General features: G+C 63.8%; 108 protein-coding genes and 4 pseudogenes (2 of these 112 only partly in view). 51 read left to right on the top strand and 61 right to left on the bottom strand.

The annotated features are described in order from the left end of the window. Positions 1-331 carry the start of a PAS domain-containing hybrid sensor histidine kinase/response regulator gene (locus B2U07_RS07185; RefSeq protein ID WP_296276540.1) on the bottom strand. The gene continues 3158 nt to the left of window position 1, outside the view, so 331 of the gene's 3489 nt are visible here — the first part of the coding sequence; the start codon lies at positions 329-331; its stop codon lies beyond the left edge, outside the window. 202 nt (positions 332-533) lie between these two features. Between B2U07_RS07185 and B2U07_RS07180 the strand changes: the two genes are divergently transcribed. Next, positions 534-1103, top strand: coding sequence for a GNAT family N-acetyltransferase (locus tag B2U07_RS07180; RefSeq protein ID WP_197856253.1), 570 nt, complete (start codon positions 534-536; stop codon positions 1101-1103). A 5-nt stretch (positions 1104-1108) separates the two neighbouring features. Further along, positions 1109-1936 (top strand): AraC family transcriptional regulator, encoded by an 828-nt coding sequence (locus B2U07_RS07175; protein ID WP_296276537.1) that lies wholly within the window; start codon positions 1109-1111, stop codon positions 1934-1936. Between the two features lie 75 nt (positions 1937-2011). Here the strand turns inward: B2U07_RS07175 and B2U07_RS07170 are convergent, their stop codons facing one another. After that, the gene (locus tag B2U07_RS07170; protein WP_296276535.1) at positions 2012-3349 is read right to left on the bottom strand and encodes an imelysin family protein; all 1338 of its coding nucleotides are present in this window, start codon (positions 3347-3349) and stop codon (positions 2012-2014) included. Positions 3350-3539: 190 nt separating this feature from the next. Here B2U07_RS07170 and B2U07_RS07165 point away from each other — a divergent pair, with 190 nt between their 5' ends. Together B2U07_RS07165 and B2U07_RS07160 are read left to right on the top strand one after the other, a co-directional pair. Further along, positions 3540-4112 carry a LemA family protein gene (locus B2U07_RS07165; protein ID WP_296276534.1) on the top strand — a complete coding sequence of 191 codons (573 nt, stop codon included), beginning with the start codon at positions 3540-3542 and terminating at the stop codon, positions 4110-4112. 10 nt (positions 4113-4122) lie between these two features. Next, entirely contained in the window at positions 4123-5028 is a 906-nt protein-coding gene (locus B2U07_RS07160; RefSeq protein ID WP_296276532.1) for a GIDE domain-containing protein, read from the top strand. Positions 5029-5342: 314 nt separating this feature from the next. Here B2U07_RS07160 and B2U07_RS07155 read toward each other — a convergent pair whose 3' ends face one another. The 9 genes from B2U07_RS07155 to B2U07_RS07115 form a co-directional block, all read right to left on the bottom strand. Beyond that, positions 5343-7406, bottom strand: a complete 2064-nt coding sequence (locus B2U07_RS07155) for a putative bifunctional diguanylate cyclase/phosphodiesterase (RefSeq protein WP_197856248.1) — start codon at positions 7404-7406, stop codon at positions 5343-5345. Between the two features lie 417 nt (positions 7407-7823). Continuing rightward, on the bottom strand, positions 7824-8405 hold the full coding sequence (locus B2U07_RS07150; protein WP_003462535.1) for a superoxide dismutase: 582 nt from the start codon (positions 8403-8405) through the stop codon (positions 7824-7826). A 256-nt stretch (positions 8406-8661) separates the two neighbouring features. Beyond that, complete coding sequence (locus tag B2U07_RS07145; RefSeq protein WP_296276530.1) at positions 8662-9993, bottom strand: DUF58 domain-containing protein; 1332 nt, start codon at positions 9991-9993, stop codon at positions 8662-8664. After that, a complete protein-coding gene (locus B2U07_RS07140) occupies positions 9990-10997 on the bottom strand; it encodes an AAA family ATPase (RefSeq protein WP_419096329.1) in 1008 nt (335 codons plus the stop codon). The genes B2U07_RS07145 and B2U07_RS07140 overlap by 4 nt, the downstream gene beginning before the upstream one ends. A gap of 23 nt (positions 10998-11020) precedes the next feature. Further along, complete coding sequence (locus tag B2U07_RS07135; RefSeq protein WP_296276526.1) at positions 11021-12211, bottom strand: DUF4350 domain-containing protein; 1191 nt, start codon at positions 12209-12211, stop codon at positions 11021-11023. Next, positions 12208-13794: a DUF4129 domain-containing protein gene (locus B2U07_RS07130; protein WP_275545886.1), complete on the bottom strand. Its 1587-nt coding sequence runs from the start codon at positions 13792-13794 to the stop codon at positions 12208-12210. The genes B2U07_RS07135 and B2U07_RS07130 overlap by 4 nt, the downstream gene beginning before the upstream one ends. Next, complete coding sequence (locus B2U07_RS07125; RefSeq protein WP_275545885.1) at positions 13781-14761, bottom strand: stage II sporulation protein M; 981 nt, start codon at positions 14759-14761, stop codon at positions 13781-13783. Before B2U07_RS07125 ends, B2U07_RS07130 begins: the two co-directional genes overlap by 14 nt. Further along, positions 14758-15483, bottom strand: coding sequence for an RDD family protein (locus B2U07_RS07120; RefSeq protein ID WP_275545884.1), 726 nt, complete (start codon positions 15481-15483; stop codon positions 14758-14760). Before B2U07_RS07120 ends, B2U07_RS07125 begins: the two co-directional genes overlap by 4 nt. Before the next feature lie 89 nt (positions 15484-15572). Next, positions 15573-16331 (bottom strand): hypothetical protein, encoded by a 759-nt coding sequence (locus tag B2U07_RS07115; protein WP_275545883.1) that lies wholly within the window; start codon positions 16329-16331, stop codon positions 15573-15575. 181 nt (positions 16332-16512) lie between these two features. Here B2U07_RS07115 and sbcB point away from each other — a divergent pair, with 181 nt between their 5' ends. Continuing rightward, positions 16513-17958, top strand: coding sequence for an exodeoxyribonuclease I (gene sbcB, locus B2U07_RS07110; RefSeq protein ID WP_275545882.1), 1446 nt, complete (start codon positions 16513-16515; stop codon positions 17956-17958). A 255-nt stretch (positions 17959-18213) separates the two neighbouring features. Here the strand turns inward: sbcB and mvaT are convergent, their stop codons facing one another. Next, positions 18214-18588 carry a histone-like nucleoid-structuring protein MvaT gene (gene mvaT, locus B2U07_RS07105; RefSeq protein ID WP_275545881.1) on the bottom strand — a complete coding sequence of 125 codons (375 nt, stop codon included), beginning with the start codon at positions 18586-18588 and terminating at the stop codon, positions 18214-18216. 295 nt (positions 18589-18883) lie between these two features. On the opposite strand from mvaT, the gene purU reads away from it, so the two are divergent. The 4 genes from purU (at position 18884) to B2U07_RS07085 (ending at position 22088) form a co-directional block, all read left to right on the top strand. After that, entirely contained in the window at positions 18884-19735 is an 852-nt protein-coding gene (gene purU / locus B2U07_RS07100; RefSeq protein ID WP_275545880.1) for a formyltetrahydrofolate deformylase, read from the top strand. A gap of 45 nt (positions 19736-19780) precedes the next feature. Next, positions 19781-20206, top strand: coding sequence for a CBS domain-containing protein (locus B2U07_RS07095; RefSeq protein ID WP_275545879.1), 426 nt, complete (start codon positions 19781-19783; stop codon positions 20204-20206). Positions 20207-20217: 11 nt separating this feature from the next. Continuing rightward, positions 20218-20394 (top strand): hypothetical protein, encoded by a 177-nt coding sequence (locus B2U07_RS07090; protein WP_197856236.1) that lies wholly within the window; start codon positions 20218-20220, stop codon positions 20392-20394. Between the two features lie 209 nt (positions 20395-20603). Then, the gene (locus tag B2U07_RS07085; RefSeq protein WP_296276519.1) at positions 20604-22088 is read left to right on the top strand and encodes a helicase HerA-like domain-containing protein; all 1485 of its coding nucleotides are present in this window, start codon (positions 20604-20606) and stop codon (positions 22086-22088) included. 89 nt (positions 22089-22177) lie between these two features. Here the strand turns inward: B2U07_RS07085 and B2U07_RS07080 are convergent, their stop codons facing one another. Further along, the gene (locus B2U07_RS07080; RefSeq protein ID WP_197856234.1) at positions 22178-22399 is read right to left on the bottom strand and encodes a hypothetical protein; all 222 of its coding nucleotides are present in this window, start codon (positions 22397-22399) and stop codon (positions 22178-22180) included. Positions 22400-22644: 245 nt separating this feature from the next. Further along, entirely contained in the window at positions 22645-23520 is an 876-nt protein-coding gene (locus B2U07_RS07075) for an aldose 1-epimerase (RefSeq protein WP_275545877.1), read from the bottom strand. A gap of 100 nt (positions 23521-23620) precedes the next feature. On the opposite strand from B2U07_RS07075, the gene B2U07_RS07070 reads away from it, so the two are divergent. Continuing rightward, complete coding sequence (locus tag B2U07_RS07070) at positions 23621-24376, top strand: FadR/GntR family transcriptional regulator (RefSeq protein WP_197856232.1); 756 nt, start codon at positions 23621-23623, stop codon at positions 24374-24376. Between the two features lie 117 nt (positions 24377-24493). Here B2U07_RS07070 and B2U07_RS07065 read toward each other — a convergent pair whose 3' ends face one another. From B2U07_RS07065 to B2U07_RS07040, 6 genes are all read right to left on the bottom strand, one after another. Then, positions 24494-25399 (bottom strand): EamA family transporter, encoded by a 906-nt coding sequence (locus B2U07_RS07065; protein WP_275545876.1) that lies wholly within the window; start codon positions 25397-25399, stop codon positions 24494-24496. 119 nt (positions 25400-25518) lie between these two features. Beyond that, complete coding sequence (locus B2U07_RS07060; RefSeq protein WP_197856230.1) at positions 25519-26799, bottom strand: TRAP transporter large permease; 1281 nt, start codon at positions 26797-26799, stop codon at positions 25519-25521. Beyond that, a complete protein-coding gene (locus B2U07_RS07055) occupies positions 26799-27326 on the bottom strand; it encodes a TRAP transporter small permease (protein WP_197856229.1) in 528 nt (175 codons plus the stop codon). The genes B2U07_RS07060 and B2U07_RS07055 overlap by 1 nt, the downstream gene beginning before the upstream one ends. A 60-nt stretch (positions 27327-27386) precedes the next feature. Continuing rightward, entirely contained in the window at positions 27387-28361 is a 975-nt protein-coding gene (locus tag B2U07_RS07050; RefSeq protein WP_197856228.1) for a TRAP transporter substrate-binding protein, read from the bottom strand. 76 nt (positions 28362-28437) lie between these two features. Continuing rightward, the gene (locus B2U07_RS07045; protein WP_275545875.1) at positions 28438-29313 is read right to left on the bottom strand and encodes an SMP-30/gluconolactonase/LRE family protein; all 876 of its coding nucleotides are present in this window, start codon (positions 29311-29313) and stop codon (positions 28438-28440) included. A gap of 53 nt (positions 29314-29366) precedes the next feature. After that, positions 29367-30194, bottom strand: a complete 828-nt coding sequence (locus B2U07_RS07040; protein WP_275545874.1) for an NAD-dependent epimerase/dehydratase family protein — start codon at positions 30192-30194, stop codon at positions 29367-29369. Between the two features lie 375 nt (positions 30195-30569). On the opposite strand from B2U07_RS07040, the gene B2U07_RS07035 reads away from it, so the two are divergent. Continuing rightward, positions 30570-31595 carry a LacI family DNA-binding transcriptional regulator gene (locus B2U07_RS07035; RefSeq protein ID WP_275545873.1) on the top strand — a complete coding sequence of 342 codons (1026 nt, stop codon included), beginning with the start codon at positions 30570-30572 and terminating at the stop codon, positions 31593-31595. Positions 31596-31633: 38 nt separating this feature from the next. Here the strand turns inward: B2U07_RS07035 and B2U07_RS07030 are convergent, their stop codons facing one another. The 6 genes from B2U07_RS07030 to B2U07_RS07005 all read right to left on the bottom strand — a co-directional run bounded on the left by B2U07_RS07030 (position 31634) and on the right by B2U07_RS07005 (position 37945). Further along, positions 31634-32737 (bottom strand): DUF1513 domain-containing protein, encoded by a 1104-nt coding sequence (locus tag B2U07_RS07030; RefSeq protein WP_197856224.1) that lies wholly within the window; start codon positions 32735-32737, stop codon positions 31634-31636. A 3-nt stretch (positions 32738-32740) separates the two neighbouring features. Further along, complete coding sequence (locus tag B2U07_RS07025) at positions 32741-33805, bottom strand: imelysin family protein (protein ID WP_197856223.1); 1065 nt, start codon at positions 33803-33805, stop codon at positions 32741-32743. Positions 33806-33815: 10 nt separating this feature from the next. Continuing rightward, positions 33816-35228: a di-heme oxidoredictase family protein gene (locus tag B2U07_RS07020; RefSeq protein ID WP_197856222.1), complete on the bottom strand. Its 1413-nt coding sequence runs from the start codon at positions 35226-35228 to the stop codon at positions 33816-33818. 68 nt (positions 35229-35296) lie between these two features. After that, the gene (locus B2U07_RS07015; protein ID WP_197856221.1) at positions 35297-35773 is read right to left on the bottom strand and encodes a hypothetical protein; all 477 of its coding nucleotides are present in this window, start codon (positions 35771-35773) and stop codon (positions 35297-35299) included. A 73-nt stretch (positions 35774-35846) separates the two neighbouring features. Beyond that, on the bottom strand, positions 35847-37226 hold the full coding sequence (locus B2U07_RS07010) for an ATP-binding protein (protein WP_275545872.1): 1380 nt from the start codon (positions 37224-37226) through the stop codon (positions 35847-35849). Continuing rightward, the gene (locus tag B2U07_RS07005) at positions 37223-37945 is read right to left on the bottom strand and encodes a response regulator (RefSeq protein ID WP_197856219.1); all 723 of its coding nucleotides are present in this window, start codon (positions 37943-37945) and stop codon (positions 37223-37225) included. The genes B2U07_RS07010 and B2U07_RS07005 overlap by 4 nt, the downstream gene beginning before the upstream one ends. 177 nt (positions 37946-38122) lie before the next feature. On the opposite strand from B2U07_RS07005, the gene B2U07_RS07000 reads away from it, so the two are divergent. Genes B2U07_RS07000 through B2U07_RS06980 form a run of 5 tightly spaced genes read left to right on the top strand, consistent with a single transcriptional unit; the run spans position 38123 to position 44118 of the window. Then, positions 38123-40468, top strand: coding sequence for a TonB-dependent receptor (locus B2U07_RS07000; protein ID WP_197856218.1), 2346 nt, complete (start codon positions 38123-38125; stop codon positions 40466-40468). Next, a complete protein-coding gene (locus B2U07_RS06995) occupies positions 40468-41148 on the top strand; it encodes a Fe2+-dependent dioxygenase (protein WP_275545871.1) in 681 nt (226 codons plus the stop codon). The genes B2U07_RS07000 and B2U07_RS06995 overlap by 1 nt, the downstream gene beginning before the upstream one ends. A 20-nt stretch (positions 41149-41168) precedes the next feature. Further along, positions 41169-42272, top strand: a complete 1104-nt coding sequence (locus B2U07_RS06990) for an ABC transporter substrate-binding protein (RefSeq protein WP_197856216.1) — start codon at positions 41169-41171, stop codon at positions 42270-42272. After that, a complete protein-coding gene (locus B2U07_RS06985; protein ID WP_197856215.1) occupies positions 42269-43342 on the top strand; it encodes a FecCD family ABC transporter permease in 1074 nt (357 codons plus the stop codon). Before B2U07_RS06990 ends, B2U07_RS06985 begins: the two co-directional genes overlap by 4 nt. After that, entirely contained in the window at positions 43339-44118 is a 780-nt protein-coding gene (locus tag B2U07_RS06980; RefSeq protein WP_275545870.1) for an ABC transporter ATP-binding protein, read from the top strand. Before B2U07_RS06985 ends, B2U07_RS06980 begins: the two co-directional genes overlap by 4 nt. Before the next feature lie 112 nt (positions 44119-44230). Here B2U07_RS06980 and ycaC read toward each other — a convergent pair whose 3' ends face one another. Together ycaC and B2U07_RS06970 are read right to left on the bottom strand one after the other, a co-directional pair. After that, on the bottom strand, positions 44231-44860 hold the full coding sequence (gene ycaC, locus B2U07_RS06975; protein WP_183892921.1) for an isochorismate family cysteine hydrolase YcaC: 630 nt from the start codon (positions 44858-44860) through the stop codon (positions 44231-44233). 216 nt (positions 44861-45076) lie between these two features. Further along, positions 45077-46060 carry a GlxA family transcriptional regulator gene (locus tag B2U07_RS06970; RefSeq protein WP_296276512.1) on the bottom strand — a complete coding sequence of 328 codons (984 nt, stop codon included), beginning with the start codon at positions 46058-46060 and terminating at the stop codon, positions 45077-45079. A 107-nt stretch (positions 46061-46167) separates the two neighbouring features. On the opposite strand from B2U07_RS06970, the gene B2U07_RS06965 reads away from it, so the two are divergent. Next, positions 46168-46710 (top strand): thioesterase family protein, encoded by a 543-nt coding sequence (locus tag B2U07_RS06965; RefSeq protein WP_275545868.1) that lies wholly within the window; start codon positions 46168-46170, stop codon positions 46708-46710. A gap of 102 nt (positions 46711-46812) precedes the next feature. Here B2U07_RS06965 and B2U07_RS06960 read toward each other — a convergent pair whose 3' ends face one another. Beyond that, complete coding sequence (locus tag B2U07_RS06960) at positions 46813-47256, bottom strand: GNAT family N-acetyltransferase (protein ID WP_197856211.1); 444 nt, start codon at positions 47254-47256, stop codon at positions 46813-46815. Between the two features lie 288 nt (positions 47257-47544). Here B2U07_RS06960 and B2U07_RS06955 point away from each other — a divergent pair, with 288 nt between their 5' ends. The 3 genes from B2U07_RS06955 (at position 47545) to B2U07_RS06945 (ending at position 51404) form a co-directional block, all read left to right on the top strand. Next, positions 47545-48063 (top strand): RNA polymerase sigma factor, encoded by a 519-nt coding sequence (locus B2U07_RS06955; RefSeq protein ID WP_197856210.1) that lies wholly within the window; start codon positions 47545-47547, stop codon positions 48061-48063. Further along, positions 48060-48899, top strand: coding sequence for a FecR family protein (locus B2U07_RS06950; RefSeq protein WP_197856209.1), 840 nt, complete (start codon positions 48060-48062; stop codon positions 48897-48899). Before B2U07_RS06955 ends, B2U07_RS06950 begins: the two co-directional genes overlap by 4 nt. A gap of 81 nt (positions 48900-48980) precedes the next feature. Beyond that, positions 48981-51404, top strand: a complete 2424-nt coding sequence (locus B2U07_RS06945; protein WP_197856208.1) for a TonB-dependent receptor — start codon at positions 48981-48983, stop codon at positions 51402-51404. Positions 51405-51489: 85 nt separating this feature from the next. Here B2U07_RS06945 and B2U07_RS23080 read toward each other — a convergent pair whose 3' ends face one another. Together B2U07_RS23080 and B2U07_RS23075 are read right to left on the bottom strand one after the other, a co-directional pair. Beyond that, a complete protein-coding gene (locus tag B2U07_RS23080) occupies positions 51490-52356 on the bottom strand; it encodes a methyl-accepting chemotaxis protein (RefSeq protein ID WP_419096328.1) in 867 nt (288 codons plus the stop codon). After that, a pseudogene (locus B2U07_RS23075) lies at positions 52348-53331 on the bottom strand (nitrate- and nitrite sensing domain-containing protein); the annotation flags it as partial. The gene B2U07_RS23080 and the pseudogene B2U07_RS23075, both read right to left, overlap by 9 nt. A 603-nt stretch (positions 53332-53934) precedes the next feature. On the opposite strand from B2U07_RS23075, the pseudogene B2U07_RS23070 reads away from it, so the two are divergent. Further along, positions 53935-55020: pseudogene (locus B2U07_RS23070) on the top strand (cache domain-containing protein); the annotation flags it as partial. 348 nt (positions 55021-55368) lie between these two features. After that, positions 55369-55875, top strand: a pseudogene (locus B2U07_RS23065) (methyl-accepting chemotaxis protein); the annotation flags it as partial. A 393-nt stretch (positions 55876-56268) separates the two neighbouring features. On the opposite strand, the gene B2U07_RS06930 reads toward B2U07_RS23065, so the two are convergent. Beyond that, positions 56269-57924: a methyl-accepting chemotaxis protein gene (locus B2U07_RS06930; RefSeq protein WP_296276503.1), complete on the bottom strand. Its 1656-nt coding sequence runs from the start codon at positions 57922-57924 to the stop codon at positions 56269-56271. A 507-nt stretch (positions 57925-58431) separates the two neighbouring features. On the opposite strand from B2U07_RS06930, the gene B2U07_RS06925 reads away from it, so the two are divergent. Continuing rightward, on the top strand, positions 58432-59142 hold the full coding sequence (locus B2U07_RS06925; RefSeq protein WP_296276500.1) for an AzlC family ABC transporter permease: 711 nt from the start codon (positions 58432-58434) through the stop codon (positions 59140-59142). After that, complete coding sequence (locus tag B2U07_RS06920; protein WP_013716688.1) at positions 59142-59471, top strand: AzlD domain-containing protein; 330 nt, start codon at positions 59142-59144, stop codon at positions 59469-59471. The genes B2U07_RS06925 and B2U07_RS06920 overlap by 1 nt, the downstream gene beginning before the upstream one ends. 9 nt (positions 59472-59480) lie before the next feature. On the opposite strand, the gene B2U07_RS06915 is transcribed toward B2U07_RS06920, so the two are convergent. The 7 genes from B2U07_RS06915 to B2U07_RS06885 form a co-directional block, all read right to left on the bottom strand. Further along, positions 59481-60068 carry a putative glycolipid-binding domain-containing protein gene (locus tag B2U07_RS06915; protein ID WP_296276498.1) on the bottom strand — a complete coding sequence of 196 codons (588 nt, stop codon included), beginning with the start codon at positions 60066-60068 and terminating at the stop codon, positions 59481-59483. Between the two features lie 160 nt (positions 60069-60228). Continuing rightward, positions 60229-60570 (bottom strand): HopJ type III effector protein, encoded by a 342-nt coding sequence (locus B2U07_RS06910; RefSeq protein ID WP_296276496.1) that lies wholly within the window; start codon positions 60568-60570, stop codon positions 60229-60231. Beyond that, positions 60567-60860, bottom strand: coding sequence for a DUF1244 domain-containing protein (locus B2U07_RS06905; RefSeq protein ID WP_296269745.1), 294 nt, complete (start codon positions 60858-60860; stop codon positions 60567-60569). Before B2U07_RS06905 ends, B2U07_RS06910 begins: the two co-directional genes overlap by 4 nt. 75 nt (positions 60861-60935) lie before the next feature. Next, positions 60936-61307: a dihydroneopterin triphosphate 2'-epimerase gene (gene folX, locus B2U07_RS06900; protein WP_024309111.1), complete on the bottom strand. Its 372-nt coding sequence runs from the start codon at positions 61305-61307 to the stop codon at positions 60936-60938. Next, positions 61307-61867, bottom strand: a complete 561-nt coding sequence (gene folE, locus B2U07_RS06895) for a GTP cyclohydrolase I FolE (protein ID WP_197856200.1) — start codon at positions 61865-61867, stop codon at positions 61307-61309. Before folE ends, folX begins: the two co-directional genes overlap by 1 nt. Positions 61868-61889: 22 nt before the next feature. Continuing rightward, a complete protein-coding gene (gene folM / locus B2U07_RS06890) occupies positions 61890-62600 on the bottom strand; it encodes a dihydromonapterin reductase (RefSeq protein ID WP_296276494.1) in 711 nt (236 codons plus the stop codon). 312 nt (positions 62601-62912) lie between these two features. Then, positions 62913-63479, bottom strand: coding sequence for an antibiotic biosynthesis monooxygenase (locus tag B2U07_RS06885; RefSeq protein ID WP_296276493.1), 567 nt, complete (start codon positions 63477-63479; stop codon positions 62913-62915). A 407-nt stretch (positions 63480-63886) separates the two neighbouring features. On the opposite strand from B2U07_RS06885, the gene B2U07_RS06880 reads away from it, so the two are divergent. Then, positions 63887-64840 (top strand): MerR family transcriptional regulator, encoded by a 954-nt coding sequence (locus tag B2U07_RS06880; RefSeq protein WP_296276491.1) that lies wholly within the window; start codon positions 63887-63889, stop codon positions 64838-64840. A gap of 22 nt (positions 64841-64862) precedes the next feature. Here B2U07_RS06880 and B2U07_RS06875 read toward each other — a convergent pair whose 3' ends face one another. Both B2U07_RS06875 and B2U07_RS06870 read right to left on the bottom strand, forming a co-directional pair. After that, positions 64863-65471 (bottom strand): PilZ domain-containing protein, encoded by a 609-nt coding sequence (locus tag B2U07_RS06875; RefSeq protein WP_296276489.1) that lies wholly within the window; start codon positions 65469-65471, stop codon positions 64863-64865. A 66-nt stretch (positions 65472-65537) separates the two neighbouring features. After that, entirely contained in the window at positions 65538-65984 is a 447-nt protein-coding gene (locus tag B2U07_RS06870) for a PAS domain-containing protein (RefSeq protein WP_296276487.1), read from the bottom strand. Between the two features lie 102 nt (positions 65985-66086). On the opposite strand from B2U07_RS06870, the gene B2U07_RS06865 reads away from it, so the two are divergent. From B2U07_RS06865 to B2U07_RS06830, 8 genes are all read left to right on the top strand, one after another. Beyond that, on the top strand, positions 66087-66536 hold the full coding sequence (locus B2U07_RS06865) for a flavodoxin (protein ID WP_296276484.1): 450 nt from the start codon (positions 66087-66089) through the stop codon (positions 66534-66536). A gap of 205 nt (positions 66537-66741) precedes the next feature. Further along, the gene (locus tag B2U07_RS06860; RefSeq protein WP_296276482.1) at positions 66742-67518 is read left to right on the top strand and encodes a class II aldolase/adducin family protein; all 777 of its coding nucleotides are present in this window, start codon (positions 66742-66744) and stop codon (positions 67516-67518) included. After that, positions 67515-68408 carry an alpha/beta fold hydrolase gene (locus B2U07_RS06855; protein WP_197856192.1) on the top strand — a complete coding sequence of 298 codons (894 nt, stop codon included), beginning with the start codon at positions 67515-67517 and terminating at the stop codon, positions 68406-68408. The genes B2U07_RS06860 and B2U07_RS06855 overlap by 4 nt, the downstream gene beginning before the upstream one ends. Further along, positions 68401-68931 (top strand): DUF1569 domain-containing protein, encoded by a 531-nt coding sequence (locus B2U07_RS06850; protein WP_296276479.1) that lies wholly within the window; start codon positions 68401-68403, stop codon positions 68929-68931. Before B2U07_RS06855 ends, B2U07_RS06850 begins: the two co-directional genes overlap by 8 nt. A 96-nt stretch (positions 68932-69027) precedes the next feature. Further along, positions 69028-69357, top strand: coding sequence for a hypothetical protein (locus B2U07_RS06845; protein WP_296276477.1), 330 nt, complete (start codon positions 69028-69030; stop codon positions 69355-69357). A gap of 111 nt (positions 69358-69468) precedes the next feature. Continuing rightward, positions 69469-70380 carry an SDR family oxidoreductase gene (locus B2U07_RS06840; RefSeq protein WP_296276475.1) on the top strand — a complete coding sequence of 304 codons (912 nt, stop codon included), beginning with the start codon at positions 69469-69471 and terminating at the stop codon, positions 70378-70380. A gap of 279 nt (positions 70381-70659) precedes the next feature. Further along, positions 70660-71244, top strand: a complete 585-nt coding sequence (locus tag B2U07_RS06835; RefSeq protein WP_296276750.1) for a DJ-1/PfpI family protein — start codon at positions 70660-70662, stop codon at positions 71242-71244. A gap of 250 nt (positions 71245-71494) precedes the next feature. Further along, positions 71495-71797, top strand: a complete 303-nt coding sequence (locus B2U07_RS06830; RefSeq protein ID WP_296276473.1) for a ribbon-helix-helix domain-containing protein — start codon at positions 71495-71497, stop codon at positions 71795-71797. 231 nt (positions 71798-72028) lie between these two features. On the opposite strand, the gene B2U07_RS06825 is transcribed toward B2U07_RS06830, so the two are convergent. Beyond that, positions 72029-72427 carry a nuclear transport factor 2 family protein gene (locus tag B2U07_RS06825; protein ID WP_197856188.1) on the bottom strand — a complete coding sequence of 133 codons (399 nt, stop codon included), beginning with the start codon at positions 72425-72427 and terminating at the stop codon, positions 72029-72031. A 112-nt stretch (positions 72428-72539) separates the two neighbouring features. On the opposite strand from B2U07_RS06825, the gene B2U07_RS06820 reads away from it, so the two are divergent. From B2U07_RS06820 to zapE, 3 genes are read left to right on the top strand one after another with little or no spacing between them, the layout of a single operon-like run. Beyond that, the gene (locus tag B2U07_RS06820; protein ID WP_296276471.1) at positions 72540-73130 is read left to right on the top strand and encodes a GNAT family N-acetyltransferase; all 591 of its coding nucleotides are present in this window, start codon (positions 72540-72542) and stop codon (positions 73128-73130) included. Then, positions 73127-74011: a carbon-nitrogen hydrolase family protein gene (locus tag B2U07_RS06815; RefSeq protein WP_296276470.1), complete on the top strand. Its 885-nt coding sequence runs from the start codon at positions 73127-73129 to the stop codon at positions 74009-74011. The genes B2U07_RS06820 and B2U07_RS06815 overlap by 4 nt, the downstream gene beginning before the upstream one ends. Further along, entirely contained in the window at positions 74008-75141 is a 1134-nt protein-coding gene (gene zapE / locus B2U07_RS06810; protein ID WP_296276468.1) for a cell division protein ZapE, read from the top strand. Before B2U07_RS06815 ends, zapE begins: the two co-directional genes overlap by 4 nt. On the opposite strand, the gene B2U07_RS06805 is transcribed toward zapE, so the two are convergent. Beyond that, complete coding sequence (locus tag B2U07_RS06805; protein WP_296276466.1) at positions 75138-75812, bottom strand: DUF1028 domain-containing protein; 675 nt, start codon at positions 75810-75812, stop codon at positions 75138-75140. The genes zapE and B2U07_RS06805 overlap by 4 nt on opposite strands. Before the next feature lie 142 nt (positions 75813-75954). Between B2U07_RS06805 and dsdA the strand changes: the two genes are divergently transcribed. Further along, the gene (gene dsdA / locus B2U07_RS06800) at positions 75955-77304 is read left to right on the top strand and encodes a D-serine ammonia-lyase (RefSeq protein ID WP_296276463.1); all 1350 of its coding nucleotides are present in this window, start codon (positions 75955-75957) and stop codon (positions 77302-77304) included. A 67-nt stretch (positions 77305-77371) separates the two neighbouring features. Here dsdA and B2U07_RS06795 read toward each other — a convergent pair whose 3' ends face one another. Beyond that, complete coding sequence (locus B2U07_RS06795; protein WP_197856182.1) at positions 77372-78895, bottom strand: fumarate hydratase; 1524 nt, start codon at positions 78893-78895, stop codon at positions 77372-77374. 290 nt (positions 78896-79185) lie between these two features. On the opposite strand from B2U07_RS06795, the gene B2U07_RS06790 reads away from it, so the two are divergent. From B2U07_RS06790 to B2U07_RS06780, 3 genes are read left to right on the top strand one after another with little or no spacing between them, the layout of a single operon-like run. After that, positions 79186-80313, top strand: a complete 1128-nt coding sequence (locus B2U07_RS06790; protein WP_296276461.1) for a GGDEF domain-containing protein — start codon at positions 79186-79188, stop codon at positions 80311-80313. Next, positions 80306-81244, top strand: a complete 939-nt coding sequence (locus tag B2U07_RS06785; protein WP_296276459.1) for an iron-sulfur-binding ferredoxin reductase — start codon at positions 80306-80308, stop codon at positions 81242-81244. The genes B2U07_RS06790 and B2U07_RS06785 overlap by 8 nt, the downstream gene beginning before the upstream one ends. A gap of 56 nt (positions 81245-81300) precedes the next feature. After that, positions 81301-82074, top strand: a complete 774-nt coding sequence (locus tag B2U07_RS06780) for an enoyl-CoA hydratase (RefSeq protein WP_275545844.1) — start codon at positions 81301-81303, stop codon at positions 82072-82074. A 62-nt stretch (positions 82075-82136) separates the two neighbouring features. Here B2U07_RS06780 and pyk read toward each other — a convergent pair whose 3' ends face one another. Together pyk and B2U07_RS06770 are read right to left on the bottom strand one after the other, a co-directional pair. Then, a complete protein-coding gene (pyk, locus tag B2U07_RS06775; protein WP_275545843.1) occupies positions 82137-83588 on the bottom strand; it encodes a pyruvate kinase in 1452 nt (483 codons plus the stop codon). A gap of 71 nt (positions 83589-83659) precedes the next feature. Then, positions 83660-83887, bottom strand: a complete 228-nt coding sequence (locus B2U07_RS06770; RefSeq protein ID WP_275545842.1) for a universal stress protein — start codon at positions 83885-83887, stop codon at positions 83660-83662. A gap of 233 nt (positions 83888-84120) precedes the next feature. Here B2U07_RS06770 and B2U07_RS06765 point away from each other — a divergent pair, with 233 nt between their 5' ends. The 3 genes from B2U07_RS06765 to B2U07_RS06755 all read left to right on the top strand — a co-directional run bounded on the left by B2U07_RS06765 (position 84121) and on the right by B2U07_RS06755 (position 85408). Next, a complete protein-coding gene (locus B2U07_RS06765; RefSeq protein WP_197856177.1) occupies positions 84121-84495 on the top strand; it encodes a tetratricopeptide repeat protein in 375 nt (124 codons plus the stop codon). Positions 84496-84569: 74 nt separating this feature from the next. Beyond that, a complete protein-coding gene (locus tag B2U07_RS06760) occupies positions 84570-84992 on the top strand; it encodes a DUF4124 domain-containing protein (protein ID WP_275545841.1) in 423 nt (140 codons plus the stop codon). Between the two features lie 59 nt (positions 84993-85051). Then, positions 85052-85408 (top strand): PilZ domain-containing protein, encoded by a 357-nt coding sequence (locus B2U07_RS06755; RefSeq protein WP_197856175.1) that lies wholly within the window; start codon positions 85052-85054, stop codon positions 85406-85408. An 8-nt stretch (positions 85409-85416) separates the two neighbouring features. Here B2U07_RS06755 and B2U07_RS06750 read toward each other — a convergent pair whose 3' ends face one another. From B2U07_RS06750 to B2U07_RS06720, 7 genes and pseudogenes are all read right to left on the bottom strand, one after another. After that, complete coding sequence (locus B2U07_RS06750; RefSeq protein ID WP_275545840.1) at positions 85417-86310, bottom strand: amino acid ABC transporter substrate-binding protein; 894 nt, start codon at positions 86308-86310, stop codon at positions 85417-85419. A gap of 11 nt (positions 86311-86321) precedes the next feature. Next, positions 86322-87650: a putrescine-ornithine antiporter gene (potE, locus tag B2U07_RS06745; RefSeq protein ID WP_275545839.1), complete on the bottom strand. Its 1329-nt coding sequence runs from the start codon at positions 87648-87650 to the stop codon at positions 86322-86324. Positions 87651-87700: 50 nt separating this feature from the next. Then, the gene (locus tag B2U07_RS06740) at positions 87701-88069 is read right to left on the bottom strand and encodes a DUF5064 family protein (RefSeq protein ID WP_197856172.1); all 369 of its coding nucleotides are present in this window, start codon (positions 88067-88069) and stop codon (positions 87701-87703) included. Positions 88070-88133: 64 nt separating this feature from the next. Further along, positions 88134-89093, bottom strand: a complete 960-nt coding sequence (locus tag B2U07_RS06735; protein WP_275545838.1) for an HlyD family secretion protein — start codon at positions 89091-89093, stop codon at positions 88134-88136. A 2-nt stretch (positions 89094-89095) separates the two neighbouring features. Next, positions 89096-89446, bottom strand: a complete 351-nt coding sequence (locus B2U07_RS06730; protein ID WP_275545837.1) for a DUF3302 domain-containing protein — start codon at positions 89444-89446, stop codon at positions 89096-89098. A gap of 77 nt (positions 89447-89523) precedes the next feature. Further along, positions 89524-90177 (bottom strand): annotated as a pseudogene (locus tag B2U07_RS06725) (DUF3313 domain-containing protein). Positions 90178-90353: 176 nt separating this feature from the next. Beyond that, positions 90354-91157, bottom strand: a complete 804-nt coding sequence (locus B2U07_RS06720) for a SirB1 family protein (RefSeq protein WP_275545836.1) — start codon at positions 91155-91157, stop codon at positions 90354-90356. Positions 91158-91257: 100 nt separating this feature from the next. Between B2U07_RS06720 and B2U07_RS06715 the strand changes: the two genes are divergently transcribed. Next, positions 91258-92280, top strand: a complete 1023-nt coding sequence (locus B2U07_RS06715) for a Glu/Leu/Phe/Val dehydrogenase dimerization domain-containing protein (RefSeq protein WP_275545835.1) — start codon at positions 91258-91260, stop codon at positions 92278-92280. 25 nt (positions 92281-92305) lie between these two features. Here B2U07_RS06715 and B2U07_RS06710 read toward each other — a convergent pair whose 3' ends face one another. Beyond that, positions 92306-92710: a DUF488 domain-containing protein gene (locus tag B2U07_RS06710; protein WP_275545834.1), complete on the bottom strand. Its 405-nt coding sequence runs from the start codon at positions 92708-92710 to the stop codon at positions 92306-92308. 82 nt (positions 92711-92792) lie between these two features. On the opposite strand from B2U07_RS06710, the gene B2U07_RS06705 reads away from it, so the two are divergent. Then, the gene (locus tag B2U07_RS06705) at positions 92793-93035 is read left to right on the top strand and encodes a hypothetical protein (RefSeq protein ID WP_275545833.1); all 243 of its coding nucleotides are present in this window, start codon (positions 92793-92795) and stop codon (positions 93033-93035) included. Between the two features lie 37 nt (positions 93036-93072). Here B2U07_RS06705 and B2U07_RS06700 read toward each other — a convergent pair whose 3' ends face one another. After that, positions 93073-93336: a YebG family protein gene (locus B2U07_RS06700; RefSeq protein WP_090434336.1), complete on the bottom strand. Its 264-nt coding sequence runs from the start codon at positions 93334-93336 to the stop codon at positions 93073-93075. A gap of 262 nt (positions 93337-93598) precedes the next feature. Here B2U07_RS06700 and B2U07_RS06695 point away from each other — a divergent pair, with 262 nt between their 5' ends. Beyond that, positions 93599-94093 carry a phosphate-starvation-inducible protein PsiE gene (locus B2U07_RS06695; RefSeq protein ID WP_275545832.1) on the top strand — a complete coding sequence of 165 codons (495 nt, stop codon included), beginning with the start codon at positions 93599-93601 and terminating at the stop codon, positions 94091-94093. Positions 94094-94108: 15 nt separating this feature from the next. Here the strand turns inward: B2U07_RS06695 and B2U07_RS06690 are convergent, their stop codons facing one another. Then, positions 94109-96739 carry a DEAD/DEAH box helicase gene (locus tag B2U07_RS06690; protein WP_275545831.1) on the bottom strand — a complete coding sequence of 877 codons (2631 nt, stop codon included), beginning with the start codon at positions 96737-96739 and terminating at the stop codon, positions 94109-94111. Positions 96740-96894: 155 nt separating this feature from the next. After that, complete coding sequence (locus B2U07_RS06685) at positions 96895-97767, bottom strand: helix-turn-helix domain-containing protein (protein WP_275545830.1); 873 nt, start codon at positions 97765-97767, stop codon at positions 96895-96897. Between the two features lie 217 nt (positions 97768-97984). Between B2U07_RS06685 and bglX the strand changes: the two genes are divergently transcribed. From bglX to B2U07_RS06665, 4 genes are all read left to right on the top strand, one after another. Continuing rightward, a complete protein-coding gene (gene bglX / locus B2U07_RS06680) occupies positions 97985-100279 on the top strand; it encodes a beta-glucosidase BglX (RefSeq protein WP_275545829.1) in 2295 nt (764 codons plus the stop codon). A gap of 261 nt (positions 100280-100540) precedes the next feature. Next, positions 100541-102076: a glucan biosynthesis protein G gene (locus B2U07_RS06675; protein ID WP_197856161.1), complete on the top strand. Its 1536-nt coding sequence runs from the start codon at positions 100541-100543 to the stop codon at positions 102074-102076. After that, the gene (gene mdoH, locus B2U07_RS06670; RefSeq protein WP_275545828.1) at positions 102069-104609 is read left to right on the top strand and encodes a glucans biosynthesis glucosyltransferase MdoH; all 2541 of its coding nucleotides are present in this window, start codon (positions 102069-102071) and stop codon (positions 104607-104609) included. The genes B2U07_RS06675 and mdoH overlap by 8 nt, the downstream gene beginning before the upstream one ends. A 191-nt stretch (positions 104610-104800) precedes the next feature. Then, positions 104801-105331, top strand: a complete 531-nt coding sequence (locus B2U07_RS06665; RefSeq protein WP_275545827.1) for a cytochrome b — start codon at positions 104801-104803, stop codon at positions 105329-105331. Positions 105332-105751: 420 nt separating this feature from the next. Here the strand turns inward: B2U07_RS06665 and B2U07_RS06660 are convergent, their stop codons facing one another. The 4 genes from B2U07_RS06660 to B2U07_RS06645 all read right to left on the bottom strand — a co-directional run bounded on the left by B2U07_RS06660 (position 105752) and on the right by B2U07_RS06645 (position 111000). Further along, positions 105752-106939 carry an MFS transporter gene (locus B2U07_RS06660; RefSeq protein ID WP_275545826.1) on the bottom strand — a complete coding sequence of 396 codons (1188 nt, stop codon included), beginning with the start codon at positions 106937-106939 and terminating at the stop codon, positions 105752-105754. Between the two features lie 8 nt (positions 106940-106947). After that, positions 106948-108063 carry an alkene reductase gene (locus tag B2U07_RS06655; RefSeq protein ID WP_275545825.1) on the bottom strand — a complete coding sequence of 372 codons (1116 nt, stop codon included), beginning with the start codon at positions 108061-108063 and terminating at the stop codon, positions 106948-106950. A gap of 106 nt (positions 108064-108169) precedes the next feature. After that, entirely contained in the window at positions 108170-109066 is an 897-nt protein-coding gene (locus tag B2U07_RS06650; RefSeq protein WP_275545824.1) for a LysR family transcriptional regulator, read from the bottom strand. A 20-nt stretch (positions 109067-109086) separates the two neighbouring features. Beyond that, the gene (locus B2U07_RS06645) at positions 109087-111000 is read right to left on the bottom strand and encodes a DEAD/DEAH box helicase (RefSeq protein WP_275545823.1); all 1914 of its coding nucleotides are present in this window, start codon (positions 110998-111000) and stop codon (positions 109087-109089) included. 148 nt (positions 111001-111148) lie between these two features. On the opposite strand from B2U07_RS06645, the gene B2U07_RS06640 reads away from it, so the two are divergent. After that, positions 111149-111694, top strand: the 5' portion of a protein-coding gene (locus B2U07_RS06640) for a DMT family transporter (RefSeq protein WP_275545822.1). The gene runs 348 nt beyond the window's last position; only the first 546 of its 894 coding nucleotides appear in the window; the start codon lies at positions 111149-111151; its stop codon lies off the right edge, out of view.

Raw genomic sequence — 111694 nt, 5'->3', positions numbered from 1 at the left:
CGTAGCGCGCGGCGATGAAGTCGGCGATCGAGGTGATGTTCTCCTGTTTGCTGATCATCACCATCTTCTGCAGCACCCAGGGCATGGTCAGCAGCAGGATGATCGGGCCGAGGTAGATCGGCAGGAACGACCACAGTTGTTCGGCAGCCTGGCCGACGGCGCCGAAGAAGGTCCAGCTGGTGCAATACACCGCCAGCGACAGCGAATACACCCACGCGCGGACTTTCGGCGGCATGGGCGCACTGCGGCGGTCACCATAGAAGGCGATGGCGAAAAGGATGGCCATGTAGATCAGGGCGACCGCGGCGATCAACCCGGGGGACAGCGACATGCAAACTCCGAAACACGCAGTGGAACGAAACAGGACGAAACGATGTTGATCAGTGTTGCACAAAGCCGGAGGCTGTCGGCTGCGACCAAGGTCGCAGCCAGGCACCTGTGCTTTGCGACGGGACTCGATTGTGCAGCAGCGCAGGGGCTGATAGCTTGGTTGGTTTGCGATTCTGCCCAAGGACGGACCCGAGGATGCCCCTATGTTCAAGCCGCAGCTGGTGACGTTGCAACGTGGCGCTTTGCGCCTGGAACCGCTCTCCGATGCGGACATCCCCGCCCTGGTAGCACTGGCTGAGGCCAATCGCGAAGAGCTGCTGTACATGAGCGGTACCCAGCGCCTGGACTGGTACCGCAGCGCCCTGGCCGATCTGCGCGAGCAGCGCGCTCTACCTTTCGTTATTCGCCTGGGTGACGAGCTGGTGGGCACCACACGCTTCGCCGATTTCATGAACAGCCTGCCGGCGTGCGAAATCGGCTGGACCTGGCTCGATCGCAATCAGCATGGCAGCGGCCTGAACACCACCATCAAGTACCTGATGCTCAGGCATGCCTTCGACAATTGGGGCATGGTCCGCGTACAACTGAAAACCGCCGCCAGCAACCAGCGTTCGCAACGCGCCATCGAGAAACTGGGCGCCGTCCGTGAAGGTCTGCTGCGCAACCATCGTCGGCTGGCCGATGGCCGTCTCGACGATACCGTGCTGTACAGCATCACCGATCAGGAATGGCCGGCGCTGCGAGAGGCGATGGAGGCGGGCTTCGGCGCCTGAGCTGCATGCAAATTCGCGAGCAGACCCGCTTCTGGCAAGCTCCCGCATTGAGCGGAGTCGAGCTGTTGCAGGCGCGCTACCTGGAACAACGCTTCGCGCCTCATGTGCATGAGGGCTTCGTTTTCACCGTGATCGAGCACGGTGCCCAGCGCTTTCATCACCGTGGCAGCGACCACCTGGCACCGCAGGGCAGCATGGTGCTGATCAACCCGGACGAAGTGCACACCGGCTCCAAGGCGCATGACGACGGCTGGCGCTATCGCGGCTTCTATCCGGGTAATGATCAGGTGCTGGGTGCGCTGCAGGAGCTGGGGCTGGCCAAGGCGGGCATGCCGTCGTTTTCCTTCAGCGTGCTGCATGATCCGCAGTTGCACAGTGCCTTCCTGCAACTGCATCGCCTGCTCGAGGACGGCGCCGAAGCACTGCAGCAGCAACTGGCCTGGCGTGAGGCGATTCTGCTGCTGTTCCAGCGTCATGCACGGCTGGCCGAACCGCCTGCGCCTGGGCGTGAACCCTGGGCTGTGGCCTGCGCCAAGCAGATGCTCGCCGACCGCCTGATCGAGCCACCTTCCCTGGAAGAGCTGGCGGCTGCGGTCAATCTCTCACCCTTTCATTTCGCCCGGGTGTTTCGCCGTGCGACCGGGCTGCCGCCGCATGCCTGGCTCAAGCAACGTCGTCTGGAACAGGCGCGTGCGTTGCTCAGGACCGGCTGTACGGCGGTCTCCGTGGCCATGCAGCTGGGCTTTGCCGACCAGAGCCACCTGTCGCGACAGTTCAAGCAGGCCTACGGCGTCAGCCCTGGCGAGTATCGCAGCGCGGTGGCCCGGAGCTGACAGCAGGCCAATACCAGGCATAAAAAAACCGGCGCTCCTTATCGGGGGCGCCGGCTTCTTCAGCCCGCTGTTCGATCAGAATTCGTGATCGGCGGTGTCCGGGTTCAGGTCACTGATACCCAGCTTGCCCGCTGCCTGCTCGATGGCGCCGGTCTGCTTGACCAGGGCGGCGATGGCGTCACGCACCAGTTGCTGGCCTTCGGCGTTGTCGGCGGCGATCAGCTGGTCGAAGTGCACGTTGTCCTTCTCGGCGCTGTCGACCAGGGCCTGCAGCTTGGCTTCGGTTTCCTGCAGGTCGGCCTTGAGCGTGGCATCGGCCTGGGCGTCGGCCTTGGCGACCAGCTCGGACAGGCTCGGACCGGTCAGGGTGGTGCCGTCGGCTTTCTTGTATTCGCCCAGGTAAACGTTGCGAATGCCTTTGCCGTTGTAGAAGTGCGAGTTGTGGGTGTTGTCGCTGAAGCAATCGTGCTCGTCTTCGGTGGAGTTGGCCTCCAGCGCCACTTTCATGCGCTCGCCAGCCAGTTCGCCGAGCGACAGGCTGCCCATGCCGAACAGCATCTTGCGCAGGCCGTTCTCGCCCGAATCGGCGACCAGTTCGCTGCGGTAGTTGCCTTCCACGCCGTCCTTCCACTGTTCGACCATTTCCTCCAGATCGCTGACCAGCAGATCGGTGGCGGCTTTCAGGTAGGTGCGGCGACGCTCGTTGTGGCCACCGGTGGCGCCTTCGCCGACCAGGTAGTCGGTGTAGGGGCGCTCGCCAGCACCCGGCTCGGTACCGTTCAGGTCCTGGCCCCAGAGCAGAAACTCGATGGCATGGTAGCCGGTGGCGACGTTGGCTTCGGAGCCGCCCAGCTCGTTCAGGCTGGCCAGCAGTTCGCCGTTGATCTCGCTGACGTCGATCTTGTCTTCGCCGACCTGGATCTCGGTGTTGGCGATGATGTTGGCCTGCGCGCCCGGGTTGCCCAGCGCATGCTGGTAATCTTCGGCGACGTAGTCGATCAGGCCTTCGTCCAGCGGCCAGGCATTGAGCTGGCCTTCCCACTCGTCGACCACCGGGTTGCCGAAACGGAACACTTCGGTCTGCATGTACGGCACGCGCGCAGCCAGCCAGGCTTCGCGGGCGGCTTTCAGGGTCGCCTCGCTGGGGTCGGCGAGCAGCGCATCGACTGCAGCCTGCAGGTCTTTGCCAGTGCTGGCGGCGTCGCTGAACACGGCCAGGGCCAGATCGGCGTAGTGATTGACCACGGCCTTCGCCGCTGCTTCGTCGACCTTCGCGGCAGTGGCCGGAGCCGCGCTCTCGGTGGCGGCGGCAGGCGCTGCAGCCTGGGTGGCGGGAGCTTTGTCTTCGCCGCAGCCAGCGAGGGAAATGGCGATGGCCAGCAGGCTGGCCGAAGCCAGGGGCATACGAATCATGGCGGGGTCCTTTGCATGTACGAATGTGGACGGTACGCAGGCGTACCTGAAAAAGCCGCGACATAATGCAAATGTTTCGCATTATGTGTAAAGGCCATTATTTGCCCTTGTGCGGGATATCGCTGCCACATGTCGTTCCTGTCGCTAGAATGCCGGCACCTGATTCGCAGTTCTGCATGGAGAAAACTGCATGAGCCTGACCGCCGTGATCGTTATCGTCGTCCTCGTCCTGCTCGGCGCCTACGCGGTGTCCCTGTATAACGGCCTGGTGCGCCTCAAGCATGGGGTGAGCAAGGCCTGGTCGAACATCGACGTGCTGCTCAAGCAGCGCCACGACGAACTGCCCAAGCTGGTGGAGACCTGCAAGCAGTACATGCAGTACGAAGGCTCGACCCTGGAGCGCGTGATCGCCGCGCGTAGCGCTGTGGCCAGCGCTCGCGAGCAGCAGGACGTCGGCGCCCTGGGCAAGGCCGAGAGTGGCCTGCGTGCCGGCCTCGGCCAGTTGTTCGCCCTGGCCGAGAACTACCCGGAGCTCAAGGCCAACGACAGTTTCCAGCATCTGCAGCAGCGCATCAGCGGCCTGGAGAACGGCATCGCCGACCGCCGCGAGCTGTACAACGAGGCGGTTAATCTCAACAACGTGCGCATCGAGCAGTTCCCCGATGTGATCGTCGCGCGCATGTTCAACTTCCAGGCTGCCGACTTGCTGGTGTTCAGCGAGGCGGAGAAGGCAGACGTAGATCTGAAATCGTTATTCAACTGAGCGCCTGCCGATGTTGCAAGCCGACCCTCTTGGCTTCTTCACGACACTGGCCTTTACCCTTGGCGCCTGCCTCGGCGGCGCCTGGTGGTTCTTGCGGCGTTGGTCTCAGGCGCGTCATCTGCTCGATACGCCCACCTCGAAGATCCGCTCGGCGGCGCAGGGTTATGTCGAACTCTATGGTGTGCTCGAAGCGCTGCCGGACATGCCGGTTCGCGGGCCGCTGACCGGCAAACCGTGCCTGTGGTGGCGCTTTCGTATCGAGGAATATCGCTCCAGCGGCAAGAAGCGTAGCTGGCGGGTAATCGAGAGTGGCGCCAGCGATGCCTGGCTGCGCCTGGTCGATGGTACCGGCGAATGCCTGATCGACCCGCGCGGTGCCGAGATCAGAGCAGCGGTGCGCGAGGTGTGGGAGGGCAATCTGCGCCACCCGCTGGGCCCGGCCAAGACCGGGCTGTTCGGCTTTCTTACCAGTGGCCAGCGTTATCGCTACAGCGAGGAGCGCTTTCACGTTGGCCAGCCGCTGTATGCCATCGGAGATTTTCGCACCCTCGGCGCTGCGCAGCAGGGATTCGACAGGCATGCCGCTCAGGGTGAAGTGATCCGCGAATGGAAGGGCGACTACGCAGGCCTGCTGCGGCGCTTCGACAGCGACGGCAACGGTGAGCTCGATGAGCAGGAATGGAATCGCGTACGCCTGGCTGCGCAGCTGGAGGCCGAGGATCGCCACCGGCAGAAAGCCTCCGAGCCGGCGCGGCACCAGATGGCCAAGCCCGGTGAACGTCAGCCGTTCATCCTCTCCAACAGCGGGGAGGACGAACTGGCGCGCAATTTCTATTGGCAGGCTGCCGGTGGTGCCGTGTTGTGCCTGGCAGGTGCCTTGGCCACGGCCTGGTTATTGGGTGTGCAGCACTTCTAGAAAGACGCAACCTGAGCGCTCAATGCTCGTCCATCGTCTTCCGTTTAGTGGTGAGGGGGTCGGGGAAAGGTAGAACACGCACCGACGTTTATTGGAACGCTGCGGGCAGATTGGTGTTCGTGGGAGCGGACTTGTCCGCGAGTTTGACGGGCTCTGTAGAAAGGCTTCGCGGACAAGTCCGCTCCCACGGTCGGGCAGGCGCTGTCGCCGGAAATACCGCGAAGCCTTCCCAGCCCCTTGAACGAACAAGCCCGCCGATATGGCGTAATTCCGTTCACACAAGAAGCGCTCGAAGGCGATCAGAGCAGTACGCCTCAGAGCGTGGCCGGGTTGGCGGCCGAGCTCAGGCGTCTGGCCTGCTTGAGGAACAGCGTCAGCTCGCGCGCCGGTAGCGGCTTGCTGTACAGGTAGCCCTGACCCTCGTGGCAGCCCTGGGCGATGATGTAGGCCTCCTGTTCGGCGGTTTCCACGCCCTCGGCGATGACCTGCATGCCCAGGCTCTTGCCCAACTGGATGATGGCGCGAACGATGGTTGCGTCGTCCTCGTCTTCGAGCAAGTCCTGCACGAAGCTCTTGTCGATCTTGATCTTGTCCAGCGGCAAACTCTTCAGGTAGCTCAGCGAGGAATAGCCGGTACCGAAGTCGTCGATGGCGATCAGTGCACCGGAGCGACGCAGGCTGAGCAGGTGCTGGGCCGCGGTGCTGATGTCTTCCATCAGGCCGGTCTCGGTGACTTCCAGCTCGAGGCTCCTGGGCGGCAGGCGGTAGACCTGCATCAGGTTGTTGACCACGCGCGGCAGCTCGGCATGGTGCAGCTGCACGGTGGACAGGTTGATGGCCATGCGCAGGTCGCTGAAGCCCTGGTCGTGCCATTCGCGCAGCTGGCGGCAGGTCTGATCGAGAATCCACTCGCCGATGGGGATGATGGTGCCGTTCTGCTCGGCCAGCGGAATGAACAGGTCCGGCGCGACGAAGCCATGTTGCGGATGCTGCCAGCGCAGCAGCGCTTCGACGCCGACCACGCGGTGGTCGCGATAATCCACCTGCGGCTGGTAGACCAGGTGCAGCTGGTTCTGCGCCAGGGCATCACGCAGGTCCTTCTCCAGCTCACGGCGGCGGCGCATCTCGCTGTCGACGCTGGCGATGTAGAACTGGTAGCGGTTGCGCGAGCGACTCTTGGCCAGGGTCATGGTCTGTTCGGCTTTCTGCAGCAGCTTCTCGGTGCTGTCGCCGTCTTCCGGGAACAGGGTGATACCGATGGTGGCGCGCAGGCGCACTTCGTGCTGATCGAGCAAAAAGGGCAGTTCCAGATCGTCGAGCACGCTCTGCGCCAGCTCGGCGGCTTCGTAAGGCTGCTCGATGTCGGCTTGAACCAGGGCGAACTGGTCACCGCCCAGGCGGGCCAGTGCGCCGAGACGCCCGCTGTGGCTGCGCAGGCGATCGGAGAGGGCGAGCAGCAACTGATCGCCGCTCTGGTAGCTGAACTGTTCGTTGATGCCCTTGAAGTCGTCGAGGCCGACGCACAATACGGCGACGCGGCGCTGCAGGCGGCCGGCGTCTTCGAGAATCTGGTCGAGCTGCTGCTGCAATTGCTGGCGGTTGGGCAGGCCGGTGAGGAAATCGTACTGGGCCATGCGCAGCAGGCTGTTCTCGGCTTCACGACGCAGGTGGGTGTTGCGTTCGATCGAGGCCAATAACTGGTTGGCGGTGTTGATCCACAGGCCCAGCTCGTTCTTCTCGTTGCCCTTGAGCATCGGCAGCTTGTGTTCGCTGGGTCGGTCGGGATTGATGCTGGTGAGGTGTTCGATGATCTTCGACAGTGGCTTGGTCAGCAGCCAGTGGTAGACCAGATAGAGCACCAGGCCCATGGCCATGGCGCGCAGCACGCCGGAGATGAAGATGATCACCGAGTTGGTGACGAAACTCTCGCCGTAGGGCGCCGTGTCGAGGGTGATGTTGAGGTCGCCGTAGTATTCGCTGTAAGGACCGCGGCCGACCAGTTTGGTAGCGAACTGCTGTTCCTGACCGAGGATCGGGTCGGTCAGCCAGCGCGTGGGCATTTGTGCCAGCTCGCGCGAGCGTTCGGCGAGCATCGGCTCGTTGGGGTGACCAATGGAGGCGTAGCGCACCGACTCGTGCTGGAACAGGCCCTCGATTACCTGCATGCCCATTTCACGGTCCAGGCTGTACACGGCCTGGGTCGATGGATCGCGAAACATGCCGAGAATGCGGTGAGCATCGTTCGCGACCGCCTGGCGTGTCTTGTAGGCATCGAAGACGATTTGCGCGCAGCTCAATACCACTCCGACCACCAGTGCGGAAAGCAGCACCACGCGGAGCAACTTGAGTGACAAGCTGTTCTTTAATTCCAGCTTCAAAGGCAATTCCTTATGTCGATGCGTGCAGCGTCATTCAGACGAGAGTATTGGCAATCTAGCCCTAGCCGTCAAAGGGCCATCATGTCTGGTGGCACTTTTTATCCTATAAGGAATGTTCATGATGAGAATCGGCGCTTCCAGGTCGATGCGTTGCCCTATGTCGGTGCGATTGCGTGAGACTTGAGCACCCTTTGTCGGATTGATGGAAGGCGGTGTCTGTTGCCTGGCGAGGCTGCTTTGCGCCTGCTGCGGCCTGGCATGGACCGGCACTGGTTCATGGCTGAATCTACATCACTGGTGTGTCGAGCGCACAGATCTGGCGGAGCCCGGCGAAGGCTTGCCCGAGACGCCGACCCAGGTGCCAGACACGAAAAACCCGGCCACATGGGCCGGGTTTTTGCGTTACGGGGCTTGGACTCAGGCCGCGTAGTTCTGGGCGACGAAGTCCCAGTTGACCAGGTTCCAGAACGCCTCGACGTACTTCGGACGCAGGTTGCGGTAGTCGATGTAGTAGGCGTGTTCCCAGACGTCGCAAGTCAGCAGCGGGGTGTCGCCGCTGGTCAGCGGGCAGCCGGCGCCGATGGTGCTGGCCAGGGCCAGGGAACCGTCAGCTTTCTTCACCAGCCAGCCCCAGCCGGAACCGAAGGTGCCGATGGAGACCTTGCTGAACTCTTCCTTGAACTTGTCGAAGGAACCGAAGGCAGCGTTGATGGCGTCAGCCAGGGCGCCAGTGGGCTGGCCACCGCCGTTTGGCGACAGGCAGTTCCAGTAGAAGGTGTGGTTCCACACCTGAGCGGCGTTGTTGAAGATGCCGCCCGAGGAAGTCTTGACGATCTCTTCCAGGCTCTTGCCTTCGAACTCGGTGCCCGGCACCAGGTTGTTCAGGTTCACGACGTAGGTGTTGTGGTGCTTGTCGTGGTGGAATTCGAGGGTCTCGGCGGAAATGTGCGGCTCGAGAGCATTCTTTTCGTAAGGCAGCGGCGGCAATTCAAAAGCCATGGTCTATCTCCTACTCAGGTCGTGTGCGGTATGCGCCAGGCCGATCACGGGCGGCCCGTGGAGGGCGTTCACAACTGCTGCGCTAGCGGCTTTGCAAACACCACTCGAAGCGGCGTCGAGTTTGTACTCTTTGCGCCGCAGACTCGGGATCATAGCACCCGGCCACGGCCATAACCACGCAACATCTGTGTGGGAAAGCCGGTGCCAGGGCCTCTGCGACAGTGGCTTCGACCATCGTGCGCGCCAGCAGTTGCCTTTACAGGGCTCCGGCTTTTTTCCAGGCCAGATAACTGCTGACCAGCTCCGGGCCCAGTTCGCCCGGGCGGGCGTCGAGCACCGGCACCTCATGGGCAGCCAGGCGTTCGTGCAATTCGGCGCGGGCGTTGAGGTAGTCGAGCGTGCCGCAGTAGGCGAGGGCCTGGTCGAATTGCTCCACGGGCGTATGGCGCAGGCGGTCCAGCGCTTCCTCGCGCAGGCTGGCGATCAGCACGCGGTGTTGGCGCGACAGGCGGCGTACGGCGGCGAGCAGATCCTGGTCATCCTCGTCGCGCAGGTTGGTCACCAATACCACCAGCGAGCGGCGGCGCTGACGCGCCAGCAGCAAGTCGGCAGCAGCGCTGAAGTCGGCCGGTTGCTGGCTGGTGTCGAGGTCATAGACGGCATTGAGCAGCACGTTCAGTTGCGCGGGGCCCTTGACCGGTGCCAGGTAGCGTGACTGGTTGCCGGCGAAGGTCGCCAGGCCCACCGCATCGCCCTGGCGCAGCGCCACGTAGCTGAGTAGCAGGCAGGCATTGAGGGCGTGGTCGAAGTGCGACAGCTCGTCGTCCTGGCTGCGCATGCGCCGGCCGCAGTCGAGTAGGAAGACGATCTGCTGATCGCGCTCGTCCTGATACTCGCGGGCGATGGGCATGCGCTTGCGGGCGGTGGCCTTCCAATCGATCTGGCGTAGCGTGTCGCCGTCACGAAACTCACGTAGCTGGTGAAACTCCAGGCCCAGGCCGCGGCGTGGGCGCTGGCGCACGCCCAGTTGGCTCAGCCAGTCGTCCACGGCTTTGAGCTGCGCGCCGTAGAGACGCGCGAAATCCGGGTAGACGCGGCTTTCGTCGGCGAGCGGCAGCAGGCGTTTGGCCTGCCACAGGCGCAGTGGACTTGGCAGCTTCAGCTCGCACCGGGCGAAATGGAAGTGCCCGCGGATCAGCGGCTTGAGGCGATAGCTGACGCGCGTCTGCTGGCCGGGGTGCAGGGTGATGCGTTGTGGCAGGAACTCGAAGGCCATGCCTTCGGGCACATGATCGAAGACTTCGATTTCCTGTGTTTGGGTGAAATCGTGATGGGCGATCAGTTGCACCTCGCTCCAGCGTCCCAGCGGCAGGTTGCCGGGTAGCACGCGCTCCAGGCGCGGCGAGCCCTGGCGGCGCAGCCACAGCCCATCGACGGCAACGATCAGCAGCAAGGCCAGCAACAGCCCCCAGGCCAGCGGCATCAGACTTTCTGCCAGGCGAATGCCGAGCAGTGGCAGGGCGCCGAGCAGCACGGCAGCGGCGAACAGGCCGCCGAGCAGCCCGAGGAGCAGGCGCGAAGGTTTCATAGGCGCGGTGCCGGTACCTGATCGAGCAGCTGCTGCAGAACCTGATCCACCGACAGGCCTTCGATATCCAGCTCAGGCGCCAAACGCACGCGATGGCGCAGCACGGCCAGTGCGCAGCTCTTGATGTCATCCGGCAGAACGAAGTCGCCGCCACGCAGCAGCGCGCGAGCACGGGCGCCGCGCACCAGGGCGATGGAGGCGCGCGGCCCGGCGCCCATGGCCAGGCCCGGCCAGCTGCGAGTAGCACGGGCCAGGCGTACGGCGTAATCGAGCACCTGGTCATCCAGGCGCAGGTCGCTGGCAATCTTCTGCAGTGCCAGCACGTCCTTGGCCTGCAACAGGGTGCGCAGCGGGCTGACTTCGAGCATGTCGGCCTTGGCCGAGCGGGTCACCTGGCGCACCATGTTCAGCTCTTCGTCCTGCTGCGGATAATCCATGCGCAGCTTGAGCATGAAGCGGTCCAGCTCGGCTTCCGGCAGCGGGTAGGTGCCTTCCTGCTCGATCGGGTTCATGGTCGCCAGCACCATGAACGGCAGCTGTACCGGCAGGGCGCGACCTTCCAGGGTGACCTGGCGTTCCTGCATCACTTCCAGTAGCGCGGCCTGGGTCTTGGCCGGTGCGCGGTTGATCTCGTCGGCCAGCAGCAGGTTGGTGAATACCGGGCCCTTGCGCAGCTTGAACTGCTCACTCTGCATGTCGTACACGGCATGGCCGGTGACATCACTGGGCATCAGGTCCGGGGTGAACTGGATACGCGCGAACTCGCCGCCGAAGCAACGCGCCAGGGCGCGTACCAGTAGCGTCTTGCCCAGGCCGGGCACGCCTTCGACCAGCACGTGGCCACCGGCGATCAGTGCGGTGAGCACGTCATCGATCACCGCGCTCTGGCCAATCACGGCCTTGCGCAGTTCGGCGCGCAGGGCCTGCGCCAGCTGGCTGGCACGCTGGCGTTGCTGTACCTGCGGATTGCTCGGCGCGGCGGCCGGGGTTTCCTGCTCCGGCAGGTTGTCGTTCTCGGGGATCTCGCTCATAGGGCATTCCTGAGGGTTTGCAGGTGGGCGACCTGGCGGGTGAAGTCACTGGCGGACAGGCGTTGCGGCGGCAAGGGGCGCATGGCCTGGCTGATGTCCTTAGCGGGCAGGCGGGTCAGGCGACCGAGCACCTGCCACTGATCGGCTACGGCGAGCTTCTCGAAGCCTGGGTAGCGGCGTCGCGCACGGCGATTGATGTCCTGCTGCAGGCCTTTGAGCAGGCTGTGCTGGCCACTGCGGCGAAGGAGGAAGTCGGCGCTGCCGCGCAGGTGTTCCTCGAGCTGGCGGCGTGCCCGGCTGGCCGGTGCCTGCAGCGGGCCGTGACGCACGCCGACGTGCCACAGGGCGGCGATGATCAGCAGGGCCAGAACCAGCAAGGCCAGCGGGAAATGGCGCAGCAGCAGGCGCGCCAGGCCTTCGCTGTCGGCTTGGTAGAGCAGGGTCACGGCGCTGTCCTGGCTCAGATACCAGAGCAGCCAGGCGTGGTCGTATTCGTTGATGTTGCGGTTCTGCCAGATCCACGGGTCGCTCAGTACGGTAATCAGGCCATCGCCGTGGTACAGCTGCAACAGGTGCGTGGCGGCCTCGCTGTTGGCCCAGGCATGCGCGCGATTCTGCGCGTCGTACAGGTGGAAGTCGGTGTCGAAGGCGATATAGGCCGGCGCCTGCTCGTTCTCCAGGTAGAGCTTGGTGAGTTGCGGGTAGGCCTCGCGCGCTTCGTCCTGCTGGTTTTCCGCCTGCGCCTCGCTGGCCTCTTCATCGTCCAGCTCGTCACTCATGTACTGCTGGATGCCGAGCAGGTCGAGCAACAGGTCGCCGCTCTCGCCGTCCTCTTCGTCCCACAGTCGTTCGGCGATGAACAGCAGATGACCGCCATTGGCCGTCCATTGCAGTACGCGCTCGACCTGGCGCGGCGTCATGTTGCCGCGGTCGGCCAGCAGCATCAGGGTCTGGCCTTTGCTGGGCAGATCGTCGAGCACTTCCAGGCCTTCTGCGCGGCGCGCGGCGATGCCCTGCTTGCGCAGAAAATGTTCGGCGGCCAGGTAGGGGCTGCTGGCAACCTCGGGGGCAGGGCCGTGCTCGATCACGTCTTCATACGGTTCGAGTTTGCCCAGCACGTAGCTGGCGATCAGCCCCACAACCAGCAGCAGGGTCATGGCGAGGATGAATCCGCTGCGCCGACTCATGCCGCACGCTCCTGGCCGAACAAGCTGCGCCAATCCTGGCACAGGCTCTGACGTAGGGACTCGGTGGGCACGCGGTGACCATAAGCCAGCGCCTGCCAGTGCTGGGTGAGCAGGCGACTATAGTCCTCCAGGTTCTGCTGCCCAAGGCCGGCTACCAGGTGCAGCACTTCCCCTTCGGTGTGCGACTGCTTCAGCGGCAGACGGTGTTCGTGCAGCAGGCGGCTGAGCAGGGCGCGGTAGAGCAGGCCCAGTGCCGCGCGCGGTTGTTCGGCCCAGAGCCGCTCGGCTTCGCTGGCGACGTCATCGGGCAGGCTCTCCGGCGCCAGTTCCAGGCCAAAGAGTTGTTGCGGCGCCGCTGACCGGCGCCGCGTCGGCAGGCCGATGCGCTCGCCAAAGGCCTGCAGCCATTCGCGATAGCGCCAGAAGATGAAGGCCAGCAATGCGGCCAGCGCCGCCCACAGCAGCACTTCGAAAATTTGCGCGACGACATCCAGGCTCTTCCACCACTCGCCCAGCTTGAGCAGGTTCTTGAGCATGTCGAGGAAGGCTTCGACGTCTTCCGGTTTGGGGTCTTCTGCAGGCTTCTCTTCGCCCAGACGCCAGCGCGTGACGGTTTCGCGATGCTGGAAGGGTGGCTCGTCGAGCAGCGCTTCGATGCTTTCACGTGCGGCCTGGCTGGTCAGCGGCTGCTTGAGCATGCGCGGGGCATCGGGGGCTTGCGCGTCGGTCTGCTCAACCTCTTCGCTGACGATCGGCGGCGTGTCGGCCCAGGCATCGCCTGGCAGCTGCGCCAGCAGCACAGCGCAACCGAGCAGCAGAGCGTAGGCGCTGCCAGTCAGGCGCTGGTGCAGGCGGCGGAAGGTCAGCTCGATATCCCAGGCCTCCAGGGCGGTACGGCGATTGAGATAGAGGGTAAAGCCGCAGGCGACGTAGACCGGTTCCCAGAGGATCAGCAGCAGTACGTAGAGCAGGTTGGACAGGTGCTCCAGCCACAACCACTGGCCGCTGCTGGCGGCGATCAGGCTTTCCCAGGTCCAGTCCAGCTCCATCTGTTGCGGCAGCATCAGGTAAAACAGGGCGACCAGGCCCATCCACAACGCGATTTCCAGGTGCACGCCCACCAGCGTCAGCCAGGTAGCGGCGGCGCTGTCGCGCTGGCCGAGCACCACCAGACGCTGGCTGCGCGCCTGACCGGAGAGGCCTTCGAGCTGCAGCACGGGCAGATCGAAGCTGCGCGTCGGGCTCAGACGGCGCCAGGTCAGGCTGGCCAGCAACTGTGGCCACAGCAGTTTCGGCAGCGCACGCAAAGATTGCTTCAGCGAGGGCGTATTGCCGAACAGCGCCTGCGAAAGAATGTACAGCGGCAGCCGCTCATAGGCGGGTTTGAGCCACCAGAACAGGAACACTGCCCAACCCGGATACTGCCAGAGCAGGGCGCAGAGCAGGGCGAACAGCGGCAGGGTGACCAGCGCCCAGCTGGCCATCAGCAGGCCGGCGTGACGACGGGCCAGCAGCACGCCGAGGTCGATGGCTTCCCAGGCGCTGCGCGGGCGAATGGCGACGCTGGCTTCAGTCAGGCGCATGCTGCCTCCGCCCGGCCAGTAGCAGATAGCTCAGTACCAGTACCCAGAGACCCGCACCGACGATGTACTTGATGTTCGGGCTGGCGAAGGTGGTTGACGACCAGAACGCTTCGATGAATGCGGCCAGCAGTAGGAACAGGATCACCCCGCAGACCAGCTGGATCGCCTTGCCGGCTGCCAGGCGCAGGGCTTCGCCGCGGGGCAGACGGCCCGGCGCGAGCAGCGCCCAGCCGAGCTTGAAGCCTGCCGCGCCGGCCAGGGCGATGGCGGTCAGCTCGAAGGCGCCATGGCCGATGACGAAGGACCAGAACGGCTCGCCGTAGCCGATGCGCGTCAGGTGGCCCGCCACGGCGCCGATCATCAAACCGTTGAACAGCAGAAAGAACAGGCTGCCGAGGCCCAGCAGCAGGCCGCTGGCGAAGGTCTGAAAGGCGATGCCGATGTTGTTCATGATGTAGAAGCCGAACATCACCCAGTCATCGCCGGAGCCGCGTTCGCTGAAGCGGCCGAGGCGGCGCGCATCGGGATCGTACATACGCTCCATTTCGCTGACCTGATCGGGGCTGACCAGGCTGAAGATCAGTTCGGGATAGAGGTATGTCAGCAGCCCCATCAGGGCCAGGCTGCCGAAGAACAGCAGGCTGGCGACGCAGACGCTGCGCCATTCGCTACGAACCAGGCGCGGAAAACCGCCGAACAGAAAGCGGATCATCTGCGCGCCAAGGTGGCTGCGATGACGGTAGAACTGCTGATGGCCACGCATGGCCAACTGCTGCAGTTGATCGATCAGATGGCTGCTGTAGCCGCGCGCCTGGGCCAGAGCCAGGTGCTGGCAGAGTTGTCGATAGCGGGCGGCGAAGCTCTGGCAGGTTTGCGCTTCGGCCTTGCCGCGCTCGAGTGCCTCGAGCTGGCTGTTGAAGGCATCCCAGTCCGGCTGATGGCGACTTTCGAACAGACTCTGCTTCACGGAGCGCTCCCCAGCAGGCCACGGGCGATGCCGTTGAGGCGCGGTTCTGCCTGCTCTACAGGCACCTGCAGCGGTTCGGCCAGTAGCGCCGCCAGCTCCGCTCTGCGGGCTGCGGACAACTGACTGCCACGTTCGGCGAAACCGAGGATGGCGCGTTGCTCGCCGAGGCTGAGCGGGAAGGGCGCTTGCAGCGGTTCGGCGTCGGCGAGTTGCGGTTTGCTCAGCGGCGCGTCGCGGTAGACCACCAGCGTGCCGGCGGCGATATCGCCGAGACGCTTGAACGCCGGATGGTTCAGGCAACTGATGATGCCCAGGGTGTAGCCGAACGGCAGGATGTCGACGAAGCGCAGCAGGTTGCGGGTCAGCGAGGCAGCCCAGCCGATGGGCGTGCCGTCATCGTGCACCACGCGCAGGCCAAGCATCTGCTTGCCGGGGGAGCGACCCTGGTTGAGTACCTCGAACAGCACCATGTACCACCAGGTCACGAGAAACAGCAGGATGGTGCCCAGACCCATGCCGAACTGACCGAGCAGGCCGAGGACGATGAACATCAGGGCGAGAATCAGGCCGCGAATGGCCAGGTCGATGGCGAACGCCAGGGCGCGCGGGACCAGCCCGGCCGGTCGCAGATGCAGATCGATGCCTTCCGGCGTTTCGACCTGATAGCGGGTATCCAGGGGCGGCAGGGGGGATGAAAAGCTGGCGCTTGAGCGTGAGGGCATCGGCGGACTGCATCAAGGAAAGCCCGATGCTAGCGAGCAGCGGGCCACGAACGCAACCGGGCCAGCGAGCTGGCCCGAGTCACGTCGGCTTACTGGGCGGCCGGCAGCACGCCGAAAATGGTGCGATACAGCACGCCCATGGCCACGACCATCAGCGGAATGCTCCACACCAGACCGATGCCCAGCGGAATGGCGCTGACCATGACGATCAGACCGAGCACGATGAACAGACCGAAGACCTTGAACCAGTGCTGGGTGATGGCTTTGCGCGAGGCTTCCAGCGCCTGCCAGGGCGACAGGCCGCGCTCGACCACCAGCGGGATGGCCAGCAGATAGGCAACGCCCAGGTAGATGCCGGGGATCAGCAGCAGGATCATGCCGAGGTAGATCAGCAGCATCATCACCACGGCGGTGATGATCAGCGGTACGGTGCGGCCAAAGTGGCTGAAGATCTCGTTGAAGCTCAGCGGTTGGTCGGCCGCACGGCGAATGCCGACCATGTTGATGCCGGCCATGAAGGGGTAGGCCAGTGCCGAGGCCAGCAGCGAAATCAGGATCTCGCCGACGAATACCAGAAACAGGTTCTCGCTCAGCGCGCCGAAGATGCCCACTACGCCGCCGAGGATGAAAGTGGCTGCCAGAAGCACCACGTAGAACACCAGGAAGCCACCGATGATGATGCCTTTGGTGCCTTTGACCTTGCTCCAGGACTCACTCAGCAGTTCGCCGATGCTGAAGTCATAACCGCGTGCCAGGGCCTCTTCGATGCTCGGCGCATGGCCCAGAGACGACTGTTGCAGGTCGCTGGTGGGGGCTGCGTAGGGATTGGGGGTGATCGCGTCACTCATGGCTGCGTCCTTGTACAGAGTGGAAGAGGAGCGCCAATGCTAATGGTTACAGCATTTTTCTCAAGTGCAGTGCGTCCGTTCATGCGGCACCTGTGCGCTGGTTCATGCTTTTGCCGGCGGCGGCGAGGCCGGAGGTGAATGATAGACTGGCGGCAATTTTGCCTTGGGTACGGAGCCGCCAATGACTTCCAGCATTTTCTGGTACGACTACGAGACCACCGGGATCAACCCGCGTTGTGATCGTCCGTTGCAGGTGGCGGGCATCCGTACCGACGAGGCGCTGAACGAGATCGGCGAGCCGCTGAACATCTATTGCCGGCCCAGCGACGATATCCTGCCGCACCCGGCTGCCTGCCTGGTGACCGGTATCGAGCCGCAGCGCCTGCTGCAGCTGGGCCTGGACGAGGGTGAGTTCATCACCCGGGTGCATGCCGCGCTGTCGGCGCCGGGCACCTGCGGCGCCGGCTACAACAGCTTGCGCTTCGATGACGAGGTGACGCGCTACAGTCTCTACCGCAATTTCTTCGACCCGTACGCCCGCGAATGGCAGGGCGGCAACAGCCGTTGGGACCTGATCGATCTGGTCCGTACCGCCTACGCGCTGCGCCCTGAGGGCATCGAGTGGCCCGAGGAAGACGGGCGTGTATCGCTCAAGCTGGAGCGGCTGACCCAGGCCAACGGCATCGATCACGGCCAGGCGCACGATGCGCTGTCCGACGTGCGTGCGACCATCGGCCTGGCGCGCCTGCTGCGTGAGCGGCAGCCTCGGCTCTACGACTTCCTCTATCAGCTGCGCAGCAAGCAGCGGGTCATGGATCAGATTCGCCTGCTGCAGCCGGTGCTGCATATTTCCGGACGTTTCTCTGCGGCGCGTCACTATCTGGCGCCGGTGCTGCCGTTGGCATGGCATCCGCGCAATCGTAACGCGCTGATCGTCTGCGACCTGCAGGCCGATCCATCGCCCTTGCTGGACCTGGATGCCGAAGTCCTGCGCAGTCGCCTCTACACGCGCCGCGAAGACCTGGCCGAGGGCGAAGCGCCGGTACCTTTGAAGTTGCTGCATATCAACCGCTGTCCGGTGGTGGCGCCCTTGGCCGTGCTGCGTGAGACGGATCGTCAGCGGCTGCAGCTGGACTGGTCGCTCTGCGAGCGCAACGTCGAGGCCCTGAAGAACGCGCAGTCGCTGTGGCAGGACAAACTGGCCGCCATCTACCGCGAGGAGCCCTTCACCGGCAGCAGCGATCCTGAGCAGCAGCTCTACGATGGTTTTATCGGCGACCGTGATCGTCGCCTGTGCGAACAGGTGCGTAGTGCTCAGCCTCAGTCGTTGGCCGACGACAAATGGCCATTCGATGATGCGCGACTGCCGGAGTTGTTGTTTCGTTATCGCGCGCGCAACTTTCCCGACAGCTTGTCGCCCGACGAAGGTCAGCGCTGGGTGGATTTTTGCCGGCAGCGATTGAGCGATCCACAGTTCGGCGCTCCCAATACTCTGGGGCAATTTCGCGCAGCGCTGGAGCAATCGCGGCTTGGCTGCAGCCCCCGGCAACTGCAACTTCTGCAACAGTGGCAGGCCTATGCAGAAGAACTGCAGGCGCGTTTTGCTGTGGATGGGATCGTGGTCTGATTTCGTCCAGGACTGCTATGCCAACGGGATGAAAACGCTCGCGCTCGTCAGCTGTTTCCAAGAAAAAGTCTAGGCGTTGGGAACTTTCGCGGGTGCAGGATCACGCCTGCTGACGGCACAGTAAAACTACTGCTAATTGAGCGTGCCAACTCGCTACTCAAAAACATTGCCTAAAACTGCTTTTCTGACGCATGAAAAAAATACCGGCAATAAAAAACGCCAGCATGGCTGGCGTTTTGCGGTGTTGCCCTGGCGTTAGCCCAGCAGCGTGGCCCAGCCCTCGACGGCGTCGGCGCCCCACTTGGCCTTCCACTCTTTCAGCGTCTTGTGGTTGCCGCCTTTGGTTTCGATCACTTCACCACTGTGCGGGTTCTTGTATTGCTTGACCTTGCGCGCGCGCTTGGTGGCAGCAGGCTTGGCGGAACGGACGCCTTTGCCGCTTTTGGCTTCAGGATCGAGCAGAGCAATGATGTCGCGCAGCGACTTCTGATATTCGCCCATCAGGGTGCGCAGCTTGCCTTCGAATTCCAGCTCTTTCTTTAGCTTGTCGTCTTGCGACAGGTTCTTCAGGCGTTCTTGCAGTTCTTTGATGGCTTCTTCTGTAGCGCGGTATTCATTGATCAGCGACATGGGCGTTACCTTGGCGTGAATAAGTCTGTGGTAGTCAACAGTGGCCTAATAATAGTCAGGCACTAATAACAAGTAAACAGCGGCACATAAAATTGCTGCAGTGCAATGCAACCCTTTGTGTCGACTAGGCCTAAATTAAATCGACTATTACAAATAGCGCTGGGAAGTTTTCCAGGCTCCACGCTAATGGGTTAGCCGGGCGTCCTAAGCCGAGCGCCCGTCGTCGCCCTACTGCAGTTTTGCCGGCTTATCGTTAGAATGGCCGGCTTTATGCGCCGCCATTGGGATCTTAGTTATGCGCACGTTCAGATTGGTGATTTCCTGCCCCGACCGCGTCGGCATCGTTGCCAAAGTCAGTAATTTTCTCGCCACCTATAACGGCTGGATCACCGAAGCCAGTCACCACTCCGACACGCAGAGTGGCTGGTTCTTCATGCGTCACGAAATTCGTGCCGACTCGCTGCCATTCGATCTGGAGGGTTTCAAGCAGGCGTTCTCGCCCATCGCTCGCGAGTTCTCCATGGAGTGGCGCGTCACCGACTCGGCGCAGAAGAAGCGCGTGGTGCTGATGGCCAGTCGCGAATCGCACTGCCTGGCCGACTTGCTGCACCGTTGGCACAGCAATGAACTTGATTGTGAGATCCCCTGCGTGATCGCCAACCATGACGACCTGCGCAGCATGGTCGAATGGCATGGCATTCCCTATTTCCATGTACCGGTCGATCCTGCGGACAAGGCACCGGCCTTCGCCGAGGTGGAGCGTCTGGTCAAGGAGCATGGGGCCGATGTCATCGTTCTGGCGCGCTACATGCAGATTCTGCCGCCAGCGCTGTGCGCCGAATTCGCCCAGCGCGTGATCAATATCCATCACAGCTTCCTGCCGTCCTTCGTCGGTGCCAAGCCTTACCACCAGGCCTCTCTGCGTGGCGTGAAGCTGATCGGTGCAACATCTCATTACGTTACCGAAGAACTGGATGCTGGTCCGATCATCGAACAGGATGTAGTCCGCGTGACGCATCGCGACGATATCGAGGAAATGGTGCGCCTGGGCAAGGACGTGGAGAAGATGGTTCTGGCACGTGGGCTACGCTATCACTTGGAAGACCGAGTGCTGGTACACGACAACAAGACGGTGGTGTTCGACTGATCTTGCTGCGTGGGCCGGCCCGGCGTACGTCAGAGGAGAAAGCCCATGCTCAAGTCCATCAAGGTGCGCGATTACATGACTCGCCATCTGGTGACGTTCCGATCGGATACGGATCTGTTCACTGCCATCAATCGACTGCTGGAGCACCGGATTTCCGGAGCGCCGGTGGTCGACTCCCAAGGTCATCTGATTGGCCTGCTGTCGGAAGGGGACTGCTTGCGTGGCATTCTCTCCGGTGCCTACTACGAAGCTATCGGCGGCACTGTCAGCACCTATATGACCACTGCGGTGGAGACGGTCAGCCCGGAGGCGGACATCATCGAACTGTCGGAGCGTTTCCTGCGTGGCCGGCGCCGGCGCATGCCGGTGATCGAGAATGGCCGTCTGGTCGGACAGATCAGTCGCCATGACGTGCTTCGGGCGGTCAAGGAGTTCGCCCAGCACGAGCAGGGCGAGCTGAGCATCGGTTGAGGGCAGGGGTGATGAGCGATCCACTAGACAAGGCGACCTCCAAGGCGCCGCCGACATTGGGCGAGGGCTGCGTGCGGCGTTACGACCCCGATGCACTCAGCGAAGAAGATGGCACCGAGTTCGCCGAAGCCGCCGAGCTGTGGCGACAGTTGCAGGAGCGACAGGGGCCTAAGACCGAGCAGGAGTGACGAGCGAAAAGGGCGCTGTGGCGCCCTTCGTCATGTCCAGCAGGTATTACTGATCGATACATGAAGCACTCGGCCTGCCGTGATCATCGAGATTGCAGGTTTTTGCTCATGTGATCTTGCGTGCGCATCGCTCTGCAACCAGTCTTGTGTACCACGGCTGCGCTTGAAAGTGCTTTCGCGGCCGCTCACGGCTTCCAGGGGATGGCAAGATGCCTTTGAATTCGCAGTTCGTATTGGGTGCAGGCAGTGATGGCCAGGCGGTGGGGCAGCCGCTGCGACTGGGCAATCGTCACGGCCTGATCGCCGGCGCCACAGGTACCGGCAAGACGGTAACCCTGCAACGCTTGATCGAGACTTTCAGCGATGCCGGGGTGGCGGTATTCGCCGCCGATGTCAAAGGCGATTTGTGTGGCCTCGGTGCTGCCGGTGCGCCTCAGGGCAAGATCGCCGAACGCATTGCCAGCATGCCCTGGCTCGATCATCAGCCTCAGGCCTACCCGGTGACCCTGTGGGACGTGCATGGGCAGAGCGGTCACCCTTTGCGCACCACGCTCAGCGAGATGGGGCCATTGTTGCTTGGCGCACTGCTGGAGCTGACCGATAGCCAGCAGGCCGCGCTCTACGCGGCATTCAAGGTGGCTGATCGCGAAGGTCTGCTGCTGCTCGATCTGAAGGACCTGAAGGCGCTGCTCGGCTACCTCAAGGACAATCCGCAGGTGCTCGGGGAAGACGCGGCGCTGTTCACCAGCACCTCCGCGCAGGCGTTGCTGCGGCGTCTGGCAGGCCTGGAACAGCAGGGCGCAGAGGCGCTGTTCGGCGAGCCGGCGTTACAGCTCGAGGATCTATTGCACCCGGACCGCGATGGCCGTGGCCGCGTGCACCTGCTCGATGCCACGCGCCTGGTCCACGAAGCGCCCAAGGTGTATGCGACCTTTCTGCTGTGGCTGCTGGCCGAACTGTTCGAGCAGTTGCCGGAGCGTGGCGATGCCGACAAACCGGTACTGGCGCTGTTCTTCGATGAGGCGCACCTGCTTTTTCAGGGCACGCCAAAGGCCCTGCAGGAGCGCCTGGAGCAAGTGGTGCGGTTGATTCGCTCAAAGGGCGTCGGGGTGTATTTCGTCACCCAGTCGCCGGGAGACCTGCCGGATGATGTGCTGGCCCAGCTCGGCCTGCGCATCCAGCACGGCCTGCGCGCCTTCACCGCCAAGGAGCAGAAGGCCTTGCGCGCCGTGGCCGACGGCTTTCGTCCGAATCCGGCGTTCAACACGCTTAGCGTGTTGACGGAGCTGGGTATAGGTGAGGCCTTGGTCGGAACCCTGGAGGAGAAGGGCACACCGGCGATGGTCCAGCGCGTGGCCATCGCCCCACCGCAGTCGCGTATCGGCCCGCTGAGCGATTCGGAGCGTGCGGCACTGGTACGCCAGTCATCGCTCGCGGGGCGCTACGACAAGCCTGTCGACCGGCAATCGGCCTATGAGCTGCTCACTGCGCGCGCCGCCCAGGCGGCCGCCGAGGCGCCGGCACAGCCGACTACGAAGGCCAAGGCCGCTACGCAGGAGCAAGGGCTGGGGCAGATGGCGGGAGAGTTGATTGGCGGGGCGGTGAAAAGTGCCTTGCGCCAAGCGGCCAACCAACTGGGCCGGCAACTGGTGCGAGGGTTGATGGGGTCGCTGATGGGCGGCAAGAAGCGCTAGGGAAACGCTGAAATAACAGTAGGGCGGGTGAAACTGGCGATTGCAGTTTTGGCGGGTTTCACACGCCCTACTTAGGTTCGAAGTTGGACCTAGCTGGCAACTTCGTCGGCGGCGTCGCGTTTTTCCTGGCGTTCTTTCTCGATTTTTTCGATTTCTTTGTCGAAGGCCTGATCGAGCAGGCTGGGTTTCTTGCGCCAGGGTTTGCGATCCGGGTCCGGCTGAGCGGCGTAGGTGATGACTTCTCCGCCGTATACATCCTTGTAACGCTGCGCCTGGCGCTCGAGTTCGGCGCGCAGTTCGTCTTTCGTCACTGGTTTTACCTGTATGTAGTTATGATCGGCCCACGACGCGTGAAGCGCCTGGCTTCACTGTTGCGGTCGGGAGTCGATCTAAAGGGTCGTACGCCTTGGGGGCGTGGAAGAGGGGTTTACAAAGTTCGCGCTTTGCATCGCTCTCCGTCTCTGCGGTTACTTATCTATTTGTAAGTTTTTCGCGAGAAAAGTTGCACAGTGCAACTGGCGTGTATTATCGCCGACGTCTCATGAATGTCCAGTAATCAGCCGGACAGCGCCTGATAATGCAGGCTGAAACTCAGTCGACAGCTTTGCCCCGGAGCCAGTAACTGCAGGCCTGGACGCTGTGCCAGATGATGCGCATTGACCGGGTGGGTGACGGGCTCGAAACAGAAGAAGTTCTGTGCTTGCGGGCAAAACAACAGAAATACATCGCTGCCCTGTGCTGTGCAGACGAGTTGATAACCGGCGTCCTGCTGGATGATGCGGGCGTCGCCGGGCCATTGGGTAAAGGCATTATCGACAAGTTGCTGCGGCAGCAGTGTTGGCTCGTCGAAGTTCCAGGCCTGGGGCAACTCGACCCACTGACTGGAAAGTTTGTTTTCGCCACATAACCAGACGCCTGCAGCTTTGGCCTGTATCCGAGTGTGCTCATTGCGTGGCAGATAAGGATGTAGGCCGAGGCCATACCAGGTGGGCTGCTCGCCAAGATGAGTGGCTTGTAACGTCAGGCGCAGGCAGCCGTCGATTAATTGAACATGCAATGTGGCGCGGTAGGGGAATGGCGAGTGGCTGTCGAGTTGCAGGCCTACGCTGTCGGATGTCACGTCGACTACTTGCCAGGGCTGTTGCCAGGCGCTGCCATGAATCGGCAGCGGCTCATGGTCGGTATTGGCGCTCAGTGCCTGCCAGCCGGCAGGCGTATCGAAGCCGCCGCCACCGATGCGATTGGACCAGGGAAGCAATGGGTAGCAGGCCAGACGCCTAGGGTTGGCGGCGGCTAGCGCCTGTTCGTCACTGTGCCGAAGCAGTGCTCGGCCATCGCTTAGGCGAACCCAGTTGACCAGACTTGCGCCCAGGTCCGGAGCCATGGTCAGTTGTGTCAGGCTATCGCGCAGGGTCAGCAGAGTAGTTGGCATTTGGCGCTCCAATGGCGGTAAATGTCGGGAATTCATAGTGTCATCGTACAACTGCTGGGCTATCATTACGGCAAAGCCTCAAGTCGAGTATCCGCCCACCATGGAAATGCAAAACGCTCAACCACGTGCTCGTCGCAAGCACCGCAGCCTGGCCCAGGAGTTGGTGGCCGAGCTGTCGCAACGCATTCGCGATGGACATATCAAGCGCGGTGAGAAGTTGCCGACGGAGTCGGCGATCATGGAAGAGCAGGGCGTCAGCCGTACCGTGGTGCGCGAGGCGTTGTCGCGTTTGCAGGCGGCCGGCCTGGTGGAGACCCGTCACGGCATCGGCACCTTCGTGCTGGATACACCCAGTGCCAGCGGTTTTCGCATCGACCCGGCGACCATCGTCACCTTGCGCGACGTGCTGGCCATCCTCGAGTTGCGCATCAGTCTCGAGGTGGAGTCGGCCGGCATGGCGGCTGCTCGGCGCAGCGACGTTCAGCTCAAAGCCATTCGCGAGGCACTGGACGCGATCAACGACGGCGCCGCGCATGCCAGTGATGCGGTGTCCTCGGACTTTCATTTCCACCTGCGCATTGCCGAGGCCACCGGCAACCGCTATTTCACCGATATCCTCAGTCATCTGGGCACCAGCATCATCCCGCGTACCCGGGTCAACTCCGCCGGCCTGGCGCGTGACGATCACACCCATTACATGGCGCGCCTGGAGCGCGAGCACGAGCAGATCTTCGAGGCCATCGCGCGCCAGGACGCCGAGGCGGCGCGAGCGGCCATGCGCTTGCACCTGACCAACAGTCGCGAGCGCCTGCGTCAGGCGCACGAAGCGGCCGAGGCCGAAGCGCTGCACGGCTGAAACTGGATGAATGAACTCGGCGGCCCAAGGCCGCCGAGTTCGTTTCTGCAGTGAGAAAAAGCGGGCGGGCATGGCTTCTCAGCAGCCTTTTTGAGACGCAGGTAGTTTCAAGGGCTGTTAGCGACGATAGGCGAGGGCGACGATACCGCCGACCACGATCAGGCCGCCGACCACCTGCAGAATCCCCAATACCTGACCCAGGATCAGCCAGCCCAGCACCATGCCGGCCACCGGCTCCATGTTCATCACCGGTGCGTTACGCGCGATGTTCAGGCGCGGCATGCAGATGAACAGGGTGGAGAAGGCGGCGCCATAGAGCAGCACCAGACAGCCCAGCGCGATCCAGCCAACGCTGGCATTGGGCAGGCTCAAGCCGCCCGGGATCAGTCCGCTGGCGCCGAGCAAGGTAGAGGCACTGAACACCACGGCCAAAGTCAGCATGCTGCGTACCGAGCCGGCCAGGCTGGAAAGGCGGTTTTCGGTGATCCACAGGGCGACGGCGAATACCCCGGCAGCGGTCAGGCTGAAGAGAATTCCCGCGATCCATTCGCCATCCAGCGCGGCACTGCCAGTCAGGCGTCCGGGAACATCGAGCACCAGCACCAGGCCGAACAGGATCACGCCCATGATCGCCAGCGCCTGGCGCGTCGGTGCCGGGCCGCCGAGCGCCCAGGTGAGCAGAGCCAGGAGAATCGGCGACAGGTTCACCACCAGCAATGCCAGCGCCACTGGAATCCGCGCTACGGCCGAGTAGATGCAGAAGCTCTGGATGGCGATCAGCAGGCCCAGCAGAATCTGCCAGCCCCAGGTGGCGCGGCCCAGTTTCAACGACTCGCGTCGCCACAGCACCAGCGCCACCAGCACCAGCAGGGTCACGCCGGCACGCGCGAGCATCGCCAGGAGCAGGCCGGTGTCGTGATCGAAGGCGATTCGCGCGGCGATATGGTTGCCGGCGAACGAGCAGGCCAGCGACGCGAGAATCAGGACGGCGATGTGACGGGGAAACGGGGTGGAACCTTGCATGACGTAAATCCTGTTGGTCATGGTCTTGTGCAGCGCTTGTCGGCGACTGCGGTGTCTCGGCCCTAAAGCAAAACGCCGCCCGGTTGGGCGGCGTTTCGTTCAATGCCCTGGGTTGGCGGTCAGAGCACCACGCTCGGCAGCCACAGCGAGATGGCGGGGATGTAGGTAACGGCCATCAGCACGGCGAACAGTGCGATGTAGAACGGCAGCAGCGCCTTGACGGTGCTCTCGATGCTGACCTTGCCGATGGCGGCGCCGACGAAGAGTACCGCACCTACCGGAGGCGTGATCAGACCGATACCGAGATTGACCAGCATGATCATGCCGAAATGCACAGGATCGACGCCGAACGAGGTCACCACCGGCAGCAGGATCGGGGTGAGGATCAGGATCAGCGGCGCCATGTCCATCAGCGTGCCCAGCACCAGCAGCATGAAGTTGACGCACATCAGGATCACGTAACGGTTGTCCGACAGGGTCAGGAACGCGGTGGTGATCTTCGACGGAATCTGCATCAGGGTCATGATGTAGCCGAAGCTGGCGGCGAAGGCGATCAGGATCATCACGATCGACAGCGTGCGCACGGTGCGGTGCAGCATCTTCGGCAGTTCATTCCACTTGTAGTCGCGGTAGATGAACATGGTCACGAAGAAGGCCCAGACCACGGCAACGGCCGCCGACTCGGTGGCGGTGAACACGCCGCTGAGGATACCGCCGAGGATGATGACCATGGTCATCAGGCCCCACAGAGCTTCGACGCAGATTTTCAGCGCCTGGCGCAGCGGAATCACTTCACCCTTGGGGTAGTTGCGCTTCTTGGCGAACATCAGGCACAGCGTCGCCATGGTGAAGCTCAGCAGCAGGCCCGGGCCGATGCCGGCGACGAACAGCGCGGCGATGGACACCGTACCGCCAGCGGCCAGCGAGTAGATCACCGAGTTGTGGCTGGGCGGGGTGAGCAGCGCCTGTACCGAGCCGGAGACGGTGACTGCAGTGGAAAACTCGCGCGGGTAGCCTTTCTTTTCCATTTCCGGGATCAGCACCGAACCGACCGAGGCGGTATCGGCCAGGGAGGAACCGGAGATGGCGCCGAAGAAGGTCGAGGCGGTGATGTTGACCAGCGACAGGCCTCCGCGGACGAAGCCCACCAGGACCCCGGCGAAGGCCACCAGGCGCCGAGCCATGCCCCCTTCGGCCATGATCGCGCCGGCCAGGACGAAGAACGGAATGGCCAGCAGGGAGAATTTGTTCACGCCGCCGGCGATCTGAATCATCACCGCGTGTAGCGGAATGTCGATGTACCAGGCGCCGATCAGGGTGGCCAGGCCAAGGGCATAGGCGACCGGGACGCGCAGCAGAATCAGGACAATGAAGCTGCCCAGCAGGATGGCGGCATCCATTACACGGACTCCTTGGAATCTTCGCAGTTCTCGTAATCGACGACGCGGCGTTTGTGCTGGTCGCCGTAGAGCAGTTGTTCGATGACGAACAGCAGGGTGATCAGGCCGCCCAGCGGAATCGGCGCGTAGCTGATACCGACACGCATCCAGGTCAGCGTGCTGAGGTACTGGTTCCAGGTGGCGACGCACAGCTTGTAGCCCCAGATCAGCATGAACAGGGCGATGGCGCCCATGGCCAGGCGTACGAACAGGGTAAGAAAGGGTTGCGCCGCTTCGGGCAGGCGGTCGCTCAGCACCTGCACGGCCATGTGCGCACCGGCGCGGTAGCTGGCAGCGGCGCCGACGAAGGTGAACAGCACCATCAGCAGGATGGCGATGGGTTCGGGCCAGCCCAGGCCCTGACCGAGTGCGTAACGGCTGAACACGCCCCAGGGGATGATCAGGGCCATGACCACGATCGCCAGGCCGGCGGTCGCGATACAGGCACGGTAGATGACGTCATTGACGCCCAGAACCAGGTTTTTCATGAGACTTTCACCGGTAGCGCGGCGCAGGCAGGGAGCCGGCGCCGCGCGCTTGCGCGTGGATTACTGAACGGCTTCGATGCGCTTGATCAGATCGGCGAACTGGGCGCCGTACTTCTCACGTACCGGGGCGGTAGCGTCGTAGAAGGGCTTGGTGTCGACTTCGATGAACTCGACGCCTTCAGCCTTGAGCTTCTCGTCGCTGGCCTTTTCCTTGGCAACCCACAGGTCGCGCTCTTCCAACTGGGCCTCTTTGGCCAGCTTCTTGACCAGCTCCTGCTGCTCGGGGGTGAGCTTCTCCCAGGTGGTCTTAGACATCAGCAGCGGCTCGGGGAGGATCAGGTGATGCGTCTGGGTGTAGTACTTGGCGGCACGGAAGTGGTTGTGCTCGAGTAGGGTCGGCGAGTTGTTCTCGGCGCCGTCGATCACACCGCTTTGCAGGGCGCTGAAGATTTCACCGGTGTCCATGGCGATGCCGTTGGCACCCATGGCGTTGAGGGTGTCGATGAACAGCGGGTTGCCGATCACGCGGATCTTCATGCCCTTGAGGTCTTCCAGCTTGCGTACCGGCTTCTTGGTGTAGAGGCTGCGGCTGCCGGCTTCCATCCACGCCAGACCGACCATGTTGAAGTCGGAGTTGGTGATGGCGTCGAGGATTTCCTGACCGATCTCGCCGTCGACCACCTTGCGCATGTGGTCGATGTCGCGGAATACGAACGGCATGTTGAAGACGTTGGTAGCCGGAACCACCGGGCCGACCGAGCCGAGGCTGACGCGGGTCAGCTGAACGGCGCCGATCTGGGTCTGTTCGATCACTTCCTTCTCGGAACCCAGCACACCGCCTGCGAACATGCGGGACTTGATTTCACCATTGGTGGCGGCTTCCAGTTTCTTGCCGAGGTTTTCCATGGCGACTACGGTCGGGTAGCCGGCAGGGTGGATTTCGGCAATTTTCAGGGTCGTCTCGGCCTGTACGAAGGAAGACAGACCGAGCGCTAGCGGAAGTGTGGCGAGAAGCAACTTGCGTTTGAGGTTCATGCGGAAAACTCCGTCTTGTTGTTGTTGGTGAACAGCAGTGCAGTCCGGTGCCGCGAACGGCCCGGGGTGAATCGGATCAGGGTTTGAAGGCAGGCTCCTCGATACCGCATACGCCAGCCTGCAGGGCGAATACGCCGCCGGCCAGCGGCTGGTCGGAGAGGTCGCCGCCGGGGCGGATCGAGGTGACGAACAGGGTGTCCAGATTCGCGCCGCCGAAGGCGCACATGGCGGGCTTCTTCACCGGCACGGCCAGCGAACGGTCGAGGCGGCCATCGGGCGTGAAGCGGTGCACCAGGCCCTCGTCGTTGCCGCAGATCCAGTAGCAGCCGTCGACATCCATCGCAGCGCCGTCCGGGCGGCCCGGATGCTGCGTCATGTCGATGAACAGGCGGCGGCTGTGCGGCGTGCCGCTGTCGGTGTCGTAATCGAAGGCCCAGACACTTTGTACGCTCGGGTGTGAATCGGAGAGGTAGAGGGTGCGGCCATCTGGGCTGAAGGCCAGGCCGTTGGGCACGATAAAGTCGGCGAGTACCTGCTGCAGCTGGCCGTCGTAACGATACAGCGCGCCGACGCGGGCGCCTGCGGCCATGTCCAGCAGCATGGTGCCGGCCCAGAAGCGGCCCTGGCGGTCGCAGCGGCCATCGTTGAAGCGCATTTGCGGGCGGGCGTGCTCGACCTGCGCCAGGCGTTCGGCCTGCACCTTGCCATCGTCTTGCGGGCGCAGATGGAAAATGCCGCTCTGCATGCCAGCGAGCCAGCCGCCAGCCGGATGCATGGCGATGCAGGCGAGCATTTCCTCGGCCTGCCAGCTCTGCGTCTGGCCAGTGGCGGCGGACCAGCGATACAGGCGTCCGGCGGGGATATCGGCCCAGTACAGGGCCTGTTCGGCTGTATTCCAGACCGGGCTTTCACCCGTGGCGTTGCGCGCATCGACAATCAGTTCGGCTGTCATGGCAGGGGCGCTCTAGTTGTTGTTATGGCATCGGGTGGCGGTGGGGCGACGTTTCAGTCGTCGCCGAATGGGCCTGCTGCGACGAAGGCGCCGCCCTGGTAAATGCGTGCCGGGTCGTCCGCGGCCGGCATCGGCTGCGCCTCGACCTTGTCGCGGAACACTTCCGAGCTGTCCTTGGGCTTGAAGCCCAGGTGCGCGGCCTTGCTGTTGTCCCACCACACGTCGCGGTTATCCGACATGCCGTAGACCACGGTGTGGCCGACATTTTCGGTGTACAGGCAGCGTTCGATCAGGTGGGTGAGGTCGTCGTAGCTCAGCCAGGTGCTCATCATGCGGCGGTTGGCTGGCTCGGGGAAGGAAGAGCCGATGCGGATGCTGACGGTCTCGATGCCGTAGCGATCGAAATAGAAGCTGGCCATGTCCTCGCCGTAGGATTTGGACAGGCCGTAATAGCCATCCGGGCGGCGCAGGCAGTTGGCGTCGAGATGCTCGTCCTGCTTGTAGAAGCCGATGACATGGTTGGAGCTGGCGAACACCACGCGTTTCACGCCATGGCGGCGCGCGGCTTCGTAGACATGGAACACGCCACTGATATTGGCGCCGAGGATTTCTTCGAAGGGGCGCTCGACCGAGACACCACCGAAGTGCAGGATGGCGTCGACGCCTTCGACCAGTTGATGCACCGCGGCCTTGTCTGCCAGATCGCAGCGCACCACTTCTTCATGGGAGCCGGCGGCAGGGGCCATCTCGCCGATGTCGGACAGGCGCAGAATGTTGGCGTAGGGGCGCAGACGTTCGCGCAGTACCTTGCCGAGTCCGCCGGCGGCGCCGGTCAGCAGCAGGCGATTGAAGGGGCGCAGTTCGCTGGAGATCGTGGTCATGGCGGGGCCTGGACTCTTGTTGCTTGTTGTTATTGGTTTGTCATACGTTGTCGTATGACTTGAATCGATTATCAGCACCAGCCTGGTCAATGTCAACGTGACAGTGGCGGGAATTTGATAAGGGCGCTCTGCCTGTCGCCAGGCTCGTTGGACAGATTCGGTCTCGCTGTCGGGCCAATGGAAATTTCGATTTGCCCGCTCTATTACGGCGGTTTCTCGTATGTGCTCGAAGTATTTCGGAGAACCTGGCGGTGGTTTCGGTGAACCGCTGGAGTGTGATCGGCTCGGCGTATTTGACTAAAGTTGTATGACAACGTATCTCGGCGAACGTGGAGCGTGCTTGTGCAAGGCGCTTGATTGATTTGGAGGCGTGAGATGGGCAGGAAACCTGCCGGTATTCGCAGCAGTGCGGCACCGACGCTGATCGACGTGGCCAGGGTGGCGGGGGTGTCGCCGATCACCGTATCACGCGCGCTCGGCCGACCTGAAGTGGTCACCGATGCGACCCGCAAGCGCGTACTGGAGGCGGTGCGCGCGACCGGTTACGTGCCCAATCTGGCCGCCGGCTCGTTGGCATCCAGCCGCAGCCGGCTGGTGGCGATCTTCCTGCCGACCATCGCCAACTCGATCTTCGCCGACACCGTGCAGGCGCTGACCGACCGCCTGGCTGCCGCCGGCTACCAGACCCTGCTGGGCCTGACCGGATACCGCCCCGAGCAGGAGGAGGCCTTGCTCGAAGCGGTGCTGGGGCGGCGCCCGGACGGTATCGTGCTGACCGGAACCGAGCATTCCCAAGCCAGCCGTGAGCGCCTGGCGCGGGTCGGCATCCCGCTGGTCGAGGCCTGGGATCTGTGCGAGCACCCGGTGGACATGCTGGTCGGCTTCTCCCACGAGGCCGTCGGCCAGGCGGTGGCGCGCTACCTGATCGGCAAGGGATACCGCCGGGTGTCGGCGGTAGGTATCGATGATCCGCGGGGCCTGCGCCGTTATCGCAGTCTGGTCGCGGCGCTGCACGGGCACGTTGCGGCGCCAGTGGCGGCGCAGATTCTGCCGGCACCGGCGACGCTCGCGGTCGGCCGTGAAGGCCTGGCGCGCCTGCTGCAGGAGGGCGCTGCCGGTGAGGTGGTGGTGTGCAGTTCCGATACGGTGGCGCAGGGCGTGCTGGCCGAGGCGCTGAGTCGTGGCTTGCGTATCCCCGAGGATCTGGCGGTGATGGGCTTCGGCGACCTTTCCAGCGCGGCGCATACCTATCCGCCGCTCTCCACCGTGCGGGTGGACGGGGCGCGTATTGGCTGCGCCATTGCCGAAGCGCTGCTGGAGCGTATTGCCGAGCCAGCAGCTGCGCGTCAGCCACTGCGCTTGGACGTGGGTTTCGAACTGATCGAGCGCGGCAGCGCCTGAGCCCGGCACGCTCAGCTCAGCTCAGCTCAGGTCATGGCTCAGGCCAGGCGCAGGTGGTTGTCCCAGAGGCCGGCCGGTAGCTGCAGGGCGTTGGTGACGATGCGCGCGCCGCGGCAATCGTAAAGGCGGCAACGGCCCTGACCGGAGGTGACCACGAAGCCATCGGCCACCGCGCCGACACCTGCGCAGTCAGGCAGCGGCACGTCGAGGCGCACCTCGGCGCTGTCCAGATCCCAGATGAAGAAGCGGTTGCCGCGCGGTGCGGTCATCGCCAGCAGGCGCAGCTCGTCATGGATGGCCACGCTGGCGGTGTACTGGTTCATCGCCGCGCGCTGCGCCTCGCCAAGGGGAAAGGGCTGGTACGGCTTACCGGGTCGTTTGATTGCCAGCAGCGGTACGGCATCGTGCATGTCGCCCATGTACTGCTGGCCGCTGACCACGGTGCCGTCGCGAGCCACGGCCAGGTGGCGGATGCTGTTTTGTTGATCGGCCAGGTACTCCTGGCTGACCAGGCTGCCGTCGCGCTTGATCAGCACCAGGCTGGCCTGCATGGCATCGAGGTTCATGTCGACGCGGCTTTCCGCTTCGGTGCGGATGCCGCCGTTGGCCACCACCAGGGTTTCGCCATCGGGCATCCACAACAGCTGGTGCGGGCCGACGCCGTGCGTGCCGTGTTCGCCGTCGCGTTGCAGTCGCTCAGCGTCCAGGCGATAGACGCCGAGCACGCCGCGTCCGGGTTCGGTGGTGTCGTTCTCGGTGGTGTACAGCCATTCGCCGCCCTTGTGGAACACCGCGTGGCCGTTGAAGTGGCGCCCGGCTGGTGAGCTGAGCGTTTGCAGCAGGCGGCCGTTGCGGGTGTCGATCAGGTAACTTTCAGTACTCGGGCGGCGGCCGACGAACAATGCCAGCGGCAAGGTCGGGTGCGGCACCACATCGTGGCAGCGTTCGTTTACCGGGGTGGCGAATGCGCGTTCACCGTCGAGGCGATAACCGACCGCGTAGTGCTTGCCATCGGCGTCGTCACGGGCCGACAGCAGTAGCGGTTGCCCCGAGGGGCCGAACAGCGTCCAGCCGCCGAAGGCGCCCGCAGCCGCCAGGCTGGCCGCAGCCGCGCCGAGACCGAGAAAGGTTCTGCGTTGCATCCGTCAGTCCCCGTCGTGCGCGTTGAAGCCGATCTGTACGCCGAGGGCCCTGGCCAGCTCGCTTTCCTGCAGGCGATGCAGGCGGTTGAGGCTGTCGTACAGCTCGTTCAACTGCGTGCGGCCGGCTTCGCTGGCCAACCGTTCGGTGAGCGGCAGGTCCAAGGCGGCCAGGCGCTGGCGCGTGTCGAGGTAGGCGGCGTCGATGCGTTGCGCCAGCTCGGCCTGGTCGCTGCCCAGCAGCGCTTGTAGGCCGTCCTTGTTGTTGCCGTGCCAGAGCAGTTCGGCGCTGGCCAGTGCCGAGCCGAGGTTGGCCAGGCTGGCACCGCTGCGCCAGGATTCGGCCTGGTAGGGCTGGGGGATGCCCTTGGTCTGGCGGCCGAGCGGCGCGCCGAGTTTTTTCTTCAGGCCATCGATGCCGCTGACCTGAACGCGCAACAGTTCAGCCACCGCTTCCTTGGAGTCGGCGTAGCGCTCGTTGGGGAACTGCTTGAGCTGCGCGGCCATACCGCTCTCGTCGGCCTGCCATTGCGCGACGATGTCGGTAGCGAGGGCTTGCTGATGTTGACCGATGGCCTGCAGCAACGGGCAGTAGCGGGCTTTCTGCTCAGCCTGGGTCAGATCGATGTCGGCGTCGAACAGCACGTATTCGGAGGCGGTCAGGCCCTGCACCACGACGCTGGCGCTGGCGAGGTCGGCCTGGGTCAGTTGCGGCTTGTTCTTGAGCAGCGCCTCGACCTGGCGCTGCACCAGGTTCTTCTTGTCCGGCCAGAACTGTACCTGCCAGGCGCGGTTGCCCTCGGCCAGCGGGCCGAGCATCAGCGGCTGCAGCGCCGACCATGCACTCATGGCGCCGAGAAAGGCCTGGCGCGCGGCGGGCAGGTCGGCGCTGCCGGCGCAGAAGGCCGCAGCACGTTCGGCCAGTTGGCGATCGGCTTCCTGCCAGCTGGTATAGGCCGGCAGCAACACGCCGTCGGTGAGCGCGCCGGTGACCTTGGCGGTCTGATCCTGCTGGCCGCAGCCGACCAGGGCCAGGCCGAGCAGGGAGGCGATCAGGCTTTTATGCAACATCTCGGGCTCCTTAAAGGGAATTGAGGAAGGCGAGCAGCGCGGCTCGCTCATCGGCATCGAATTTCAGCACCTGCTGCTTGGCCGCTTCGGCCTCGCCGCCGTGCCAGAGTATGGCTTCCAGCAGGTTGCGGGCGCGACCGTCGTGCAGGAACTGGGTGTGGCCGTTGACGGCCTGGGTCAGGCCAATGCCCCATAGTGGCGGTGTGCGCCATTCGCGGCCCGTGGCGAGGAACTCCTCGCGGCCATCGGCCAGGCCTTCGCCCATGTCGTGCAGGAGCAGGTCGGTGTAGGGGCGGATCAACTGATTGGCCAGCTCAGGCTCGGCGGCATCGGCCGAGGTGGTGAAGCTGGGGGTATGGCACTTCTGGCAGCCGGCCTGGTGGAACAGGCTCTTGCCCTTGAGCACATCCGGGGCGTCGACGTTGCGCCGCGCCGGCACGCCGAGGTTGCGGCTGTAGAACAGCACGCTGGCGAGGATGTTGTCGCTGACCTCCGGTTCGCCGCCATGGGGCGCGGCCAGGCAATCGGCCTGCGCAGCGGTGCAGTTGTCGTGCGGGATCAAGCTGGTGGTCAGGCCCATGTCATTGGCGAAGGCGTCGGCATTCTGCTGGTTGAGGTTGGGCTGCCCGGCCTTCCAGCCGAAACGGCCGAGTACGCTGCGTTGCTGCTGGCGATCCCAGACGATGTTGGCGCGCCCGGAAATGCCGTCGCCATTGGCGTCGTCCGGGTCGGCAGCGGCGAGGATGTCTTGTTCGGCAATGGCTTCGAGCAGGCCCAGGCCGATCATCGGCGGGGCGATACGGGTGGAGAACAGAGTGTCCGGGTGCATATCGCCGTAACCGAGCTGGGTGATTTCCAGCTGCGGTTTGCGCAGTTCCACCCGCGTGCCGTCGGCAAAATGCACCGGCACGCTGCTGTAGTTCACCCGCACCTTGCCTTCGGGGGCGACGCCGGGGTTGGCCATGTCTTGCAGCTGGGTGCCGTAGGTGGGCTCGGCGACCACGCCCTGGCGCTCCAGCAACTCGGCATGCTCGGCCGCGGCCGGGATGGACAGGCGCACCAGCATGGAGGCTGCGCTGAGAGTACCCGGCTCCGGCGGATGGCCTCGGCCGTCCTTGAGGTGACAGTTCTGGCAGGCATTGGTGTTGAACAGCGGGCCCAGGCCGTCGCGCGCGGTGGTGGAGGCGGGCGCTGGCACCCAGGGGTTGCGGAAGAAGCTGTTGCCCACCGCAAAATCCAGGCGCCGGCTGGGCGCCAGGTTGGCCGCGGGCAGAGAGAAGGCGTTGTGGTCGAACTTGCGTACCGTGGCGGCGCCAGCCGACAGGGCTTCGCCGGGTTCTGCCGCCGTGAATTCGGGTTGCTGCTCGCAGGCGATCAGGGTCAGAGCCAGGATTGGCAGCAGGCAGCGCTGGAGCGGCGACATCGAGGAACTATCCGGACGGCAGGGAAACGGGGCGGCAAGATTATCAGGCTAACGAAATTTAAATAAGATCAATTAGCGTTATCCGGGCGCGGCCAGCGGTCGCGGGCTGCTGCGCCGTCCGCCTCAGCGGCGCCGGCCCGGTCCACCGCGATAAACCACTTCGGCTGCATAGCCGCGAAGTCGGTGCGCACGTTGGTGGGCAGATAGCTGGCCGAATCCAGCACACGCATCTGGCCGAGCGAGCGTTCGAACACCACCCAGTGCCAGAAGTTGCGGCCGTTTTCCTGGTGGTGCTTGATGGCCAGCAACGCCAGGTCCGGCAGGGCCTCCCAGGAGACGAAGGGCGTTTCGCCGGCTGCAGCTCTGGCGCCACCGCTAGCCAGCAGGCGGCGCACGTACTGGGTGTCGGACCACAGCGACTGGTCTTCGGCATGAATGCCCATGGCGTTGGCGATGGCCTTCATCTCGGCGTAGCGCTTGCCAAGGATGTTGGCGGCCGCGGCGATACCGCAGCCGCTGACTTCCTCCTGGATGACGGGTAGCACGATGCACTATTCCTTGTAGGTGGGATGAATGTCGAAGCTACCGGCCTGTGCCAACCATGGGAAGCACCAGCACTCAGCTCCGGCGCGGCAGGTCGAGGAGCGCCAGCAGCCCGCCGCTTTCGCGGGGTTGCAGGGTGAGGCTGCCGCCATGGGCGCTGGCGATTTGCCGGGCGATGCTCAGGCCGAGGCCATAGCCCCCGGTGCCTTCGCCGCGTGCTTCGTCCTCGCGGTAGAAGGGTTCCATGACGCGCTCCAGCAGCGCCTCGTCGATGCCCGGGCCGCGGTCGGCGATGCCGATACGTACGTACTCGGCGCTGTCTTCGAGCTGGATTTCGATGAGTCCGCCGGCATGCCGCACGGCATTTTCCAGCAGGTTCTGCAGGCAGCGGTGCAGGCCGCTGGCGTGGGCCACCAGCGGGCGAGCGCTGCCCTGGATCGCCACCTCGGCACCTAGATCATGAAAGTCCGCCTGCAGGCCCTGCAGCAGCGCGTCGATATCCACCTGTTCACGGGCGTCCTGCAGCTCGCCGCTGCGCAGGAAGTCCAGGCTCGCCGAGACCATTTCCTCCATGCGTTGCAGGTCGTCGCGAAAGCGCTGGCGGGTGGCTTCGTCGGCGAGCAGCTCGGCGCGCAGACGCAGGCGGGTAATCGGCGTGCGCAAATCGTGGGAAACGGCGGCGAAGAAGCGCGTGCGCTCGGCGATGCTGTCGATCAGGCGGCGCTGCATGGCATTGAACGCCTGCGCGGCCTGGCGCACCTCGCGCGGGCCTTCGACCGGCAACGCAGGGCGATGGATGTCCTGGCCGAGGGCTTCGGCAGCGCCGGTCATGCGTTGCAGCGGGCGCAGCACCAGGCGCACGGCGAGCAGGGCGATCAGCACCACCACGATGATGCGCAGCAGGTAGATGCGGGTCAGGTAGTCGAGCAGCAGCGACAGCGGCGGGGTGTTCGTCCAGCCCTGCTCCTCGGTGGCCTGCAGGTAGAGCAGCGGGCCACTGGGCAGCTGCAGCTCCACCAGAAAGCGACCACTGGCCGGGCCCGTGCCGAACAATACCGGCAGGCTGGCCGGATGGCCGTCCTGATCGAGCACCTCCAGGCTCAGCAGGCGCAAGCGGGGAGCCGCTCCGGTGCGTTGCTCGACCACTTCGCGCAGCAGCGTTTCGCGATTGCGGTCGGCCTTGTCCAGTGGCGACGTGCTCGGCGGGCGTTCGAGCAGGCGAAAGTCATCGGCCTGCAGCGCACGAATCAGCGCCATGGCCTGCTGCGGATCGTGCCGGTCGAGCAGGATCAGATCGGCCAGGCGCGTCGCCAGCAGGCGCGTGGGGATCTCAAGCACCTGGCCATGGCGCACTTCGTACCAGATGCTGCTGGTCAGCACCTGCGCGGCGAGCAGGCCGGTCACCAGGATCAGCACCAGGCGACCGGACAGCGAGTCGGGCCAGAAGCGCTTCACCCTTGCTCGACCTGTTCGACGGTCAGGGCATAGCCCTCGTTGCGCACGGTGCGGATCAGCCTGGGCGCACGCGGATCGTCTTCCAGATGCTGGCGCAGACGGCTGATGCACACGTCGATGCTGCGGTCGAAGGGCGCGCGTTCCTTGTCGAAGGCATGGCCAAGCAGGAAGTCGCGGCTCAGCGGGCGATTGGGGTGTTGCAGCAGCAGGCGCAGCACGCGGTAGTCGGAGTTGCCGAGGCTGATTACCAGGCCGGCGGGCGAGCGCAACTGCCGCGTGGCGGTGTCCAGGCGCCAGCCGGCGAAGCGCAGGGTGGTGGCCTCATCGAGGCGCGCGCGATCCGGAAAGCTCTGCGTGCGGCGCAGCACCACCTTGATCCGCGCCAGCAATTCACGCGGATCGAACGGCTTGGGCAGGTAGTCGTCGGCGCCCATCTCCAGGCCGACGATACGGTCGACCAGGGTGCCGCGCGCGGTGAGCATGATCACCGGAATGTTGCTGCGCACGCGCAGCTCGCGGCACAGGGTCAGGCCATCCTCGCCGGGCATCATCAGATCGAGCACCACCAGGTCGATCAGTTGCTCCTCCAGACGCTTGCGCATCTCCACACCGTGGCTGGCCACGCTGGTCTGGTAACCGGCATCGCTGAGGTAGGTGGAAAGCAACTGACGAATCTCGGGATCGTCGTCGACGATGAGGATGTGATCCGGTCGGGACATGGGCATCACCTGTGGGCGGGACGAGCACCTTACACCGGTGCCGTCGGGCAAATGTAATGGAATGTTGTGGCGCGCAGGTCATACGATCGCCGATACATCTCGACAGCCAGGGGGCTGGGGCGCAATCGATAGAATCCTTCGAATACAAATGCGACTGATTGTATTTAAGGAATATCGATGTCCCAAGTGCTTCCCGCAGTCCCCTCGAGTCTGTCGAAAACCCTGGCTCCGGCGTTCGGCCTGATGCTCGGCGCCTGCACGCTGCCGACGCTGGCCGATGATAGCGCGGTGCAATTGCCCGCCACCCAGGTGACCGGCCAGAACGTGCCCTACAAGACCGACCGGGCTTCTTCGGCGAAGATCGCCGTGCCGCTGCTCGACGCGCCGCAGAGCGTCAACGTGGTGCCGCGCGAGGTGCTCGACGAGCAGAACGCGCAGACCCTGCAGGACGTGCTGCGCAACGTGCCGGGCATCACCTTCATGTCCGGCGAGGGCAACCTGGGCTGGGGCGACCTGTTCTCCATCCGCGGCTTCTCCTCGGAGCAGAGCCTGACCGTCGATGGCGTGCGTGATTCCGGCATGTCCAGCCGCACCGACACCTTCAACCTGGAGCAGGCCGAAGTCTACAAGGGCACCGGCTCGGTGGAGTCCGGCGTCTCGGCCATCGGCGGCAGCGTCAACCTGGTCAGCAAGCGCGCCCACCTCGGCGACGACGGCAAGCTGTCGGCGGGCATCGGCAGCGACAACTACAAGCGCCTGACCGCGGACATCAATCGCGAGATCAACGACACCAGCGCGGTGCGCATCAACCTGATGAAGCACGGCAACGCGGTGGCCGAGCGCGACGAAGTCGACTACGACCGCTGGGGCCTGGCCACGTCCTTCGGCTTTGGCCTGGGCACCGAAACTCGCCTGTGGCTCGATGCCTTCTACCAGAAGGACGAAAACACCCCGGACGGCGGCGTGCCGATCCAGCGTGGCAGCAATGGCAAGCGCATGCCCGGCGTATCGCGCGATGCCTGGTACGGCGATTCGAGCCTGTACACCCAGCAGACCGAGACGCGCTCGCTGACCGGTCTGTTCGAGCATGACTTCGACGACAGCACCACGCTGCGCAACCAGCTGCGCTGGCAGCAGACCGACAACTGGGCGGTGCTCTCGCCGGCGCGCTTCGTCGCCGCCAACGCCGATGGCAGCCGCAACTGCACCGGCACGCGCTGTGCCAGCCTCGGCTACGTGGGCGTCGGCCCGGTCAGCTCGGTCAATGGCGTCAATGCCTATACCGACTACGCCAACAGCGGTGACACCCGCTATGGCTACCTGCGCGGCAGCGACTTCGGCCTGTCCAAGCGCTATTCGATCATCGACAACCAGACCGACCTGAGCTTCGACTTCGCCACTGGCGGCATCGGCCACCAGGCGGTCACCGGCGTCGAGCTGTACAAGGAAACCTACGCCGGCCTGCACAAGAGCATGAAGGTGCCGGACGGCGCGATGTTCTTCGACATGACCGATCCGGCCCATCACTTCGCCTCCACCTACGAGCGCAAGGGCTACGGGGACCCGGCCACCGAGGTGAAGAACGCCGGCCTGTACGTCTCCGATACCCTGACCTTCAGTCCGCAATGGCAGCTGCTGCTGTCGCTGCGCTATGACCGCTGGAAGGTCAGCACCGAGAACGGCGGCAACGAAACCAGTCGTCGCGACGACACCTTCGGCGGCCGCGCCGGGCTGGTGTTCAAGCCGGCGCACAACGGCAGCATCTACCTGTCCTACAGCCAGTCGGCGCAGCCGTCGGCCATCGGCGCCACCACCAACAACCAAGTCTACGGCGCAGCGAGCACGGCAAACTACGAGCCGGCCAAGGCCAGCACCTACGAACTGGGCACCAAGTGGGAGCTGCTCGACAAGCGCCTGGGCCTGACCGCTGCGATCTTCCGCACCGAACTGGAGAACAGCTGGGAATACAGCGAAGGCGAGGCCTCGCCGGTACGTGCGCTGCCGGCCAAACGCGTCGACGGCGTCGAGCTGGGCCTGCAGGGCGAGCTGACCTCGAAGTGGAGCGCCTACGCCGGCTTCGCGGCGATGAAGAGCCGCCAGACCAAGGGCGCCAACAAGGGCGAGGAGGCCAAGAACGTCCCCGACCTGACCGCCAACCTGTGGACCACCTACGACCTCAGCGACGACCTGAGTCTGAGCTACGGCGCCAACTATGTCGGTCGCCGTCGCTATAGCGACAACAAGTACGTGGGCGGCCTGAACAACAACAGCAGCTACGCCGATGGTCCGTCCGGGGTGGCCGCTATCTACACCCGTGACCATGAAAAGGCGCCGAGCTACTGGCTGCACAGCGTCGCGGCACGTTATCAGGTCGATTCGAACACTACGGTCAATCTCAACGTCGACAACCTGTTCAACAAGTTCTACTACAGCCGCATCAGCGCCTCGCTCGATGGCTTCCAGCTGTATGGCGTGCCGGGCGCCGGGCGTACCGTCACCGCCAGCGTGGATTACAGCTTCTGATGCTGATCGAGATCGAAGCGCTGCTCAGCGCCGCGGAACTGGACGAGGTGCGTCGGCAACTGCTGGCGCAACCCTGGGTCGAGGGCAAGGCCACCGCCGGCGTGCAGTCGGCGCAAGTCAAGGCCAACCGCCAGCTGGACGAGGACAACCCGCTGGCCCGCCAGCTCGGCGAGCTGATCCTGCGGCGGCTGTCGGACAACGCGCTGTTCATGTCCGCCGCCTTGCCCAAGCGCATCTACCCGCCGCTGTTCAATCGTTATGGCGCTGGCGAGGCGTTCGGCTTCCATGTCGACAACGCCATCCGCGGTATCAAGAGCGTGCGCGAACGCGTACGCACCGACCTGTCTGCGACCCTGTTCCTGGCCGATCCGGCCAGCTACGACGGCGGCGAACTGGTGATCCGCGACACCTTCGGCGAGCAGCGCGTCAAGCTGCCGGCCGGGCATTTGGTGCTCTATCCCGGCAGCAGCCTGCACCGGGTCGAGGCGGTCACCCGTGGCGAGCGCCTGGCCTCGTTCTTCTGGATCGAGAGCCTGGTGCGCGAGGACAGCCAGCGGCAGATGCTGCTGGACATGGACGTGGCCATCCAGCGCCTGACTGCCCAGGGCGCCGACGACCAATCACTGCTGGAACTCACCGGCGTCTATCACAACCTGCTCCGCCGCTGGAGCGACACCTGAATCCATTCGAGGTCATTGCCGTGAATATCTCCCCGCTGCGGCGCGTACTCGCGCTGCCCCTGTTGCTGCTGGCCCTGGTAGGCTCCGCCCATGCCGTGGAAGTCACCGACGTGCTCGGGCGCAAGGTCGAAGTGCCGGCCGAGCCCAAGCGCGTGGTGCTGGGCGAAGGGCGCTTGTTCTTCGCCCTGGCGCTGCTCGACCGCGAGGCACCGTTCCAGCGCGTGGTCGGTTGGCAGAACGACATGCGCCTGCTCGACCCGCACACCTACGAGGTGTATGCCGAGCAGTACCCGGGCATCGCCCAGATTCCGCTGATCGGCCAGGCCTCGGAGCAGAGCGTCAGCGCCGAACAGATCCTCGCCCTCAAGCCGGACCTGGCGGTGTTCAGCATCGCCGGTGAAGGCCCGACCCAGCACAGCCCGGTCGCCGACCTGCTTGCCGCAGCGGGCATACCGGTGCTGTTCATCGATTTTCGTGTGCACCCGATCAAGAACACCCGCGTCAGCCTCGAAGCGCTGGGCAAACTGCTCGGCCGCGAGCGCGAGGCGCAGGAATATCTGAGCTTCTATGAGCGCCACCTGGCGCGCGTCACCGAGGCGGTGGCCGACCTGCCGGATGCGCAGCGGCCCAAGGTGTTTCTCGAGCTGCTGGCTGGCGTCTGGCAGGCGCCGGGCCACACCACCGGCAAGAGCGGCCTGGGCGGCGTGGTCGAAGCAGTCGGCGGACGCAACATCGCCGCCGGCGTGGTGCCGGGCGCGATCGGTGACGTCAGCGTGGAGTATGTGCTGACCGCCGACCCGGACGTCTACATCGCCACCGGCAACCGTAACCCGGGCGTGCTGCTCGGTGCCGGCGTGGACGAGAAGACCGCCCGCGATAGTCTGGCGAAGATCACCGCGCGCCCCGAGTTCGCGCCGCTGCGGCCGATCCGTGATGGCCAAGCCCATGCTCTGTGGCATGACTTCTACAACTCGCCGTTCAACATCCTGGCGATCGAGAGCATGGCGCGCTGGATTCATCCCGAGCGCTTCGCCGACCTCGACCCGCGCGCGACCCAGGCCGAGATCAACCGCTTCCTTGCCGTTGGCCTGGATGGCCACTACTGGATCGACGCAACGCCGTGAATGCCTATCTGCAAAGTGCCGGCGCGCCGGCGCTGGAGGCGGCCGCGCTGAGCTACCGGCGCCTGTTGCTGCGGCGCGGTCTGCTGGTGTTGCTGCTGGTCGGCCTGTTGCTGGTCAGCGTACTGGCCGACCTGGCCAGCGGCGCCTCCGGCATGGGCCTTGGTCAGTTGTTGGCCGGCATTCTCGACCCCGGCGCGCTGAGCGCCACCGAGCGCGTGATCATCTGGAACGTGCGCCTGCCCTACGCGCTGATGGCGGTGCTGGTCGGCGCCGCGCTGGCGTTGGCCGGCGCCGAGATGCAGGCGATCCTCGACAACCCGCTGGCCAGCCCCTTCACCCTGGGCGTGTCCTCGGCAGCGGCGCTCGGCGCCTCGCTGGCCATCGCCTATCCGCTGGCCATCGACTGGCTGGCGCCGAGCGGCCAGGTGACGGTGGCGGCGTTCGTCTTCGCCTGCCTGTCGGTGCTGCTGTTGCAGGCCATGTCGCGCCTGCGTGGCGCCGGGGTGGAGAGCCTGGTGCTGTTCGGTATCGCTCTGGTGTTCAGCTGCAATGCGCTGGTGTCGCTGCTGCAACTGCTGGCCACCGAGGACGTGCTGCAGCAACTGGTGTTCTGGACGCTGGGCAGCCTGGCTCGGGCCAACTGGGAGAAGCTCGGCATCCTCGCCGCGGTGCTCGCCGTGCTGCTGCCGTTCTCCTTGCGCGCCGCGCCGGGCATGACCCTGCTGCGCATGGGCGAGGACCGCGCACGCAGCTTCGGCGTCGACGTGCGCCGCCTGCGTTACGCTTCGTTGCTGCGCATCAGTCTGCTGGCGGCGACTGCGGTGGCCTTCGTCGGCACCATCGGTTTCGTCGGCCTGGTCGGCCCGCATATGGCGCGCCTGCTGGTGGGCGAGGATCAACGCTTCCTGCTGCCGGCCAGCGCCCTGGTCGGCGCCTTGCTGCTGTCGCTGTCGTCCATCGCCAGCAAGCTGATCCTGCCGGGGGTGATCGTGCCGGTGGGCATCGTCACCGCGCTGGTTGGCGTGCCGGTGTTCGTCGCGCTGGTGTTCCGCCGTGGGAGGCGCCTGTGACCCTCAGGGCGGAAAACATCGCGGTGGCCTATGGGCGCCGACAGATTCTCCACGGGCTGTCGCTGCCCGAGCTGCAGCCGGGCGGCCTGGTGGCGCTGGTCGGCCCCAACGGGGCTGGCAAGTCCACCTTGCTGCGGGCGCTGGCCGGGCTGGAGCGCATGCAAGGCAGCCTTACTCTCGGCGGCCAGGATCTGACGCGCATCGGCGGCGGCGAGCGTGCTCGTACTCTGGCCTACATGCCGCAGCAATTGCCGCCGGGCATCGCCCTCGGCGTGCTGGAAAGCGTGCTGGCGGCGCTGCGGGTGAGCGAGGAGGGTGAGGTGCTGGCGCGTGCCTTCGACGCCCTGGCGCGCATCGGCATCGAGGATCTGGCCGAGCATTCGCTCGATGGTCTTTCCGGTGGGCAGCGGCAACTGGTCTCGCTGGCGCAGTTGATCGCGCGGCGCCCGCGGGTGCTGCTGCTCGACGAGCCGACCAGCGCGCTCGATCTGCATTACCAGTTGCGGGTGATGGATTGCGTGCGCGACCTGGTGCGCGAGCACCAATTGCTGGCGGTGGCGGTGCTGCATGACATCAACCTGGCGGCCAGTTGCGCCGACCAGCTGGTGGTGATGCGCGCCGGCCGTATCCATGCCAGCGGCACGCCCGACGAGGTGCTGACGCCGCATCTGCTGGCCGAGGTCTACGGCGTCGAGGCGCGCGTCGAACGTTGCTCGCGCGGACGGCTGCAGGTGCTGGTGGATCGGGCGCTGCCGGCCGGTCAAAGACTCGGCTGACAGGCAGCCGCAAGGCTCGCCGCGGATGTCGACCAGCACGGGCGAGTCGAGCTTTTCTCTTGCGCAAAGAAACCGGAGCCTTTGCAGGCTCCGGTTCGGTTTCAGGCGTGGATCACTTACCAGCGGTCAGCGCGTTGTAGCTGGTCATCAGGTTGCGGTAGTCCGGGATGTGATCGGTGCAGATCTTGGCCAGGCCTTCCACGTCGTTGCGCCAGTCGCGGTGCAGCTCGCAGGCAACGGCGAACCAGTTCATCAGTTGCGCGCCGGCCTGGGTCATGCGCTGCCACGCCGAGTCGCGGGTGATCTGGTTGAAGGTGCCGGAGGCATCGGTGACCACGAACACGTCGAAGCCTTCCTCGATGGCCGACAGGGCCGGAAACGCCACGCAGACTTCGGTCACCACGCCGGCGATGATCAGCTGCTTCTTGCCGGTGGCCTTGATCGCCTTGACGAAGTCTTCGTTGTCCCAGGCGTTGATCTGGCCAGGGCGGGCGATGTACGGCGCGTCCGGGAACATTTCCTTCAGCTCGGGAACCAGCGGGCCGTTGGGGCCGGTTTCGAAGCTGGTGGTGAGGATGGTCGGCAGGTTGAAGAACTTGGCCAGATCAGCCAGCGCCAGCACGTTGTTCTTGAACTTGTCCGGCTCGATGTCGCGAACCAGCGAGAGCAGGCCAGCCTGGTGGTCGACCAGCAGTACGACGGCGTTGTCTTTGTCCAGGCGGTTGTAGGTGGCGTTGGTCATGGTGAAGTCCTCGAATTGTTTTCAATGTGCCGGCTGTGCCGGTGAGTGGGTTTTCGTTCAGCAGTGCGTCACTGCATGGAAGAAAGATTAAATTCGAGACCCTTTTCCGACTAGACTGCGAAAATTGCCTCTAGCGTTCTATTTGGGGAACGATAAAGCGTTTGATCGCTTCTGCGACCTCACCCAGACGATGGGCGAGGGGCAACACGCAGAGTGTCAATCATCCGCCTGAAGGCCTGCCGGCATGCGCAGGAAACGCTTGCGAAAGGCAGTTGGAGAAACGCCGACACGCTGGCAGAACAGGCGGCGGAACGAGTTGCTGTCCTCGTAGCCCACCCGGCTGGTGATCGTCTCGACGCTCAGGCGTGTGGTTTCCAGCAACTCCTTGGCCTTCTCCAGGCGCAAGCCCTGCAGATAGGCCAGCGGCGGAAGGCCGGTGGCATCCTTGAAGCGACGCTTGAAGTTGCGCACGCCGAAGCCGAAGCGCGTGGCCAACTCGTCGATGTTGCACGGCTCGGCGAAGTGGGCCGCCATCCAGTCCTGCACGCGCAGGATCGCTTCGTCGCCATGGCTGCGCGGCAGCGACCAGCTGATGTAGACGGACTGCTCGCTGCGCACATTGTCGATCAGCAGGTAGCGGCTGCATTGCTGCGCCAGTTCGCGCGAGGCGAAGCGGCGAATCAGGTGCAGCAGCAAATCCATCGCCGCGCTCGCCCCGGCGCTGGTGATCACCCGGTTGTCCTCGCAGAGGATGCGCCGCTCGTCCACGCGGGCTTGCGGGTAGCGGCGCCGCAGCAGGTCGGCGAAGGCCCAGTGGGTGGTGGCTTCTATACCGTCGAGCAGGCCCGCCTCGGCCAGCATGAAGGTGGCCGTGCACATCGAGGCGATCACCGCCCCCTGCTCATGCTGACGGCGCAGCCAGCCGGCATGGCGTTCGAACGTCGGCAGCGCCTCGCGCAGGCTGAAGAGAAAGCCGGGGATCAGCACCAGGTCGGTTTTCTCCACCGCCTCCAGCGCCACGTCCACCGGCATGCTGCGGCCCAGGGCGCTGGCCGCCGGCTGCCCGTCCAGCGAGGCCACGCTGAGGGTGAAGGGCGCTGTGGCCGGCAGGGCGAAACGATTGGCGGCGTCGAGTACTTCCAGAGCCAGGGCAGCGCTGGCTAGCGAGCTGTAGTCAGCCAGCAGCAAGGTGACGTGCATGGTTACTCCATTGCGTAATCAGCATGGTATTGGTCATTTCTGCATCTACCTTACTCCAGGCGCGCCGCCTAGAGTGCGCCCCCTTCATTCAAACGGGTGTTTGTCGCATGAACCTCTGGTTTCGCCTTTTGCTGATGTTGCTGCGCCGTCCCTGGCGCCGGCCGGTGCCGGGGCTTGCCACCACCGTGGTGCGCCTGCGGGTGTGGCCGCTGGATCTGGATTTCAACCGGCACGTCACCAATGGTCGCTACTTCACCCTGGCCGATGTCGGACGGATGGATTACGTGCTGCGCAGCGGCGCCTTTCGCGTGGCTCTGCGCCACCGTGCGTTGCCCATCGTCGGTGATGTGTGCGGCAAGTTCCGCCGTGAACTGAAGCTGTTCGAGCGTTTCGAGATCCACACACGCATGTTGGGCTGGGACGACAAGTGGAGCTTCGTCGAGCACCGCTTCGTCAAGGATCAGCGGGTCATCGCCGTGGTGGTCATGCGCGGGTTGTTCCGTGGGCCGAAGGGGAATGTGGCGCCTGCCGAATTCGCCCGTGAGCTTGGTCTGGACGAGCAGTCACCGGCGTTACCCGATTGGCTGCAGCAGTGGTCGGCCAGCTGCGACGGCCTGAGTCTGCAACTGCGTGAGACGGAGCGACCTTAGGTGCCGGGCTGGCCATTACCACCTGGGTAGTCAAATTAAAGAGGAGGGCCGTAACACCTGGTGTTGCGGCCCTTCTTCCTGAGCGAGATAGCGCCTGCATGTTCAGCTGCGGCGTTTCTCGTAACGCACGTCGCGTTCGTCAACGGCGCCCGCCAGCTCCCAGCCATGGCGGCGGTAGAAAGCATTGGCGCGGATGCTTTCGTGACCATCGGTGATCAGCCAGATCGACTCGTGACCCTGGAATAGCGCCGTCTCCGCCGCATTCAGGAGCAGATGCCCAAGTCCCTGACCTTCGGCTTGCGGGCGAACGAAAAGGGCGAACAGTTCGCCGGCTTCGAGATCGACCATGGCAAAGCCCGCCGCTATGCCGTCCAGTTCAGCTATCCAGGCGCAGGGCGTATGTTCGATGGCCTCGGCCAAGGCGGCCGATGTAATACCGAGTTCGGCCATCTGCTCGCGGGACAGGTGGTTCTGGACGACGCTGGTGCGGATGTCGAATAGCGTGTCGATATCGGCTACGGTAGCCGGACGAAGCGTGGCTTCCATGACAGGGTTCCTTGTGCAGGCAGGTCACCATAGGGTGCCTCTAAAAACTACCTGCGTTGTCATCGCTGCGTTAAAAACAAGCTCAAAATGCTCATTTACAACTCGTAAACTCCGCTTTTTCGCTTGTTTTTGCCTTGCGCTGACTGCCTCGCTTACGTTTTGTAGAGGCACCCCATAGTCGGTCGAGGCCATTGGCCTCAAGCCGATAGCGATCCTTGTTGCAGTGCTTTAACTGAAAAGAATTCTCACTTATATTCGCGCTCTTTCAGTTGGCAGCGAAGCGCTCCCTTGTCCCATTCCTCCGCCAATACCTCTCTGCTCGCCGCGCTGGTGCGTCATTACGACGAACTGGTCGACTCGGTGCGTCGCCGCTTCGGCGACCGCCACGCGGCACGCGAGGTGGTCCACGACGTTTGCGTCCAGTTGCTGGAAGCGCCGGAGAAGAAAGATGTGCGTGTGCCACTGGCGCTGCTGCGCAAAATCGCCCATGACCGCGCCGTCAGCCATTACCGCAGCGAGCGGCGGCGGCAGGCCTGGGTAGACGAGCAGGCGCAGTTGCCGGAGGTGGCCAGCGCCGCTCCGGGGCCGGAGCGCTGTCTGGAAACGGCCGATGAGCTGGATCGTCTGTGTGCGGCGATTGCCGAATTGCCGCCGCGCTGTCAGCAGGTGTTCATCATGCACAAGCTCCACGAGCTGCCCCAGCAGGAGGTGGCCGAGCAACTGGGCATCTCCCTGAAGGCGGTGGAAAAGCACCTGCGCGTGGGCATGAGCAAGTGCCTGGCCTGGTTGGAGCGGGTAGCGCCGTGAAGCGTCAGCCGCCGCACGAGGACGAGCGCATCCCGGCCGACGACGCCATCGCTCGCCACCGCGAGGCACTCAAGGCGCGCTTTCCCCTGCCGGCGCCGGTCAAGCGCAGCCGGCGCTCGCCGGGCACCGCGTTGGGGCTGTTCGCCGCCGCGCTGGCCCTGACCGGTGGCCTGATCTGGCTCGACCCCGCCTATCGCAACGAGGATCATGCCAGTGCCCCAGGGCAGGTGCAGACCATTGCCCTGGCTGATGGCAGCCAAGTGACGCTCGATGGTGACAGCCGCATTCGGGTGAGTTGGCACCTGCGTAGCCGCCGTGTGGAATTGCAGGCCGGCCAGGCGCTGTTCGCGGTTGCGCCGATGAGCTACCGGCCATTCCTGACCCAGGCCGGCGCTACGCAGATTGTCGTGGTTGGCACGCGCTACAACGTCAGCCGACTGGGCGACGAGGTGCAGGTCACGGTGAGCGAGGGCAGGGTGGCTGTGCACGGTCGCGGCGATACGCTGCTGCTGAGCGCGGGTGAGCAGGTGCGGGTACGCGCCGGTGAGCTCGGCACGGTCACGCGGGTCGATGCCGAGGCGAGCGCCGCCTGGATCGATGGTCGTCTGGTTTTCGAGCGTACGCCGCTGGGTGAGGTGCTCGATGCGCTGCAGCGCCATACCGGTATCCGCGTCAACCTGGCGGACCCCAGCCTGGCTGAGCTACCGGTATCCGGCCGCTTCGAACGCTCGCGCCTGCAGGGACTGCCGGCGCTGTTGCCGAAGATCCTGCCGCTGGATCTGACGACGGGCCCCGATGGCGTTCCGACGCTGAGCCGGCGTCAGGCCGAAAAATAATTTTCGCAGCGAGGTAGGGTTTTGCCCGCGTAGCGGCGGCTATCTCCAGGAACGCCCTCTTTTCATTCCTGGAGACCCCACGTGAGAACCCCGACACTGCGCCTTAACCTGTTGGCCAGCAGCCTGCTGCTGGGCCTGTCGTCGATGGTGCAGGCCGCCAGCGAAGTCGACTTCGACCTGCCTGCCGCGCCGCTCGAACAGTCGCTCAATGCCCTGGCCGGCCAGTCCGCCGCGCAGATACTTTTCTCCAGCGACATCGCCAGCGGCAAGCAGGCCGGTGAGCTGCGTGGTCGCTACAGCACCGGCGAGGCCCTGCAGCGCCTGCTCGAAGGCAGTGGCCTGGAGGTTCGCCAGCAGGGCGAGGACACCTTCATCATCGTTTCTCGCGAGGCCGCGCTGTCGCAGGCGCCGAATGCCGCGCCGCTGCAACTGGGGGCGATGGACGTGACCGCCACGCGCACCTCCAGCAACCTGGTACCGCAGGTGCGCCAGGTCGATGTGATCGAACGCGAGAAGCTCGAGCAGCTGCGCCAGGGTTCCGACAGCCTGGCCACCTTGCTGGCCAAGGTCACGCCGGGCATGTCCGATTCCAGCCGCACCATCACCGACTATGGCCAGACCCTGCGCGGGCGCACCATGCTGATCCTGGTCGATGGTGTGCCGCTCAATACCAACCGCGACTCCTCGCGCAACCTGGCCAGCATCGACCCGGCACTGATCGAGCGGGTCGAAGTGGTGCATGGCAGCAGTGCGATCTACGGTGCCGGCGCCACCGGCGGCATCGTCAATATCACCACCCGAGCGGCCGGTGGCGAGCGCCGGGCCGAGACCACCCTCCGTGGTACGTCCTCGCTGACCCAGCTGGACGGCGACAGCCTGGGCGGTGAACTTCAGCATCACCTGTCCGGCGCGCAGGGGCAGGTCGACTACGCCTTCGACCTCGGTGTGCGCCATGTCGGTGGCTCGTTCGACGCGGATGGCAAGCGCATCGCTCCCGAGCCGAGTCAGGGCGACCTGTTCGACTCCAACAGCTTCAACATCGGCGGCAAACTCGGCCTGCGTATCGACGAGGATCAGCGCATCCAGCTCGCCCTCAGTCATTCCGATGCCAAGCAGGACAGCGACTACACCGCCGACCCTGCGGTTGCCGCGCTGCCCGCCGGCAGCGTGCCGGCGCAGCCGCTCAAGGGCCTGAAGCTGGACACCCAGAACCGCATCAGAAACACCCTGGCCAACCTCCAATACGAGCATGCGGATCTGCTCGGCAGTCGCCTGTCCGCGCAGCTCTACTACCGCGACTACTTCACCCGCTTCACCCCCTTCGACGCACGTGGCGTCGCCACCCGTGGGCGCTTCGTCGATCAGGTGATGCAGAACAGCGAAGTTCTCGGCAGCCGCTTCACCCTGAGCACGCCGCTGGGGGAGAACACCGAACTGGTCTGGGGTGGCGACTTCAACCACGAGCGCAGCGACATGCCGCTCGACATCTTCGACGCTGCGCGCTACGACGCCAGCGGCGGTCGGGATTTCGAGAAGATCGGCAAGCGCACCTACATGCCCGAGCTGACCACCATCAGCACCGGCGCTTTCGTCCAGCTGCGCCATCGCATCAACGAGCAGTGGTCGGTCGATGGCGGCCTGCGCTACGAGTACGCCACCGCCGAGTTCGACGACTTCGTGCCGTTGTCGGAGATTCGCAATGCCAACCCGGCGACCGTCAGCGGCGGCAAGGTGCGTTATGACGATGTGCTCGGCAACCTCGGCGTGGTTTATTCGCCCGTGGCCGGCCAGGAGATCTATGCCGCCTTCAGCCAGGGCTTCCAGTTGCCGGACATCGGCGTGCAGCTGCGTAATGCGCGCAGCGGTTTCGACATCGACTCCTCCGACCTGGAGCCGGTAAAGACCAACAACTACGAACTGGGCTGGCGTGGTGCGCTGGGCGAGCAGACGCAGGGGGCGCTGGCGCTGTTCTACACCACCTCGAAACTCGGTGACGTGCAGAGCTTCAACAATGGCCTGATCCTGACTCGCACCGAGGAGCGCATCCACGGCGTCGAGGGCAGCCTGGACTGGCTGAACCTGGAGGAAACCTGGGGCCTGGGCGGCACCTTCACCTGGATGAAGGGTCGCGAGAAACCGGACAACGGCGAGTGGCGCGACATGACCGGTTTCCGCGTGCCACCGCTGAAGCTGACCGCCTACGTGCAGTACAACCCCAGCGAAGCCTGGAGCAACCGCCTGCAGGCTACCTACTTCGCCAGCAAGGACTATCGCCTGGATGGTCAGGCCAGCTTCGGCCGCCGCGACGTGGACGGCTACACCACCGTCGACCTCATCAGCGACTACCGCCTGAGCGAAGCGGACAAGGTCAGCCTGGGCATCCAGAACCTGTTCAACCGCGATTACTACCCGCTCTACAGCCAGCTACTGCGCAGCAACAACAACACCAGCCACCTGCCGGCGCCTGGCACTACGCTGACGGTGAGCTACAGCCACCAGTGGTAACCAAACGGCCCCGCACGATGGCGGGGCCGTCTTCTCGAACAGCGCGCTCGGCAAACCTTTGGGGCAGGCCGAGCGGCGCGACGTCTCAGCCTACCTTGAAGCGGTTCACCAGTTGCTGCTGGTGATCGGCCAGGCGCGCCAGTTCGCGACTGGTCACGGCGGTCTGTTCGGCAGCGGCGCTGACCTGGATGACCAGGTCGTTGATCTCATTGACATTGCGGTTGATCTCCTCCGATACCAGGCTTTGCTCCTCGGCGGCCGAGGCCACCTGGATATTGCGGTCGCTGATGCTGGCGATACCGTCGGCGATCTCCACCAACAGGTCGCCAGCCCGGACCACGTTGTTGGCGCCGGCCTGGGCCTTGTCCAAGGTTTCCTGCATGGAGCTGGCGGCGCGGTCGGAGCCGCTCTGCAGGTTGCTGATCATCTGCTGAATGCTGACGGTAGAGTCCTGGGTCTTCTGCGCCAGCTGACGCACCTCGTCGGCTACCACGGCAAAGCCACGACCCTGTTCGCCGGCACGGGCCGCTTCGATGGCGGCGTTGAGGGCCAGCAGGTTGGTCTGTTCGGCGACGCCACGGATCACGTCGAGTACCGAGGAAATCGCATCACTCTCGCGCTTGAGTTCGACAATGATGCCGGCTGTCTGCTCGGCCTGCGTCGACAGGGCCTGGACCAGACGCACGGTGCTCTCGATCTCGGTCTTGCCCTGCAGCGTACTGTCATTGACCCGGCGCGACATTTCCGCGGCTTCGGTGGTGCTGCGCGCCACATCACGCACGGTGGCGCTCATCTCGTTGATGGCGGTGGCCACCTGATCGGTGCCCTGGCGCTGTTGCGCCACGTTCTGGCTGGTCTGCAGGGCCACGGCCGAGGATTCTTCGGCGGCGGTGGCGACCTGCGCCGCAGCGCCACCGATTTCCTCGATCACTTCCCTGATCTGCTGGGCCATGTTGTTGAGGTTGCGCGCGATGACGCCGAACTCGTCGCCGCCTTCATAGCTCGTGTGCGCGGTCAGATCGCGTCTGGCCAGGGCCACCAGGGTCTGATTGACATCGCTGACCGCCGATTTGATGTTGCGGATGATCAGCAGCGACAGCACCACCACGGCGGACAGCACGCCCAGTATGGCTGCGATGGTCAGCCACAGGCTGCTGGCGGCTTCGTCGCGCGCCTGGGTCGCCAGGTCGCCGACGCTCTGGCCGAGTTCGGCCTCGAGCTGGCCCATCAGGTCGATGCGGCTGGTGGCAAGCCTGAACCAGTCTTCGGGCTTGATGCCCAGCGGGGCGCCGAGCGGGGTTTCGAAGGCCAGGCGTTGCAGGCGCGCCACCTCTTGCGAGTCGGGTTGCTGCAGCGCGTTGTCGAGCTTGTTGCGGAAGCTGGTGGAGGCGCGGCGTTCGAAGGCATCCAGATAGGCCGAGAATTCGCCCAGGTTGCGGCTGAAACGCGACAACAGCTCGGCGTCGAAATGATCCTGATTGAAGCTCAGGCCTAGCAGCACGCGCTCGCGCCCGGCGCGTTCCTTCATTTCCACGAACTGGTTGAGGGAACCCAGCGCACGCAGGATCTGCGGGTTTTCGACGCTCGCCTCGAGGGCGTGGGTGAAGCCGATCAGGGTCTTGATCAGGTTGGTGTAGCGGATGCCCGAGTCGGTGCTGTTCAGCGATAGCGCATCGACCTGCGGACGCAGCGTGCCCAGTTCGTCGAGCGCGCGCAGGGCCTCGTTCATGTCGTTCGAGCCCTGTGCCAGGGCGCGCAGATGGCCCGTCGCGGCGTCGCTGTCACGGCGAAACTCGGCCAGCTTGTCACGCATGGCGGTGCCGCTGCTGCCGATGAACACGCCGCTGGCGCCGCGTTCGCGCTGCAGGGCGGTGATCACGGCGCTGATCTTCTGTGCCGCGCCGCTGGCGGTCACGGTGCGATCCATATCGGTCAGGGTCTGGTACTTGCCCGCGACATAGACACCAGCGAACGCCAGGAAACCAAGCAGGGGGAATATCAGTATGAGCAGTAGCTTCACGCTAAGCGGGGCATTTTTTAGCATCTTCCATGGCCTCATCGTCTTGGATTGAATAGTTGGCAGGCGAAATTACGACGATTTTCATCAGCTATCCGGCTGACTACTGAACAGATGGCGAGGGACTTCGGTGCCACCCTGTTAGTGCGGTGTTGTAGTTGTTGTGCTTCGTTGTATCGGCTGCTTCTAGGGTGGTAGGTGGATGGGAGTGTTGGCCCGCTAGCTGTAAAGAAAGCGGGTTTCAGCCAGGAACGACATCAGGTCAGAATCTGGCACGTAGGACATCGTGCGTCTTTGCCTTTTCTTTAATGATTTTTTTGTGATCGCTGACAACATTCGACGGGGCCGGGGCGGTTCGCGGGCAGATTAGACGAAATCAGCAGCAGGTCTTTGACTGACAGCAACAGGTCGCTTTGCCATCTCAAGTCATTCATCGCCGAGCCGATAATGTCCCTGAGGGTTCGTCGTCGCGCGCGCGCCTGGTGAACCCACTACCCTCGAGGGCTTCATCGAATGAATATCAAACAAAAGCTGACCTGTGCGTTTGTCGCTATCGCGTGCCTGCCCATCCTCCTGGTTGCAGCTGTGGTCATCTACAACCTGCGTGCGCAGGCTGAGGCCGACTTCCTCGATGGCAGCTCTCGCGAGATACGCCAGATCGACAACGCCATGGGCATGTTCTTCAAGGGCATCACCGAGAACGTCGAGTACCTGGCGAGCCTGCCGCAGATGACCGCCGCTCCGACCCTGAAGAACTATTCCTCGGCGGACGCGGCAAGCACTCCGCTGCCGGAATCCAACCAGGAGCTGGAAAGCATCTTCGACCGCTTCGCCAAGTCCCATCCGACCACGGCCTATCTTTCGTACGGGCGAGTGGACGGCGGCTATGCCATCTGGCCGAGCGATCCGGGGCTCAGCAGTTACGATCCGCGCATACGTCCCTGGTACAAGACCGCGATGTCGGCGCCGGGCAAAACGCAGCGCACCGCCGCCTACTACTGGGCGCCTGACGATGCCGTGCTGATCGGGACGGTGCGCACCGTCAACGACACGCAGGGCACGATCGCCGGCGTGGTCGGCCTCGACGTCTCGCTGAAGCAGCTCACCGATCTGGTCAAGCAGATCAAGATTGGCCAGACCGGCTACCTGATGCTGGTGGAGGACAGCGGCAACGTTCTGGTCGACCCGCAGAATGCCGGGAACAACTTCAAATCCCTTGCCGATCTCGGTGGTGACTACGCGCGCATGGCTGGCGCCGACGGCTTGCTGGAAATCGAACTCAACGGCACCCATTACATGGCCAATATCTGGTCGTCGCCGACATTGGGCTGGCGCTTCATCGGCCTGATCGAGCACGACGAGGTCATGGCCAAGGCCAATGACCTGGCCTGGCAGGTCGGCGTGATCGTGCTGATCCTGGGTCTGGTGTTCGCCATGGTCGGGACCCTGTTCGCCAAGCTGATCGTCAACCCGATTCGCAGCGTGGCGAGCGGCCTGGAAGGTATCGCGCAGGGTGAAGGTGACCTGACGCGCAGCCTGAATATCCAGGGCAAGGACGAAACGGCCCTGCTGGCGCGCTGGTTCAACCAGTTCCTCGGTACTATCCGTCAGTTGGTGCAGCGCATCATCGAGGCCTCGGCTGCCCTGCGTCAGACCTCCGATGGCTCGACGCGGGTTGCCCAGGACATGACCGACGTGGCCGAGCGCCAACGCGGTGCAGTGGAGATGGTGTCGACGGCCTTCAACGAGATGGTCGCCACCGCCAACGAGGTGGCGCGCTCGTGCAGTGAGGCCGCCACCTCTGCCGATGATGGCCAACGCCAGGTGCATGCCGGGCAGGCGCAGATCGAGGATGCCACCGACAGCGTGTCGCGCCTGAGCGACAACCTCAAGCAGTCGGCGCTGGCGCTGCAGGCGCTGGAACAGGACAGCCAGAACATCAACGCGATTCTCGGCACCATTCGTTCGATTGCCGAGCAGACCAACCTGCTGGCGCTCAACGCAGCCATCGAGGCCGCCCGTGCCGGTGATCAGGGACGAGGCTTCGCGGTGGTGGCCGACGAGGTTCGGGCCCTGGCGCAGCGTACCGCAGACTCCACCGGCGAGATCGACAGCCTGCTCGGTGGCCTGGCGCGACGCACGCAGGAAGTCACCCGGCAGATGCAGAACAGCCTGGAGATGTCGCAAGCCAGCGTCGAGCGCATCAGCCTGGCGAGCCACAGCTTCGAGCAGATTCGCGGCGCGGTGGACCATATCCGCGATCAGAACACCCAGATCGCCACTGCCGCGGAAGAACAGCATCAGGTCGCCGAGGACATCAACCGCCATATCGCCCAGATCCAGAATGACGCGCTGCTGGTGGAGAACCTGGCGCAGTCGGCGCACCGCGATTCGCAGGAGCTGGCGCAACTGTCCGAGCAACTGCACGGACTGGTCGGGCGGTTCCGCGCCTAGCCTGACTGCGGCGCCGCATGAACCATGCGGCGCCATTCTCTGGCCTTCGTTTCAGGCCTGCCATACCGCATTGCAATGCCTGGCGTTCTGCCGAGCTCTGGCGTGCTCCATGACCAGGGTTCTCTGACGCGTATCGGCAGGATACTCCCACCTCGTCAACTCCTGACGAGCCTCCATGCAGTCACTGTGCCGGGCGGCACAGCCGCGATCATCTGAATGTCCGTGCACATGCCGGTCTGCAATCGTGGGCTATGCGATCGCGGATCCAGGCGACGTTCAGGGGAGGGGGATCACCGGGCTGGTGAAACGGAGGTCGCTGCGCCGGCGCGGGGATTGTTGCCGAGATAATCAGTCAGCGCCCTGTGGCTCGTTGCAAGCCGCAGGGCTGCATCGTTACAGCTGGAAGCGGGCGATGTTCCCGCGCAACGCCTCGCTGGTACGCGCGAGGCTTTCGCTTTCCTGCTGCGCATGCTGGAAGGCGAAGGCCGATTGCTCCGTACTGTCACGTACCGAGACGATGCCGCGGCCGATTTCCTCGGCCACAGCCGTCTGTTGCTCGGCTGCGGTGGCGATCTGCTGGTTCATGCCGTTGATGCGCTCGATCATGGCGACGATCCGCGCCACCGCTTCGCCAGCCTCCGATACACCGGAAACCGACTGTGAGCTGGAGCTCTGGCAGCGCTCCATGTAGCGTGAGGTTTCATCGGCGATCTTCTGCAGGCTGGCGATCAAGCCCTCGATCTCGGTGGTAGCCTCCTGGGTACGGCGCGCCAGGCTGCGCACCTCATCGGCGACCACGGCGAAGCCACGCCCGGCCTCGCCGGCACGAGCGGCCTCGATGGCGGCATTGAGCGCCAGCAGGTTGGTCTGGTCCGCTACCGACTTGATCACGTCGAGCACGCTGCCGATGTTGCTGCTTTCGGCCTTCAGGCGGCCCATGGCTTCGCTGGAGTTGTCGATCACCTGCGCCAGTTCGCCGATCAGGCTGACCGCATGCCCTGCCTTCTGTTGGCTTTGCGCTGCAGCCTCGTCGGCCTCGCTGGCGGCTTGTGCGGCGGATTCGGCGCTGCGCGCCACGTCCTGCACGGTGGCAGCCATCTCGTGAACGGCGGTAACGATCTGCTCCACTTCTCGCTGTGCCTGGGCCACGCTCTCGGCATTACGCAGGCTTGATTCGCTGAGCTCCTGGCTGGAATGGGCCACGGTGCGCGATGAGTTGTCGATGCCCTGAGTGACTTGGCGCAGGTTCTGTTGCATGCGTTGTAGCGCGGCGAGCACGCTGTTTTCCGCGCAGTTTACGGCTTGCTCCATGGTGCGCAGATCGCCCTCTGCCACGCGCTGTGCGATGCGGTTCAGATCGCTCGGCTCGGCGCCCAGGGCACCCAACAGGTAGCGGCTGATCATATTTCCCAGTACGGCAGCGATAACGAAACTGAACACGGTGATGGTGATCAGCATGTTGCGCTGCTTCAGGTATTGCGCCTCGTTGGCGAGTACCCGCTGGTTGGCGACGTCCGTGGTATGAATCAGGTACTCGTCGATGGTCTTGGTCAGCTCCTCGAGCAGGGGAGTGCACTGCTCCTTGACCATGCGCGCGGCCTCGGTGTCTTCACCAGCGAACAGGTGCTCGGCAATGGTATGAGCGACCGGGCTATAGCGTGCTTCCACTTGCTCGATACGTGCGAGCATCTCGTGGCCCGTGGCTGAAACATCGTCGTGCGTGGTCATCGCCTGGCGCAATGCCGCTAGGCTGTCGACCACGTGCTTCTCGTGCGCCGCAATAAGTGTACGTTGCTGTGCCCGTTCGGCCGGTACACTGTTGAGCGCAAGGTTACGCAGAACGATGGCTCGCTCCTTCACCGTGTCGTTTACCTCGCTGGCCAGACGGGTGCGTGCCTCTACACCGTTGATATAAGCGGAGAATTCACGATCAGAGCTGGCAAGGTTGTAGAGAGAGACGCCAGCGATCAGTAGCATCAGAGCAAGTAGGCAGGCGTAGCTCGCATAAAGCAGGCTACGGGTGGAAAAACGGGCAGCATTTGAGGACATAAATACACCTGCTGTGAACGTGAAACGGCATAAGCGGAATCGCTCGAGTGCACGCAAGAGCAATGACCGCGGCCAGTAAGGTGCCCGCACCAGCTGCAGTGCCTCGGCGGGACGTCAGCTGGCATGACGCTCCATGCGCCGGCCAGAAAAATGGCTGGCATGGTTTTTCAACATTGGCCTCACCTGTCGCGAGTGGGGCCATGTCTTGTTCATAGCAGAGAGGGGCCGGTGTATTGGCGCTTTTGCGCAACCCGGCCTGCGCTTCACTCAGGAAGCCCACTGTCAGTGAGCGGCCATCATTATGAGCGAGTCTAGGACAGATATCGGCGCCGCGCTTCGCTACGTTAATAGTGGCAAAATGACGTCTTTTGCTTCAGGTTCGGTGGGGTAGAGTCGCGGGAGCTGACACTGCCTCGCGGCGGTTTCGTGCCGCTTCGTTCAGTTGCGCAAGAACGTTCAAGACCTGCTTCGGTGGCCCAGTTAAGCTCGGCTGCCCAAGGAGGTTCCATGTCCCGTCATCACGAATTCACTCAAGGCGCCCGCGATATGCTGCCGATGCTGCTCGGCGCCATTCCCTTCGGCATCATCTTCGGCAGTCTGGCTGGCGCCGCCGGGCTCGATCCCTGGCAGACACTGGGCATGTCCGCGCTGGTGTTCGCCGGCTCCGCCCAGTTCATCGCCATCAGCCTGCTGGCCGGTGGCGCCGGCATTGCCGTAGTGCTGCTGACCACCTTCGTGGTCAATCTGCGTCATGCCCTGTACAGCGCCAGCATGCAGCCCCACGTGCGCCACTTGCCCAAGCGCTGGCGCGTGCCGCTGGCCTTCGGCCTGACCGACGAGGCCTATGCGGTGATGGTACAGCGCTATGCGCGTAGCGACCAGGATACCTATCGCCATTGGTATTTTTTCGGCGCGGCATTGGCCATGTACTGCAACTGGCAGCTGTGCACGCTGGTGGGTGTGCTGTTTGGCCAGGCAGTGCCGAACATCGGCGAGTGGGGGCTGGACTTCGCCATGCTGGCGACGTTCATCGGCATCGTCGTACCCATGCTGCGCAACCGGCCGCAGGTGGCTGCGGCCCTGGTCGCGGGCGCCGTGGCGCTGGCCTGCCATGCCTTGCCGTACAAGCTCGGCCTGATGGCTGCTGCGGCCAGCGGCATCGTCGTCGGCGTCTGGTTGGAGCGGCGCAAGCCGGCGCTGCAGGGGGAGTTGGTCTGATGGATATCTGGTTGCTGATCCTGGGCATGCTGGCGATCACCTTCGTAACCCGCTACAGCCTGTTCGCCTTCCCTGACCTGCGTTTTCCACCCCTGGTCAGGCAGGGGCTGCACTATGTGCCAACGGCCGTGCTCACGGCTATCGTGGTGCCCGGCATGCTGCTGCCTGACGGGCAGCACTGGGCACTGACCTGGAACAACGCCTACCTGCTGGCGGGCGTTGCCGCCATCGCCATCGCCGCGTTCACGCGGCACTTGCTGGCGACCATTGGCGGTGGGCTGCTGGTGTTCTTCCTGTTGCGTTGGGCGTTCGGTCAGTTGCCGATCTAGTGCGGTGTGTCAGACCTGCGCGCTGGCCTTCAGCTCGCGCGGGTTCTGGCGCAGGTATTGTTCGTTGGCGTTGAGCAGCAGCACCTGGTCGTCGACGCTCAACTCTTCCTGCGCCTGGTTTTCGGCCTGGCTGCGATAGAGGTTTTCCCCAGGGCGGCGGAGCAGGCACTGGTAGCGTTGCTGGCGCGGCTCCACCTTGAGGTTGACGAGATCGATGTAGGCGACCTGCATCTCGTCGCTTTGCCCGGTTTCCAGGGCGCTACGTTGTAGCAAGGGCGTGTGGGTGAAGGGCGAGGCGGACAGCATGACGTGCTGGCATCGCTGCAATTCGGGGCGCAGCTCGCCATTGAGCAGCCAGTTGCCGCGCAGGTCTCGCTCCAGGGAAAGCTTGCGTTGGCCGTGGTTGTCGACCTTGAGCCAGAGGCGGCGGAAGCGCCAGCGTGCGTCGCAGTCGATCAGGTAGTTGGCAGCGATGCTGTTGCCCCTGATGACCTGCATGAGGTGGCTGGTGGCGTGAATGCCATGGGCATCCTGATTCAGGCGGAGCGTTTCCACGCCGGGGGTGTGCCTGGGCTTCCATACCAAGGTCTGCTGCATCGCTCGACTCCATGCCGGATGCGAAACAGGAGGGAAGGGCGACTGCGCGCGGAACACGTTCCCTCGTATTCGATGAATTGTAGGCGCGCAGCATAAAGCGATGTCAGTGTGATGTCTGTCAGCTTTTGCCGACAAGAGTGCAAATTTTTGCGCTACCGGTTCAGGCTTTGCGCTTGAGCGCTTGCAGCTCGAACTTCACGCCTTCCAGGCCGTGGGCCATCAGTGCACGAATGTTGCCGTGATCGCTGCCCTGCGGTGTGGCCAGTACGCTGCGGTAGTGTTCGCCAAAGGCGCGTAGCGCCTCGTCCTTGCTCAAACCTTCCAGCAGCGCCAGGCCCAGGGTCTTGCAGGAGCCTTCGTTCTGCCCCGCAGCGTTATCTACGTCGCCATTGCGAAAGGCGCTGGGCTGATAGTCGTAGTGCTCGGCAACGAAGGCCAGAGTTTCACTGAAGGCGTAATCGTCCTGCTGCAGGCGGCTACGCAGTTCGTTCAGAGCGGTCATTGATGCTTTCCTTTGGCAAATGCGGCCTGCTGTTCGGCCGACGCTTCTTTCTGATACTTGGCCTTCCAGTCGGCATAGGGCATGCCGTACACGGTCTCGCGGGCCTGATCGGCGCTGACGTCGACGCCGAGGTCGTCGGCGGCGGCCTTGTACCATTTCGACAGGCAGTTGCGGCAGAAACCGGCCAGGTTCATCAGGTCGATATTCTGCACGTCGGGGCGCGTGCGCAGGTGCTGGACCAGGGCGCGAAAGGCTGCAGCTTCCAGTTCGAGGCGTTCTTGCTCGGTCATGGTGGGCTCTCCGGAGATGGTGGCGGCGATGATAAAAGCGTCGCCGGGGAGCGGCAAGCCGCCAGGTGGAAGCTGTCAGCGGTGGCCAGCGAGGGTGATGGATACCGACTCGGCGAAACGCAGAGCGTGCGGCTTGTCCACTTCGACTTCGGCATAACGCACAGCCTGGTGAGCCATGACCAGGTCAAGAATTTCCTGAGTCAGGCGTTCGAGCAGGGCGAAACGATTGCCTTCTACGTGGGCGATGATCGCCTTGGTGATGGTGCGGTAGTTCAGGGCGTGTTCGATGTCATTGACCTGCACGGCGTCGACCGCCGGGTAGAGGATGGTCAGGTTGATCAGCACGTCCTGCTTGTTGTTGATCTCCTCTTCCTTGATGCCGATGTAGGTGCGCAGGCGCAGGTCCTTGACGCGGATGCGCGCCATTCCGGGTTCCAGTCGCGGCATTAGTTGTTCCGTCCGATCAACTGCAGAAATTCATGGCGAGTGTTGCAGGACTCGCGGAACGCGCCAAGCATCACCGAGCTGCTCATCACCGAGTTCTGCTTCTCCACGCCGCGCATCATCATGCACATATGCTTGGCCTCGATCACCACGGCGACACCGGCAGCGTTGGTCACGCGCTGAATCGCGTCGGCAATCTGTTTGGTCAGGTTCTCCTGAATCTGCAGGCGACGTGCGTACATGTCGACGATGCGCGCCACTTTCGACAGCCCGAGCACCTTGCCGGTGGGGATGTAGGCGACATGCGCCTTGCCGATGAAGGGCAGCAGGTGGTGCTCGCACAGCGAGTACAGCTCGATGTCCTTGACGATGACCATCTCGTCATTGTCGGACTCGAACAGCGCGCTGCCCACGATCTCCTCCAGCGACTGCTGATAGCCATGGCAAAGGTACTGCATGGCCTTGGCGGCCCGCTTCGGGGTGTCGAGCAGGCCCTCGCGCTCCGGGTTTTCACCGAGGCCCTTGATGATTTCGCGGTATTGCTGGGATAGGGGTTCGCTCATGGCAGTGTCCTGGGCAGTCGCCTCACTTGAGGTGGCGGCCGCCGTTGAGGGTAAGGGTGGTTCCGGTTACGTAGGGGCTGTCCAGCAGATAGCGCAAACTCTGGTAGAAGGCCTGCGGGCCGGGTTCTATGCCCAGCGCTGATTTGGCCAGGGCCCTGGTTCGGTAGGCCTGGTCATCGCCTTCGTTGAACATCAGCAGCGCCGGGGCGATGGCGTTGACCTTGATACGTGGAGCCAGGCGCGCGGCGAAAGACAGCGTCAGGCTCTCCAGGCCGGCCTTGCTGGCGCAGTAGGCGGGGCGATTGGCGCTGCCCTTGCGTACCACGTCGTCGCTGACGTGAACGATGTCGGCGTATTCCGACTGCAGCAACAGGTCGCTGCAATGCAGGTTGATCAGGTAAGGGGCAAGCATGTGCACGCTGAACAGCTGGCGGAAGGCTTCGGCTTCATCGCCCGGCATTTCGGCCAGCCATTGCGAGGCGTTGTGGACGATCGCGCGCAGGCCGCTGCACTGCGCCTTGAGGCTGTCGATGAAGGCGAGAATCCCCACTTCATCGCTGAAGTCGGCCTGCAGAGCAATTGCGCCGCGCTCACGCAGTCGGCCGATGCTGTCGCGCTCCTGACGGTAGCTGACGATGACCGACTGGCCTTCGTCGAGCAGGCGCTCGGCGCAGTACAGGCCAACCCTCTGGCCGGCGCCGGTGATCAGGATGGGGAAGCTGGCAGCGCTCATGTACGACTCGCAGATTTGAATGAAGGCCTGGTTCATACCGCCTCGGGATACCTGACCAGTGGCAGGCGGCATTCACCAGGCCGAAGGTAAAGCTATACCAGAGCCGCAGGTTGTACAACCATGGGCGTCATGTGGTTTTGCTATCAGGCTTGACGATTTTGCCTATTTTGCTGAGTTACAAGGCTTTTTATCACGGAGTCTAGAGTGGGGCGTTTTTGTACCTCGCTTATACGAGTTTTATTTTTGTATAGGTGCTGGCTTATACAAATGAAATCGGCCAGCTCGAGGCTGGCCGATAGGGACAAAGCACATTCAGGATTTGCCGATGCTGGCGGCTCGTTTGCTCAGGCGTTGCGGGTAGTTGCCTTGTAACCAGGGTTCGAGCAGGCGAGTGGAAAGCGGAATGAACAGGTAGGTCATCAGTGGCGTCAGGGCCAGTGTCGACAACAACACACGCATGGTCAGTGACAGATCGGCGAGCCAGGGGCCGAACAGCAGGTTGAAGGCCAGGGAAACCGGAAAGAACGCCAGCCAGATCGCTACGCTCTGCTTCCAGCGTGGTGGCTGGTGGTGGGCGCTGCCGAACCAAGCGTCGAGACCCACTGCGCGCTTTTCCTGGGGTTGAGCGAAGAGCCCAGCGCCGCGCTGGAGCCAGGCCTGGCGCGAAGCGGAATGCTCCCAGGAGGCCATGGTCTGTTCGTCGCTGAAACGGAAAACGATCTGGAATTCGTCGTCGCCGGCAGGCGGAGCCAATACGCCGGAGCCGAGATAGCCGGGAAAGTCGGTGGCCAGGTGCTCGCCTTCACGCAGCCAGGCGATGAAGTCGTGATAACGGCCATTGGCGACGCGGCGCGCCACCATCAGGGTAACGGGGGACATTGTGTATCTCCTCGAATATTTGCCGTCAGCCGGGTGTGGCGTCGGCACGATCGAACACGGGGTGGTGTGCTCGATGAAAAGTGCAGCAAGGATTATTCCCGTTCCATGAAAATTAGCTAGCCCCTCCCGATGGCGAACGTCGCTGCGCACAGGACGTCGTTGTGGCAGTGCGCCGCCCCGTCGGGGTGCGGGGATGCGCCAGATGGAGGCAGGCGGCCGTTATTTCCAGAAAGCTGGTGCGATCAGACGCCTAGCGAATCGACAGGATGGGCGGTTGTCATGGTAATAACAGCTCTAAGGACAGAACAATTATGCCTTGGCTCATCTTGTATAATTTTTGCACAATGTCAGCTTTCCGATGCTAAGTTACAATGACCGCTTAATTCATTGCCGTGATGCCCGAAGCCATGCCTGAATTCGCCTCCGTCACATCGCTTGCGTCCAGTGCTTTGAAGCAGGAAGAGTTGTTCCCCATTCGCGAGGTATCGCGCCTTACTGGCGTCAACCCGGTCACCCTGCGTGCCTGGGAGCGGCGTTACGGCCTGATCCAGCCGACGCGGACAGACAGCGGCCATCGCCTCTATTCGCAGGCTGACATCGACGCGGTACGCAGCATCCTGGCCTGGATCGAGCGTGGCGTGGCGGTCAGCAAGGTCGGCTCGATTCTGGCCAAGCGCGCCAGCAGTCGCAGTGTTGCCGCTCCGGCTTACGACGATGTCAGCAGTGACGACTGGAGTCAGTGGCAGGATCAGCTGCGCAGCGCGCTGCAGAACTTCGACGAGGCCCGCCTCGAACGTCTGTACGGGCAGATCTTTTCCTGTTACCCGCTGCCGGTGGTCTTTCAGGACATTCTCATGCCGATCTGGCAGGAGTTGCTCCTGCGTCAGGACGAGGTGGGCCAGCGCGCCGAGTGGTTGCTGCTCGATGGCTTCCTGCGTGGGCGTTGCTGGCAACGCCTGCAATTAAGCCGAGGCGAGTCCCGCGAACGGGTGCTGCTGGTGGCGCTACCCAGCCACTGCCGTGAACTCGAATTACTGGTCGCGGCCTTGCTCCTCGGTAGTCAGGACATCGAGGTCACGGTGATGGGGCCAGGTGTGCCGATGACCGATCTGACTCTGGTTTGCGAGCGCATGCGCCCGCAGGCGTTGGTATTCTTCAGTAATCAACCGCCTGGTGAGGAATTACTACGGCAGCTTGTACGCCTGGCGCTCAGCCTGGAGTGTCCGGTGGCGCTTGCCGGTGACAGTGCCGATCTGGCCGAGGAGAGCCTCGCTGGCTCGCCCATCGCCTGCCTGGGTAACGAGGGCCGCCTGATGCAGCGTCGTTTGCAGCAGTACCTCGCGGGCCGTCTGGATACCTGAGACGGCCTGCACCATCGGTATTTCAGTCGACGGTTACAGTGTGCAGTTGCTGCTCGCTGTGCCGATCGAACAGGTATTGGCGCAATGTCTGCTCGTCTTCGGCATGCAGCGTCTGCAGGCTGTAGGCGTAGCGCGTTTTGCTGACACGTCTGACCAGTCGGGCGCGCAATTGAACACGCTGCTCCTGAGGCAACAGCAATTGCAGCAGCTGATCCTTAGCCGGTGTGCCAGCCTTGCGGTATTCCACCAACATTCCGCTATTGGACAGCTCCAGCGCTTGCAGGCCGCTGGGCCGCTCTCTGCTGTCCAGTAACGCCAGCGTCGTGGGCAAGACCAAACGCCAAGGCCGCTCGCTCACCCCTTGCTCGAAGATCAGAGGCGCACCCAGCTCCAGGCGTGAATGGCTTTGTTCATCCTGAATGAGGCGCAGCGGGAAGCTGAGGTGTTGATTGTCGCTGTGGGTATCCAGGCTAACGTGCTCTTCATCGCCCAGCCGGCTCAGCAGTTCACTGAGTCGCTCGCCCAGCGCAAGTTGCGGCGCTACGCTCGGGCGTCGCGCATGCGGAGGCGTGGAGAGAGTCTGCTGGATGAAGTCCAGCTCGTCCTGGGTCAGCAGCGGGTCGCTTTGCATGGAATTGATACTGCAAGGAGGGTAAACCTCTTTGACTGCCGTCACGAACGATAGTTTTGCCGTTCGTCAGCTTTTCAGAAGTGCCAATTCAGCCTTAAGCCTGGTCACTTCGGTCTCGAGTTCGCGCACACGCTGCCTGGCTTCGACTTGCTCGGTAACGTCTTTCTGAATGCCGATGTAATAGGTCAGTTGATCGCTTTCGTTGAGTACCGGCGTGATCGACAGCTCGTTCCAGAAGGCGCTGCCATCCCTGCGGTAGTTGCGAATGATCTGGCGGCAGGGTTTGCTCGCCTTGACTGCATCGCGAATGGCCTGCAAGCCGATCTGGGCGCGATCTCCGGACTGCAGGAAGCGGCAATCCTGATAAAGAATATCGTCACAGGAGTAGCCGGTGAGGCGTTCGAACGCCGCGTTGGCGTAGATCAGAATATTGTCCTCACCCTCTTGCTCGGCCACCACGATCCCATCGTTGGAGGCGTCGACTACCAGTTGCAGCAGCTTGGCATTGATCATGGGTCCAATTCCGCGATGGATATGCGCTGCATTCTAAAACATCGGGTCGGGCTTTCCACTTGCTGCATAATGTGCGGCGTTTTTCCTGTTTCTGGAGTTTTCATGAAAGTCGCCATCGTCTCGGGTTCAGTCTACGGCACGGCCGAAGAAGTCGCACGCCACGCCGAACGTCAACTCAAGGCCGCCGGGCTGGAAGCCTGGTACAAAGCGGACATGAACCTCGATGAGCTGCTGGCCTTCGCCCCGGACGCCTTCCTTACCGTCACTTCCACTACCGGCATGGGCGAGCTGCCGGACAATCTGCTGCCGTTGTACAGCGAGATCCGCGACTGCCTCCCGGCCTGGGCTGGCAAGCCGGGGGCGGTGTTGGCGCTGGGCGACTCCAGCTACGACTCGTTCTGCGGCGGTGGTGAACTGATCCGCGAACTCTATGCCGAGTTGGGCCTGCGCGAAGTGGTCGAGATGCTGCGTCTGGACTCCAGCGAAACCGTCACCCCGGAAACCGACGCCGAGCCCTGGCTGCAAGCCTTCGCAGCGGCCCTGAAGGCCTGATCTGCCGGCGCGCGCGTCATTGCTGGCCGCAGCAGGGCAGGCTTGATTGATCGATAAGGGCAGCGAATAAGCCCTTATCGCCCCAGGGTACATGGGCGCTTTGACCCGCAAAGCCATCAACATGGCTGCCACGGCAACTACCGCCATGCAGGCGCATGGCTAGACTGCGGACACCACCGATCAACAAGAACATCGAGGTGCCGCCGTGAATGCTCCGCTGAAAATCCCTGCCGTGAAAAATCAGGTCTCCGAAGCCGAATGGCGCACGCGCGTCGATCTAGCCGCCTGCTACAGGCTGATCGCGCTCTATGGCTGGGATGACCTGATCTTCACCCATATTTCCGCCAAGGTGCCGGGGACCGAGGATTTCCTCATCAACCCCTATGGCTTGATGTTCCACGAGATCACCGCATCCAGCCTGGTCAAGGTCGATCTGGCGGGCAGCAAGCTGATGGACAGCCCGTTCGACATCAATCCTGCCGGTTACACCATCCACAGCGCGGTGCACGAGGTGCGCCACGACGTGGGCTGCGTGCTGCACATCCACACCCCGGCGGGCATCGCCGTGTCGGCGCAGAAGCAGGGCCTGCTGCCGTTGTCGCAGCAGTCGCTGTTCGTCCTCGCCAGCCTGGCCTACCACGGCTACGAGGGGGTGGCGCTGAACCATGACGAGAAGGCGCGGCTTCAGGCCGACCTGGGCGACAAGAACTTCATGATCCTGCCCAACCACGGCCTGCTCACCGCTTTTGGCGGTATCGCCGATGCCTTCCTCGGCATGTTCATCCTGCAGAGGGCCTGCGAGATCCAAGTCATGGCACAGAGCGGCGGCGCCGAGCTGATCCATATTCCGCAGCAGATTCTCGATGGTGCGCGGACGATGATCGCCGGCGTGATGAAAACGCCGCAGGGCATGGGCGGCTCGCTGCCCTGGCCGGCGCTGCTGCGCAAGCTGGACCAGCAGATGCCGGGTTACGACCAGTGAGCGAGCTGCCGGGCATCGCCCTGGAGCAGTGGCGCGCGCAGGGTCAGACGCTGGACTTTCGCGGTTACGCCATCCGTTACTGGCTTGCCGGTGACGCCGAAGCCGAGCCGCTGCTGCTGATTCACGGCTTTCCCAGCGCCAGCTGGGACTGGCACCGCCTGTGGGCGCCGCTGGCTGCGCGTTATCGGCTGATCGCCTGCGACATGCTCGGCTTCGGCTATTCGGCCAAGCCGCGCGGTCATGCCTACAGTCTGCTGGAGCAGGCCGACCTGCAGCAGGCACTGCTGGCCCATGTCGGTGAACGGCGACCGATGCACGTGCTGGCACACGATTATGGCGACAGCGTGGCCCAGGAACTGATCGCCCGGCATCAGGACGGACACCTGCAACTGGCCAGTTGCGTGTTCCTCAATGGCGGTCTGTTCCCCGAAACGCATCATCCGGTGCGTGTGCAGAAATTGCTGCTCGGGCCGCTTGGGCCGTTGCTCGGCAGATTGTTCTCGCGGCGCAAGCTGGCGCAGAGTTTTGCCCGCATCTTCGGTCCGCAGACTCAGGCCAGCGACGTCGAGCTGGATGCGCTGTGGCAACTGGTGAAGCACAACAACGGCCCGGCCGTCATGCATCGCCTGATCCGCTACATGCCCGAACGGCGCCAGCAGCGGCAGCGCTGGGTCACGGCGATGCAGGCCACTGCAGTGCCGATGCGGGTGATCGATGGCGCCTTCGATCCGATTTCAGGCGCGCACATGGTGGCGCGCTACCGCGAGCTGATCGCAGACGCCGATACCGTGCTGCTCGATGGCATCGGCCACTATCCGCAAATCGAAGCCCCGGCTGCGGTGCTCGAACATTATCTTGAGTTTCGCCACGCAAGGAGCTTGCATGCGTAGACGTACCCTACTCAAAGGCGCAGCAGTAAGCGGAGCTGCCGTGCTCGGCGCCGGTTACTGGGCATTACCAACTGGCCCGCGGCCTGCCGCGGTCAGCCTGGATGGGGCGCGTCGGGTACTGGCGGATCTGCAGGGCAGGGCACTGCATAGCGTTAGCGGCTGGAGCCCGAGCGAGGTGTTCAATCATTGTGCGCAGAGCATCGATTACTCCATCGACGGCTATCCCGAATTGAAGCCGGCCTGGTTTCGCCACAGCCTGGGACCTGCCGCTTTCGCTGTGTTCAGCGCCCGCGGCGCCATGCGCCATCCCCTGGACGAGGCCATTCCCGGCGCGGCCGATCTGAGCGAGCCGGCCAGCCAGGCACTGGCTCTGCAGCGGCTGCAGGCGGCCTTTGCGCGTTTCGCCGCGCATCAGGGCGCGCTGCAGCCTCACTTCGCCTATGGCTCGCTGGAGCACGGCGAATATGCCCAAGCGCACGTACTGCATTTGTACAACCACCTGAGCCTGATTCGTCTGGCGTGAAATGGGCCGGGCTGCAGCTGCGATAATTTTTGTCGAACCTACGCAACGGTGAGTGACTCAGTAACTGTGTCACTCACAGAAAAGTCGAGGTTACTCATGAACAAGAAGTTATCTGCACTGCTGTTGAGCGGGATTCTGGGCACAATGACACTGCCTGCCTTCGCGGCCGGCGAGGCCGATACTCCGGATACTCCGGGGCCGACCACGCCCATGACTCCTGGGGACACCAACCCGATGAACCCGGCGGATGATGGCGAAGGCATCCCACCGGTTCAGGGTCCCAACACCGATGGCAACCCCGGCGGTAGCGGTGGCGGCTCGGGTAATGGTACCGGCACTGGCGGCACTGGGACCGGTGGTTCCGGCACTGGCACCGGTGGTTCCGGGACCGGGGGCAGTGGCTCGGGCTCTGGCTCCGGTAGCTAACGCGTATAAGGTCGCATTATCGGCCGTCATTCAGGGGCCCCGCGCGCCTTGTGAAGCACGCGGGGCTGCCTGACACTCGGGGCATTCACAACCTGCCCGAGGAAGCTGTCGATGAGCGATGCCATCCGTTTCGAAGATCAAGTGGTCATAGTCACCGGTGCTGGCGGTGGCCTGGGCCGAGCCCATGCACTATTGTTCGCCCGCCATGGCGCCAAAGTGGTGGTTAATGATCTGGGTGGTAGCACGCACGGTGAAGGCGCCAATGCCTCCGCTGCTGACAAGGTAGTTGAAGAGATTCGCGCCTTCGGCGGCACTGCAGTGGCCAACCACGATTCGGTCACCGATGGCGACAAGATCGTACAGACCGCGCTTGATCATTTCGGTCGTATAGATGTGCTGGTCAATAACGCCGGCATCCTGCGCGACAAGAGCTTTCACAAGATGGAAGACGCCGACTGGGACTTGGTCTACAAGGTTCATGTCGAAGGCGCCTACAAGACCACCCACGCCGCCTGGCCTTATTTGCGCGAACAGAACTTTGGCCGCGTGATCTTCACCTCGTCCACCTCCGGAATTTACGGCAATTTTGGCCAGAGCAACTACGGCATGGCCAAGCTTGGCGTCTACGGCCTGACTCGCACCCTGGCCATCGAGGGCCGCAAGAACAACATCCTGGTCAACGCCATCGCGCCAACTGGCGCCACGCGCATGACCGAAGGCCTGATCCCGCCGCAGGTATTCGAGCAGCTCAAGCCTGAGCTGGTCAGCCCGCTGGTGGTTTATCTCGGCAGTGCGACCTGCCAGGACACCGGCGGCCTGTTTGAGGTTGGCGGCGGCTGGGTCGGCAAGGTGCGTTGGGAGCGCAGCCTGGGCGCCGGCTTCGATCCCAAGGCTGGTTTTAGCCCCGATGACATCGCCGCCCAGTGGCAGCGCATCTGCGATTTCGAAGGCGCTGCGCACCCGGCGGATAACGTCGAGGCGCTCAAGGAAATGATGGCGAACCTGCAAAAATATGCGCTCTGAGCGATAAGCGGGTGTAGAAGGCCGACAGCGATGTCGGCCTTTTTTATTGCAGCAGTTTTTCTGAGCCTGGCCGCGCCCTCGAACGGGAGGTGGTTGAACGCGACTGGCCTATGGCTCTGGTTGCGGCCTTTCATCCGGCTGCTGCAATTCTTACCAGGCCTTCCGTCGTTCAGGCTGGTCGCCGAAGCGACGGCGTGTAGTGCAGTAGTACCCGGCTGTTACCTGTCGGAAGAAACAGGGGCGAATAATGGCGTTCGTTCCACCTACCTTCAGGAGACGATCATGGCTGCCAAGAAGATTCTCATGCTGGTCGGCGACTACGCCGAGGATTACGAAACCATGGTGCCGTTCCAGGCGCTGCAGATGATCGGCCACACCGTGCACGCGGTCTGTCCGGACAAGGTCACCGGGCAGACGGTGCGCACCGCCATCCACGATTTCGAGGGCGACCAGACCTACAGCGAGAAGCCGGGGCACAATTTTGCACTGAACTTCGATTTCGCCAAGGTGCGTGCCGAGGAGTACGACGCTCTGGTCATTCCCGGTGGACGCGCGCCGGAATATCTGCGCCTCAATGGTGAGGTCGTGGCTCTGGTAAAGGCGTTCGCCGCGGCTGACAAGCCCATCGCTGCCGTCTGCCACGGTGCCCAGTTGCTGGCGGCCGCGGGTGTGCTGGAAGGGCGCGAATGCAGCGCCTATCCTGCCTGTGCGCCGGAAGTGACATTGGCCGGCGGCAAGTACGTAGACATCGCGGTGGATCAGGCGCATGTGCAGGGCAAGCTGGTCACTGCGCCGGCCTGGCCAGCGCACCCGGCCTGGCTGGCGGCGTTTCTCAAGGTGCTGGGCACAGAGATTCGCCTTTAACAGGCCGTTGAAAAACTATCTGCGTTGCCATTGCAGCGTTAAAAACAGGCTCGTGCGCGAGTCCGATCAAAATGCTCATTTACAGCTCGTAAACTGCGCTCTTTCGCCTGTTTTTGCGTTGTACTGGCTGCCTCACCTATGTTTTTCAATGGACTGTTAACCAAAGTAGCCCGGATGCAATCCGGGGTCGCACCATTTCCGGCATCCCGGATTGCATCCGGGCTACGACGCTAGTGAGGAGATAAAGCGGATGTGCGAGCTCTATGTAAAGGCCGATCCCATTCTCTATGAGTCGCGCTCGCTTTCGTTGCGCATCCGCGGCGTGGTGACCACCCTGCGCTTGGAGAACCAGTTCTGGGACATCCTGCGTGAGATCGCCGAAGTCGACGGCATGACTACCAACCAGCTGATCGCCAAACTGTACGAGGAGGTCATGGACTTTCGCGGCGAAGTGGTCAACTTCGCCTCGTTCCTGCGCGTCAGCTGCACCCGTTACTTGGCGCAGAAGGCCGGGCGTCAGGTGCCGCTGCGGGTGGTCGGCGCGGCCGGTTGAATCACTGGTACATCCAGAAATTCGGGTGCTCCTGTGCGCTAGGCGTTGCTGCCTGCTGGACCGATTGGGCTGGCTGGAAGAAGCGCTTGATCAGGCTCATTCGAGGTTACTCCTGTAGGGGCTGGTGAACAGGCGTGCATGATCGGAGAAGCGCTTCGATTGATAAAACGGATTGTCTCTATTTCGGTAATTGGCTATGCCTATACCTTGGCCCGCCGGGCCTCGTTGTAGTCAGCCGACCTGCGCAACCCAATCATTGAGGTTGTAGTAATTGCTGATGCGCGCGACCTTGCCATTCCTGATTTCGAAGAAAGCGCCGGCCGGCAACACGTAGGTCTGGCCGTTGGCCGGGGGCAGGCCTTCGTCGTCGGCCAGGTACTCGCCGTGCACCACGAATTCGGCGGCGGCGCGGGTGCCTTCGGCGTTCTGCATGACCACGATGTCGGCCAGGCGCTCGCGGTAGCAGCGGTTCATCTTGTCCATGAAGGCAGCGAAGGTGGCCTTGCCAACTTGGCGCTCGCCCTGATTGATGTCGTGCACCACGTCCTCGGCCAGCAGGTCGAGGAAGGCGGGCATGTCGCCGGCGTTGAAGGCGGCGTAGTAGGCCTGTACCAGTTCGGTGGCGGTCATGGCTAAGTTCCTTTCGTAGCGTGGTTAGTGGTGGGTTGGCACGCATGATAAGTTCGCGCTTTCTTGCCGGCATAGCCGCCGGCGTCACCTTGCTGCTGGTGAACGACTGCAGATGGACATCGAATTGCTCCAGGGGCCGCAGATAGCGCCCCACATCGAAGACCTGGCGCATTTGCGGATCACCGTCTTCCGCGAATTCCCCTACCTCTACGACGGCAGCTTCGATTACGAGGCCGAGTACCTCGACACCTATGTGCGCAGCGCCGACAGCCTGTGCGTGCTGGTGCGTGACGAGGGCCGGGTAGTCGGTGCGTCCACGGCGCTGCCGTTGGCTGACGAAACTGTGGAATTCCAGCAGCCGTTCCTCTCGGCAGGCTGGGATCCCGCGCGCATCTTCTACTGCGCCGAGTCGGTGGTGTTGCCGGGCTGGCGCGGGCGTGGCCTAGGCGTACGCTTCTTCGCCGAACGCGAAGCACATGCGCGTAAATTGGGTTGCTTCGACTGGTGCGCCTTCTGCGCCGTGCTGCGCCCGGCCGATCACCCGCGCCGGCCTGCGGGCTATCAGCCGCTGGACGCCTTCTGGGCGCGTCGCGGCTATCGCCATCATCCCCAATTGCACACTCAATACCACTGGCGCGACCTGGATGAAGCCGAGGAATCGGCCAAGCCCATGTCGTTCTGGTTGAAGGAACTCGCTTCATGATCAAGGTTGCCGCCTGCCAATATCACATCGACCTGCTGACGAGTTGGGACGCCTACGCCGAACACCTGACCACGCTATGCGAGGAGGCGGCCGGGCGGGGCGCCGAGCTGCTCTTGCTGCCGGAATACGCCGGCCTGGTGCTGACCGGGCAGTTGCCGGAAGCTGAGCGCAGCGACCTGCACGGCTCCATCGCCGGCATCCAGGCGCTGCTGCCGCGCTGGCTGCAATTGTGCGAGAGCCTGGCGCGCCGATTGAAGATTCATCTGCAACCCGGTTCGGTGGCGGTGCTGGATGACGACGGCGTCTACCGCAACCGTGCCTGGCTGTTCGGCCCGGACGGCTGCCTGGGTAGCCAGGACAAGCTGATGATGACCCGCTTCGAGCTGGAGCAGTGGCAGATCGCGGCAGGCAGCGGCCTCAAGGTATTCGACACGCCGCTGGGCAAGCTGGGCATCCTGATCTGCTACGACAACGAATTCCCGCTGCTGGCGCGCACCCTGGCCGAGGCCGGGGTCGACCTGATCCTGGCGCCCAGCTGTACCGATACCGAGGCAGGCTTTTATCGCGTACGCATCGGTGCCCAGGCCCGTGCCCTGGAAAACCAGATCGCCGTGCTGCAGTCGCCTACGGTTGGCCTGGCGCCCTGGTCGCCGGCGCTGGACGAGAACGTCGGCCGCGCCGGGCTGTACGTGCCGTCGGACTACGGCATGCCGGCCAATGGCGTGATCGCAGAGAGCGAGGAACTGTGCCCCACGCGCAGCCACTGGCTGATCGCCGAGCTGGATCTGGCCGAGGTGCGCCGCGTGCGCGAGCAGGGTCAGGTGTTCACCCGGCGCGACTGGCCGCGGCAGTTCGAAGGCGGCCGGCTGGTGCTGCGGTGAACGCCCCGCAGACACCGGATTCGCCGCTGGCCGCCTACGAACGGGCGCTGGCTCGCGGTTTCATCGCCGATGCCGCGCAGCGCCGTGCCGTGGAGGCGTTGCAGCACTGCCATGAGGCTGTGCATCGTGGTGAACGCCCGCTCGGCGTATACCTCTGGGGGCCGGTAGGGCGCGGCAAGACCTGGCTGATGGACAGCTTCTACAACAGCCTGCGCGTACCGGCGCGGCGGCAGCATTTTCATCATTTCATGCAGTGGGTGCACCGTCGGCAGTTCCAACTCACCGGCAATGCCGATCCGCTGCGCCTGCTGGCCGAGGAGTTGGGGCGCGAAGTGCGCGTGCTGTGCTTCGACGAGCTGTTCGTCAGCGACATCGGTGACGCCATGTTGCTCGGCCGTCTGCTCAGCCTGGTGGTGGAGCAGGACGTGGTGCTGGTGGCGACCTCCAACCAACCGCCGGATCAGCTCTACGCCGAGGGCTACAACCGCGAGCGCTTCCTGCCGGCGATCGCCGCGCTCGAGGCGCATATGCAGGTGGTGGCCGTGGACGGTGAGCAGGATCATCGCCTGCATCCCGGTGCCGAGGTGCAACGCTACTGGGTGCAGCAGCCGCAGGCGTTGGGTGAGCTGTTCACTCGTCTGAGCGAGGGGCAAACCATTAGTCGCGAGCCGGTCGAATTGGCTCATCGTCGTGTCTTGGCTCTCGGTCATAGTCCGGCGGCGCTGTGGTGTCGCTTCACCAATCTGTGTGAACAGCCGCTGGCCGCATCCGATTTTATCGAACTGTGCGAGCGCTTCCCCGTCATTCTACTGGGCGAAGTGCCGCGCCTGGGCGGCGAGCAACGCGAGGGACGCATCGCCCGTGGTACCGAAGACGCTGCCGAGCGCGTCGACGCCGGGGATCGACAGCTGCCCGCGCTGTCGCGCAACGACGATGCGGTACGCCGCTTCATCGCCCTGGTCGACGAGTGCTACGACCGCCGCGTGCCGCTGTATATCGAAGCCGAGGTGGCGCTGGCTGACCTGTACACCCAGGGCTACCTCGACTTTGCCTTTCGTCGCACGCTGAGCCGTTTGCGCGAGATGCAGCTGGAGCGTTTTGCCGCTCCTGCCAAGCGGGCGGGCGCCTAGACCGAGTCTTCCGCCGCCTTGCCGGCCGGGTTGTCACGGGTCGGCATGGCGAGAATCTCCGGCAGCACTTCACGGGCGAACACGTCATGCAGGCGGCGCAGCTCGGCCACCGGATCGAGATGATGGTCGACGCGGATGTCCCACAGCGGATACTCCTCCTGATCGACCACGTAGATCACTGCCGAGGATTCGCCGTGCCGGTCGCCACCGCAACGGTCACCGGCCGCCAGCGCCTCGATCAGGCGCTCGATCAGCGGACGTTCCTCGGCTTGGTGAAAAGCTTCGGCGACGGCGTCGAGTACCTGCGGGCCGACCAGGCGGTTGCCCTGTACGGAGAACTGCTCGCCGCTCAGCGAACCAGCCCAGGGAATACACTTTTCGCCGGTCCAGCAGGCGCTGTCGCCCTGAGCGTCGATCAGCGCGCACTGGCGCAGCTCCATGCAGGGATCGGTTTTTTTTAGTCGCTCCAGCGCTTCCTGCGCCGAAAGACCCTGGCGCAGCAGCGCCAGGCCGTCCAGGCCGAGATAGGGATTGACCTGCGCCTGAGTCGCCACCGCGCCGGCACCGGCTGCGGCGTGGCTGAGCAGTTTGCCGACGGCGGGCATGGCGGTGGCCGCAGCGACGCCGAACTGACCGCTGCGCGGGCAACGGGCGATGATGGAAAAGGTCATGGCGACTCCTGGTCGATTTTCAGCTTAGGCCATCACCAGGCCGTTATCGTTCCGCTTGGCTGGCCGCTGCTGCGACCTTTGCCAGATCAGCCCGGGCGTCGTCTAATGCGCACTGTTCACTGCCTGTTATGAGGAGTGCCGCATGATCCTTGGCCAGTCGCTCGCGCAATGGCGCGCGCAGTTTCCGCTGCTCGACGAGCTGATCGCCCTGCGCGAAACCAGCTGGTTCAACCCCGCCGTGGCGCCTGCTGCCGAAGCACTGGCCGATGTCGGTTTGAGCGCTGTCGATGTGGCCGACGCCCGCGCGCGTCTCGAGCGCTTCGCGCCCTACCTGGCCCGGGCGTTCCCGCAGACGGCGGCCAGCGGCGGCATTATCGAGTCGGATATTCTGCCCTTGCCGCAGATACAGGCGCTGCTGCGTGAAGAGGCCGAAGAAGAAATCGGCGCGCTGTGGCTCAAGCGCGACAGCCATCTGCCCATCTCCGGTTCGATCAAGGCCCGTGGCGGCATCTACGAGGTGCTCAAGCATGCCGAGGACTTGGCGCTGGCGGCCGGGCTGCTCGACCTCGACGACGATTACGCCTGCCTCGACAGCGATGCGATGCGCGCCTTCTTCGGCGGCTATCAGGTCGCCGTCGGCTCCACCGGCAACCTCGGGTTGTCCATCGGCATCATCAGCGCGCGCCTGGGTTTTCAGGCCTCCGTGCATATGTCCGCCGATGCGCGCCAATGGAAGAAGGACAAGCTGCGCGCCCATGGTGTGACGGTGGTCGAGTACGCCAGCGATTACAGCGTCGCCGTGGAGCAGGGGCGGCAGCAGGCCGAGGCCGACCCGCGCTGCCACTTCGTCGATGACGAGAATTCCAGGCACCTGTTTCTCGGCTATGCGGTGGCCGGCGAACGTCTCAAGCAGCAACTGGCAGCGGCCGGTGTCGTGGTCGATGCCGAGCATCCGCTGTTCGTCTATCTGCCTTGTGGCGTCGGTGGTGGGCCGGGTGGCGTGGCCTTCGGCCTTAAGCTGGCGTTTGGCGATGCAGTGCACTGTCTGTTCGCCGAGCCGACGCACTCACCGTGCATGCTGATCGGCGTGCACACCGGCCGGCATGAAGAGCTGGCGGTGCAGGATTTCGGTATCGACAACCGCACCGCGGCTGATGGCCTGGCGGTAGGGCGGCCATCGGGTTTCGTCGGCCGCGCCATGCAACGTCTGATCGATGGTTACTACACGGTCAGCGACGAGCGACTCTTCCGCTACCTGGCGTTGCTGGAGCAGACCGAGGGCCAGCGTCTGGAGCCTTCGGCCCTGGCCGGTATGCCGGGTGTGTTGCACGTGCTCGGCGAGCAGCAGGGCTACCGCCAGCGCATGGGTCTGACACCGCAGCGCATGGCGCAGGCGACGCATCTGGTCTGGGCAACGGGCGGCAGCATGGTGCCGCAGGCTGAAATGGACAGCTACCTGGCGCGTGGCCGGCAGCTGTTGCAGGGCGCCTGAAAACGCAGAAGCCCGGCACTTGGCCGGGCTTCTCCTTGCAGCTAGAAGCTGGTCGCTTGCAGCTGCCTTACTTCACTTCCACCGCCAGGCTTTCGGCGATCTTCTTGTTCCAGATCGCCGGGCCGGTGATGTGTACGGACTCGCCGTTGGTGTCGACCGCAACGGTCACCGGCATGTCTTTGACTTCGAACTCGTAGATGGCTTCCATACCGAGCTCTTCGAAGGCTAGCACCTTGGACTTCTTGATCGCCTGGGCCACCAGGTAGGCGGCGCCGCCGACGGCCATCAGGTACACGGCCTTGTTGTCCTTGATCGCGTCGATGGCGATCGGGCCACGCTCGGACTTGCCGATCATGCCCAGCAGGCCGGTCTGCTCGAGGATCTGACGGGTGAACTTGTCCATCCGCGTGGCCGTGGTCGGGCCAGCCGGGCCAACCACTTCATCACCGACCGGATCGACCGGGCCGACGTAGTAGATGAAGCGGCCTTTGAGGTCCACCGGCAGTTGCTCGCCCTTGTTCAGCATGTCGACCATGCGCTTGTGCGCAGCGTCGCGGCCGGTAAGCATCTTGCCGTTGAGCAGCACGGTCTCGCCCGGCTTCCAGCTCTGCACTTCTTCCGGGGTCAGGGTGTCGAGGTTGACGCGGCGCGCGCTCGGGCCGGCTTCCCAGACGATTTCCGGGTAGGCGTCCAGATCCGGTGCTTCCAGCTCGGCCGGACCCGAGCCGTCGAGCACGAAGTGGGCGTGACGGGTAGCGGCGCAGTTGGGGATCATGCACACCGGCAAGGACGCGGCATGGGTCGGGTAATCCATGATCTTCACATCGAGCACGGTGGTCAGGCCGCCCAGACCCTGGGCGCCGATGCCCAGCTGGTTGACCTTCTCGAACAGCTCCAGACGCAGCTCCTCGATGCGGTTCTGCGGGCCGCGGGCCTGCAGTTCGTGGATGTCGATGTGCTCCATCAGCACCTCCTTGGCCATCACCGCAGCCTTCTCGGCGGTGCCGCCGATGCCGATGCCGAGCATGCCTGGCGGGCACCAGCCGGCGCCCATGGTCGGCACGGTCTTCAGGACCCAGTCGACGATCGAGTCGGACGGGTTGAGCATGGCCATCTTCGACTTGTTCTCGGAGCCGCCGCCCTTGGCCGCGACGTCCACTTCCACCTTGTCACCGGGCACCAGCGAGTAGTGAATCACCGCCGGGGTGTTGTCCTTGGTGTTCTTGCGGGCACCGGCCGGGTCGGCCAGGATCGAGGCGCGCAGGACGTTTTCCGGCAGGTTGTAGGCGCGGCGTACGCCCTCGTTGATCATGTCGTCGACGCTCATGGTGGCGCCGTCCCAGCGCACGTCCATGCCGACCTTGACGAATACGGTGACGATGCCGGTGTCCTGGCAGATCGGGCGGTGGCCGGTGGCACACATGCGCGAGTTGATCAGGATCTGCGCCATGGAGTCCTTGGCGGCCGGCGACTCTTCCTTCAGGTAGGCCTCGTGCATGGCCTGGATGAAGTCGACGGGGTGGTAATAAGAGATGAACTGCAGTGCGTCGGCAACGCTCTGAATCAGGTCGTCCTGCTTGATCACGGTCATTGGGGCGCTCCTCTATCAGGGAACATCTACAAGGAAGCGCCGGACAACGACCCGGCGCAACGGCGAAAAACTGTCGGGAGCGGTTTTCACGTCGCCCCGCGACGGTCTGCTTAGGTGGCCGCCATGCAGGGGCAGCAGCAAAAAAGGCGCGGCAGTATACCGCGCCGGTCGGATAGGGCACAGTCGCCTGAGGTCGATGATGCTAGCCATGTGCGCGCTCATCGGCTCGCTAGGCAATCTGTGATCACAGGGGTAGAGTAACGGCCAGATGCCAGTATGGGACGGAGCCCATGAGCTCAACCACTCGTCGGGGCGCGCAGCGTAGCCTGCAAAGCCTTTTGCTCAAACGCTTCGCCATGGCTTTCGCTACCTACGCGATGATGGCGCTCGTCTGCTGGTTCGCCGTCTTCAATGGCCTGTTTCTCGGCTCCATCAGCACGGCCGTCTGGCTGAGCCTTGGAGTGTTCGGCAGTCAGCTGGTATTTCTCTGGCTGTTTCTTTCCGGGCGCAATCTGCGTTACGAGGACCCCAGCCTGACCCAGGCTCAGGTGCTGGTCGCGCTGGCCTGGCAGCCACCGGTGCTGGGGCTGTTCGACAGCGCACGCGGCGTGATGATGGTCTTCTACGTGCTGATCCTGCTGTTCGGCGTGTTCCAGTTGCCGCCCCGGGTGTTCGCACGGTGCGCCGCCTTCGCTTTTTTCGGTTTCACCGCGATGGTGCTGGTGGAGGCCTATCGCATGCAGTTGGTGGACCCGAGCATGGCCTGGCTGCAGGTGTGGGTGCTGTTCATCCTGCTGGTCTGGCTGTGCCTGTTTTCCAGCTACGTGCAGGCCATGCGCAAACGCATGCGCCAGCGCCGGTTCGCCTTGCAGGCGCATCAGGACACCCTGCGCGGGATGATGCGTCAGCTCGAAGAACTGGTCGCTACCGACGAGCTGACCGGGCTGTTCAATCGCCGGCACTTCCTGCGCCTGGCCAGTCGTGAGCTGGAGCACCTCGGGCATGGGCGTCAGCACGGCCTGGCGCTGATCGACCTGGACCATTTCAAGCGAATCAACGATGCTCACGGCCATGCCGTCGGCGACCGGGTGTTGCAAACCTTCGCCGCGGTGGCCCGAGCCTGTCTGCGTGACGGCGACATCATTGCCCGCTATGGCGGCGAGGAGTTCGTGCTGCTACTGCCCAATACCGATGCCGATCAGTTCACCGCCTGCTGCGAGCGGCTGCGCGAGGCGTTCGCCAAAGCCGAGCCGGTGGGTGTGAAGATCGATGATCTCAGCCTTTCCGCCGGCATGACGCTGCTGGTCGCTGGCGATGACCTCGACGAAGCTCTGCAGCGCGCCGACCAGGCGCTTTACCAGGCCAAGCGCGGCGGTCGTAATCGTTGCGATGCCAGCTGGGAGCGTGCGGGTGCCTGAACTGCGTGTCGGTGGCCAGCTGTTGCAGGTCGCTCAACAAACCAACTTGCTCGATGCACTGCTCGCGGGCGCTGTGACCGTGCCCTACAGCTGTCGTGCCGGCAGTTGTCACGCCTGCCTGATACGTTGCGTGGACGGCGAGCCACTGGACCTTCAGCCCGAGGCGCTGGCGGCCGACAAGCGTGCCGAGGGCTGGCGCCTGGCCTGCCAGTGTCAGATCGTCGGCGATCTGCAAATCGAGCCGTTCGACCCACAGCGCGATGGCCTGGCCGCGAAAGTGGTTGCTCTTGACTGGCCCAGTCCGCAGGTCTTGCGTCTGCGCTTGCAACCGGCGCGGCCGCTGCGCTATCGCCCCGGCCAGCATTTGTTGCTGTGGAGCGAAGAGGGAGTCGCCCGGCCTTATTCACTGGCCAGCGTGCCGGGCGAAGACGACTGGCTGGAGTTCCATATCGATTGCCGCAAGCCGGGGGCCTTCTGTGATGCAGCGCGGCGCCTGCGGGTCGGCGATGGGCTGCGTCTCGGTGAGTTGCGTGGCGGCGCGTTGCATCACGACCCTGACTGGCAGGCGCGCCCGCTCTGGCTGCTGGCCGCTGGTACCGGACTGGCGCCGCTGTACGGGGTGTTGCGTGAGGCATTGCGCCAGGAGCATCAGGGCGCCATTCGCCTGCTGCACGTGGCCCACGAGCCGGCCGAGCATTATCTGGCCAGCGAGCTTCAGGCGCTGGTGGGGCAGCATGCCAACTTGCAGGTGGAGCTGGTGACGGCGGCGCAGTTGCCGGCTGCTTTGGCCGAACTGCGCCTTGTTTCACGGCAGACCCTCGCCTTACTCTGCGGCCATCCGAAGGCGGTCGACAGCTTCGCGCGGCGCCTCTACATGGCCGGTTTGCCGCGCAGTCAGATGCTCGCCGACGTCTTTCTCACACGCGCGTAGGCTGTGCCGTTCAGGCTCGATGGCGGTGCATGCGACGCGCTATTTGGAGCCCAGGCATGAGCGAACACCTGCATATCCAACGCGACGGCGGTCTGTTGACCCTGCGCATGCATCGCCCGGACAAGAAGAATGCGCTGACCCGCGCCATGTACGCCGGCATGGCCGAGGTGCTGGACGAGGCCGAACGCGATACGAGTGTGCGCGTGGTGCTGCTGACCGGTGGCGAGGACTGCTTCACCAGCGGCAACGATGTCGCCGACTTCATCCAGGCGCCGCCGAACGGGCTGAACAGTGAAGTATTCCAGTTCATGCGCGCGCTGTTCGACTTCAGCAAGCCGGTGGTCGCCGCCGTGGCCGGCCCGGCGGTGGGCATCGGCACCACCTTGCTGCTGCATTGCGATCTGGTCTATGTCGCCCGCGATGCACAGCTGAAGATGCCTTTCGTCAACCTGGGGCTGTGCCCTGAATACGGCTCCAGTCTGATTTTGCCGCGTTTGCTGGGGCACGCGCGTGCTGCCGAGCTGCTGTTGCTAGGCCAGTCATTCACAGGGGAGCAGGCGGCGGCGTGGGGCATCGCCAATCAGGCACTCGATGATGGTGCGGCGACCTTGAGCAAGGCCCGTGAGATGGCGCAACGTTTTCTCGAACTGGCGCCATCGGCAGTTGCCGACAGCAAGCGCCTGATGCATGCGCCGGGGCGCGAGGAGTTGCGCAAGGTGATCGAGGAGGAGGGCGCTCTTTTCGGCCAGCGCCTGCGCTCGCCCGAGGCCATCGAGGCGCTGACGGCATTCATGCAGCGTAGAAAGCCGGATTTTTCTCGCTTCGCATAGGCTGCGCCCGCCCACAAAACAAAAGGCCGCTCATCGAGCGGCCTTGTGCATCCACGGATGGCTTACACCATCTGATCGCCGACGTGGAGGATCTTCATGGTGTTGGTGCCGCCGGTGCCGTGGTAGCTGTCGCCCTTGGTCAGGATGACCCAGTCGCCCGGCTCCACTACGCCGCGCTTGAGCAACTCGTCCACCGCCGCCTGGCTGACCTTGTTCGCCGGCAGCGAGGCCGGGTCGAACGGCACGGTGTACACGCCTCGGAACAGCGCCACGCGGGCCTGGGCTTCGCGATGCGGGGTGAAGGCGAAGATCGGGATCGACGAGCGGATGCGCGACATGATCAGCGGGCTGTAGCCGCTCTCGGTGAGGCTGATGATGGCCTTGACGCCCGGGAAGTGGTTGGCGGTGTACATGGTCGCCAGGGCCACGCTCTCGTCGCAACGCTCGAATTGACGGCCGATGCGGTGGCTGGATTTCTGGCTGGTCGGGTGCTTCTCGGCGCCCAGGCACACGCGGGCCATGGCCTGCACGGCTTCGACCGGGTATTCGCCGGCGGCGCTCTCGGCCGACAGCATCACCGCATCGGTGTAGTCCAGCGCGGCGTTGGCCACGTCGGAGACTTCGGCGCGGGTCGGCATCGGGCTGTGGATCATCGACTCCATCATCTGCGTGGCGGTGATCACCGCTTTGTTCAGACGACGGGCGTGGGCAATGATCTTTTTCTGAATGCCGACCAGCTCGGCGTCGCCGATTTCCACGGCCAGGTCGCCACGCGCCACCATCACCGCGTCACTGGCTCGGATCAGGCCGTCAAGGGCTTCGTCATCGGCTACGGCTTCGGCGCGTTCGATCTTGGCCACCAGCCAGGCAGTGCCGCCGGCTTCGGTGAGCAGGCGACGGGCATAGTCCATGTCCGCGGCATCGCGCGGGAAGGACACGGCCAGGTAGTCCAGATCCATCTCGGCAGCGACCTTGATGTCAGCCTTGTCCTTGTCGGTCAGCGCCGGGGCGGTCAGGCCACCGCCGCGGCGGTTGATGCCCTTGTTGTCCGACAGCGGGCCGCCGATCACCACGCGGCAGTGCAGTTCGTCGGCGCCCTTGAGCTCGACACGCATGACCACGCGGCCGTCGTCCAGCAGCAGTTCGTCGCCGACATCGCAGTCCTGAATCAGCGCCGGGTAGTCGATGCCGACCACTTCCTGGGTACCGGCCGTGCGCGAGTGGCTGGAGGAGAGGCGGAACAGGTCGCCATCCTTGAGCTCGATACGCTTGTTCTCGAATTTGGCGATGCGGATTTTCGGGCCTTGCAGGTCGCCGAGCAGGGCGACATGGCGGCCGTGCTTGGTGGCCAGTTCGCGGACCAGGGCGGCGCGAGCCTTGTGATCGTCCGGCGTGCCGTGGGAGAAGTTCAGGCGGGCCACGTCGAGACCGGCGAGGATCAGTTGCTCCAGCACTTCCGGCGAGCTGCTGGCCGGGCCCAGGGTGGCGACGATTTTGGTGCGGCGAAAGGTCATGCACGAACTCCCTAGTGATCGATGTCAGGGAGGCTACTACGACGTTCAGCTGTAGTCATTGTTCCTGTGCACTACCCTTTGCCGTCCGGCTTGATCACCAGCGGATCGCACTCCAGGCGTTGCAGCACCCGCTGCGCGGTGTGATCGATCAACAGGTTGTCCAGATGGCCGCGGGCGATGGTACCCATCCTCAGCAGGCCGATATTGTGCTCGCGCACGAAATGCCGGACGACTTCCTTGGCAAATCCGTCCGGCAGGTGGGCCTGCGCCTGATCGAGGACGTACTGGGCAATCAACACTTGTCGAAGCTTCGCGGTATTCACCACTGTTCACGTAGTCGTCATATGCCTGCGCTACCTCGGCGTCGAGCCGCAGATGTGGCAGTGGCGCGCTGTTTCGACGGCCGATGCGGCACGGCGCTGGTCAGCGCGCCGTTCAGCGCCAAGGTGCTACGGGCAAAACCCATCGGAGGTTCGTCGCTGTTCAGTTTTTCCCTGCGCTGTCGATACACTGCTCACTGGAGGACTTGCCCATGCGTACCCTGATCATTCTGGCCGTGGCCCTGGCAGCCACGGGTTGCACCCGCGTCTCGCTCGACCATCATCTGAACAACGCCTATCGCGCCTACAACGAAGGCGATTGCGCCCGGGTCGCGCTTGAGCTTTCGCAGGCCGAGCGCAAGAGCCGTTCGCGCAGCTACCTGCAACCGGAGATTTCACTGTTGCGTGGCCAATGCCTGGAGCGTGAAAGTCTGTTCGTCGACGCAGCGCAGACCTATCAGTTCATCATCGCGCGCTACCCGGCCAGCGAATACGCCTACCGCGCCCGTGCCCGTCTGCAGACCCTAGAGCAACTGGGCCATCACCGCCCGGCAACTGCGGCCAAGGCCAGCCCCGCAGCACTCTGAACCTTCGGTCACCTGGCATTTCTCGGCGCCGCAGCGCGGTATAAGCTGGCGCATGGCCTTCATGGAGGATGAACATGCGTCACCTATTGCTGATCGCCGTGCTCCTGCCAACGCTGGCAACGGCCGAGATCTATCGCTGGACGGACGAGCAGGGCCGGGTGCATTTCGCTCAGCGCCCGGTGGCAGGGGCCGAGACCGTAGAGGTGAAGCCGCAGGTGGTTGAGCGCGACGCCCATACCCGGGAGCGAGAGGCGCGCACGCAGCGCTTCTACGACGCCCGTCGTGAGGAGCAGCAGCAGGCTGCGGCCACGGCAACCGCGCAGCGCGAGGAACGCGCCGGTGAATGCCGTGAGCTGCGCCGGCGACTGGAGCAGATGCCGGAGGGATACCGCTATTACCGTGAAGGCGCCAATGGCGAGCGCATCTACTACAGTGATGTAGAAACAGACACCGCTCGTCGCCAGCTGCGCGAGCGGATAGCCCAACGCTGTACTTGAGGGTGGTTTCATGGCCGCAGTAGGGCCATACTCAAGGCCCCTTGTAGCGATATGCCAGCATGCGTAGCCAGCGCCGAATCGAACGCCATCAGTTGCCCTACTACCTGAAGGTGTTCAACCGCATTACCGACAAACCGATGGGCTCCATCGGCAATGTCTCCCTCGACGGCCTGATGCTGATCAGTCAGTTGCCGATGCTGGTGGGCGCGCGTTTCGACATGCGCCTGAAGATTCCCGGCCAGCATGGCCTTCACTTCATCGACTTTTCCGCCAACTGCCAGTGGTGCCGCGAAGACGTCAACCCCGGTGTCTACGATTCCGGCTTCGCTTTGGTCGCACCACCCGCGGACTACGTCGAGCTGATCGACGCTCTGCGTTACTACTTCAGCTTTCACAGTCTGGCGGCTTCGGCCTGATATTCAGCTCAGGGACGTGAGTTGAGTCGCAACATCATTCGGCCTTGCTCGCTGAGATCGCCGAAATAGCGGCGGTAAAGAGCTTCGCCATCCTCGGAGCGATTCAGGCGGCTCAGCGCGGTATCGACCAACAGGCGGAAGTCCTCGTCATCGCGTGCAAGCGGCATGGCCACCGATTCTACTGCGAATAGTCGCTCCGGGACCCATAGCTGAGCGCCTTGCGGATGTTGCGTCTGATAGTTGAGCAGCACCAGGCGATCTGCAAAGAACGCATCAATCTGTCGAGTGACGACCTGCTCGACACCCTCCTGGTTACTGTCTACTTCGAGCAGCCTGGATTGCAGGCCGAGTTGGCGAATGCGCGTCTGAGCCCAGTCAACGCTCACCGTGCCCTTCATCACGGCAAAGCTGTGACGGCTCAAGCCCTGATTGATGGTGGCGCGCCACGTTGGACCGCGGTAAGCCGTTTCGCCCTTGAGCGGCAGCATCAGGGTCGCTGGAGCGTCCTGCCGCACGACCACCCCGAGGCCGGCAGTGAAGATCGGCAGGGAAAAGCTGACCCGGCGGCGACGTTCCAGACTCTCCACCACGGGCGCGCAGAGAATGTCGACCCTGGCGTCCGCCACCGCATCGAGCATATCCGTGGTGGTCAGAGGCACATAGCGCACCTGCAACTCGGGCATGGCCAGTTGTTCCCTGATCAGGCTGGCGACCTGCTGGCACAGATCGATGGCATAGCCGTTGGCCTGCTTGGCGTCACCGTCGGAGAACGGCAGGTCACCTGGCACGAAGCCGAGCACGAACTTGGCGTTGTCACGGATGCGCTCCAGGGTGGCGGAGTTAGCGACGATCGGCAGCCATGCGCAGAGAAACAGTAGCCGGACCAGATATCGAATAGGCATGCTGGAAGCTCCTATGGCCGGCCGAGGTTGTCTAGCGCGCCGACGAAGCGTTTGGCAATGGCGCCGAACAGCAGATAGCCCACCACCATCACCAGGGCAGCGCCGAACACTGCCTCCAGGCCCGAGGCATACAGGGCGTAAAAGCAGTACAGCATGGCCACCAGCAGTATCACGCCGTTGCGGCGGAATATCCGCGGCTCGACCTGGGCCTTGTACATGATCACCAGCAGGCCGGTCAGGGAGGTGATGTAGGGGATAATGTTGGTTACGGCAGCCAGGCCGACGAGTTTGTTGAACTGCGCGCTCGCATTCGGTGAGATGGTCGATAACGCGATCAGGGTTTGCAGAACACCGCAGAACAGCAGGCCGATGAGCGGAGCGTTGCGAGAGCTGACGCGGGTGAACAGCTTGGGAAACATTCCCTGTTCTGCGGTGACTTTGGCAGTCTGTGCCAGGGTGAACTGCCAGCCCAGCAGCGAGCCCAGGCAGGCCATCACCGCCAGGGCCATGATGATGTTGCCTACACTGTCGTTGAACATCTGCGCATAGACCAGCGCGAAGGGGGCGCTGGAGTTCGCCAGTTGTGGATTGGGAACGATTCCCTGAATCACGCTGGTAGACAGCACATAAACCACGGCGGCGCCAAGCGTGCCGAGCAGGCAGGCGAGTGGGACGTTGCGCTTGGGGTTTTCCACAGCATCGGAGTTCTGCGCCGCCGACTCCATACCGAGAAACGCCCAGAGGGTGAGCGGAATGCTTTGCGCGATGGCATCGCTGGTGCGCAGGCCATTGGGGTTCCAGGCTTCCTTGAACAGGCTCGGCTCGAACCAAAACCAACCGATCAGGCCCAGGCCCGCCACGGGAATAATAACGCCCCATACTGTTATTGCGCCGAGGCGCCCGGTGACGCTGGGGCCGCCAAGATTGGCCAGTATCGTCAGCCAGATGAGTGCGATGGTTCCTGCTACCAGAGCTGCAGCGCCGCTGCCCAACCAGGGAAAGAAGGGGGTGAGATAGCCGACGGCTGAAATGCCGATGGCCACATTGCCTATCACCAGCGAGAGAAAGTACAGATAAGAGCACAGGAAGAAGGCGGACTTGCCGTGCGCCTCCTCGCTGTAGGCAGACATGCCACCGGGCCGCGGGCAATAAATGCCGCACTGTGCGAAGCCATAAGCGATCGCCATTGAGCCGACCGCCGTGACTACCCATGACAGCAACGAAATCGCACCCAGCTGAGCCATGCTCGAAGGCAGCATGATGATGCCTGAGCCCATCATGTTGACCGCCACAAGGGTGGTCAGGCCTACAAGGCCCATCTTCTTGCTTGCGTCGGCCATGATCCGTTCCTCACGCTTGAGATAAGTGGACGTGGGCGCAGAACGAAACGCTAGAAGCCGTCTTTTTCCAGATTGTCGAAATTAACCGGATCACCGGTGCGGATATCCAACTTCTTGCGGATATCCGCGAACATCGCGTCGTACTCGCTGTGGCTGCGCATGATTGGGCTGGCATTCACCGGCAGCCCCTGTTTCGCAGCTGCTTTGGCGATGCGGCTGGCGAAGTTGAACGCGGTATCACGGTGCATGTTGAACTCATCGGTGAAGCTACGGCCGTTGACATGGCCGCTCATGCGAAAATGCAGCAGAACACCTTCTTTGGGGTCACGGAGGACGTCGTAATAAACATCGATGTCGAAGTCCGGGACGCCGGGTATTCCTGGTTGTTTCTTACGGTTGAGGTGGCCAGGCTCGAACATGTTGGGCTCCTGTGTGTGACGCGGCGTCACGCTTTCGCTGGGCGCCGCCGGTTGCAGATAGGGATCAGTGGAAGGGGAAGATGTAGTTCATCCATGCGGCCATCCGCAGGAGCACCTTGCGCAGAATTGCCACATGAGGAAAGTGCTCGGAATAGAGCGCCGCCTGGCCGTAGGCGCCGCCGGGTATGAGATCCTTGTAAGGTTCGAAGGCAGGGTCGGTGATCTCCAGCACAACCGGCACGCGACCGGCCGGCATGGCGCCGGTCACACCTACAAGACTGCCGCCGGGCTGAACCTGACCCTCGGCTATCACCGGTTGCACCTGCTTAACCTGCGCCTGGAAAACCTTGCCAGGCAGACCGTCCAAGGCAATTTCAGCCTTATCGCCCAGGGTCAGGCGTAACTGGCTGTTCTGGCGCATCCAGGCCACATAGAAATATTCCTCCTGAGGAATGAAAATCGCCGATGGCCGCAGCGGCATCTTCACTGCGTAGATACCCGGGCGCAGCACAACTTGCGTCACGTAGCCGCGTGATGGCGCCCGGACCACCGTGTTATCCAGTTCGAACTGGGCGATATTGAGCTGCGCCTGCAGGTCGTCCACGCGAGCCGTGGTGATGTCCAAATCGCGTCGGTTGCCCAGGTTGCGCTTGACCAGTTCGCCTGCACGAAACTGATCACCCTTGGCCGACACCAGCTGGGCCCTGATGGAGCGCACGCGATTCTCGAAGGGGGTGGGGTCGAGGCGGAAGATCACGTCGCCTTTTTCCAGCAACTGGTTACCTCGCACCGGCACTTCGATCACCTGGCCGCTCACTGCCGGTACTATCGGAGTGCTGACAAAGTAGCTGCGCGACACCTCCGAATAGGGGTGGTTGTAGTTCATCAGGAATATCAGCGAACCGATCAGTACGATTCCGCCGAGTACTGCGGTTGGCACCGTCCACTTGTTCAGCGGGATCTTGAAGATCTTGAAGATAGCCACGCAGATGGCCGTATAGGTCAGTATCAGCAGCAGATCCATGCTCAGTCCCTTGCCGCGATTGGTTCTTTGGTCTGCCGTTCCATCGCGTCCAGCCGGGCCTTGAGCTCAGCCACCTGCTGTTCCATGAGTTGCAGGCGTGCAGAGTACTCCTTGGGCGAGGCATTGAAGCCCCAGCCGCGATCCTCGCGATAGAGGGTTGCCCAGATCCACAGGAACGGCCAGAGCACGTGCAGGGTAAACAGGCTGACCCAGCCTGCCACGTGGATGGCATCCTGATGTGGGTGTTTGCGATGTACCGAGATTTCGTAAGGTATGTCGTGAATTGCGATGACGCCGTAGAACAGCACTATGGCGGCGAATATCAGTACACCCAAGGCGAAGTAGTCCAGCATACGGCCCTCCGAATCATCCGATCTGACAGTCTGGGCGGTGCCGCTCGTGAGATCGCGACGGCTCCGAGCCGGTGTTGCTAGCGCTTCGCTCTGATCTGCTCGATGGACTGGCGCATGTCGCTGGCCCAGCCATCGATCACTGGCTTGACGTTATCGACGCTGAGCACCTGCTGATCGTTCTCCAGATTCACGCCCGCGCCCTTGCGTACAACCTGTGCGATGACACGGTTATTCTGCGCGTCGATCACTGCCGCTTCGGTGGCGATCTCCACCTGCTGATCGCGCGTTCCGGCCGCAGTGCTCGCGGCCGCCACTACCAGTGCGATTGGAATGACTTCATAGGGCTGCAGGCCTTCGGTGGATACCGCGACGGCTGTAATGGCCGGACGCAGCACCAGGGTGCCGGTAGAAGGCGAGTCGGTCAGTTGCATGACCTTGCTCAGCTCGCGCCGCAGCGCCGCATCAAAATACTGGGTGATGTCTCGCAGCGTATCCTGCGACAGGCGAGCGCTTGGCTGAGGCTTTGGATAGAACTGGCTCGGCTCGAGGAACAACTGGTTATAACGGGCGATCTGCAGATCCGGATCGACCCAGCGTGCCACATGTGCCCCGGAGGGCGACTGCTGTTCGCTGAGGCGGCTGTAATCTTGCAGGAAACCCGAGTACTGCTCGGGTGCGACCGTAGTGCTGGATCATGCGGCTGCTCCCATGAGTGCCGCCAATAACGACATACCCAAGAGCTTTGCATCTTAAGTCTCCATACAGTAATGAAATGTTGCCTGATCGGCAGCGCCCAAGTACTGGCAGAGAGTGCCGCGTTCTCCAGGAGTGTAGTCGAGGAAAATAAAGTTCAATGGGGAAGCGAAAAAAATTGGAGGCCTGCTGAAACGCCCGAACCACGGCCCTCTCAGTGCAACGCCGATGCCCTTTGCAGGCTGCGCAGGCGCTCGCTCAGTCTCAGGCGCTGGGCGTCCTCTTCGCAAAACAGCAGCGCGCGCTCCAGGTCGTAGCGCTCGCCCTGCGGGCAGTCGAGTTGCCGGTAGACATCGGCTCGCGCCAGGTGGTCGGCCAGGTTGGGTGGTCCCAGCAGCAGGACTCGCTCGGCGTCCTTGAGTGCTGCGTCCGGGGCATCGCACTGCATGTGCAACTGACGTAGATTGCGCGACAGGCGCCGCAGCATGGCCTGGGCGTCGGCCGTCTGCAGGTGCTCGGCTTTGAGTTCGACGTTCGCTCCCAGTTGGCGATAGAGCTGCTCGCGGCAGTCGCGGGTGTACAGGCGGCGCCCGCCGCACGGGTCTAGCAGGTGATCGGCGCCCGGCACACGCAGCATGAAATGTCCGGGGAAATTCACGCCTTGCAGCGGAATGTCCAGGCGGCGCGCCACCTCCAGAGCGATCAGAGCGAGCGCCAGCGGCTGGCCGCGTCGGCGCCGCAGCACTTCATGGAGCAGTGCGTGGCGCGGCCGCGTGGCACCTTCGTCGTCCTCCTGAAAATCCAGTTCGGCAAGCCGGCGCAGCAGCGGCTGGGCCAGTTCGCGAGCGGGCAGGGCGGGCAGTCCGGCGCTGACCTGCAGCAACAGACTGTGCAGGTCGTTCAATACTTGGGCGGGTTGCAGGTGGTCATCGTGTTCAGCGGCAATCCACAGCGCCGCCTCGAACAGGGCGGGAGGATCGCGTTGCAGGCACTGCAGGCAGGCTTGGCGTGGACTCATCGCATTCTCCGCTGAACTTCTGCTCTTGTAGCCGCTGACCGGGTCGTCGTCCAGTGGCTTCTCCTATACTGAGGCCTGAAGTCCGACCGGGAGCGCAGGCATGTTCAGCATGATGGAAGCCGCCCGCCTCGAGGCCCTGCACCTGGCCGAGGACCCGGCCAGCGGCCTCAAGGCCGTTATCGCCATTCACAACACCCGCTTCGGGCCGGCGCTCGGCGGTTGCCGTTACCTGCCTTATCCCGATGAACAGAGCGCCATTGGCGACGCCATTCGTCTGGCTCAGGGCATGAGCTACAAGGCGGCGCTGGCCGGTATCGATCATGGCGGCGGCAAGGCGGTGATCATCCGCCCTGCGCATGTGCCCAGCCGTGCCGCCTTGTTCGAAGCCTTCGGGCGGTTCATCGAGACGCTCAATGGGCGCTCCATCACCGCCATCGACAGCGGCACCTCAAGCGCCGACATGGATTGCATCGCTCAGCACACCAACCACGCCACCAGCACTACCAGCGCGGGCGATCCTTCGCCGCACGCGGCGCTGGGGGTGTTCGCGGGTATCCGTGCCACAGCGCAGGCGCGCCTGGGCAGCGATGATCTGGAAGGACTGCGGGTTGCCGTGCAGGGCCTGGGCAATGTAGGTTTTGCCCTGGCCGAAGCACTGCACGCCGCTGGCGCTGAGCTCCTGGTCAGCGACCTCGATGCCGGGCGCGTGCAGCTGGCGGTCGAGCAGTTGGGCGCACATCCGGTCGCCAGCGATGCGTTGCTCGGCACGCCTTGCGACATCCTTGCGCCGTGCGGCCTCGGTGGCGTGCTGAATGCGCAGACGGTCGCCCATCTGCGCTGCGCAGCGGTGGCTGGTGCGGCCAACAACCAGTTGAGCAGCCCCGCAGTCGCCGACCAACTGGAGGCGCGCGGCATTCTCTACGCGCCGGATTACGTGCTCAATGCCGGTGGGCTGATTTACGTGGCGCTGCGTCATCGCGGCGAGGAACTATCGGCGATCACCGCACATCTGGCGCAGATCAGCCGACGCCTGACTGAAATCTACGCCCACGCGCAAGCTGAAAAACGCTCTCCGGCGCGCGTCGCCGACTTCCTGGCCGAGCGCCTGCTGTACGGCATATAGCGGCTATCCGGGCGCTCCTGCGCGATCAATGGCCGTCGAATTCGCCCTGGTAGCACACCGGCGAACTAGGCGAGTCATGGCGCTGCAGTTCATCTTCGAGAAATTCGGCCAGTACGCGTGCGTTGTTATGCGCCTCGTCGCGCGCGGCGTAGAGCAGCGTCAGTGTGCCGCTTCTCGCCCAGTGCAGCAGGCGCTGCCAATGCTCGGGGCGCCCGGTCAGTTCGCGGCGGTAGGCTGTGCGGAATTCATCGAAGGCCTCGGCGCGGTGGGCGAAGGACTTACGCAGTTCGCTGGAGGGCGCGACGTCGGGTAGCCATTCATCGAGTGCCAGGGCATCCCTGGACAGACCGCGAGGCCACAATCGGTCAACCAATACGCGTTGGCCGTCACTGGATTCTGCGTCGAGATAAACCCGCTTGCACTGGATCATCGACCTGCCTCCATCGCCTGCGGCAATGCCGCACTTGGCGACGCCTGCGGGCTCGATTAGCGTGGTGAAAGGAGGACTCACCATGGACTATTTCATTATCGTCTTCACCACTGCAGCCGGCCTTTACTTTCACTGGTGGCTGTTTCGCCGGATTCGTCAGTGGACCGATCGTGACCTTGCGCTGTCCTTCGCCGAAGGCGACCAGCACAAGCGTCAGTACATGCTGGAGCAGTTGGCCCGTGCCCGGCGTGAGGGCGTAAAGCGGCGGGAACTGCCAGTCTGGCTGGAGCAGGCCGCAGCGCAGTATCCCGTCAGTCGCGCATAGGTCTAGGCCCCGTTGGGAACGGGGCCGCGGTTCCCGGTCATTCGCTGGCGGCGTCGATTTCCAGCTCGTCGAGCGCGTCCGGCTGGCTCTTGAACGCCTTGGCGAAGACGTCGCGGTTCTTGGCCATGAAGATACCCAGCTCCTCGCCCTGTTCCTCGCTCAGGGAAGGAACCGCCTTGTGCAGGACTTCGCTCAGGCGCTCGGCCAGTTCCAGCATCTTGTCGTAACGGTCGGCTTCGGCCTTATCCATGAACAAGCGCTCCGGATCGCGGCTGCTGCGGTACACCACTTCGACGGCCATTCATCACCTCTTCTGCCTTCATATGTGTCGTTGGATTTAACTGGTTTTTTATACAGTGGTGGCGAGAATAAAGGACTCGCTGCCTTTTGGCCAGTATTGCGTCCGACACAGGATAGAAGTCATGGCTGATACCGGCCATCCGCCTGTGTCTTTCCGTCACATCGCTGCATCATCCTCAGGCTGGTGTTTTTCCTGCATGCTCGTCAGCGGGCATCTATGTCGGATGCCCGGACGTCATGCTGGTCTTGGGGAGAAGTGAAGGATGAATTGGGCGGAACGTCTGCGTGAGGGCATGCATGGCCTGGCGGAGTCGCTGGGCAATCTGTTGATGGAGGCCTTCCACTACCTGGCGCTGTTTGCCATCGGCGCAATCACGGCGTGGGCAGGGGTGATGACCTTTATCGGCATGCTGGAGAAGGGTCACATCACGGTCGATGACATTCTGCTGCTGTTCATCTACCTGGAATTGGCGGCGATGGTGGGGATCTATTTCAAGACCAACCACATGCCGATCCGCTTCATGATCTACGTGGCGATCACTGCGCTGACCCGCTTGCTGATTTCCGACATCTCCCACACCCACAAGCCGAGCTGGGGTGTGGTGATGGTATCTGGGGCGATTCTGCTGCTGGCCCTGGCGATTCTGGTGGTGCGCTACGCCTCGTCGCGCTTTCCGGCCGTGGTCGGCCCGCACCCTCGCAGCAAGGCGCGCAACCGCGAGGACGCCGAGGCAGAGCGCGACGATACCTCCGACTAGGGCGTAAGCCGGACATCAATCGAGCGGCGCGAACAGCGCCGCCAGATCGTCCTCGTTCAATTGCCATTGGCCCTGGCTGCCGCCGTCGAGCACGCCCCTGGCCAGACTGGCTTTGGCCTGCTGCAGTTGCTGGATCTTCTCTTCGACGCTGCCACGGGCGATCAACTTGTAGACGAACACTGGTTTGTCCTGACCGATGCGGTAGGCGCGGTCGCTGGCCTGGGCTTCGGCGGCCGGGTTCCACCAGGGGTCGAAATGGATCACCGTGTCGGCGGCGGTCAGGTTGAGGCCACTGCCGCCGGCCTTGAGGCTGATCAGGAAAACCGGAAATTCACCGGCTTGAAAGCGCTGCACTGGTGTGCGCCGGTCCTGAGTGCTGCCGGTCAGCTTGGCGTAGGCGATCTTGCGTGCATGCAGCTCCGCTTCGATCAGTGCCAGCATCGAGGTGAACTGGGAGAACAGCAGCACGCGGCGGCCTTCGTCGACCAACTCCTGGAGCATGTCCAGCAGGGCGCTGAGCTTGCCCGAGTCGGCGGCCGTCAGCTCGCCGCCGTCCTCGCCGAGCAGGCGCAGGTCGCAACAGCTCTGGCGCAGGCGCAGCAGGGCTTCGAGGATGACGATATGACTGCGAGCCAGGCCCTGGCGGGCGATCTCGTCGCGTACCTTCTGGTCCATGGCCAGGCGCAGGGTTTCGTAGCGGTCGCGTTGCAGCTGGGTCATCTCGACCCATTGGGTGATCTCGGTCTTCGGCGGTAGCTCGCTGGCCACCTGCTCCTTGGTGCGGCGCAACAGGAAAGGGCGGATGCGCCCGTTCAGGTGATTGAGGCGCTGGGCGTCGCCACGTTTTTCGATAGGCGTGCGGTAGTCGCGGGTGAAGGCCTTGGCTTCACCCAGCCAGCCCGGCATGAGGAAATGGAACAGCGACCAGAGTTCGCCCAGATGGTTTTCCAGCGGCGTGCCGGTCAGGCACAGGCGTAGGTCGGCCTGCACCTGGGCGGCAGCACTGGCCGCCTTGCTGCGCGGGTTCTTGATGTTCTGCGCTTCGTCGAGAATCAGCAGGCGATAGCGCTGCTGGTTCAGCGCCTTGAGGTCGCGCGGTAGCAGGGCGTAGGTGGTGAGGATCAGGTCGTGCTCGGCGATCTGCTCGAACAGCGCCTTGCGCTTGCTGCCATGCAGGGCCAGCACGCGCAGTTGCGGGGTGAAGCGCGCCGCCTCGTCCTGCCAGTTGGGAATCAGGCTGGTGGGCATGACGATCAGCGCGGGCTTGTCGAGACGCCCGGCCTGTTTCTCGCAGAGGATGTGCGCCAGGGTCTGCAGGGTCTTGCCCAGGCCCATATCGTCGGCCAGTACGCCGCCGACGCGCAGTTCGGCCAGGGTCTGCATCCAGTTCAGGCCCTGCACCTGATAGGTGCGCAGGTCGGCTTGCAAACCCTCGGGTGGCGCAATCTCGCGCACCGCCAGGTTCTGTAGGCGCTGGGCGAAACCGCGCAACTCATCGCCACCTTGCCAACTCAGTTCTGGGCCATGCGCCAGTTCGGCCAGGCGTGCAGCGTCGGCGCGGCCCAGGCGCAGCGGCAGGTGGTCGTCGCCAGGGTCGCGGAAATACAGCTCGCCGAGGGTGGCCAGCAACGGCTTGAGGCGGGCGAAGGGCAGGGCAATGCGTTTGCCGCCCTGCGGCAGGCTGACCAGCAGGCGATCCTCATCGGCGCGTTGCGCCAGCGCTTCGGGCGCCAGCAGCCAGGGCTTACGGCGAATGGCCTGGAGCAGGATGGGCAGCAGGCTCAGGCGCTGGCCTTCGACCTCGATGCCCAGCTCCAGATCGAACCAGTTCTGCTGCGGGTCTTCCTCGACCTCGGCATACCAGTCGTCGACCTCGGCGAGGTTGTACTGGAAGTCCGGGCGCATATGGATCTGCCAGCCTTCGGCGCGCAGTTGCGGCAGATGTCGCTGGACGAAATCCAGCCAGTCGCGCTCGCGCTCCAGCTCGAACGGCTCGCCGGCTTCGGCCGGCAGCGCTTCACTCTGGCGCAGCGCCACCTGCAGGCCGAGGCCTTCCAGACGCTTGCGCAGCGCGGCTTCGGCAGCGCCGTCGCGGATCAGGCGCAGGTTGCTGTGTTCGTCCAGGCGCTTGACCAGGTCCTTGGCCGGTTTGCCGAAGACCTTGTGCCCGGCGTAATCGAAGGCCAGCGCCGCGCGGTGCTGGGTCTGTTCCTGCATGCGTCCCTTGCGTGCGTCGAAATGAACGCGTACCTGGCTGCCCAGGCTGAGGATGGCGGTGGGCTCGATGCCTTCGAGGCGTGTTTCCGCCAACTCCTTGTCCACCACGATGATGTCGGAAAGGTCGCTGCCGGCGCGTTGCTGGGCTTCCAGGGTGAGCAGTGCGGCGACCACATGCTTGCAGTTGAAACCGACCGGGCAGTTGCAGTGGCCGGTCACGCTCCATTTGCGCCCATAGGGGTGCAGGGTGATGCGCTGCTGATAGGTCTGCCCAGCCGAGCCGCGGCAATTGGCGAGCAGGCTGTTGTCCTTGAGGCTGAGCAGTTTGCTGCGTTTTTCCTCGGCATAGCCGTGGCCGCGACGCAAGTCCCCTGCGCCGAACTCGGAACGCCAGTCTTCCTGGCGTAACTGGTGGATATCCAGGGGCATCAACGAAGCCCCGCGGCAACAATGGATAGGCGCATGACTGGGCCGTGGCAATGCAAAGCCGCAGATTTTCGCATAGCTGTGCGGCGATTAGCAGGCGTGGCGCGGAGATTGTCGACGGTAGGGCGAGTGAACCCACCGTGGAGGATGAAAGGTTGTTAGAAGAATGCCGCGCGGTACTGACGCGGCGTGGCGCCCAGCGCCTGGCGGAAACGGTTGCTGAAATGGCTGGCGCTGGCGAAGCCGCAAGCCAGCGCCACCTCGCTCAGCGAGGGCTGCGGCTGACGCAACATCTGGCAGGCGCGAGCCAGGCGCCGGGCCAGCACATAGCGATGCGGTGGCAGACCGAAGCTGCTCTGGAACATGCGCGCGAAGTGATATTCGGACAGGGCGCAGAGCGCGGCCAGTTGGCTCAGTGGTAACGGCGTTTCCAGGTGTTGTTCGATGAACTCGCGCACACGCCGGCGTTGCAGCGGTGCCAGGCCACCCTTGAGGCGCAGGCCCTGGCGTTGGCCGACCTGATTGAGCAGGGCATGGTCGAGCAACTGATGGGCCAGGCTGCTGGCCAGCAGGCGTTCGCCCGGTTCCTGCCAGTCGAGGGTGCACAGTTGCCGGAAGCGCGCCGCTTGTTCGGCATCTTCGAGAAAGGTCGCTTCCTCAAGCTGCAGGCTGCGTGGTTCGCGGTCGAGCAGGGCGACCGCGCCGAGGGCGAACTGCTCCTGTTCTATATAGAGGTGGGCAAGCTGAATCTCGCCGTTGATGATCCAGGCCGACTGGTGCTCGGCCGGCAGGATGCACAGCTTGTCCGGCGCGCCCTTGTGGCCGGGTTGCTCGCGGCGAAAGGTGCCGGTGCCGCCGCTCAGATAGCAGGACAGCGTGTGATGGCTTGGCGCAAGGTAGTCGCGTGCGTCATGGGCATTGCTCCAGCGCGCCACGGCCATGCCGTTGCCCAGCTCGGCCATCGCGTGCAGCCGCGCATTGGGCGAGCGGCTCATGCTCTGGAATACCTGCAGATGTTCGAATTGCGCCATCACCTTCTCCCGAATGCAGCCATGCTACGCCTGCCGACAGGCAAAACCAGTGGCGGCGAAAAAAATGCGCAAGTTTGCGCAAGTCTGGGGTCGTAACCTCTGGAACGCCTTTGACTGGTGCTTAAGTTTTTTTGCACTAACCCGCGGCGCGGCGCGAGGACTCGGAGTATCGTGGCGGCCATTCAAACAATGATTCGCATCCCGGATGCCGCTCCCGATGAAACTCCTGCGCCAGTTCGCTCTTGCCTCCGTTCTGATCTCCCCCGGCCTGCTGGCTGCCGCTCCGTCCATCGATGACAAATCGGCTTTCATCGCCGACCTGGTCGGGCGCATGACCCTGGAGGAAAAGGTCGGCCAGCTGCGCCTGATCAGCATCGGCGGCGACATGCCGCGCGAACGCATTCGCGAGGAGATGGCCGCAGGGCGCATCGGCGCAACCTTCAATTCGGTGGTGCGCCCGGAGAACCGGCCGATGCAGGAGGCCGCGCTGCGTAGCCGCCTGGGTATCCCGGTGTTCTTCGCCTACGACGTCATCCACGGCCACCGCACCACCTTCCCCATCGGCCTGGGGCTGGCCTCGAGTTGGGACATTCCGGCCATCGAGAACAGCGCCCGGGTCGCGGCCTTCGAAGCCAGCGCCGACGGCCTGGACATGACCTTCGCGCCGAGCGTCGATATTTCCCGCGATCCGCGCTGGGGCCGTATCTCCGAAAGTTTCGGCGAAGATCCGCATCTGGTCTCGCGTATCGCCGCCGCCATGGTACGCGGCTACCAAGGCGACGATCCAAGTGATCCGCAGCGCATCATGGCCAGCGTCAAGCACTTCGCCCTGTACGGCGCAGTGGAGGGCGGGCGCGACTACAACGTGGTCGACATGAGCCCGATGCGGATGTACCAGGATTACCTGCCGCCTTATCGCGCCGCCATCGACGCCGGCGCGGGCGGGGTGATGGGGGCGTTGAATGCGGTCAATGGTGTACCAGCGTCGGCCAATAGCTGGTTGTTGCGTGACCTGCTGCGGCGTGACTGGGGCTTCAAGGGAGTGGTGCTCAGTGATCACGGCGCGATCGACGAATTGCTGCGCCATGGTGTTGCCGCGGATGGCCGCGAGGCTGCCCGGCTGGCCGTCACCGCCGGTGTCGGCATGAGCATGGCCGATACCCTGTATGGGCAGGAACTGCCAGAGCTGGTACGCAGTGGCGCGGTGCCGCAAAGCGTGCTGGATGAGGCCGTCACCCATGTGCTCAACACCAAATACGACCTGGGCCTGTTTCACGATCCGTTCCGCCGCATCGGCCGCGCCGAGGATGACCCGGCCGACGTCAATGCCGAAAGTCGTCTGCACCGCGCCGATGCTCGGGCCATGGCGCGCGACTCTCTGGTACTGCTGGAAAACCGCGATGACACGCTGCCACTGAGCAAGAACACCACCGTCGCGCTGGTTGGTCCGCTGGCCGATGCGCAGTTGGACATGCTCGGCAGTTGGTCGGCAGCCGGTGTCGCCGAGCAGGCCGTGACGCTGCGCAGTGGCATGGAAGTGGCGCTCGCCAGCCAGGGCAGACTTCTCTATGCGGTGGGTGCCAACGTCACCGACGACGCTCGTGTGATCGAATACCTCAACCACCTCAACTGGGATCGCCCGGAGGTGGTACCGGACCCGCGCACGCCGCAGACGATGCTCGAAGAGGCGGTACGCGTGGCCAGCCAGGCCGACGTCATCGTCGCCGCAGTGGGGGAGTCGCGGGGCATGTCGCATGAGTCGTCAAGCCGAACGCGCCTGGATTTGCCGGCAAGTCAGCAGACGCTCTTGCGTGCGCTTAAGGCCACTGGCAAGCCATTGGTGGTGGTATTGATGAATGGCCGTCCTTTGGCGCTGAGTTGGGAGAAGGCCAACGCCGATGCGCTGCTGGAAACCTGGTACAGCGGCATCGAGGGCGGCCATGCCATCGCCGAGGTGCTGTTCGGCGAGCACAATCCCTCCGGCAAGTTGCCGATCACCTTCCCGCGCTCGGTCGGGCAGATTCCCACCTACTACAACCACCTGCGCTTGGGGCGCCCGTACGGCCCCGGCACGCCCGGCAATTACACCTCGCAGTATTTCGAGGAGCCCACCGGCCCGCTTTACCCGTTCGGCTATGGCCTGAGCTACAGCGACTTCCAACTTTCGGCGCCGAGGCTGTCTGCCGAGCGCATGAAACCGGGCGAGAAGATTCGTGTCAGCGTCACCCTGAAGAACGCCGGGCCACGGGCTGGCGCCACCGTGGTGCAGCTTTACCTGCATGACGAGGCCGCCTCGGTGATCCGTCCGTTGAAGGAACTCAAGGATTTTCAAAGGGTCAAGCTTGAAGCAGGTGAGGCGCGTGAGCTGAGTTTCGAGATCGACGAAACCATGCTGCGTTTCTATGACGCCAGCCTGCAGCAAGTTAGCGAGCCGGGTGCCTTTCGGGTCCAGCTGGGGCTGGATTCGGAGAGCGTGCAGGAGGCGCGTTTCGAACTGTTGCCACGCCAATGAAGGTGTGGCCCAAGGAGGCGGAAAATATACTCGCGCGAGCACCTGTGCCGGACTTCACGATCTGGTAATAATGCGCAGAAAGAATCCGCGCATGCGGAGACGCCGCCGTCCGGTTGGCTGTCTGCATTGCGCTCGCGTTGTCTTTGTACCATTCGCCTGATTTCAACTCTCCGCAGCGACCGCCCCTTGGGCTGGCCGCTGCCCGTCAGTACGTGTTGCCCTGGAGGCTGTGTGTCGATGAGTCGTTGTTCTGGAGCCCGTATGGGCAAGGCCGCCAAGCTGGCCCTCTGTGTGCTCCCTCTGCTGTTCGCTGCCCAGAGCTGGGCCTTCGAGCTGGATGATGTGGCCGTCAAGGCCAAGGAGCTTGCCGCCGAACGCTATGGTGCCCCGCAAAGCCGTTTGCCGGCTGCGCTGCGCCAACTGCCTTTCGCCGATTACCAGAAAGTTCGCTTCGTTGAAGACAAGGCGCACTGGCGCGACGACAAGCTGCCGTTCCAGCTGTACTTCTTCCATCAGGGCATGCACTTCGACCTGCCGGTGAAAATCAACGAAGTGACCGCCGAAGGTACCCAGGAGATCAAGTACGACCCGTCGATGTTCGACTTCGGCGATCTCGAACTGAACCCGGATGACCTCAAGGACCTTGGCTTCGCCGGCTTCAAGGTGATCAACGAGATCAACACCGGCGGCCGCCACGACGAAGTGATGAGCGTGCTCGGCGCCAGCTACTTCCGCATCGTCGGCAAGGGCCAGGTGTTCGGCCTTTCCGCTCGCGGGCTGGCGATCGATACCGCGCTGCCGTCCGGCGAGGAATTCCCGCGGTTCACCGAGTTCTGGATCGAGAAGCCGCAACCGGATCGCCGCAGCCTGGTGATCTACGCACTGCTCGACTCGCCGCGCGCCACCGGTGCCTATCGCATGGAGATCAAGCCGGGCCGCGACAGCGTGCTCGACGTGCAATCGAAGGTCTACCTGCGCGAGAACGTCGAGAAGCTTGGCATCGCGCCGCTGACCAGCATGTACCTGTTCGGCGCCAACCAGCCCTGGCCGCGGCCGAACTACCGTCCGCAGCTGCATGACTCCGATGGCCTGGCCATTGCCGCCGGCAATGGTGAGTGGATCTGGCGCCCGCTGAACAACCCGCAGCGTCTCAACGTCAGCAGCTATCGCATCGACAACCCGCGCGGTTTCGGTCTGATGCAGCGTGGCCGCGACTTCAACCAGTATCAGGATCTCGACGACCGCTACGAGCTGCGCCCGAGCGGCTGGGTGGAAACCGTCGGTGACTGGGGCGCTGGCCATGTCGAGCTGGTGGAGATTCCCACCCCGGACGAAACCAACGACAACATCGTCGCCCTGTGGCGCCCGGAGAAGCTGCCGGCACCGGGTGAGTCGCTGGATGTGGCCTATCGCCTACACTTCAGCCGTGACGATGCCAAGCTGCACGATCCACAACTGGCCATGGTCAGTCAGACCCGTCTGTCCGAGGGCGACATCAAGCAGGCCAACCTGATTCGTCAGGCCGATGGCAGTACTGCGCTGGTGGTCGACTTCGTCGGTGAGGAACTGGCCAAGCGTTCGCCCGATGCCGCGCCGCAGGTGCAGGTCAGCGTCGATGACAACGCCGAGTTGCTGGAAGACAGCCTGCGTTACAACCCGGTGAGCAAGGGCTGGCGCCTGATGTTGCGGGTCAAGGTGAAGAACCCGGCGCAGCCGGTGGAGATGCGTGCCGCGCTGGTCGAGGACGGCAAGCCTGTGTCGGAAACCTGGAGCTATCAGCTGCCTTCCCATGAATAACAGCCTAGACGCTACACAGATCCAGGATTACCTGGATGAACTGCCGCTCGATCACGAGCGGCAGCAGGCTTTGGCCCATCGCGTGGAGGAGGAGGGCGGCGATCTCGCCACGTTGCACCGTGCCCTGCACGAGGACGACCAGGCAGCAGCCGAGCCCCAGGAAGAAACCCGCGAAATGCTCGACTCGGTGCCAGCGCGGCTGGCGCTGGGCTGGCCGGATGCACTGGAGCGCGGCTGCCGCATCGTGCAGGATCACCAGGGTCGCCCGACCATCGATTCGACGCCGCCGATCAAGCGCACGCGCATGGTGCCGGAGCCCTGGCAGACCAATATCCTGCAGCGCGGCTGGCGCCGCCTGAAGGGCGAGAAGTCGGCGCCGCGACCGCGTACGCGCGAAAGCGAGGACTTCGCCGAGGAACGCTGGCGGCATGTCGCCGCGGTACGCCGTGCCGCGCTGCTGGTATTGATGATCACGCAGACCGTGGTCGCCACCTGGTACATGAAGTCGGTGCTGCCCTATCAGGGCTGGTCGCTGGTCGATCTGGGCCTGGTGTTCGAGCAGCCGCTGCGCGAATCGGCGAGGCAGATCCTGCCGTACGTGGTGCAGACCAGCATCCTGGCGCTGTTCGCCCTGCTGTTCTGCTGGGTGTCGATGGGCTTCTGGACCGCGCTGATGGGCTTCTTCCAGCTGCTCAAGGGGCGTGATCGCTACAGCATCTCGGCCACCAGCTGCGGCAACGAGCCGATTTCGCCAAACGCGCGAACCGCACTGGTGATGCCGATTGCCAACGAGCATGTCCCGCGAGTATTCGCCGGCTTACGCGCGACCTTCGAGTCGCTCAAGGCTACCGGACAACTCGAACATTTCGACTTCTTCATTCTCAGCGACAGCAACGATCCGGATATCTGCGTGGCCGAACAGCAGGCCTGGATGGAGCTGTGCCGCGAAGTGGAAGGCTTCGGCCATATCTTCTATCGCCGTCGCCGCCGCCGGGTGAAACGCAAGAGCGGCAACATCGACGACTTCTGCCGGCGTTGGGGCAGCAACTACCGCTATATGGTGGTGCTCGATGCCGACAGCGTGATGAGCGGTGATTGCCTGACCAGCCTGGTGCGCCTGATGGAGGCCAACCCCGGCGCCGGCATCATCCAGACCGCGCCCAAGGCGTCGGGCATGGACACCCTGTACGCGCGTCTGCAGCAGTTCGCCACCAGCGTCTATGGGCCGCTGTTCACCGCCGGCCTCAACTTCTGGCAACTGGGTGAGTCGCACTACTGGGGGCACAACGCGATCATCCGCGTCAAACCCTTCATCGAGCACTGCGCCCTGGCGCCACTGCCGGGTACCGGCTCCTTCGCCGGTGCGATCCTTTCCCACGACTTCGTCGAGGCCGCGCTGATGCGCCGCGCCGGCTGGGGTGTATGGATCGCCTACGACCTGCCGGGCAGCTACGAGGAGCTGCCGCCGAACCTGCTCGACGAGCTCAAGCGCGATCGCCGCTGGTGCCACGGCAACCTGATGAACTTCCGCCTGTTCCTGGTGCGCGGCATGCACGCAGTGCATCGCGTGGTGTTCCTCACCGGCGTCATGTCCTACCTTTCGGCGCCGTTGTGGTTGTTGTTCCTGGTGCTGTCGACCTGCCTGCTGGCGATCCACACGCTGATGGTGCCGGAGTATTTCCTGCAGCCCAACCAGCTCTATCCGTTGTGGCCACGTTGGCAGCCGCACGAGGCCATCGCCCTGTTCTCGGCGACCATGACGCTGCTGTTCCTGCCCAAGCTGCTCAGCGTGCTGCTGATCTGGATCAAGGGCGCCGAGGCCTATGGCGGTCGCACGCGCGTGCTGCTGTCGATGCTGCTGGAGGCGTCCTGCTCGGTGTTGCTGGCGCCGGTACGCATGCTGTTCCACAGCCTGTTCGTCACCGCCGCCTTCCTCGGTTGGTCGGTGCAGTGGAACTCGCCGCAGCGCGTGGATGACTCGACGCCCTGGAGCGAAGCCTTCCGCCGTCACGGTACCCAGGTGCTGATCGGTATCGGCTGGACGGCGCTGGTGGCCTGGCTCAACCCGGACTTCCTCTGGTGGCTGGCACCCATCGTCGTGTCCCTGGTGCTGTCGCCGGCGGTCTCGGTGCTGACCAGCCGCACGGCACCGGGCCTGGCAACGCGGCGCAGCAAGCTGTTCCTGATTCCGGAAGAACACAAGGTGCCGGTGGAGCTGAGCAATACCTCCGAGTACGAGCAGCTGAACAGCTCGCGTGCGCTGCATCGGGGCTTCCTCCGCGCCGTGGTCGATCCGCTTTACAACGCCCTGGTCTGCGCCATGGCGCGTGCCCGCCATGCCAAGGTGGTGCCTGCCGCCGAAGCGCTGCGCGACGAGCGTATCGATGAAATCCTCAACGCCGGGCCGCAAGGCAAGGTCGAGGCGACTCGCTGGCGCCTGCTCAACGATCCCGACGGCATGGCGCGCCTGCATGCGCGTATCTGGCAAGAGCCGCAACACCACGCCTGGCGCGAAGCGCTGCGCGACGCCTGATCATCCGACACGCCCCCGCCTGACGGGGGCGTGTCGTGATGCCTTTCTGACATACCCGCTAACATCTACAGGTGCACCCGAGCCCGGCAGCACGGCACCATTGCGTCTGGATCGGGTCTTTGCTCGGACCGCAGCGTTTGGCTGCCGAACCTGAATACCGTTTTCATCGATGACATTGGAGAGGAACCACGATGTCGAATCTGCATGATTCCGCGCAGCGCTATGGCGCCGTTACCCGCCTGCTGCATTGGGGCATGGCCGTATTGCTGGGGTGGCAGTTCGTTACCGTGCTGGCCCACGCGCTGCTGGAAGACAGCGCACTGGAGGCGTTCGCCTGGGGCACGCACAAGGCCACGGGCCTGGTGCTCATGGTGCTGGTGGTGATCCGCCTGATCTGGGCGCTGTGCAGCCGCAACCGCCGGCCGGCGGCGGTCAGCACCCTGGCGAGTCTCGGCCATCTGGCGCTGTATGGGCTGCTGTTCGTCATTCCCTTCATTGCGCTGCTGCGCCAGTACGGCTCGGGCCGTGAGTTCGTCGCGTTCGGCATGAGCGTCATGCCGGGTTTCGATGGCAAGGTCGAATGGATGATCGCGCCGGCCAGCCTGCTGCACGGCAACCTGGGCTGGCTGTTGCTGTTCATGGTAATCGGCCACGCGGCCATGGCCTTCATCCATCGCCGCCAGGGTGGCGAGGACGTGCTGGCACGCATGATCGGTCGCTGAAGCGGCTGGCTATGGCAAAAGGCTTACACGCCTAAGCGGCAACCTCCACTGTTGCCGGTTCGGGGCGATCTCTAATCTACACACATCCCCTGCAGCGACGGAGCGCTGAGGATCAAGGAAGATGACCAGGCCAAGATGGCTACCGACAGGATGTCGGGTGGTTGGGAGGAAACCCGCTTAGGCGGGTTTTTTGTTGCCTGCCATCCCTGGCGGCAACCCTTCGGGCCGTCGCACGCGACGTCAAAAATCGTTCCCGACGATTTTTTGTTGCCTGCGATTGACCGCAAGGGATGGCGGAAATGTCGGTTTTGCACGAGTAAATACCGGCCTTGGCGGCAACCCCTCAGGCCGTTGCAAGCGACTCCAAAAGCGTTCCCAGCGATTTCCTTATTGCCTGCGTTTTTTGCGTCGCGAATCTCCTCACTCCTCTTTGCCAACGAATATCAGCAGGGCCAGCAGCGGCAGCCCGGCGGCCAGCAGTGCCGTGCCCGACCAGCCGAAACGTTCGTAGACCGGGCTGGCCAGCGCCGAACCGATGGCGCCCCCCACGAAGATGCTGGTCATGTACAGCGCATTGAGCCGCGCGCGGCTTTGCGGCTCCAGGGCATAGATGGTGCGCTGGCCCAGCACCATGCTCATCTGTACGGCGAAATCCAGCACGATGGCGGTGGCGACCAGTCCGATCCAGCCCAGCCCGGCGCTGAGCAGATTGGGTGCAAAGGCCAGCGGCGCCAGGACCAGCGCCACCAGGCTGGCGCGCCAGGTATGGCCGGCGTCGGCGAGCCGCCCGGCGATGGGCGCTGCGACCGCGCCGATGGCGCCGGCGAGGGCGAACAGGGCGATATCCTGCTGGCTCATACCCAGGTGGCGTGCCAGCTCCAGCGGCGCTACCGTCCAGAACAGGCTGAAACTGGCGAACATCAAGCCCTGATAAAGCGCGCGACGCCGCAGCGTTGGATAGCGGCGCAGCAGATGCACGAGCGAGGCCAGCAGTTGCCCGTAGCTTGCCTTGTGGCTGGGGGCGTGGCGCGGAATAGTGGTGGCTATCACGGCCACGATCACCAGCATCAGGCCTGCCGCCATCAGATACACAGCACGCCAGCCGAACTCGCCGGCCACCACGCTGGCCAGCGGCCGCGCCAGCAGGATGCCGAGCAGCAGACCGCTCATGATGTTGCCCACCACGCGGCCACGGCTGGCCTCCGGCGCCAGGTTGGCAGCCAGCGGAATCAGCATCTGCACCGAGACCGAGCTGAGGCCGATCAGCAGCGCCAGGGCGAGGAACAGATCCGGTTGCGTGGCGAACGCTGCGGCCGCCAGGCAGAGCAGGGCAGCGACAGTGGTGATCAGCATCAGCCGACGGCTTTCCAGCAGGTCGGCCAGGGGCACCAGGAACAGCAAGCCGAGTGCGTAGCCGATCTGCGTCAGCGAGACGATCAGGCTGGCGCGCTCGGCGCCCAGGCCGACATCCGGGGCGATCAGCTCGATGATTGGCTGGGCGTAATACAGGTTGGCGACGATGGCGCCGCAACACAGGGCGAACAGCAGCACCAGTGCCTGGGGCAGGGCGGGAGATTCGCGGGTGAGCGAGGTAGTCTGACTTGTCATGATATCTCTCAGGCGTTCAGGGCTGGGTAGTCGGTATAGCCGGCAGCGCCACCGCCGAAGAAGCTGCTGCTGTCCGGCGCATTCAGGCGGCTTTGCTGACGCAGGCGTTGTGGCAGATCCGGATTGGCAATGAACAACCGGCCGAAGGCGATCAGATCGGCGCGACCTTCTGCCAGGGCGCGACGTGCGCTGTGCAGGTCGTAGCCGCCAGCCAGTATCAGCACGCCGTTCCAGCTGCGTCGCAGCTGACGGATGATGCGATCCCAGGCTGGATCGCTGTCTTCATCGAGCTGAGTGCCGACAATCGCCGGTTCCACCAGATGCAGATAGGCCAGGCGCCAGCGGTTCAGTTCGCTGACGATGTAGCCGAAGGTGGCTGCCGGGGTGTCGTCGCCCATGCCCATGAAGCGGCCCATGGGCGTCAGCCTTACGGCCACTTTCTGCTCGCCGATTTCCTCGCACACCGCTTTGACCACCTCGAGCAGGAAGCGCGCGCGGTTGCCGATACTCTGGCCGTAGCCGTCGCGGCGCTGGTTGCTGTTGGAATTGATGAACTGATCGAGCAGGTAGCCGTTGCCGGCATGTATTTCCACCCCGTCCATTCCCGCTTCCAGGGCGTTGCGCGCGGCCTGGCGGTAGTCGGCGACTATGTTGCAGATCTCATCGACGCTCAGCTCGTGTGGAACGGGAATGTCGCTCCACACACCCTGGCCGCTATCGTCTTCGATAAAGGTCTGGCCGGGCACCGGCATGGCGCTTGGGGCTACTGGCAGACGACCGCCGGGTTGCAGGCTCGGGTGGGAAACGCGGCCGACATGCCACAGCTGCAGAAACATGCGTCCGCCGGCCTGATGCACGGCGTCGCTGACCAGGCGCCAGCCTTCGATCTGCTCACGGCTGTGGATGCCTGGCGTCCAGGCATAGCCCTGGCCTTGGCGGGATATCTGCGTGGCTTCGCTGATGATCAGCGAGGCGCTGGCGCGTTGGCGGTAATACTCGGCATTCAGCGCGCCCGGTACGTTGCCGGGTTGCTCGGCACGTGAGCGGGTCAGCGGCGCCATCACCACCCGGTGGGGTAGTTGCAGGTCGCCGAGGCTGACGGGATCGAACAAGGAAGGGGCCATCTGAAGTCTCCGTGGTGGTTTGGCCTGGAGACTCAAGGTTAGGGACAGAGCGGAGTAAGGATAATCCAGCGCGCCGGCAACGCTGTATTGCGCGTTGCGCAATGAGTCACTCCAGTACCGTTTGCAGAAACGCCGTGAACGCGGCGATGCGTATAGAGCCGCGATGGTTGGGCAGGTACAGCAGGTGGATGGCACCGTCGTGTGGGCCTGGGGCGACCTCGTGCTCGGGCAGCAGACGCAGCAGCTGGCCGCTGGCGACGTCTTCGCGCACCAGCCAGTCGGCCAGCAGGGCCACGCCCTGACCGGCCAGCGCCGCCTGGCGCAAGATGTCGGCGTTGTTGCTCAGCAGGCGGCCGGTTACCGGAACCTGAAGCAGTTCGCCGTCCTGCTCGAAGCGCCAGTAGCGGGTCGGTTGGCCGTAATCGAACTGCAGGCAGGCATGGGTCTGCAGCGCCTCGGGATGCTCGATGGCAGGCGTGCGCGAGAGGTATTGCGGGCTCGCCACCAGCCAGCGGCGAAAACTGCCGACCCGCTGGCTGACCACATCGTCGCTGGTGATCGACGAGCCCAGGCGTAGGGCAACGTCAATGCGCTGACTGAGCAGGTCGACTACCTCGTCGGTGACGCGCAGGGTCAGTTCCAGTTGTGGGTGTCGTTCGAGCAATTCGCCCAGGCGCGGTGCGATCAGCCGACGAGCGAACTCTACCGGCACGCTTACGGCCAGCCGACCGCGCACATCGCCGCCGCTATCGGCCACGGCAGCGTCTGCTTCGTCCAGCGCATCGAGGATGGCCAGGGCGCGCTCGAAGTAGTCTCGCCCGGCCTCGCTGACGCTGATCTGCCGCGTGTTGCGGTTGAGCAGTACGCAGCCCAGCTCCTGTTCCAGGGCATTGACCGCGCGAGTCACCGACGAGGTGGCCAGCCCAAGTTGCCGCGCCGCGGCGGAAAAACCGCCGCAGCGAACGGTGGCGACGAAGGTGCGCAGAGCCAGCAGTTTGTCCATGGAAATGCCCGAAGTACCGATCAGCCCTCAGCTTGCGCGATTGGCCGGCTCGCTGCCAAGCACTGCGTGGCGCCTTGGGCCTTGCGCGTGTACCACAGCACCCGGCTTACGCCGCGGGTGATGGCCACGTAGGCCAGACGCCGGGTTTCGTCCTGCATGGCCTGGTCGTAGCTGCCGGCGAAGAAACCGCTCTGGGCGTACAGGGCGTTGCGCAGCGGGTGTTTGTCCACAGGCAGGCAGTCGTCGAGGATGATCGCCACCTCGGCCTGCAGGCCCTTGGCACGGTGGATGGTCAGGGCCTTGACCGGCAGCGTCTTGTCCAGTTGTGCGCGTACTTGCTGCAGCGGCTCGTTGCGTCGGCTGAGCAGTAGCACGGCGGTGCGATCGGCGCCGGAGCGGCTGGCGACATGGGCGCATTGCGCGCGGATTTCTTCGAGCAAGCGCGGCAGGCCGTTGGCCAGGTCGAAGCGCTGGATCAGCTTGACGCCGTGGTCGCCCGGTTGCATTGCCCTGGCCGCGACGCAGGTCTTGGCCTGCTTGTTGTGCACTTCGGCCAGCACTTTTTCGCCATCGCGGATCACCGGCTCAATGCTGCGGTAGTTGGTGCCCAGCAGCAGAGTAGTGCTCTTGCCGCGTCCGCGGCTGGGGAAGTGCCGGTCGAAATCGATGAACAGCTCCGGCGAGCTGCCGCGCCAGCCGTAGATCGATTGCCAGTCATCGCCGATGGCCATCAGGCTGATACGCTCGCCCGCAGCGTGCAGGCGACGATGCACGGCCTGCAACCACAGCACGATCTGCGGCGAGATGTCCTGGAATTCGTCGATCAGCAAGTGACTCAAGGCGAGCAGGGCGGGGCCGGGTTTGCCGCCGTCGCTGCTCAGGCGCTCGCTCAACTGCGCGAACGCGCCGTTGAAACTGCTCAACCCCTGGCTGTGCAGCAGGGCGCTGAATTGTTGGTGGAAGCGCTGCATGGCCTCGATGAAATCGCGCTCGCGGAGGCCGCAGCCCAGCGCTTTCACGTCCAGGCGGTCGAGACGGATGCCCAGGCTCTCGGCGAAGTCGATCTGCCCGTGCAGCAGCTCGAACAGCGGCAGAGCGGCGAATTCACCGGGCAGCTTGCAGGCATCCAGCGGTACCTTGGCCTTGCCCTGTGGCGGCTCCTCGGGCGCTGGCAGCTTGAGCAGACGGTGAGTCAGGGCGCGAAATCGCGCGTCGTCGGCGTAGGCGTTCTGGTAGGCCTGCTTGAGCAGGCGCTGCTGCGCTGGACGCAGGCGCGTGCCTGCGAGCGGGTTGTCCGGTTCGTCGCCGGGCTCGTCCAGTTGCTCGAACCAGCGCGGGTTGCCCAGGCTTTCCTTGGCCAGCGTCGCCATGGCGGCGTGGAAGGTGCGTACGCACTGGCGCGCATCGTGCGGGTAGTGCCAGAAGTCGAGCAGGCGTTGCAGGCGCTCGCGCAGCTCGTGGCAGGAGGCGTTGGTGAAGGAGATTACCGTCAGGCGTTTCGGCTCGATGTCCAGGTGGCAGAGCAGGAACACCACGCGCAGTACCAGGGTGCTCGACTTGCCCGAGCCGGCGCCGGCGAAGATGCGCGCCAGCGGCGCGCGGCAGAGGATCATCGCCCACTGCTCCTCCGACGGTGCGCCGATCAGCCCGGCGCTTACCGCTTCGGCCACGCGCTCGCGCATGGCCTGCACCTGGGCATCTTCGATCTTCAGGCGGGCGGCGGGGTAGATGCCGACGGGGCCAGGCTTGCCGCTGGGGGTCTTGCGACTGCTGGCTTTCTTGTTGGCGGTGGATTTCTTCTTGTTTTGTTTGCGTACGGGCTTGCGCGGCTGCGCAGCTTCGCGCTCGGCGCGCAGGTAGGCGGTGGTGCGGGGGAAGTAGCGGGCGAGGGCGCTGGACAGCAGTTGTTTGTAGCGCGCGACGGCGGAAAGCATGCGGCGGTGATGACCTGGCTAGCAAAACGGGAATGATAAGCCTTGGGGCGCGATGGCAGGCAAGGGTGGCGCTTCGATAAATGCGCAACTTTGTGCAAGCGCTCGGTGCGTACGGGTTTCAGACTGGACTCAGTTTTCGGAGGATGCCATGAACCTGTCGCTTTACCTGCTTACCGTACTGATCTGGGGCACGACCTGGATCGCCATCAAATTGCAGATGGGCGAGGTGGCCGTCGCCGCCTCCATCGCCTATCGCTTCGCATTGGCCTCGGCAGTGCTGTTCGCCATGCTCTGGTTCAGCGGCCGCCTGCAGCCGCTGGATCGCCGTGGTCAGGGCATCTGCCTGTTGCAGGGGCTATGCCTGTTCTGCCTCAACTTCCTGTGCTTCTACACCGCCAGCCAGTGGATACCCAGCGGCCTGATCGCGGTGATCTTCTCCACCGCTACCCTGTGGAATGCGATCAATGCGCGGCTGTTCTTCAAGCAGCGCATCGCTGCCAACGTGCTGCTCGGCGGCGGGCTGGGGCTGGCCGGTCTTGGCCTGCTGTTCTGGCCGGAGCTGGCCGGGCATGAAACCAGCCGCGAAAGCCTGCTGGGCATCGGCCTGGCGCTGTGCGGCACGCTGTTCTTCTCGGCCGGCAACATGCTCTCCAGCCTGCAGCAGAAGGCCGGGCTCAAGCCGCTGACCACCAAT

The sequence above is a fragment of the Pseudomonas sp. UBA7530 genome (assembly GCF_002479365.1).
Taxonomy (GTDB): domain Bacteria; phylum Pseudomonadota; class Gammaproteobacteria; order Pseudomonadales; family Pseudomonadaceae; genus Aquipseudomonas.
The sequence above is the reverse complement of the archived record's forward strand: the minus strand, read 5'-3'. Positions and strand labels throughout refer to the sequence as shown.

Coding starts and splice junctions, on each gene's coding strand:
- B2U07_RS06675 (WP_197856161.1), top strand. CDS start 100,541: ATGGGCAAGGCCGCCAAGCTGGCCCTCTGTGTGCTCCCTCTGCTGTTC.
- B2U07_RS07030 (WP_197856224.1), bottom strand. CDS start 32,737: ATGCAACGCAGAACCTTTCTCGGTCTCGGCGCGGCTGCGGCCAGCCTG.
- B2U07_RS07115 (WP_275545883.1), bottom strand. CDS start 16,331: ATGAGTGACGCGATCACCCCCAATCCCTACGCAGCCCCCACCAGCGAC.
- B2U07_RS23080 (WP_419096328.1), bottom strand. CDS start 52,356: ATGGCCCAGCAGATCAGGGAAGTGATCGAGGAAATCGGTGGCGCTGCG.
- B2U07_RS06735 (WP_275545838.1), bottom strand. CDS start 89,093: ATGGATCTGCTGCTGATACTGACCTATACGGCCATCTGCGTGGCTATC.
- B2U07_RS06825 (WP_197856188.1), bottom strand. CDS start 72,427: ATGACCGCCACCGAACTGGTACAGGCCTACTACGCCGCCTTCAACGCC.
- mdoH (WP_275545828.1), top strand. CDS start 102,069: ATGAATAACAGCCTAGACGCTACACAGATCCAGGATTACCTGGATGAA.
- folX (WP_024309111.1), bottom strand. CDS start 61,307: ATGCCGCGACTGGAACCCGGAATGGCGCGCATCCGCGTCAAGGACCTG.
- B2U07_RS07045 (WP_275545875.1), bottom strand. CDS start 29,313: ATGACAGCCGAACTGATTGTCGATGCGCGCAACGCCACGGGTGAAAGC.
- purU (WP_275545880.1), top strand. CDS start 18,884: ATGCGCACGTTCAGATTGGTGATTTCCTGCCCCGACCGCGTCGGCATC.
- B2U07_RS07135 (WP_296276526.1), bottom strand. CDS start 12,211: ATGAGTCGGCGCAGCGGATTCATCCTCGCCATGACCCTGCTGCTGGTT.
- B2U07_RS07145 (WP_296276530.1), bottom strand. CDS start 9,993: ATGAAACCTTCGCGCCTGCTCCTCGGGCTGCTCGGCGGCCTGTTCGCC.
- pyk (WP_275545843.1), bottom strand. CDS start 83,588: ATGACCTTTCGCCGCACCAAAATCGTCGCCACCCTGGGCCCGGCCAGC.
- B2U07_RS06750 (WP_275545840.1), bottom strand. CDS start 86,310: ATGCCTATTCGATATCTGGTCCGGCTACTGTTTCTCTGCGCATGGCTG.
- mvaT (WP_275545881.1), bottom strand. CDS start 18,588: ATGTCGCTGATCAATGAATACCGCGCTACAGAAGAAGCCATCAAAGAA.
- B2U07_RS07175 (WP_296276537.1), top strand. CDS start 1,109: ATGCAAATTCGCGAGCAGACCCGCTTCTGGCAAGCTCCCGCATTGAGC.
- folM (WP_296276494.1), bottom strand. CDS start 62,600: ATGAGCGCTGCCAGCTTCCCCATCCTGATCACCGGCGCCGGCCAGAGG.
- B2U07_RS06755 (WP_197856175.1), top strand. CDS start 85,052: ATGCGTAGCCAGCGCCGAATCGAACGCCATCAGTTGCCCTACTACCTG.
- B2U07_RS06915 (WP_296276498.1), bottom strand. CDS start 60,068: ATGCAGCAGACCTTGGTATGGAAGCCCAGGCACACCCCCGGCGTGGAA.
- B2U07_RS06700 (WP_090434336.1), bottom strand. CDS start 93,336: ATGGCCGTCGAAGTGGTGTACCGCAGCAGCCGCGATCCGGAGCGCTTG.
- B2U07_RS07160 (WP_296276532.1), top strand. CDS start 4,123: ATGTTGCAAGCCGACCCTCTTGGCTTCTTCACGACACTGGCCTTTACC.
- B2U07_RS06905 (WP_296269745.1), bottom strand. CDS start 60,860: ATGACCGAGCAAGAACGCCTCGAACTGGAAGCTGCAGCCTTTCGCGCC.
- B2U07_RS06960 (WP_197856211.1), bottom strand. CDS start 47,256: ATGGAAGCCACGCTTCGTCCGGCTACCGTAGCCGATATCGACACGCTA.
- B2U07_RS06870 (WP_296276487.1), bottom strand. CDS start 65,984: ATGATCAATGCCAAGCTGCTGCAACTGGTAGTCGACGCCTCCAACGAT.
- B2U07_RS06765 (WP_197856177.1), top strand. CDS start 84,121: ATGCGTACCCTGATCATTCTGGCCGTGGCCCTGGCAGCCACGGGTTGC.
- B2U07_RS06865 (WP_296276484.1), top strand. CDS start 66,087: ATGAAAGTCGCCATCGTCTCGGGTTCAGTCTACGGCACGGCCGAAGAA.
- B2U07_RS06850 (WP_296276479.1), top strand. CDS start 68,401: ATGCGTAGACGTACCCTACTCAAAGGCGCAGCAGTAAGCGGAGCTGCC.
- B2U07_RS06710 (WP_275545834.1), bottom strand. CDS start 92,710: ATGATCCAGTGCAAGCGGGTTTATCTCGACGCAGAATCCAGTGACGGC.
- B2U07_RS06840 (WP_296276475.1), top strand. CDS start 69,469: ATGAGCGATGCCATCCGTTTCGAAGATCAAGTGGTCATAGTCACCGGT.
- sbcB (WP_275545882.1), top strand. CDS start 16,513: ATGACTTCCAGCATTTTCTGGTACGACTACGAGACCACCGGGATCAAC.
- B2U07_RS07085 (WP_296276519.1), top strand. CDS start 20,604: ATGCCTTTGAATTCGCAGTTCGTATTGGGTGCAGGCAGTGATGGCCAG.
- B2U07_RS07005 (WP_197856219.1), bottom strand. CDS start 37,945: ATGTCCCGACCGGATCACATCCTCATCGTCGACGACGATCCCGAGATT.
- B2U07_RS06925 (WP_296276500.1), top strand. CDS start 58,432: ATGTCCCGTCATCACGAATTCACTCAAGGCGCCCGCGATATGCTGCCG.
- B2U07_RS06665 (WP_275545827.1), top strand. CDS start 104,801: ATGTCGAATCTGCATGATTCCGCGCAGCGCTATGGCGCCGTTACCCGC.
- B2U07_RS06970 (WP_296276512.1), bottom strand. CDS start 46,060: ATGCACGTCACCTTGCTGCTGGCTGACTACAGCTCGCTAGCCAGCGCT.
- B2U07_RS07130 (WP_275545886.1), bottom strand. CDS start 13,794: ATGCGCCTGACTGAAGCCAGCGTCGCCATTCGCCCGCGCAGCGCCTGG.
- B2U07_RS06790 (WP_296276461.1), top strand. CDS start 79,186: ATGAGCTCAACCACTCGTCGGGGCGCGCAGCGTAGCCTGCAAAGCCTT.
- B2U07_RS06965 (WP_275545868.1), top strand. CDS start 46,168: ATGAACCTCTGGTTTCGCCTTTTGCTGATGTTGCTGCGCCGTCCCTGG.
- B2U07_RS07065 (WP_275545876.1), bottom strand. CDS start 25,399: ATGCAAGGTTCCACCCCGTTTCCCCGTCACATCGCCGTCCTGATTCTC.
- B2U07_RS07035 (WP_275545873.1), top strand. CDS start 30,570: ATGGGCAGGAAACCTGCCGGTATTCGCAGCAGTGCGGCACCGACGCTG.
- ycaC (WP_183892921.1), bottom strand. CDS start 44,860: ATGACCAACGCCACCTACAACCGCCTGGACAAAGACAACGCCGTCGTA.
- B2U07_RS06650 (WP_275545824.1), bottom strand. CDS start 109,066: ATGGACAAACTGCTGGCTCTGCGCACCTTCGTCGCCACCGTTCGCTGC.
- B2U07_RS07000 (WP_197856218.1), top strand. CDS start 38,123: ATGTCCCAAGTGCTTCCCGCAGTCCCCTCGAGTCTGTCGAAAACCCTG.
- B2U07_RS06730 (WP_275545837.1), bottom strand. CDS start 89,446: ATGCTGGACTACTTCGCCTTGGGTGTACTGATATTCGCCGCCATAGTG.
- B2U07_RS06845 (WP_296276477.1), top strand. CDS start 69,028: ATGAACAAGAAGTTATCTGCACTGCTGTTGAGCGGGATTCTGGGCACA.
- B2U07_RS06920 (WP_013716688.1), top strand. CDS start 59,142: ATGGATATCTGGTTGCTGATCCTGGGCATGCTGGCGATCACCTTCGTA.
- B2U07_RS07050 (WP_197856228.1), bottom strand. CDS start 28,361: ATGAACCTCAAACGCAAGTTGCTTCTCGCCACACTTCCGCTAGCGCTC.
- B2U07_RS06875 (WP_296276489.1), bottom strand. CDS start 65,471: ATGCAAAGCGACCCGCTGCTGACCCAGGACGAGCTGGACTTCATCCAG.
- B2U07_RS06740 (WP_197856172.1), bottom strand. CDS start 88,069: ATGTTCGAGCCTGGCCACCTCAACCGTAAGAAACAACCAGGAATACCC.
- B2U07_RS07150 (WP_003462535.1), bottom strand. CDS start 8,405: ATGGCTTTTGAATTGCCGCCGCTGCCTTACGAAAAGAATGCTCTCGAG.
- B2U07_RS06685 (WP_275545830.1), bottom strand. CDS start 97,767: ATGGCGCAATTCGAACATCTGCAGGTATTCCAGAGCATGAGCCGCTCG.
- B2U07_RS06780 (WP_275545844.1), top strand. CDS start 81,301: ATGAGCGAACACCTGCATATCCAACGCGACGGCGGTCTGTTGACCCTG.
- B2U07_RS06660 (WP_275545826.1), bottom strand. CDS start 106,939: ATGACAAGTCAGACTACCTCGCTCACCCGCGAATCTCCCGCCCTGCCC.
- B2U07_RS06715 (WP_275545835.1), top strand. CDS start 91,258: ATGTTCAGCATGATGGAAGCCGCCCGCCTCGAGGCCCTGCACCTGGCC.
- B2U07_RS06910 (WP_296276496.1), bottom strand. CDS start 60,570: ATGACCGCTCTGAACGAACTGCGTAGCCGCCTGCAGCAGGACGATTAC.
- B2U07_RS06880 (WP_296276491.1), top strand. CDS start 63,887: ATGCCTGAATTCGCCTCCGTCACATCGCTTGCGTCCAGTGCTTTGAAG.
- B2U07_RS07120 (WP_275545884.1), bottom strand. CDS start 15,483: ATGCCCTCACGCTCAAGCGCCAGCTTTTCATCCCCCCTGCCGCCCCTG.
- B2U07_RS06695 (WP_275545832.1), top strand. CDS start 93,599: ATGAATTGGGCGGAACGTCTGCGTGAGGGCATGCATGGCCTGGCGGAG.
- B2U07_RS06995 (WP_275545871.1), top strand. CDS start 40,468: ATGCTGATCGAGATCGAAGCGCTGCTCAGCGCCGCGGAACTGGACGAG.
- B2U07_RS06930 (WP_296276503.1), bottom strand. CDS start 57,924: ATGTCCTCAAATGCTGCCCGTTTTTCCACCCGTAGCCTGCTTTATGCG.
- B2U07_RS07165 (WP_296276534.1), top strand. CDS start 3,540: ATGAGCCTGACCGCCGTGATCGTTATCGTCGTCCTCGTCCTGCTCGGC.
- B2U07_RS07070 (WP_197856232.1), top strand. CDS start 23,621: ATGGAAATGCAAAACGCTCAACCACGTGCTCGTCGCAAGCACCGCAGC.
- B2U07_RS07020 (WP_197856222.1), bottom strand. CDS start 35,228: ATGTCGCCGCTCCAGCGCTGCCTGCTGCCAATCCTGGCTCTGACCCTG.
- B2U07_RS06690 (WP_275545831.1), bottom strand. CDS start 96,739: ATGCCCCTGGATATCCACCAGTTACGCCAGGAAGACTGGCGTTCCGAG.
- B2U07_RS07040 (WP_275545874.1), bottom strand. CDS start 30,194: ATGACCACGATCTCCAGCGAACTGCGCCCCTTCAATCGCCTGCTGCTG.
- dsdA (WP_296276463.1), top strand. CDS start 75,955: ATGATCCTTGGCCAGTCGCTCGCGCAATGGCGCGCGCAGTTTCCGCTG.
- B2U07_RS07180 (WP_197856253.1), top strand. CDS start 534: ATGTTCAAGCCGCAGCTGGTGACGTTGCAACGTGGCGCTTTGCGCCTG.
- B2U07_RS07025 (WP_197856223.1), bottom strand. CDS start 33,805: ATGTTGCATAAAAGCCTGATCGCCTCCCTGCTCGGCCTGGCCCTGGTC.
- bglX (WP_275545829.1), top strand. CDS start 97,985: ATGAAACTCCTGCGCCAGTTCGCTCTTGCCTCCGTTCTGATCTCCCCC.
- folE (WP_197856200.1), bottom strand. CDS start 61,867: ATGAGCGAACCCCTATCCCAGCAATACCGCGAAATCATCAAGGGCCTC.
- B2U07_RS06645 (WP_275545823.1), bottom strand. CDS start 111,000: ATGCTTTCCGCCGTCGCGCGCTACAAACAACTGCTGTCCAGCGCCCTC.
- B2U07_RS06655 (WP_275545825.1), bottom strand. CDS start 108,063: ATGGCCCCTTCCTTGTTCGATCCCGTCAGCCTCGGCGACCTGCAACTA.
- B2U07_RS06760 (WP_275545841.1), top strand. CDS start 84,570: ATGCGTCACCTATTGCTGATCGCCGTGCTCCTGCCAACGCTGGCAACG.
- B2U07_RS07075 (WP_275545877.1), bottom strand. CDS start 23,520: ATGCCAACTACTCTGCTGACCCTGCGCGATAGCCTGACACAACTGACC.
- B2U07_RS07170 (WP_296276535.1), bottom strand. CDS start 3,349: ATGATTCGTATGCCCCTGGCTTCGGCCAGCCTGCTGGCCATCGCCATT.
- B2U07_RS06885 (WP_296276493.1), bottom strand. CDS start 63,479: ATGTCCCCCGTTACCCTGATGGTGGCGCGCCGCGTCGCCAATGGCCGT.
- B2U07_RS06720 (WP_275545836.1), bottom strand. CDS start 91,157: ATGAGTCCACGCCAAGCCTGCCTGCAGTGCCTGCAACGCGATCCTCCC.
- B2U07_RS06815 (WP_296276470.1), top strand. CDS start 73,127: ATGATCAAGGTTGCCGCCTGCCAATATCACATCGACCTGCTGACGAGT.
- B2U07_RS07055 (WP_197856229.1), bottom strand. CDS start 27,326: ATGAAAAACCTGGTTCTGGGCGTCAATGACGTCATCTACCGTGCCTGT.
- B2U07_RS06805 (WP_296276466.1), bottom strand. CDS start 75,812: ATGACCTTTTCCATCATCGCCCGTTGCCCGCGCAGCGGTCAGTTCGGC.
- B2U07_RS07060 (WP_197856230.1), bottom strand. CDS start 26,799: ATGGATGCCGCCATCCTGCTGGGCAGCTTCATTGTCCTGATTCTGCTG.
- B2U07_RS07090 (WP_197856236.1), top strand. CDS start 20,218: ATGAGCGATCCACTAGACAAGGCGACCTCCAAGGCGCCGCCGACATTG.
- B2U07_RS06795 (WP_197856182.1), bottom strand. CDS start 78,895: ATGACCGTGATCAAGCAGGACGACCTGATTCAGAGCGTTGCCGACGCA.
- B2U07_RS06830 (WP_296276473.1), top strand. CDS start 71,495: ATGTGCGAGCTCTATGTAAAGGCCGATCCCATTCTCTATGAGTCGCGC.
- B2U07_RS06705 (WP_275545833.1), top strand. CDS start 92,793: ATGGACTATTTCATTATCGTCTTCACCACTGCAGCCGGCCTTTACTTT.
- B2U07_RS06820 (WP_296276471.1), top strand. CDS start 72,540: ATGGACATCGAATTGCTCCAGGGGCCGCAGATAGCGCCCCACATCGAA.
- potE (WP_275545839.1), bottom strand. CDS start 87,650: ATGGCCGACGCAAGCAAGAAGATGGGCCTTGTAGGCCTGACCACCCTT.
- B2U07_RS07095 (WP_275545879.1), top strand. CDS start 19,781: ATGCTCAAGTCCATCAAGGTGCGCGATTACATGACTCGCCATCTGGTG.